Genomic DNA, 85,586 nt, shown 5'->3' with positions numbered 1-85,586 from the left:
TCCCTGCCCGGGAGGTGGCCTTTTACATGGGCCCATTTTTTCATGAACCCACTTTTCATGGACTCATGAGGTCAGTCGGTCAGGCAGTCCGGATCGAACACGTATTCCCCGGCCAGCCAGCGCAGGATCTCGTTCACGCAGGCCTGATCCTGGAACGGCAGGTAGCGGCTCTTGAGATGGATGACCTGCTCGGGGGTGAGCTGGGCCAGACCGATGTCCTGGAAGAGCGGCAGGTCGGCCTGGATCATGGCGGAGATCTGCGGCCCGCAGGTGGCGTTGAGGGAGGCGTGCAGCGCCTTGTCAGGATCGTACTGCTTGCCGAGCTTGTAGCTCATGGGCAGGGTGGCGAGCGGCAGGGCCGAGAGGGCCGCCTGCTTCATGGGATTGACCGCATGGCCGCTCACGAGATCCGCCAGCTCTGCCGGACGGTTTTCGAAGGCGCGCAGGTGCAGGAAGCTGCTCGCCTTGCTGCCGTCATTGACCGGATAGTTGTCCCACAGGAAGGGCTTGCGATGGAGCCAGTCGGCGGCCTGTTTGAGGTGGGCAGCCGGATACTCGGTGGAGCAGACTTTGGGGCCGGTCCAGAAGACATCGATGCGCTTGTCGAGCCCCTGACCCAGATCCTGCAGATAGTGGGGGGGCATGGCACCGAACACCTTCTCCAGCACCGGATCCGTGCTGTAGTAGCTGGGGCAGAACAGCAGGCGGCCTGCGCCGGTGTGGGCCGCGATGTCGTGGGCGATGGTGAGCTGCCAGTGGGCGAGATCCGGGGTGTCCCCCTTCATGTCGTCAAACAGGATCGCCAGGATATCGGGCTTGAGCGCCTCCTCGATGAGCCTCACCTTCTCCAGCAGGGCGGGTCGCTGGCGGGCATAGTCGTGATGGGCTCCCATGGGGCTCAGGCCCACCCCGAAGGCCAGACCGTTCTCCCGGCACTGGCGGGCGAGCTGGCACAGGGCTTCAAGCTGGTCGGCGGGCCAGGGGGTGGCCCAGTGCTTGCGCAGGTAGCCGTCTTCCTTGGGGGCGTAGAGGTAGAAGCCATAGCCGTGGCGGGGCAGCCACTGGGCGTAGCGGGCACGGGCTTCCCAGCTCCAGCCCTTGCCAAAGAAACCCTCGATGAGGCCCAGCTTGGGCGAGGGAGGATACAGACCGGACAACAGGGTTTGATAAGGCATGGTTCACTCCCTTCTCACACAAATGCGGGCTACGATGGCCGGCGCCTAGACGGGGTCTTCTTCCAGGAAGCGTACCCCTATCTTGCGGGGTTCACCCTCTTCCATTTCCGCCACCGTCCAGAGCAGTCCCTGCCAGGCGACATGGTCACCGACCACCAGATTATCGCCCAACTGATGGGCAATAAAATCGCCGAGGCTCTGATCCGCCACCTCGCTCACATCCAGCCCGTAGAGCGGGGCGAGATCCACCAGCCTGGCGTTGGCCTCCAGCAGGAAGTCACCGAAGAAGCGCGGGCCCAGATCCTGCTCCGGCGCCTGGCTGAAGAGCTGACCGAGGGCGGGCAGGTCGTGCTCGTGGCCGATGACGCAGAGGATGTCATCGGATTGCAGGCAGGTACTGCCCGAGGGGTGGAGCAGCTCCTGGCCGCGGAACAGGGCGCAGATGCGGGTGCCCTGAGGCATGCGCAGCTCCCGCAAGGGGGAGCCGATGCACCACTTCTCGGCGCTCAGGCGATAGACGAAGGTCTCCCACTGGCTGTCGAGATCGATTTCCAGCCCAGAGCGGTTAATGGGAGAGGGCGGTGCGGGCACCTCCACTCGCGCCAGCTTTGATGCCAGCGGCAGCGAGCTGCCCTGCAGGATGAGCGAGACCAGCACCACGAAGAAGGCGACATTGAAGTAGAGCTGGGCATTGGGCAGCCCCGCCATCATGGGGAAGACCGCCAGGATGATGGGCACGGCGCCGCGCAGCCCCACCCAGGAGATGAACCAGCGCTCGCGCGGCGCGAAGTTCTTGAACGGCAGCAGTCCAATCCAGACCGACACCGGACGGGCAAACAGGATCATCCACATGGCCAGGGCCAGTGCCGGCAGGGCGATGGGCAGCAGCTTGTGGGGAGAGGCGAGCAGCCCCAGCACCAGGAACATGCCGATCTGGCTGAGCCAGGTCAGGCCGTCCAGCACGGAGAGGGTGGTGCTGCGGCTGCGCAGGGAGAGGTTGCCGAGCAGCAGGCCGGTGAGGTAGATGGCGAGGATGCCGCTGCCCCCCACCGCCGTGGTGAGGGCGAAGATGAGCAGGCCGCCGCTCACCGTGAGCAGGGGATAGAGACCGGGGGCGAGCTTGGCACTGTTGATGAGCTTCCACAGCAGCCAGCCCCCCGCAAGGCCGATGCCAGCGCCCAGACCAAACTGCTTGACGAGTTGCAGCAGCAGGAAGCCGGCATCCAGCCCCTGCTGGGCGGTGGCCAGCACCTCGATCAGGGTGACGGTGAGAAAGACCGCCATGGGATCGTTGCTGCCCGATTCTATCTCCAGGGTGGCGCTGACCCGCTCGTTGAGGCTGCGCCCGCCGAGCAGGGAGAAGACCGCCGCCGCATCGGTGGAGCCGACGATGGCACCGATGAGCATCCCCTGCATCAGGTTGAGGTCGAACAGCCAGGCGGCGGCGAGGCCCGTGAGGCCGGTGGTGATGGCCACCCCGACCGTGGCCAGCGAGAGCGCGGGCCAGAGCGCGACCCGAAAGGAGGAGACCCGGGTGCGCATGCCGCCGTCCAGCAGAATGATGGCCAGTGCCAGGTTGCCCACCAGGTAGGCGACCGAGTAGTCGGCGAAGTGGATGCCGCCGGGACCATCCTCACCCGCCAGCATGCCGACGGCGAGGAAGATGACCAGGATGGGGATGCCGACTCTGGAGGAGAGTGCGCTCAACAGGACACTGGCACCCACCAACAGGGCACCGATGAAGAAGAAACTGTTGACGGTGGTGGCATCCAATGGCGAACTCCTTATGGCGGGCTGCAAAACAGGCACATTATATGCAGATTGACCCCCTTTGTGTGGCTTAATTGTGCATTGTTTTGCAGTTTTTTACGTTTGTTGCGCAGTTTTCAAGCAGGGCGAGGGCGGAGTGCCCGCGCGGGAAAGCGAAGGGAAAGGGGGCAATGGATGGGGCTTTCAGTGCAGGCAGAGGGGGGCGGCAGAGGGCGAAAAAATGCCGTGGACGGGAAGGGGGCAGGAGCGCCGACGGGCTCCTGCGAGGGGGTCAGTCGTCCTCGTCGTCCTTGACCTCCCGGATCTTGTCCTTGTACTTGGGCAGCTGTTTCTCGAGCTGCTTCATGTCCTTGATGGCGTTGAGAAACAGGCCGAGCAGAAACAGCAGCGGCAAGCCTATCCATAACCACAAGCTCATCAGAATCTCCTTTCGTGGTGTGCCGGGGTGACATAGCGGGCCAGGATCTCGTCGAGATGAGCCAGGATGCACTCCTTGCCTTCAATATCCGCTCGTTCCAGACAAAGCGCCAGCGCCGCCGGATCTAGGGCCAGCCCGTCGGATTCGGGCGCGAAGCTCAGGTGCCAGGGCTCGTAGGCCACCCCCTGATCCGGTTGCTCCCCTTTTGCATAGGGCAGGAAGAAGCCGAAGTCGTTCATGTGATCGTCCAGCCATTCGCGCAAATCGGCAAACCAGCCGCCCGCCTCGTACTCCCAGGGTTCCAGCGCGAGCCGGGTGCCGGCGGGCAGGCAGTCCGGATCGTAGATGTCGAGATCCGTGCCCCAGTGATGGCGGCTGGTGCCGGGCAGGGCGCTCCAGTGCAGGATGGCGTGCAGTCGCTCGGTCTCGCCCAGTTGCAGGGCATCGAGGGGCTGGTTGTGCGCATCCAGCAGAGGGCGCTCCCCGCGCCATTTGCCGTTCCAGATGGCGAGCTGGCGCTCGAAGCCGCGCCAGCTGGAGGCCGCCTGCAGGTTGAAACCGGCATGGGCGGCAGCCACCTGCATGTCGTTGAAGGCCGCCGCGGTGGCGGCGGTCAGACGATGGGGGCCGCGCCCCACCAGGATGAGGTGGCTCTCATCCAGCCCAAGCAGTTGATCCTGATTCATGGTCTGGTCTCTCTTGTCCGGAGCACCGCTCATGCCAGCAGTCGTGCCAGCACCCCTTGGTACATGTCCGCCAGCAGATCCAGATCGTCCGCCTTCACGCACTCGTTCACCTTGTGGATGGTGGCGTTGACCGGGCCGAGCTCGATGACTTCCGCCCCGGTGGGAGCGATGAAGCGCCCATCGGACGTGCCCCCCGTGGTGAGCAGGGCCGGCTGCTGGCCGTTCACTGCCGCCACGGCGGCGACAGTGGCGTCCAGCAGGGCGCCGGTGTCCGTCAGGAAGGGCTGGCCGGAGAGGGTCCACTTCAGCTCGAAGTCCAGGCCGTGACGGGTCAGCAGCGCCTCGACCCGCTCGCGGATAGCCGCATCGGTGAGCTCGGTGCTGAAGCGGAAGTTGAACTGGACCTGCAACTCCCCCGGAATGACGTTGGAGGCGCCGGTGCCGCCCTGGATGTTGGCGATCTGGAAGCTGGTGGGGGGGAAGTAGGCGTTGCCCTTGTCCCACTCGATGGCGGCGAGCTCCGCCAGCGCCGGTGCCGCCTTGTGGATAGGGTTGTCCGCCAGATGGGGGTAGGCGACGTGGCCCTGCACCCCGCGCACCAGCAGATCGCCGGTGATGGAGCCGCGACGGCCGTTCTTCACCACGTCCCCGACCTGGGCGGTGGAGGAGGGTTCGCCGACGATGCACCAGCGGATCTTCTCGTTGCGTGCCTCCAGGGTGTCGATGACGCGTACCGTGCCGTTGATGAAGGGCCCCTCTTCATCCGAGGTGATGAGAAACGCGATGGAGCCCTTGTGGTCCGGGTGCTCGGCCACAAAGCGCTCGGTCGCCACCACCATGGCGGCCAGGGACCCCTTCATGTCGGCGGCGCCCCGGCCATGGAGCATGCCGTCCTTGATGGTCGGCTCGAATGGCGGGGTGTCCCACTTCTCCAGGGGGCCGGCGGGTACCACGTCGGTGTGGCCGGCGAAGCAGAAGAGGGGACCCTCGCTGCCACGGCGTGCCCAGAGGTTGGTGGTGTCCTCAAAGACCATGGGTTCGATGACGAACCCCAGGCGCGCGAGGCGCTCCGCCATCAGGGTCTGGCACCCTTCATCCAGGGGGGTCACGGAGGGGCGGCTGATCAGATCCTTGGCCAGTGTGATGACGTCCGACATCGGTGTTCCTTAACAGAAAAAGTTAACGGGAGAAGAGGGATTGATAGAGGTCTGCCTTGAAGCCCAGGGTCAGGGTACCGTCCTGGTCCAGCAGCGGGCGCTTGATCATGGCCGGGTGGGCCAGCAGCAGGTCACGGGCCTTGGCGGTGTCGAGCCCCTGTTTTTCTGCTTCCGGCAGGGCGCGGAAGGTGGTGCCACGGGTGTTGAGCAGGGCTTCCCAGCCCAGCTTGGCGAGCCAGAGATCGAGCTGTTCCGGGCTCAGACCGTCGGCGCGGTGATCATGAAAGCGGTAATCGATACCCGCCTCCTCCAGCCACTTGCGGGCCTTCTTGATGGTGTCGCAGTTCTTGATGCCATAGAGGGTGGTGGCCATGGGGGATCCTTTGTCTGCGGGCCGGCGGCCCTGAAATCGTGCAAGGGCCCGATTCTGGCATTGTGGCCCCCCCATGGCAACGCTCATGGCCGGATGGGCTGGTTTTACCAGTCAGGCCGAGTGGAGAAGGGAGGGGGCCGCGCGCCAGCACACGCTGGTCTGGGACGGGATGCGCTGCGGCATCAAAGGGGGAGACCGAGGGAGGAGGCCCTTATGCTGCACACCTGGCCGGATAGGACGACAGGGGGCAGGGAGCCTCACAGGGAAGCACACCTGGCCGGATGGGGCCGCTGGGGCCGGGGAAGAAACGGCGGGGGCCAAAAACCAGAACGCGCCTGCTGGTCTGGGCGCGTTCCGGATTCAGGGGGCGGCACTCAGTGCAGGGTGGTCCACTCGTGATCGAAGACCCGTGCCCGCTCCCAGGGGGCATCCGGCAGGCTGGAGGAGAGGCCGGCGTATTTGCCCACGTCATCCATCACGATGGCGGAGAGAATGGGCAGGTGATTTTCGGTGCAATACATGCGGATGCGTTGCAGCAGGGTGCGCAGTTCATCCTGGCACTGCTCCAGTCCGGCCTGCCTGGCCAGTTTGGAGTAACGAATGGTGGTGCGTTCCTTTGCAGACTCGACGAGGATGTCCCACAGCTTGCAGTCGCAGGTCGGGGTGCCTGCGGTGGCTTGGTTTGTCATAACTCTCTCCGGTGCGAAATGGTCGCTCTGTGTCGACGGGCATCTTGGCCAGTTCACCCCGGCGGGATGTTGATCCAACGCAAACAAAGTGGCGGTTGTCGGTCAGGGATACCCTGGAGAGCATTCTAGATCCAGTTTCGTGATGTTAAATGTTGTTTTTAGTTTTATTTTTGGAATAAAAATCTACAACCGTTTGCTTTTCCCATCTTTATTGATGGTGATCAAGAGGAAAGGGGAGATCCCCCACTAGATTGCGCTTCTCGATAATCTTGTCAGGAGTGCACCTTGGAACTCGTCTTCGTCTTGCTCGTGCTGATCGCCGTGGTCTACGGCATCATCAAGGATTACAACCCGCAGGCGGTGTTGGCGCTGGCGGGCATGGCCCTCTTTGCGGTGGCCTACTGGCTGGGATTGCACCCCATTCTGCCCGCTGACAAGAGCACCGGCTTCGCCCTGTTCGACCTGTTCGAGGTGTTCAAGGGGATCTTCTCCTACCGGGCGGCGGGCCTTGGCCTCACCATCATGGCGGTGGCGGGCTTTGCCACCTACATGTCCCATATCGGCGCCTCCCAGGCCCTGGTGCGGGTGGCGGTCAAACCGGTGGCGGGCATCCAGTCCAGCTACCTGATGCTGGCCATCTGCTACCTGGTGGCGGTCTTCGTCTCCCTGTTCGTCACCTCCGCCACCGGCCTTGGCCTGCTGTTGATGGTCACCATGTACCCTGTGATGCGCAACCTCGGCATCAGCCCGGCTTCCGCCTGCGGCGTCATCGCCACCTCCCAGGCGTTCGAAATCGGCCCGACCCAGACCAACGCCATCTTCTCCGCCGGTCAATCCGGCATGGATCCCACCAGCTACTTCGTCGACTACCAGATCTGGCTGGTGGTCCCCATGCTGCTGGTGACCATGGTGCTGCACTTCTTCTGGCAGCGGCACTGTGACCGTCAGGAGGGCTGGGATCCGGCCCTGCATCGCGGCGAGCACGCGGAGCTTGACGAAAAAGGGGCGGACGAGGTGGCGGCGCCGACCTGGTACGGCCTGCTGCCCATCATCCCCTTCGTGCTGATGATGACCTTCTCCAAGCTGCTGGTGACCAGCATCAGCGTCAGCGTGGAGGTGGCCATGCTGCTGTCGGTCTTTATCGGCATGCTGTGCGAGCTGCAGCGCACCCGCTCGGTGCGCACCGCCTTCGCGGGGCTGTCGAGCTTCCTCGACGGCATGGGCAAGGTGTTCGGCCCCGTGGTGGCGCTCATCGTCTGTGCCGAGCTCTTCGCCGAATCCCTCAAGGCCATCGGCGCCATCGACACCCTGCTCCATTCGGCCAGCAATGCCGGCATCGGCAGCGGCCTGATGACCCTGGTGATGGTGGGGATCATCATGGTGGCGGCGGTCATCATGGGCTCGGGCAACGCGGCCTTCCTCAGTTTCTCCTCCCTGGCCCCCGCGGTGGCGGCCAAGTTTGGCGTGCCGGCGGTGACCATGCTGCTGCCGATGCAGCTTGCCTCCAGCATTGGCCGCACCGTCTCCCCCATCGCGGCGGTGCTCATCGCCTGTGCGGGCATCGCCAAGGTCTCTCCCTTCGTGGTGGTCAAGCGCACCAGCGTGCCCATGGCGGGGGCCCTGGTGACGGCGCTGCTCCTCAACTATCTGCTGTTCATGTAAAGGCTCTGGTGTAGAGGCGGCGGCCAGTTGATCCACGCTGGCCGACCGCCGTTGACGAGGCGGCGCCGAGTGCCCGCCCACTCTTATCGTTGCAAAAACAGTCTGTCTTTTACACAGATTGTTCCATGGAGAAGACAATGAACGATCTCACGCGCCCGTTCTCCCTCGATACCTATCTGGCGGATCTGGCCCCGCTCATCAATCTCGATTGCGGTACCCGCACCCCGGCCGGGGTGGCCCGGGTCGCCGACATCATGACCGAAAGATATGAGGCCATCGGCTGGCAGGTGACCCGCCACCAGTTCGCCGCCGAGTGCGGCCCTTGCCTGGAGGCAACCAATGCCCCGGGGGCGGATCACTACGACGTCATGCTGGTGGGCCACATGGACACCGTCTTCCCCGAGGGGACGGCGGCCAAGCGCCCGCTGAAAATCGAAGGCAATCAGGCCTTTGGCCCCGGCGTCTCGGACATGAAGAGCGGCCTGCTCTCTACCTGGTATGCCTTGAAAGAGCTGGACCCGGCCGTGCTGGCCAGGCTCAAGGTGCTGGTCTGCTGCAACTGCGACGAGGAGATTGGCTCTCCCTGGTCCAAAGAGTGGCTGGTGGAGCGGGCCAGACAGAGCGGCTGCGTGCTGGTGGCCGAAGCGGCGCGCCCGAGCGGGGATCTCATCAGCGCCCGCAAGGGCAATGCCAAGTACCGCATCACCTTCCACGGCAAAGCCTCCCATGCAGGCTCGGCCCTGGCACAAGGGATCTCCGCCATCACGGAGCTGGCCCACTGGGTGCTCGCCATCAACCAGCAGGTCAACATGGAAACCGGCACCACCATGAACGTGGGGGTGGTGCAGGGGGGGACCGGCGTCAACGTGGTGCCCGACTTTGCCGAGGCGATCGTGGATCTGCGCTTCTGGTGCAACGAAGAGGCACAGGCGGTGCACGACCGGCTCACCTTCATGGCCAACAACCCCTTCCTCGCCGGTTGCCGGGTCGAGGTGGCGCGCCAGAGCTTCAAGCCCGCGATGCGCCCGAGCGGCGACACCGAGGCCCTGATGGCACTGGTGGAGGCGGCAGGCAGGGAGGAGGGCGTCCCCTTCACCTGGCTGGAGGCCGGTGGCGGCTCCGATGCCAACTTCACCGCGGCTGCAGGCGTGCCGTCCCTCGATGGCTTCGGCCCCATGGGGGGCGGCTTCCACTCGGAGGGGGAGTTCCTGCTGCTGGAGAGCATCGAGCCGCGCATCCGCCTGCTTAAGCGGGTGCTGGGCAAGCTGGCCAACTAGGTCAACGTTAAGGACAAGCAAAACGGGAGGCCAGCGCCTCCCGTTTTTTATGTGTCGCCCTCGTGAGAGGTCATTCCTCGTCCTCTTGCAGATAGGCGAGGTGCTCCTGGCGCGCCACCTGCCAGTGGCCGAGTGTCAGCGGCGCCGCAAACCCGGGGCCGTCGGTCACCATGGTGTGGTACTCCCCCTGCTCGCCGCAGGCATCGAAGCCCCGGCTTGCCGCCAGCTGCTGCAATTCGGCCAGGGTGGCCGCATCGAGCCTGCGCCCCACCCACTCGGGGGCCAGCACCCGGGTATCGACGCAGGAGAGGTGGGCGACGATGCCGCGGGTCAGCATGTCCGCCAGCAGCGCCTCGCGGGGTTGCTGCCAGAGCGGGGTGTGGACGGTGAGCCCCAGGGGGCGACAGCGCTCGCGGATCCAGTTCGGCGCACCCCCCACGCTGTCGATGTCGCCGGTGACGACCCCATCGAGTTGCCACTCCTCTTTCAATGCCGCCAGGGCCCGCACATAACCGAGATCGAAGGGCGCCTCAATGGTGACCAGCCGATGGGGCAGCGCGAGGGCCGCAGCCTGACGGCGAACCTGTGACAGGGGATGGGCGAGAAAGCGGGGCGCTGGCGGGGCAAAGGTGATCAGGGCCGCCACCTGATGGCCCGCTTCCCGGGCGTGGCAGAGGGCCTGCATGGCATCTTTGCCGCCGCTCCAGAGCAGGATGACGCGAGACATGGGGGATTTCCGCTGAATAAAAGAGGGCTCATGCTACCCAGAGTGGGGGGCGATGGCAAAGCGCGGGCCGGTGATGCGGGGATAAATAAAGCGGCTCCCACGGGGGAGCCGCTCGCACTGGATGCCTGTTACAGCAGGATGCTGGTCAGGATGAAGCCCAGGGTACAGGAGGTCACCACCCCGATGAGGCCCGGAATGATGAAGCTGTGGTTGATGATGAACTTGCCGATGCGGGTGGTGCCGGAGCGGTCGAAGCCGATGCAGGCGAGATCGCTCGGGTAGGTCGGCAGCACGAAGTAGCCGTAGCTCGCCGGCAGGAAGGCGATGAGCAGTTTGGGTTCGACCCCCAGCGCCAGCCCCATGGGGGCGATGGCGGTGAGTGCCGCGGCCTGGCTGTTCACCAGCTTGGAGATGAGGAAGAGCACCAGGGCGTAGGTCCAGGGCTGGGCCTGTACCACGTGGGCCAGGGTCTCCTTGAGCAGCGGCATGTGGGCCTGGAAGAAGGTTTCACTCATCCAGGCGACCCCGAACACGGAGAAGATGGCGACCATGCCCGCCTTGAAGACGGCGCCGTTGGCGATCTCCCCCGGCTTGACCTTGCAGCGCATCAGGATGATGGCGCCGGCGATCAGCATCATCATCTGGATCACCAGGTTCATGGAGAGAGGGCCCGTCTTCTCCTTGATGGTGAAGACGGGGCGCAGCGCCTCATCGGCCCCCAGCAGCACCACGGCAGCGATGGCGGCGAAGAAGATCCAGGTGGACCAGTAGGCCTCTTTCGGGAACTTGGTGTTGAGCAGGGTTTCACCACCGCCGTAGATGAAGTCCCGCTGGGCAGGGTCCTTGATCTTGGCCTGGAACTCCTCGTCCTTGTCCAGATCCTTGCCGCGGCGCAGGCTCCACAGGGCCGCCATCATGACACCCATGAGAGAGGAGGGGATGGCGACCATCAGGATGTCGAGCAGACCGTAAGCCTGACCCACGCCGTGAGCCGCCGCCAGGATGGAGACCATGGAGACCACGGCCACCGAGACCGGCGAGGCGCAGATGGCCATCTGGGAGGCAACGGACGCCACTGCCATGGGGCGCTCCGGACGGATGTTCTTTTGCAGCGCGATGTCGGCGATGATGGGGAACATGGTGTAGACCACGTGGCCGGTGCCGCACAGGAAGGTGAGGGTCCAGGTCGTGAGCGGCGCCAGCAGGGTGATGTACTGGGGGTGGCGGCGCAGCAGACGCTCGGCCACCTGCATCATCAGGTTGAGACCGCCGGCGGTCTGCAGGGTGGCGGCGCAGCCAATGACCGCCAGTATGGTCAGCATCACCTGCACCGGCGGCTCGCCCGGCACCAGGCCGAAGACGAAGGTCAGCAGGAACAGACCGATGCCGCTGATAAGACCCAGCCCCATGCCCCCGAAGCGGGTACCCAGCAGCAAGCAACCGAGTACCACCAAAAATTCCATCAAGATCATTCCATTACCTCGTGTGTTTTATCCATGTCCCCATCGGCCAGCTGCCCGGGATCCGCTGTCATCAATTACCCCTGAAGGGTTAATGGATATTTTGTCACCCCTAAAGGGGTAAAAAATTGCGTTGCTTCAACAACCGGCTTTTTTCCGATTTAAGTGCATAAAAACTACGGTTCAGCCCTTGAACAGGGGGCCGCTTCCTGGCCCACACCAGATAAATGACGGGAAAGATGGGGGAGAGCACAGGGTTGGGCATGCAAAAGGCGGGAATAACGGGGGCGGGAAGAGCGAGGCGGGCATAAAAAAAGCCGACCCCGGGGGTCGGCTTTTGCACGGTGCGAGTGGGCGGGTCGCCTTAGAACTCGGCGGTGCGGGGAGTACGGGGGAAGGGGATCACGTCGCGCACGTTGCCCATGCCGGTCACGTAGACCACCAGGCGCTCGAAGCCCAGACCGAAGCCGGAGTGGGGCACGGTGCCGTAGCGACGCAGATCGCGGTACCACCAGTAGTCTTCCTTGTTCAGACCCATCTCGGCCAGACGGGCATCCAGCACCTCGAGACGCTCTTCACGCTGGGAGCCGCCGATGATCTCGCCGATCCCCGGGGCCAGTACGTCCATGGCGGCAACGGTCTTGCCGTCGTCGTTGAGGCGCATGTAGAAGGCCTTGATGTCCTTCGGGTAGTTCTTCACCACCACCGGGGACTTGAAGTGCTCCTCGGCCAGGTAGCGCTCGTGCTCGGAGGAGAGATCGATGCCCCAGGAGACCGGGAACTCGAAGCTCTTGCCGCAGTTTTGCAGCACGTCGATGGCGTCGGTGTAGTCAATCTGGGCGAAGTCGGAGGCGACGAAGCGCTCCAGACGGCCGATGGCGTCCTTGTCCACGTGCTGGGCGAAGAACTCCAGATCGTCGCGGCGCTCGGTCAGCACGGCGTTGAAGACGTACTTCAGCATGGCTTCGGCCAGGGCGGCGTTGTCTTCCAGATCGGCGAAGGCCACTTCCGGCTCCACCATCCAGAACTCGGCCAGGTGGCGGCTGGTGTTGGAGTTTTCGGCGCGGAAGGTCGGGCCGAAGGTGTAGACCTTGGACAGGGCGCAGGCGTAGGTTTCGACGTTCAGCTGGCCGGACACGGTCAGGAAGGTCTCCTTGCCGAAGAAGTCCTTGTCGTAGTCCACCTTGCCTTCGGGGGTGCGCGGCAGGTTTTCCATGTCCAGGGTGGATACGCGGAACATCTCGCCGGCCCCTTCAGTGTCGGAGGCGGTGATGAGGGGCGCCGCGATCCAGAGGTAGCCCTGTTCGTGGAAGAAGCGGTGAATGGCCTGGGAGAGGCAGTTGCGCACCCGGGTCACGGCACCGACGATGTTGGTGCGGGCACGCAGGTGGCCCTGCTCGCGCAGGTACTCGATGCTGTGGCGCTTGGCAGACATGGGGTAGGTGTCCGGATCTTCGACCCAGCCCACCACCTTGACCTCGGTGGCCTGCAGTTCGAACGCCTGGCCACTGCCCTGGGACTCGACCACGGTGCCGGTCACTTCGACGGAGCAAGCTGTGGTCAGACGTTGCACTTCATTCTCGTAATTGGCCAGGGTATTGGGGGCGACGGCCTGCACCGGATGGAAGCAGGAGCCATCGGAAACGGCCAAAAATGAGATCCCCGCCTTGGAATCGCGGCGGGTCCGGATCCACCCTTTCACAGTCAGGGTGGTGCCGACCGAATACTTACCGGCCAGCACATCAACTACGGATGCGTGCGTCATCGAAATATTGTCTCCAGCTTGTTCTTGCAGCGCTATTTGCAACACTAGGGGTCTGGCCCGGGCGCAGTTGGCCCACCATGGCAGACTAAGCCGTTCATCTTACCCGCGCAGGTTTGATAAACAAGCAAAAATGTCGGACCCTTGCGGGGATTTCCCCATGCATCGTGCATGGATCATGGCGGTTGGACGGGGGTGAGGGTGAAGGAGCGCAGGCGGGGGCCGGATGGCTGGATACGGGTGTTGCAGGGGCTGGTGATCCTCTGCTGGGGCGGCTTTGTCGCCCTGCTCTCCCTCTATCACTTCGCCCGGCCAGAGGTGGCTTACGGCTTTCTGGTCTATGGGGGCGTCAAGGTGCGCCAGAGCTGGGACCCCCTGCTTACCCCCTGGCTGGAGCGCGGGCTCTGGGGTTGCTGCCTGCTGACCCTGGTGGTGCTGGTGCTGGCCCGTGGCCGCAGCCGCCGGCAGGAAGATGCCCGCCACGTCAATCTCTTCATCCTGCTGCTGATCCTGGTGGCCTGCCTGCTGCTTTACTACCGGGGCTGAGGGCCGTCGCCGTCATCCATCCCCTGAGAGGCGGGGCGCTTGCCTATCTGGCGCTCCACGCTGTCGAGCATCTGGTTGTAGGCGAGCGCCACCCGGCCAATCTCGTCCCCTTCATCCCCCTCCAGCCTGTGGCCGAAGTCGTTGCGATCGGTGGCCTCCTCCATGGAGCGGGTCAGCTGGTTGAGAGGGCGGACTATCCAGGTGCGGATGACCCAGAGGGTGAGCAGGAGTCCCAGCCCGAAGATGAGGGTGAGGCTCAGGGCCGAGGTGAGGATGTTCTGCTCCACCCGGGTAAACAGGGTGTCGAGGGAGTAGTCAAAACGCACCGCTCCCAGTACGGTGTTTTCCGGCACCTGGTGGCAGCTGGTGCAGTCGGTACCGCGAAAATCCTTTCTGGCCAGCAGCGGGCGGGTCACCACCAGCCGGCTGTGCATGCCCTCATGCTCTACCTCCAGGCTCCCCTTGCCCGCCAGCGCCAGGGCATCGTACCTGTCCTTCGGGGCCTCGACGTCACGGCCCGGCCCGTACTGCTTGTTGACCGCCGCCCCGCGCACGATGCGGGCATCTTCCACGTGGGCGTGATGGAGAAACTTGGCGCGCAGGGTATCGCGGGCGTCCATCTTGCCGGTCAGCATCAGCATGTTGAGGCCGTCGAAGTAGGCCTCGGTCTGCTCGCGGCTCTGCTCCTTGATGAGGGTCAGGATGAGGTCACGCTCGCGCACCGCCTGATAGGCCGCAGAAAACACCAACACCATGGAGAAGATGAAGAGCAGGAAGAAGTTGATCTTGGCAGCAATGGAGAGGCGCATGGGACTGGTACATCTGTTGGGTAAAACCCGCGCAGTCTACTCTCCTCGCCGGACGGGTTTTGGTGTCTTGCTCACATTCTGATGAAAAAGCGCCGAAAGGCCCTGCGTTCTCATGCAGGGCCCGTTCATCCGGACTCAATATTCGCCGATGGTGATGGCCTCGTGGATGGCGCCGGTCAATACCCGCAGCTCCTCGGGGGTGATGACGAAGGGAGGCATCAGGTAGATGAGCTTGCCAAAGGGACGGATCCAGGCGCCCAGCTCCACGAACTTGCGCTGGATGCGCGCCACGTCCACCCGCTCCTTCATCTCCACCACCCCGATGGCGCCGAGCACACGTACATCCGCCACCGCCGGGTGCAGGGTCAGTTCCACCAGTTCGGTTTTGAGTTGGTGTTCGATGGCTTGCACCCGCGCCTGCCAAGGTGAGGCGAGCAGCAGATCGATGGAGGCGTTGGCCACCGCGCAGGCGAGCGGGTTGCCCATGAAGGTGGGGCCGTGCATGAAGACGCCTGCTTTGCCGTCACACACGGTGCGAGCCACATGCTCGGTTGTGAGCGTGGCCGACAGTGTCAGGTAGCCGCCGGTGAGCGCCTTGCCCAGACACATGATGTCGGGGCTGATGCCGGCCCAGTCACAGGCAAACAGCTGGCCGGTGCGGCCAAAGCCGGTGGCGATTTCATCTGCTATGAGCAGCATGCCGAACTCGTCGCACAGGGCGCGCACCCACTGCAGGTAGCGGGGGTGGTAGAAGCGCATGCCGCCCGCCCCCTGGACGATGGGTTCTAGCACGATGGCGGCAATTTCCTCGTGATGATCCGCCACCAGGGTGGCCAGCTCCACCACGCTCTGCTCGTCCCACTGGGCGTGGAAGCGGCAGCTGGGCGCTTCGACGAAATGGTGTTCGGGCAGGAAGCCCTGGTAGAGCTCGTGCATGCCGCCATCCGGGTCGCACACGCTCATGGCGCCGAAGGTGTCGCCGTGATAGCCGCCCCGAAGGGCAACGAATTTGGCGCGGGGCGTCCCTTTGGCATGCCAGTACTGCTGGGCCATCTTGAGGGCCACCTCCACCGCCACCGAGCCGGAATCCGCCAGAAAGACCCGATCCAGCCCCTTCGGGGTGATCTCCACCAGTTTGCGGCAGAGCTCGACCGCCGGGGCATGGGTCAGGCCGCCAAACATCACGTGGGACATCTTGCCGAGCTGGGCGGTGGCGGCCGCGTCCAGTTCCGGCACCTGATAGCCGTGAACGCAGGCCCACCAGGAGCTCATGCCATCCACCAGCTCGCGCCCGTCCGTCAGGGTGAGGGTCACCCCTTTGGCGCTGGCCACTTCATAGCAGGGCAGGGGATGGGTAAGGGAGGTATAGGGGTGCCAGACGTGGTGCAGGTCGAATTCTTTATTGGTCATTTTGTGTTCTGTTGTCAATTGATTTGATCTGGTCGGTGTTGACAGTCTACGCGTGCTCTCTACACTAGCCAACAATTTCAGCCACTTGGCTTCGCGAACGCCCTGGCGTCGCGCTGTCCAGCTGGCGGGTCTTGCGGCGAACGCTCTCTTGCAGCGCGGCGCAGGATCCCACCAATAACAACCGGAAGCCATGTATGAATGCTCTCACCGCGGGTGCCCACGCCCTTCGTCACGACTGGACCCTGTCCGAGGTTCAGGATCTCTTTGCCCTGCCATTTAACGATCTGCTGTTCCAGGCCCAGACGGTACACCGCGCCCATTTCGACCCGAACGAGGTGCAGGTAAGCACCCTGCTCTCCATCAAGACCGGGGCCTGCCCGGAAGATTGCAAATATTGTCCCCAGAGCGCTCGCTACCACACCGGGCTCGAGACCGAGCGGCTGATGGAGGTGGAAAAAGTGCTGGAGCGGGCCCGGGAGGCCAAGGCCAACGGCTCGTCCCGCTTCTGCATGGGGGCGGCCTGGCGCAACCCGAAAGAGAAGGACATGCCCTATATCCTGCGCATGATTGAAGAGGTGCGCGGGCTCGGCATGGAGACCTGTATGACGCTGGGGATGCTGACCGCCGATCAGGCGGCGCGTCTCGGGGCTGCGGGGCTCGATTACTACAACCACAACCTCGACACCTCGCCGGAGTTCTACGGCGACATCATCACCACCCGCACCTATCAGGACAGGCTCGACACCCTGGAGCATGTGCGCGGCGCCGGCATGAAGGTCTGCTCCGGCGGCATCGTCGGCATGGGGGAGCAGGCGAAAGACCGTGCGGGCCTCCTGATGGCGCTCGCCAATCTGCCGCGCCACCCGGAGAGCGTGCCCATCAACATGCTGGTCAAGGTGAAGGGGACGCCCCTGGAGAACCAGGAGAACCTGGACCCGTTCGAATTTATCCGCACCATCGCCGTGGCGCGCATCATGATGCCGGCCTCCCACGTGCGCCTCTCCGCCGGGCGGGAGAAGATGAACGAGCAGATGCAGGCCATGTGCTTTATGGCCGGGGCCAACTCCATCTTCTACGGCTGCAAGCTGCTGACCACCCCCAATCCGGACGAGAACAGCGACATGCAGCTCTTCAAGCGCCTTGGCATTCGCCCCGCCCAGCGGGCCCAGAAGCCGGATCAGGTTCAAGAGGAGGAGCTGCTGGCCGAGGTGAACCGCCAGAGCGAGCCGAGCGAACTCTTCTACGATGCCACCCGTTCCCGCGCAGATGTCCTCCGTCCATGATGACGCCCGTTGTTACCGGCCCCTTTGCCCTGGGGGAGGCGCTGGCCGAGCGTGAACAGGCCACCCTGCTGCGCCGACGCACCCCGGTGGATGTGGCGAGCGGTGGGCGGATCCGGGTCGGGGGGCGCGATTACCTCAACGTCTCTGGCAACGACTACCTGGGCCTTGCGGGTCACCCCGCCATCAAGGCCGCCTTCACGGCGGGGGTGGCGCAATATGGCGCGGGGGCAGGCGCCTCGCCCCTGGTGACCGGCTACAGCCGCGCTCACCAGCAGCTGGAAGAGACGCTTGCCGACTGGCTCGGCGTGGAGGCGGTGCTGCTGTTCAACTGTGGCTTCTCCGCCAATCAGGCGGTGCTCAAGGCCCTGCTCGGCAAGGATCACCTGCTGTGGCAGGACAGGCTCAACCACGCCTCCTTGCAGGAGATGGGGAGCCAGCTCCCCTGCAAAATGAAGCGCTTCGGCCACAACGACATGGCGGCCCTTGAGCGGCTGCTTGAGCCAAACCGGGGCCTGATCGTCTCGGAAGGGGTCTTCAGCATGGACGGGGATCAGGCCCCCTGGGTTGAGCTGGCAACACTCGCATCCCGAAGCGGCAACTGGCTGATGATTGACGATGCCCACGGCCTCGGCGTGCTGGGTGCCGAGGGGCGCGGCACCCTGGCGGCCCAGGGGGTTGCTCCTGCCAGCGTGCACATCCAGATGGGGACCTTCGGCAAGGCGCTCGGGGTGGCCGGCGCCTTTGTGGGTGGCAGTCGCGAGCTGGTGGAGTACCTGGTCAATTTTGCCCGCCACTATGTCTACAGCACCCATATGCCCCCCGCCCAGGCGTGCGCCGTGCGCCAGAGCATCGAGCTGGTACGCGTAGCCGACGAGGCCCGTGCCCACCTGGCTCGCCTTGTCGCCCGGTTCCGGCAGGGGGCGCAGGCGCTCGGCTGGTGGCTTGGGGCAAGCGATACCCCCATCCAGCCGCTGCTGGTGGGGGAGAGCGTCGCTGCCCTGCAACTGGCCGAGCGGCTGCGGGAGTGCGGTGTCTGGGCCGGCACCATCCGCCCACCCACGGTGCCGGTCGGCACGGCGCGCCTTCGCATCACCCTGTGCGCCGCCCATGGCGAAGATGACGTGGATCGCCTGCTCGAGGCCCTGGGACCCCGCCCATCCACCGACGAGAGAGGGGGCGCCCATGGTGCATGAGCGTTTCCAGTCGGTGGACAAGGCGCAGCTCGCCCGCCGCTTCGGGGCGGCGGCCCGCCACTACGACGCCCACGCCAGCTTCCAGCAGGAGGTGGGGCAGTCGCTGCTGGCGCGCATGGACGAGGGGGGCGTGAAAGAGGTGCGCTCAGGGGCAGGGCTGGATCTGGGTTGCGGTACCGGTTTCTTCCTGCCTGCACTGGCGCCGCGCTGCGAGACGCTGACCGGGCTGGATCTCGCACCCGGTATGCTGGCCCAGGCGGCCCTTCGCGGCAGCGGAGCCCGCCTGGTGTGCGGCGACGCGGAGGGGCTGCCCTTTGCCGACCAGAGCCTGGACTGGGTTTTCTCCAGCCTGGCCCTGCAGTGGTGCGAGCGGCCGGCCCAGGCCTTTGCCGAGCTCAACCGGGTGCTCAAACCCGGTGGCCAGGTCTTCTTCTCGACCCTGCTTTCGGGGTCACTGTGGCAACTGCGGGAGGCCTGGCGGGCCGTGGATGGTCGTGACCATGTCAATCGCTTCCTGACGTTGCCCCAGTTGCAGCAGGCGGCCCGTGACGGGGGCTTCGAGGCACCGGCACTCTGCCCGCTGACCTGGTCCCTCGCCTACCCGGCGCTCAGCGGACTGCTGCGCGACCTCAAAGGGATAGGTGCGAGCCAGGTCAACGACGAGCGGTCTGCGGGCCTGGGTCATCGCCAGCGCCTGGTGCGACTGGGGGAGGCCTACGAGTGCCACCGTCAACCGGACGGCCTGCTGGCCGCCAGCTACGAGGTCTGCCTCGGGCGCCTGGTGCGGCGCTGACACAAAAAGACCCGGCGCACCCACCCCTTCAGCGGCAGGACGCGCGCCTGCCTTTCACCATGGATATCGGGGCGCCTCTGCGCCCCTGCACTGCATCGAGGAAATATCATGGGGACATCCTATTTCATCACGGGCACGGACACCGACGTGGGCAAGACCCTGGTGGCCCGCACCCTGTTGCTGGCGCTTGCCGCCAGAGGCATTCGCTGCGCCGGGTACAAACCGGTGTCGGCGGGCTGCACCCGCACCCCGGAGGGGCTTCGCAATCTGGATGCCTTGCTGTTGCAGCAGGCGGCCACGGTTGCGCTGCCCTACGAGCAGGTCAATCCCTATGCCTTCGAGCCGCCCATCGCCCCCCATATCGCCGCCCGTGAGCGGGGGGTGAGCATCCCCTTCGAGGGGCTGTCCGCCGGCTTGCGGGAGATTGAGGGAGCTGGGGCCGAACTCGTGATCGTCGAGGGGGCGGGGGGCTGGTTCCTGCCGCTGGATCATCAGCGTCTGCTCTCGGAGTGGGTCGCCCAGGAGCGGCTGCCGGTGATCCTGGTGGTGGGGGCCAGGCTGGGCTGCCTCAACCATGCCCTGCTCACCGTCAGCGCCATTCGCCAGCAGGGGTTGACCCTGGCGGGCTGGGTCATCAACCGGGTGGATCCGCACATGAGCCGCTACGAGGAGAACCTGGACACCTTGAAAGCCATGTTGCCGACCCCATTTCTGGGGGAGCTCCCCTTCGTGGACGCGGTGAATGAGGTGGATTTGCACCACTGTCTCGATGTGTCGCCCTTGCTCTGAGGCCAGACATTCAGCAAACATTCATCGAGTCTGTCTATTATCTGGGGCAAGTGTGGCATCGGTCGCCCCTGGGGCGCCCCGAACCATGCATCCATATCTCACAAGGAGTCAATATGAAGCGAATTATGCTATTCCTGGTGACCAACCTGGCCGTCATGCTGGTGCTGGGGGTGGTACTCAATATCCTGTTCTCGGTTCTGGGGATCAACAAGTCCAGCATTTCCGGTCTGTTGGTGTTCTGCGCCGTGTTCGGTTTTGGGGGTTCCTTTATCTCCTTGCTGATGTCCAAGTGGATGGCCAAGCGCAGCTATGGCGTCCAGGTCATCGAGCAGCCCCGCAACGAGACCGAGCACTGGCTGGTGAGCACTGTGGCCCGTCAGGCCCGTGAGGCTGGCATCAAGATGCCGGAAGTGGGGATCTACGACTCCCCCGAGATGAACGCCTTTGCCACCGGCGCCCGCCGTGACGACTCCCTCGTCGCCGTCTCCTCCGGTCTGCTCTACAGCATGAGCCGCGACGAGGCGGAAGCCGTGCTGGCCCACGAGGTGAGCCACGTGGCCAATGGCGACATGGTGACCCTGACCCTGATCCAGGGGGTGGTGAACACCTTCGTGATGTTCTTCGCCCGCATCGTGGCCGGCGTCATCAGCAACTTCTTCAGCTCCAACAACGAGGAAGAGAGCAGCAGCACCGGCGGTTTCGCCTACATGATCACCGTGTTCGTGCTGGAGATGGTGTTCGGCGTGCTCGCCTCCATCATCGTCATGTGGTTCAGCCGTCAGCGCGAGTTCCGTGCCGACGCCGGTGCCGCCAAGCTGGCCGGCCGCGACAAGATGATTGCCGCGCTCCAGCGTCTCGCCCGCGGTGCCGAGCCGCAGATGGAGGGTTCCATGATGGCGTTCGGCATCAACGGAAAGCGCTCCATGAGCGAGCTGTTCATGAGCCACCCGCCCATCGAGCAGCGCATCGCCGCCCTGCGTGGCTGATAGCCAGTCATCTAAAGAAAACGGCTGCCCTCGGGCAGCCGTTTTGCATTCCGGGGACAGGGTTTTGCCCCCCGATCACCCTATTTGATCACCAGATCCGTCAGGGGCACGGCGCAGCAGGCGAGGATCTTGCCCTCGGCCCGCTCGGCGGCGCTGATGGCGGGGGCATCGGGGTGATCCACCTCGCCCGAGACCAGGGTCTGCTTGCAACTGCCGCAGATACCGGCACGGCAGCTCCAGGGCAGCTCTACCCCCTGCTTGTTGGCCTGATCCAGCACGGTGCCCTGGTTGTTGCCCGCAAACTCCCGCTCGCCGATACGCAGTTGCACCGCCTGATGGGGGCGGGCCACCGAGAGCAGGGCCCCGCCAAAGCTCTCCTGGCGGATGCGCCCGGCCGGTACGCCGAGGGCGGTCAGCCGGTTGGCTGCATCGGCCATGAAGCCGTGGGGGCCGCAGATGAACACCTCCCGCTCCTGCAAATCCCGGATCCGGCCCAGGTGATCGTCATTCAGACGGCCGCTGAGCCCCTGCCAGTGTTTGTCAGGCTGGCTCAGGATCAGGGTGAGGGTCATTCCCTGCTGCGCCATGGCGTGCAGCTCGCTGGCGGCAGGGATGTCTGCCTCGCTGCGACACAGGTGCATGAAGTGGACGTCACCGAGCTCCCCCCGTAGTGCCAGAGTGCGGGCAATGGAGAGCATGGGGGTGACACCGGATCCCGCCGAGAGCAGCAGCAGCCTGCGCTCGGCCCCTAGGTGAAACTCGCCGGCCGGGGGGGCGGCCAGCAGGTGATCGCCCACGCGCAGCTCATGGTGCAGCCAGGGGGAGAGGCGGCCATCGGCCAGCTTCTTGACGCTGATACTGTAACGCTCGGGCCGCTCCGGCGTGGAGCTCAGGGTGTAGCGGCGCTGAACCCGTGTGTTTTTGATATCGAGGCTGATGGGCAGGTGCTGTCCAGGCAGATAGTCGGGCAGGGGCTCGCCGTCGGCGGCCTCGAACCAGAAGGTTTCCAGATCCCGGGCCAGGGGTTCCCGGGCGACGCACACCAGCTCCCGCTTTTTCGGGGCCGCGTTGGGGTAGACCGGCGCCCGGGCCCGCTCCAGCACCTCGATCTCGCTGCCCGCCTCAATCCACCCCTCGTTCAGGGCCACCAGATTCTGGCCGAAGTAGACCTCACCATCTTCGCCACGGCGGTAGCGGGTGAGGGTGGCCAGCGGCTCTTTCAGGGCATTGAAGCGCTCCGTGCCTGCCTCCACCGTGGTCATGATGCAGCGGCTGCACGGCTTGTCCACCCGAAACTCCACCTCGCCGATGCGGATCCGCTTCCAGCCATCCTCTTCGAAGGGGCGGGTGCCGCTCGCCACCAGGTTGGTACGAAACTGGCTCATCTGGTGCAAGGCATCGGATCTCAGGTTGAGATCCTCAAGGGAAGCCTGGCTGATGAGCAGCAAGGGGTAGCCGTCCGCAAAGCTCACCCGGGTGCCGGTCTTCTCCCGAAAACGATCGGATGCCTCCCCGAGCCAGAGCAGGCGCACCGGCTCCCTCGCCACCCGGCTCAGCCACTCATCGGCGTCGGGCCCGGTGTGCAGGGCGGTAAAGCGATCCCCCCAGACACCGGTGTGCTGAGGGGCGCGACTGAACGCCGCCTCCATGAGGGCAAGGGGGGGCAGACCTGGATAGCGCAGTTGCAGCCCCCCCTCGACGGGGGTGGCCACCACCTGCTGCAACTGGGGATGGGTGCGGGCGGTGATAAAGGTGCCATCCGGTTTGACCACCATGTAGCGGCGATCCCCGGCAAGTCCCTCCTGGGTCACCCGGGCGCGCTCCAGCGGCATGCCTGCCGTCGATTTGATGGGGTAGAGATGTATGCTGGCGAGGGTCGGCATGTCCTGGTCCTTGTGCTGTGGCGATTCCTGTGAAGAGGGGAAGATAACGATTCCTGTCCCGGGCGGCAATCTTCTCCTGCTGCCCACGTCGAGGGCGGCGAGGGGGCTCGGGCGACAGGCCCGAATGGCTGCGGGGTGTGACGGGGATCCGGTTGTGAAGGGGGCGACCCATAAAGCGCAACATTTATTGATCCTGATCCACCATGTCGTACAAAAAACGGCCCATCATCGAGCCAGCTTCCAGTTTCTAACGCTTTCGCTTCTTCCCCCTCCGGCCACCGTCTGCCCAGGCAAAACGGTATCAAGCGCATTCGGATGGGGCCTGTCACACAAAAAGAAGAAAGCAATGTATGAGCAAACAACTGGATATGACCCCACAGCCGGATCTCTCCCAGAAAACGGGAACAGGCCCGGTCCGCACCCGGCTGCCCGTTTGGCGGCCGGCCCTGCCACCTTGCAACCATGCCTGCCCGGCTGGCGAGAACATCCAGGCCTGGCTCGCCTTGGCCGAAGCGGGCCGCTTTGAAGCGGCCTGGCAACGCCTCATCGAAGAAAATCCCCTGCCTGCGGTCCACGGGCGGGTCTGCTATCACCCCTGCGAAACGGCCTGCAACCGTGCCCAGGTGGATGATGCCGTCTCCATCCACGCCATCGAGCGCTTCCTCGGCGACGAGGCACTGGCCTGTGGCTGGCAGCCTGCGCCCCCCGCCCCCGCCAGCGGCAAGAAGGTGCTGGTGATCGGCGCCGGTCCCTCTGGCCTCTCCTGCGCCTGGCACCTCAACCGGCTTGGCCATCAGGTGGAGATCCGCGAAGCGGGCCCGCTCGCCGGCGGCATGCTGCGCTTCGGTATTCCCGCTTACCGTCTGCCTCGCGAGATGCTGGATCGGGAGGTGGCCCGCATCGTGGCGGCCGGGGTGACCCTGACCCTCAACCACAAGGTGGAGGACGTGCTGTGCGAGCGCGACGAGGGGGGCTTTGACGCCGTCTTCATGGCCATCGGCGCCCATCTGGCCAAGCGGGTCGATATTCCGGCCCGGGAGGCGGGCAAGATCCTCGATGCGGTGAGCTTCCTAGAACAGGCGAGTCTGGCCGAAGAGAAAGGACTACCACCGCCCAAACTGGGACGGCGGGTGGCCATCTACGGCGGTGGCAATACCGCCATGGATGCGGCCCGCACCGCTCGTCGCCTCGGTGTGGAAGAGGCGATGATCATCTACCGCCGCGACCGGGACCATATGCCGGCCCACGCTTTTGAAGCCGATGAGGCCGAGGAGGAGGGGATCAAGATCAACTGGCTGCGCACCATCCGCCAGCTCGATAACACCAATATTGAAGTGGAGGTGATGACCCTCGACGAGCATGGCAAGCCGGTGCCCACCGGCCAGTTTGAAACCCTCGAAGCGGACTCCCTCATTCTGGCGCTGGGTCAGGAGGTCGACCTCTCGGTGCTGGAGAGTATCCCTGGCGTGCGGGTCAACAAGGAGGGGGTGGTGCAGGTCGGCGAGAACCTGATGACGGACGTGCCGGGTCTCTTTGCCGGCGGCGACATGGTGCCTTCCGAGCGCACCGTCACCATCGCCACCGGTCACGGCAAGAAGGCGGCGCGCCACATGGATGCCTGGCTGCGCGGTCGCCTCTACCACAAACCGCTTTCCTATTCATTGGTGGGGCCAGAGCAGTTGCAACTCTGGTTCCAGACCCACGCGCCCGCCAGCAGCCAGCCGGTCAAACCGGCGTGGGCGCGGGACGACTTTGGCGAGATCATCGGCGGGCTGGATGAGGTGGCCGCCCGCTACGAGGCGGCGCGCTGCTACTCCTGCGGCAACTGCTTCGAGTGCGACGGCTGCTACGGCAGTTGTCCCGAGCAGGCCATCGCCAAGCTGGGGCCGGGTCTGGGGTATCAGGTGGATGCCGAGCGCTGCACCGGCTGCGGTGCCTGCCATGACCAGTGTCCCTGCCATGCCATCGAGCTGCGCCAACCGGAGGAGTCCCAATGAAACATGAACTGATCATGGTTGACGGCAACGAAGCCGCGGCTCGGGTGGCGTACCAGCTGAGCGAAGTGTGTGCCATCTACCCCATCACCCCGAGCTCGACCATGGCCGAACTGGCTGACGCCTGGGCGGCAGAGGGACAGACCAACCTGTGGGGCAACATCCCCACAGTCGTGGAGATGCAGAGCGAAGGGGGAGCGGCCGGCACGGTACACGGCGCCCTGCAGGCGGGGGCGCTCGCCACCACCTTCACTGCCAGTCAGGGGCTGATGCTGATGCTGCCCAATATGTACAAGATCGCCGGTGAATTGACTTCGGCGGTGTTCCATGTGGCGGCCCGATCCTTGGCGGCGCAGGGGCTGTCGATTTTTGGCGACCATCAGGACGTGATGGCGGCGCGCAGCACCGGCTTTGCCATGCTCGCCTCCGGCTCGGTGCAGGAGGCGCAGGACCTGGCCTTGGTCGCCCACAGTGTCACCCTGCAGTGCCGGGTGCCCTTTATCCACTTCTTCGACGGCTTTCGCACCTCCCACGAGGTGAACAAGATAGTCGCCCTGCACAAAGATGAAATTCGCGCCCTTATCGACAACGACTGGGTACGCGCCCACCGTGCCCGGGCGCTCAACCCGGATCATCCGGTTATGCGCGGCACCGCCCAGAACCCGGATACCTATTTCCAGTCCCGCGAAAGCGTCAACCCCTTCTACGAAGCGGTGCCGGCGCGGGTGCAGCAGTGCATGGAGAGCCTCGGCGAGCTGACCGGCCGTCACTACCGGCTGGTGGAGTACCACGGCGCGCTCGATGCCACCGACGTCATTGTGCTGATGGGCTCGGGGGCGGCCACTGCCCGTACCACTGTAGATTGGCTCAACCAGCAGGATCGCAAAACCGGGGTGCTGGTCATTCGCCTCTATCGCCCCTTCCCGGTACAGGCGCTGCTCGATGCGCTGCCCGCGAGCGTGCGGCGCATGGCGGTGCTGGATCGCACCAAGGAGCCGGGGGCGGGCGGCGAGCCGCTGCTGCTGGATGTGCAGAGCGCCCTCATCGACGGCTTGCAGCGCGGCCTTATCAAGCGGCTGCCGTGGCTCAGTGGTGGCCGCTATGGCCTCTCTTCCAAAGAGTTCACCCCTGCCATGTGTGCGGCGGTGTTCGAGGAGCTGGCATCCGATGCACCGCGCCCGCGCTTTACCGTGGGGATAGTGGATGATGTGTCGGGCCTCAGTCTGGCCTGGCATCCCATCGGTGATCTGGAGCCCGCCAGCCGGGTGCGGGCGCTGTTCTTCGGCCTCGGTGCCGATGGCACAGTCGGTGCCAACAAGAACAGCATCAAGATCATCGGCGAGCTGGAGGGCTTCCACGCCCAGGGCTACTTCGTCTACGACTCCAAGAAGTCGGGCTCGCGCACCGTCTCCCACCTGCGCTTTGGTCCCGAGCCCATCGACGCCCCCTGGCTTATCGAGCAGGCGAGCTTTATCGGTTGCCACCAGTGGGGCTTTGTCGAATCGGTCGATCTGCTGGAGCATGCCGCCGAGGGGGCGACCCTGCTGCTCAATGCTCCCTATGAGGCTGACCGGGTCTGGGCCGAGCTGCCCGAGCGGCTGCGTGCCCGTATTCGCGCCCTCGATATCCGCCTCTACTGCATCGATGGGGATCGGGTGGCCGAGCGCAACGGTATGGGCAATCGCATCAACACCATCATGCAGACCTGCTTCTTCGCGTTGGCTGGCATCTTGCCGCGGGATGAGGCGATTGCGCTGATCAAGGAGAGCATCGCGAAGAGCTATGCCCGCAAGGGGCCCGAAGTGGTCGAGCGCAACTTCGCGGCGGTGGACGACACTCTGGCTCATCTGCACCAGGTGGCCATCCCGGCCGGTGAGGAGCAGATCAGCGACTATCCGCTGCCATTGGCGCCCGGCGGCAGTGAGTTTGTCCAGCGGGTCACCGGGGAGATGCTGGCGGGGCGCGGAGATCTGATCCCTGTCTCCATGCTGCCGGTGGACGGCACTTACCCCACCGCCACCAGCCGTTTCGAGAAGCGGGATATCGCCCGCGAGATCCCGATTTGGCACTCCGATATCTGCATCCAGTGCGGCAACTGCGTCTTCGTCTGCCCCCATGGGGCGCTGCGGGCCAAGTTCTACCATCAGGACTGGCTGGCGAGCGCCCCCGAGGCGGCGCAGTCGGTGCCCGTCACCGCCAGGGGTTTCCCCGACAGCCGCTACACCCTGCAGCTCTACCCGGAGGATTGCACCGGCTGCGGTCAGTGCGTGCAGGCCTGTCCGGTGCGGGTTGGGGCAGATGAGAGCCATGAAGGCGATCGCGCCATCACCATGATGGACAAGACGCCCCATCTGGCCGGCCAGAAACAGGCGCTGCGCTGGTTCGAGGGCCTGCCCTGGCCTGCCCGCGAGCGGGTGGACTTCTCCACTGTGCGCGGCACCCAGTTCCTCGAGCCCCTGTTCGAGTTCTCCGGTGCCTGCGCCGGCTGTGGCGAGACCCCGTACCTCAAGCTGCTGACCCAGCTGTTTGGCGACCGCATGCTGGTGGCCAACGCCACCGGTTGCTCCTCCATCTACGGCGGCAACCTGCCGACCACGCCGTGGGCCAAGAACGGTGAAGGGAAGGGGCCAGCCTGGTCCAACTCCCTGTTCGAGGACAACGCCGAGTTTGGCTTTGGTTTTCGTCTCACCGCCGATCAGCATCACGGTCAGGCGGTGGCAGCCTTGCAGGCGATGAAGGGGGAGATCGGGGTCGAGCTGGTGGAGACACTTGTCAGCGCCCCGCAGCGGCTGGAGTCGGAGATCCGCGCCCAGCGTACCCGGGTGGCGCAAGTGCGCGAGCGGCTGGAAGAGGTGAAATCCGGCAAGGCTCGCGAGCTGCTCTCGCTTATCGATCAGCTGGTGCGTCGCTCGGTCTGGATCATCGGCGGCGATGGCTGGGCCTATGACATCGGCTCGGCGGGGCTCGATCACGTGCTTGCCTCCGGGCGCGATGTGAACGTGCTGGTGATGGATACCGAGGTCTACTCCAACACCGGCGGCCAGATGTCGAAATCGACCCCGCTCGGTGCCGTCGCCAAGTTCGCGGCGGGGGGCAAGACGCTGGCCAAGAAGGACGTGGCCTTGCAGGCCATCTCCTACGGCAACGTCTATGTTGCCCGCATCGCCTTTGGTGCCAACCCGCAGCAGGCGCTGCAGGCCTTGCGTGAGGCCGAAGCCTATCCGGGCCCGTCGCTGATCATCGCCTACAGCCACTGCATCGCCCACGGCATCGACATGGAGTTTGGCCTGACCCAGCAAAAACGCGCCGTGGCCTCCGGTCACTGGCCGCTGATGCGCTACAACCCGGTACTGCGCAGCGCCGGGCAGAACCCCTTCAGCCTCGACAGCCTGCGCCCCTCCATCCCCCTTGCCGAATATCGGCAGCAGGAGACCCGTTATCGGGTGCTGGCCCAGAGCCACCCGGAAGAGGCACAGCGGCTGATGCAGGTGGCGCAACAAGTGGCGTGGCAGAAGTGGGCCACCTACGAGGAGATGGCCACCCGCGAGGCCAGCCATTTCCATCCGCCGGTGTGAGGATGGGGTGAAACAGGTATGACAAAGCGGGCCTGTTGGCCCGCTTTGTTTTCCGGTGCCAAGGGAAGTGGCCGTTGCCGCGCCTTGGGGCGGCCAACAAAAAGCCCGACGTCGGGCCGGGCTGGCAGGATAAGTTGCTTATCCAGGTATTCGTCGAGGCGTCTAGTGTGGATGTTGTTTGAGGATGTCGTATATCTCCTCTTTCAGTTTAAGTTTCTGTTTTTTCAGATCCTTCACCTCGGAGCTGTAGTCGCTGGCGTGGTGTTTCTCCAGCTTTCTGATCTCCGCATCCAGGTCGTTGTGCAAGTCAAACTTCTTCTGGAAATGGACATCACTGCTCTTCAGTTTCGAGATGAGATCTCTGTACTCCGGAAACATGTAATGAAGCCTCCTTGTTGTCGTTTGATTGTGCCTGCAAGACCAAAGTACCCCTTACTGCCGGGGAGAAACGTGATCCCGATCCAATTCGGGGCCACGGAATTGCTGCATGGGAAGGGTGATTTTTAACTGTTTGAATTACATGATGATTGCCTGCTGACCCAGGGGCAGCAGAGGAAAGAAGCGGGATCCGCTTCACATTCGGGAGAGGGGGTCTGCAACGGGGCGGGCAACAGAAAGGGGCGCGGGGCCCCTGACTGGAAACGGGTGAGCCGTTTACTCTTTTTTCTTTTTCTTCTCGGGCAGGGGCTTGCCGTCTCTGGCTATCACCTTGCCTGCCTCGAAACCGATCTGCGCCGCCAGCTCTTCCAGATCCGGCGCCTTGGCCTCGTTGCCGATGGCGTACTGGTAGTTGGCGATGGAGATCTTCTCCGCCACCGGTGTGCCCGGCACGATGGGTTCGCGCCAGCCCTGACCGATGTGGGCCACCAGGGTGCCGTTCATGATGAGCTCGCCGACGATCTCCTGGGTGGGGATGCCCTTGCCGTAGGTGAGGCCCTGCGGGTGCTTCTTGCCAACCAGGGGCTCGGTGCTGGCGGGCATCAGCTTGGTGCGGATCAGCCACTTGGGCGATTTGGTCTTGCCCACCGCCTTGCCGGTCTGGTACTCGTTGATCTTGATGGTCTTGATCATCTGGGCCGTGAACTCCTTGGTCAGGGCCTTCTGGGCTTCGCTGGTCTCGTCGATGACGATGGGGGCCACATACCAGGTCTGGGGAGCCTGCGCCTTGGGGGTCGCCGGGGCGGTTTGCGCCATGGCGAGCGGGCTGAGCAGGATGGCCGTCAACAAGAGTCCGATTTTCTTCATGGTGATTCCGCTTATGTTTCGACAAGAATTTTGTTTTGCCAGCGACGACTGCGCCAGCGCCAGAACATGGCCAGACCGCGCACCCACTCGTCGCAGGCGAGGGCCAGCCAGATGCCTACCAGGCCATAGCCCTGCATGATACCAAGGAAATAGGCCAGGGGAACGGCAATGCCCCACATGGAGACGAGCGCCATGTAGAGCGGGAAACGGGCATCCCCGGTGGCGCGCAGGGCGTTGATCACCACCAGATTGAAGGTGCGACCGGGTTCGAGGATGAGGCTGATGAGGAAGAGCTGCGCCACCTGGGTGATGATGTCGGCGTCGTCGGTGAACAGGCTGATGATGGCGCGGCCGTTGAGGGCGGCGGCGATGGCGATGGCAGCGGTGACGATGAGGCCGAGTTTCAGGCTCTTCATCAGTTGGCGATAGGCCTGATCGAAGCGTCGGGCTCCCGCCAGGTGGCCGATGATGATCTCGTTGCCAAGGCCGATGGAGAGGCCGAACAGCAGGATGAACAGGCAGATCTGGAAGAAGTAGGACTGGGTCGCCAGCGCCTTGTCGCCGAGCAGGCCGACGAAGGCGGTCACCACCATGAACTGCAGCATCCAGGAGAGGTTCTCCCCCGCCGCCGGCAGACCGATGTGCAGCACCTTGTCCAGCATGGCGCGGCTTGGGCGGACGATCTCGGGCAGACGCAGCCGGATGCCAGTCTTGCGCGCCACCAGCCATACCAGCAGCACCACCCCGACGATGCGCCCCGCCACCGTGCTGATGGCGACCCCGGCGACCCCGAGCTGGGGCAGGCCGAACCAGCCATAGAGCAGCAGCAGGTTGCCGACGAAGGTGATGAGGTTGACGATGAGGGTCACGTACATGGCCTGGCGGGTGTGGCCGTGGGCACGCAGGGTGGCGGCCAGGCAGAGGGCCGCCGCCTCCGGCAGCAGGCAAAGCCCGATGATCTGCAGGTAGAGGCTGCCGTCGCTCATCAGGTGGGCAGGCAGGTTCATCAGCGCCAGCATGGTGCCGGCCCCCGCCATGACGCCGACCGCGGCCACCAGTCCCACCAGCAGGTTGAAGCCGATGGCGGTGTGGATGACGACGCGGGCTTTTTCCTTGTCTCCCGCCCCCAGATACTGGGTGATCACCACGCTGGTGCCGATGCTGACGAAGCTGAACAGGGTGATGGCGAGATCGAAGACCTGGTTGCCCACCGCGAGGGCCGCCACCCCCTGATAGGAGACGTGGCCCACCATGAAGGTGTTGAGGGCCCCGGTCAGAAAGTGGAGGGCCAGATCGATGAACAGTGGCCAGGTCAGGGCGAAGAGGGAGCCCGGGCCCGCGTGGGATTGAGTCTGCATGGGATATCCAGGTGCTGGCGATGGCCCTCGTCAGGGCCAACTGGAGGGGCATTTAACACCAAGCGGGGGCGGGGTGCAATCCTGGTCGCAGGAGGAGGGGGCCTGTGACCAGGGGATGTCTCTCAGACCGGCGTGGCGCCGGCCTCCTGCTCGCTGGGGCGGGTGAGGCGCGCCGAGTCGGGCAGGTCGTCATCGTGCGGCCAGCGGGTGATCAGGGCATCCGTGGTGCTCTCCACCCCCTCGTCGTCCCGGAACACCGGCTCCCGGTAGCAGCGGGTCATGCGCAGGGCCTGGTACATGTCGGGGCAGAGGATGATGCCATCCTCGCCGACCCGGATCCCCGCCTGTTTGAACCACTGGCTCATCTGGCCGTGACGACCGGCCATCACCATGTGGATGCCGCGCCGCTTGAGCTCCTTGTGCAGCTCTCCCACCATGCTCATGACGCTGATGTCCTGATGGGTGAAGCAGGCCACCGCATCCACCACCAGGCACTTGGGATTGTGGGGATCCTGCACCAGCAGCGCCAGTACCCGCCGCTTGAAGTAGGGGGCGTTGAAGTAGGTGAGCGGGGAGTTGAAGCGGTAGACCAGGATGCCGGGAATCGCCTTGGCCTGCTCGTTGTCCCCCAGGGTGCGCACCACCCCCTCGTCATCCATGCCGAGCAGCTGATCCGTGGGGCGCATCACGTTGCGCAGGAACTGGAACAGGCCAAGCAGGACCGCGAGGGTGATCCCCGGGATCACTCCCATGGTCAGCACGCTGATGAAGGTGATGAGGGCCAGCCAGAAGGCGGCGCGGTCCGAGTCGCGCAGGGCCCAGAGGCCGCGAAAATCCGTGAGCGACAGGGAGGCCATCACCAGCACCACCCCGAGGGCGGCGGTGGGAATGTATTGCAGCGGCGCCGTCAGGTAGAAGGTGACCAGGGCGATGACGGCGGCGGCGATGATGGAGACCAGCTGGCTTTTGCCGCCGTTGGCGTCGTTCACCGCGGTGCGCGAATCCGCCCCGCTGATGGCAAACCCCTGGGAGGCGGCGGCGGCCAGGTTCGCCATGCCCAGCGCCCTAAACTCCTTGTCCGCATCAATCTCGTAGCCGTTCTTGGCGGCAAAGCTGCGGGCGGTGAGCATCATGGAGACGAAGCTCACCATGGCGAGGTTGAGGGCGGGCAGCACCAGCTCACGGATAAGCCCAGGGGGAAAGTCCGGCATCTGGAAGGCGGGCAGCCCCGAGCCGATGGTCCCCAGGGTGGCGATGTCGACGCGGCCGAGATTGAACAGCCACACCAGGGCCGCTGTCACCACCATGGCCACCATGGAGGAGGGCCAGGCCGGTCTGTAGCGCTTGGCCAGCAGCAGGGTGAGCAGAGCGGTCAGGCTCATGGCCAGGGTGGGCAGATGGGTCTGGGTAATGTAGCTGGTGCCGTTCAGGATCCGCTCTATCAGGTAGCGCTCGCTGAAGGTGAAGCCGAAGATCTTGGAGAGCTGGCCCACCATGATGGTGATGGCCACCCCGTTGAGCAGCCCCATCAGGATGGGGCGGGAGAGAAAGTCTGCCAGCACCCCCAGTTTGAAGCGGCTGGCGATGAGGCACCAGAAGCCGGTCATGGCGGTCATGGTCATCACCAGTTGCCAGTGACGGGTGGGATCCCCGGCGGCGAGCGGCGTTACCACGGCGGCGATCACCGCGCAGGTGGCGGCATCCGGACCGACGATGAGCTGACGGGAGGTGCCAAAGAGGGCATACACCACCATGGGCAGGATGCAGGAGTAGAGGCCGACGATGGCGCCCACCCCGGCGAGCTCCGAATAGGCGATGGCCACGGGCAGGGCCACGGCCGCGACCGAGAGGCCAGCGCGAAGATCCGGCATCAGCCAGGCCCGCTGGTATTGCAGCAAGGCGGCGAGCCCCGGCAGCCAGCGCTCGAGAGAGAAGAAGTCGCGCATTATTTAACCCATTGAGTTACAAACATCTTTTTCTTAGTGTGCCCAAGGTTGTCGGCCCTTTGCAATCCGCTCATGGCCAGTTCACCACAAGGTCAGGCCAGATGCGTTGCCACCCCTTGGCCCTGACCCGTTCGCTAAAGATACGGCTCTCCTGGCGACAGCGCGGATTGGGGCTCACCACCAGGGACCAGTTGGGGGCAAAGCCGTAGGGGGCCAGCCACTCGAACGCATCATCTGCCAACAGGCGGACCCCGATGCAGGTGGGTATCTCCACCCAGTGGCTGAGGGCCGAGAGCGAGCTGGCAAAAGGAGGCACCTGCTGGCGCAGATGCATGCGGGCCTGGTTGCGCACCTCCCACGACTGGCCCGGCATCCTGGCGGCGAGCCAGGCTTCGTGATCGGCTTCCTTCAATCCAGTCGGATCAGCGTTGTCCAGATAGATAAGATCGATGTCGTTGAGCGGGGTGGGCTCGGCCTTGTCATGGAGGTGATCCCAGATGAGGTTGCGCACAAACCCCGCCCCCAGGGCCCAGTCGGGCAGGGCCAGCTCCCGCGCAGCCCGGAGGCAATCCATGCGCGGGTGATCGGCCCGCAGCAGGGCCTCGGTGCAGGCCCGCAGGTGCGCCTCCCGCAGCGGCCCGGCTTCAACCGGCATTGCGGCGCAACCAGACGTCGATGTAGCTGCAGCTCGGCACTATGGTAAGCCCCTCAGAGAGGGTCCAGTCGTAGAAGCGGCGGGCCAGCTTGTCGGCAATCCCCTGTCCGCGCAGCTCGGGGGGAACCTGGGTGCTGTAGGCGTCCACTGTGGTGGCGTCCAGCCGGCGATAGGCAAGGCGGGAGAGCTTGCCGTCCACGGTGCAGACAAACTGCTGCTGATCGGCCTGGTGAAGGATGTCGCTCATCGGGGGTCCTCTCTGGGTGAATGGGAAGATCAGAACATGGCGGACAGGGTTTGCCAACGCCATTCTTTGCGCCCATGGCGGGCTCGCTTACACTGGCCGGCCTGCGAATGGTCGCAAGGCAAGGTATAGAACATTGAGAGAGGATGGATCCGTCATGGCCTTCGCCACCCTGGACGAGCTGATAGGCAACACCCCGCTGCTGGCGCTGCACCGCATCAATCCGTACCCCGGCGTCACCCTGCTGGTGAAGTTGGAGGGCAACAACCCCGCCGGCTCCGTCAAGGACAGGGCGGCGCTGAACCTCATCAGGCAGGCAGAGGCGAGTGGTCACTTAGTGCCAGGAGCCCGGCTCATCGAGGCCACCTCCGGCAATACCGGCATCGCGCTGGCCATGGTGGCGGCGTCCCGGGGTTACCGGATGCGACTCATCATGCCGAGCAACATGAGTCAGGAGCGGCGCGACGCCATGCAGGCCTACGGCGCCGAGCTGGTGCTGGTGGAAGAGGGCATGGAAGCGGCGCGAGACCTCGCCCTGGCCATGCAGGCGCGGGGGGAGGGGCTGGTGCTCGATCAGTTCAACAACCCCGCCAACCCGGATGCCCACTACCGCTCCACCGGCCCCGAGATCTGGCGCCAGAGCGGCGGGGCGGTCACTCACTTCGTCTCGGCCATGGGCACCACGGGCACCATCATGGGGGTCTCCCGCTACCTCAAGGAGCAGAACCCGGCGGTGGCGGTGATCGGCCTGCAACCGGCCGAGGGGAGCCAGATCCCCGGCATTCGCCGCTGGCCCGAGGCCTACCGGCCCGCCATCTTCGAGCCTGCGCGGGTCGATGGGGTGCTGGATGTGACACTGGAAGAGTCCCTCGTCATGATGCGCCGCCTGGCGCGGGAGGAGGGGATCTGCTGCGGTGTCAGCTCGGGTGGCGCCGTGGCCGGGGCCTTGCGGGTGGCGGCGGAGATCGGGCAGGGGGTGGTGGTGGCGATCATCTGCGATCGGGGGGATCGCTATCTCTCCACCGGGGTCTTCACCCCCGATGTCTGACGGGCAAGGGGCCTGCTACTCCCAGGCCCGCTCCAGCAGGGCCAGCAACTGGTCCCTGTCCGCATCCTTGCGGTTGTAGAGCAGGGCGCCATCGTTGATGGCGAGATCCCGGATCCCGGGCAGCAGCGCCTTGTCGGTGAGGCCCGCCTCCCGCAGGGTACGGGGCAGCTTGACCGTCTGCCACAGGGTATCGCGCAGTGCCTGCAACGCCTCGATGGTGGCCTGGGGTCTCCCCTCGGCCGGGGTCGCGGCAAAGCGCTCCGGCCCCACCAGGGGCAGCAGCAGGAGGGCGAGCTCGGGGTCGATGCCGGGCCGGTTGTAGTCGAGCACGGTGGGTAGGAAGAGGTTCATACAGAGGCCATGGGGCAGGTGGCAGCGCGCTCCCAGACTGTGGCCGAGGGCGTGCACCAGCCCCACCATGGAGTTGGAAAACGCCATGCCCGCCAGGGTGGAGCCCTCTGCCAGTTGCAGCCGCAGGCCCTTGTCCGTCGGGTGGGCCAGCACCCTGGGCAGGGCGGTGGCAATCTTCTCCACCGCCATCAGGGCCAGGGCGTTACTGACCGGGTTCTTGCCGTTGCCGATGAAGGCCTCGATGGCGTGGGTCATGGCATCCATGGCGGTGGCGGCGGTGATGGGCAGCGGCAGCCCCAGGGTGAGGCGGGGATCCAGCACCGCCAGCCGGGGCAGCAGGAAGGGGGAGGTGAAGGGCACCTTGCGCCCGCTCCCTTCGTCCTTGATCACCGCCACCAGGGTCACTTCGGAGCCGGTCCCCGCCGTGGTGGGGACCACCGCCAGGGGGTTGAGGGGACGGGTCAGGCAATCCGCTCCGGCATAGTCGAGCAGCCGCTCGCCCCCCAGGGTCGCCAGTATGTTCACCGCCTTGGCGGTGTCGATGACGGAGCCGCCGCCAAGAGCGAGCAGGCTGTCACAGCCCAGCTCCCGGTAGTGGCGGGCGATCCGCTCCACCACGGCGGTGGAGGAGTCCGCCGGGATCTCGTCCCAGATGGCGGCGACCGGCAAGGCCCCTTCGGCCATCACATGGGCCAGCAGGGTGGCGAGCCCGCTGCCGCTGACCCCCTTGTCGGTGAGCAGCAGCGGGCGGCCAGCCCCCAATCCCCTCAAGGCATCCGGCAACTGCTCCAGCGCCTGCTCCCCCGCCATCAGCTTGACCGGGCAGAAAAAATCGTAATAACGGCTCATCCCGTTCTCCTCGTGTTCAACCGGTCAGAAGACCCAGATAGATGTGGCAGGCCCGCGCGAGCTTGCGCTGCGGGTCCGGGTAGTGGCGAAGCAGGGGCCGCGCGATGAAGGCGGGCAGGATCAGGCTCTGCAACTGCTCAAGCGCTCGCACCAGGTGCATGGCCGCGTCGAGATCCCCCTCCACCAGCAGCCGGTTTTCGCAAAAGGCCTGGTTGATGCCGAGGCGAAAACTGAGGGCGCGAAAGGCGACGGCGGGGTGCTTGAAGCGCACCCGCAGGGGGTGGGGGCCGTCATGGGCACAGGTCGAATGCGCCCTGCCAGCCTCCTCACCGCAGTGCCAGCGCCCCGCGAACTTGTAGAGACTCAGCCCCCGGGTCATGCCGTTTACCTCCAGCCTGATGGTGAGGCCATCCGGCAGGGGGGCAAGCTCGCGGCGCACCGCCTCGTCGACCCGGGCGGCGCGGCACAGGGTGCGGCCGATGATCCAGAGCAGGCTGCCAATCCAGAGGCGCCTGCCGGTGGCAAGCAGGGCGTCAGGGCGCATGAGAACCTCCGCTGATGGCGGACCAGAAGAGGGTGAAGGCGCTCTCCTGCCAGTGGGGGTCTTCTCCCAGTTCAGGCTGATCGACAAAGAGGGAGGCGCAGGCCAGAAACTGGCCCTGGCACACCTCCAGCATCAGGGCCGGCGGGGCCGACATCAGCTCGCCGCTGGCCTGGCCCCGGGCGAGCAGGCTCGGCAGAAAATGCAGGGTCTCCGCCAGGATCTGGCTGCGCAGGGGGCGGGCCAGCAGGGGGGAGTGGAAAAAGCCCAGCACGAACCTGAGCTCACGGGGGTGAGCCTGCATCCAGCCCATGGCCTGGTGCCAGTAGTGGCGGGCCTGCTCCTGGAGCGGCAGGGAGGCATCGGCCTCGGTGATGGCGGCGCCAAGGCGCAGTTTGATGTCCTGGTAGAGGCTCTGGATCAGCACCTCCTTGCTGGGAAAGTGATGAAACAGGGTGCCATTGGCCACCCCGGCCGCCTTGGCGATGCGGGCGGTGGCGGCGCCCTGCAGGCCATCCTCCGCGCACAGGGCCAGGGCGGCATCCAGGATCTGGCGGCGTTTGTCGGTCATGGTCTCTCGCATCTCTCCTCCTAGCGCAGGAACAGGGCCATCATCAGCCGCTGGTACCAGCGCCGATAGGGGGGGTGAATGAGGGAGCCTGTGCTGAAGCGCCCGCGGCGCAGCACGGTCTTGGCCTTGGAGAAGGTGAGAAACCCCTCGCGGCCGTGATAGTGGCCCATGCCGGAGGGACCGATGCCGCCGAAGGGGGCATCGTCCGCCGCCACCTGGAACAGACTCTCGTTGATGGCCATGCCCCCGGCGTGGGTCTCCCGGATGAGGCGGCGCTGCAGCGTCTCGTCCAGGCTCATCAGATAGAGCGCCAGGGGGCGGGGCCGGGCCGCCACATAGGCCAGGGCCTCCTCGATGTCGTCATAGGGCACCAGGGGCAGCAGGGGGCCGAAGATCTCCTGCTGCATCACCTGGCAGTGGCCGGGCACCTCGGTCAGCAGGTGGGGCACCAGTCTGCGGGTGGCGTCATCCCGGGCGGGTGTGACGCAGGGGTGGATCTGGGCGCCGGCCTGCCTCGCCTCCTCCAGCCAGGCGGTGAGCCGCTCGTACTGGGGAGCGTTGATGATGGCGCCATAATCCGGGCTCTCGAGCCCCTGGGGGTAGAGGCGGCGAAAATGGGCCTGATAGGCCTCGATGAAGGCCTGCTCCTGCCCCCTCGGCAGCAGTACGTAGTCGGGGGCCACGCAGATCTGGCCGGCGTTGAGGCTCTTGCCGAAGATCATCCGCTCCACCGCCAGGGCCAGGGGCATGTCGGGGGCGATGAGACAGGGGCTCTTGCCGCCGAGCTCCAGGGTGAGGGGGGTGAGCTGGGGGGCGGCCGCGGCCATCACCAGCCGACCCACCGCCGTGGAGCCGGTGAAGATGAGATGGTCGAAGGGGAGGGCGCTGAAAGCGGCCGCGATCCCCGCATCCCCCTCGATGACCACCACCTCGTCACCGCCGAGGGCCTCATCGAGCAGGGTGCGCAGCACGGCGTTGGTGTGAGGGGTGAACTCGGAGAGCTTGATCATGGCGCGGTTGCCGGCGGCGAGGGCGCCGATGAGGGGCCCAAGGCTCAGCATCACCGGGAAATTCCAGGGCACCATGATGCCGACCACGCCGAGGGGCTGATAGTGCACCTCGACCCTGGCGGGGGCCAGCAGCAGGCCGGAATGACGGCGCTCCGGTTTCATCCACCCCTTGAGCCGTTTCTGGGTGTAGTTGATCTGCATGACGCAAGGGAGCACATCGGCGATCAGGCTGTCGTAATCGCTGCGCTGGCCGTAGTCCCGGGCCAGGGCCTGACACAGTGCCTGCTTGTGGCGCAGCAGCCCCTGCTTGAGGGCATCAAGTCTGGCACGGCGGGACGCCAGATCCGGCATGGGGGTGGCCTGGCTGGCCTGCCTGAGCCGATGCAGTTGCTCGGGGAGGGAGAACTTGTCCGGTGAGGCGGGGGTGACGGTGGTGTCCATGGCATGCTCCGCACGAAAAGTGACCGACTGATTAGTCGGTCCAAATCTAGCGATTCGTTGCCGACTTGTAAACCGGGCGAGGGCAGAGGGTGGCTGCCAGTGGGCAGCGTTGTCCGGAACTGTGTCCGGGCTCCCATTTTTGAGGCATCCGGATTGGTCTTATATCTAATAAGGGGTAATTGTGGGTCACCAACTCGGAGGGAGAACCGCACATGACCAGGGAATTGCATAGCCTGCTGGCCCGGCTGGATGACGTGATCGCGCGCATGCCGGACAGTTTCAATACCTATGAGTTTGCCCAGAAGCTGGCGCTGCAACATCAGCAGGAGTATTTCGCCGCAGGCCACTCCCTGGCGGGCCAGGAGAAGAACCTGCTGCGCCTGCTCCACGAGAAGATTGCCCTGGCGCTGGCGAGCCATGAGGGCGTCATCGAGGGGGCCCTGCTGCCCTGCATGACCCCCTGGGGAGAGCGCGCCACCTCGCCCCGCTGGCACCGCAAGCACTGACCCTGCAACAACATGAAAAGGCCCCTCGGGGCCTTTTCATGTTGGGGGTCGCACCTACTGGACCAGCCTGCGGGCCTGCCAGTAGCGGCTGTTCCAGTAGACGTTGTCGAGGCGCGAGCGGATCACGCCCTTGCTGGTGGAGGCGTGGATGAACTCACCTGCCCCGGTGTAGACCCCGACGTGGTACTGCTGCCAGCCGGTCTTGAAGAAGACCAGGTCCCCGTGCTGGAGACGGTATCTGTCCACCGGGCGGCCGAGACTCGCCTGGGATTCCGTGGTGCGGGGCAGGGTGAAGCCCAGCACCTGGCTGTAGGCGAGCTGGGTGAAGGCGGAGCAGTCGAGACCGGCGCGGCTGGTACCGCCCATGCGATAGGGCACGCCGCGCCACTGCTGATAGAAGTTGTCGAATGCGCCGCTCTGGCGCACGGGAGGGGGAGGCTCCGGCGTGCTGGAGCAGGCGGCGAGAAGCAGGGCCAGCAGGGGCAGCAGCAAGGTGCGAAACATCTCAACTCCTTGATAGGGCACGGGGTTCATCATAGACGATGATCCTGCCTGGAACCTGAATGACAACGGCATTGACGAGTGGCCGCCTGTGGGGCAGCCACTGGATCACCCCGCCGGTTTGGGGGTAATGAGCGGCGTCAGCAGCTCGGCAATCTTGTAGAAGGTCTGCACCCGCGTGGTGCTGGGGCGCCACACCAGGCCTATCTCCCGATAGGGTTTCTCACCGGGCAGGGGGATGGCCACCAGGTCCGTGTTGTCGAGGATGCCCGCATCTATGGCCATCTGGGGCAGGAAGGTGGTGCCAAGACCGGCCCCCACCATTTGCACCAGGGTGTGCAGACTGGTGGCGGCGAAGGGGTTGATCTTGCTCTTGTCCCGCAGCCGGCAGGCGCTCACCGCGTGCTCCGTCAGGCAGTGCTCCCGTTCCAGCAGGAAGATGCTCTGGTTGGGCAGCTCCTTGTAGTCGAACGGCATGTGCAGGCCCGCAGCCATGTGGGAGGGCATCACCATGTGGAAGGGATCCTGGCCGACGGTCTTGCTGTGGAAGCCGCCGATCTCCACCGGCAGCGCCAGGATCAGCAGATCGAGCTGCCCCTGCTCCAGCTGCTTGAGCAGATTGGTGGTGGTGTCTTCCCGCAGCAGCAGCTCCAGATCCGGATAGGCCTTGCCGCACACCTGCAGCAGCTTGCTCAGCAGGAAGGGGGCGATGGTGGGGATGCAGCCCAGGCGCACCGTGCCGTGCATGACGCCCCCCTGCTGCTGCCCCAGCTCCATCAGATCCCGGGCGTCGGAGAGCAGGTTGCGCGCCCGCGCCACGATTTCCATGCCGACCGGCGTCATGATGAAGCTCTTGTGATCCCGCTCTACCAGTTGCAGGTTCATCATGTCCTCCAGGGTCTGGATCCCGGTACTCAGGGTCGACTGGCTGACATGGCAGGCCTTGGCGGCGCGGTTGAAATTCTTGTGCTCGTCCAGAGCGACCAGATACTGGAGCTGCTTCAGGCTGGGCCAACGTTGCATAGGAGAAACCCGATCGATGCTATCTATTTGATTTGATTAATCTACCATCGAGAAGCCCCGTTGTCGCCGACAAATCGGTGCCCCCTGGCAGGCGCACTGCCTCACGCACATGGGGTGGCCTGCGCCGATGGGCTGGCCACCCCTCATTGGTCAGGAGCTTATCCCCTTGTGCCGCGCCATTGAAGGGGCGCCGCCATGGGATGTGACGGGGATCGGCCTTCCGGCGTGGCGCCCTGCGCGCAGGAGCGGCCATAAAAAAACGCGCCGGTGGGCGCGTTTTTGCAGAAGGGGGGGGCGGACTATTCGTCGAAGATACCGAAGTGATCCTTGGCGAAGTTGACCCGCTGCTCCACGTTCATCTTGACCTGACCCAGCTTCTCGATGGTCTTGAGGTTGGGCACCAGGCCGCGACCGTTGGCGATCTGGATGGCAAGGCCCGGACGGGCGTTGAGCTCCAGCAGCATGGGGCCGCGGAACTTGTCCAGCACCATGTCGGTCCCGATGTAGCCAAGACCGGACATCTCGTAGCAGGAGGCCGCCAGGTTGAGCAGGGTGTCCCAGTGGGGCACCTTCAGATCATAGAGATCCAGTCCGGTGTCCGGGTGGTGGCGCAGCGGGTTGCCAAACTGCACCGCCCGCAGGGCGCGGCCGGTGCGCAGGCACAGGCCCACCCCCACGGCGCCCTGGTGCAGGTTCGCCTTGCCATCGGAAGCCGAGGTCGAGAGGCGCATCATGGCCATCACCGGGAACCCCTTGAAGATGATCACCCGGGCATCGGGGACCCCTTCGAAGGAGTAGCCGTCGAACACGTCGTCGAAGTTGATGAGCCCTTCCACCAGCGCCACGTCGGGCTTGCCGCCGAGGGAATAGAGTCCCGCCAGGATGTTGGAGACATGGCGCTCCAGATCCTGGCCGTTGGCGGCGCTGCCGTTGGGCTTGTAGAAGAGGCCGTCTTCCTGGCGCAGGATCACCAGGATCCCCTTGCCGCCGGAGCCGCGGGCCGGCTTGATGCAGAAGCCCGGCCAGTCTTTCACCAGCTCGGTGATGCGAGTCACGTCGTGCTGCTCGCGGATGGTGCCGATGAGTTCAGGCACCGTCACCCCCGCATCCAGCGCGATGCGCTTGGTCTTGAGCTTGTCATCCACCAGCGGATAGAGGCGGCGCGGGTTGTAGCGGCTGATGTAGGAGTGGTTGCGCTTGTTCATGCCGAGGATGCCTGCCTGGGACAGGCTCCACGGACTGGTGTATTTCTGCCAGAACCACATCTGTTACTTGTCCTTACCCGGGGTGGCACCAGACTTCATCTCGTCCACCAGCGGCTTGAAGCGCTTGAGCTCGCTCAGCTTGTAGCCGGTGTAGTTACCCATCAACAGCACGGTCGCCATCAGCACCAGCTGCAGGCCGAGGAAGTTGAAGGTGAGGTGACGAATGAGCTCGTTGTCCATGGCCAGGTAGGCGATGACCGCCACCAGCAGGGAGCCGCCGCCCTGGCGGAACACCTCTTTGGGACCCTCTTCTTCCCACAGGATGGACATGCGCTCGATGGTCCAGGAGAGGATGATCATCGGGAAGAAGGTGATCTTCATGCCGTCGGTCAGCCCCAGCTTGAAGGCGAACGCCGAGAAGATGCCGATCATCGAGATCACCATGATGATGATCGCCGATATTCGGGCGACCAGCAGCAGGTTGAGCCTCGAGAGGTAGGAACGGATCACCAGGCCGGTGCCGACGATCAGCAGGAAGCCGATGAGGCCGGTGACCAGCGAGGTCTGGATGAAGGCGACCGCGATCAGCACCGGCATGAAGGTGCCGGAGGTCTTGATCCCCACGATGACCCGCAGGAACACCACCATCAGCACGCCGATGGGGATGAGCAGCAGACCCTTGAACAGGGCTTGCTCTTCCAGGGGCAGGCTGTGGATGGAGAAGTTCATCATCTCGGATTTTTCGAACTTCTGGGCCAGGGCCACGTTGACCGGTTGCTCCTGCTCGATCATCGAGAAGGTGACGCGGGAGTTGTGACCGCCGGTGACGTCCAGGAGGGCGCCGGAGTTGTACTCCCACAGCAGCAGGTTGGCCGGTTGACCCTGTTCACCGCTTTGCGGGTTGAACAGCTTGTAGTCGGTCGGGCTGTTGAAGACCTGCAGGTAATCCACCAGCTCCTGACGGCGACGGCCATCTTCCAGGCTGAGGGCGTGAACCACCCGGGCCGGGACGTCCGCGTTGTTGAGCAGCTCGGCAATCAGATTGGCGCGGCTCTTGTGGGACTTGAGCAGCTCGGCGTTCTGTTCCTGCTTCTCGATCTCCTTGATGATCTCGCGGGTCAGGGTGTAGCCGTCGGCGGAGCGCTCCTGGGCGCGCTCCAGGATCTGCTTCATGGCCGTGGCGTAGGGCTCGCTCTCGATCTGCTTCTCGATGGCGGGCGGCTGCGGGTTGGCGGCGGGCTTGGCATGGGCATCGGCCATCATGTCGACCCGGTAGTAGAGCTCCTGACGGCCGGAGGCGGTGCGGATGGACCACTCGGCGCGGGCATCCCCGTCTTTTTCCACGAACGACAGGCCATAGCCCGGGCTCGCGGCGTTCTCGTTCATCAGGGTGAAGCCGGGCTGGGTGCCCGGAATGGCCAGGGAGGCGATCACCGGCTCGCCGGTGGCCTCGAACTCGAGTTTGGCTTCGATGGACCAGATCTGGCGCTTTTCACCCGGCGTGAGCGGGACGTCCAGCGCGATGTGATGATAGAAGGTCATCCCCAGGCCGACGATGTAGAGCAGGGCGACCAGCAGATAGAACGGCTTACGGGAAACCATGGATTATTTCACATCCTTGAGCTTGGGTTTGGGTTGGATATATTCGCGGGCCACGTCGACCACGGCGATGTCTTTGAGGAATTCACGGCCCAGCAGCACGGGGAAGGTCATGTCGCTGCGGTCCTTCAGGGTAAATTCGGCCTTCTCGGTCATGTCGCCGATGCGCACGGCGAGGCGGACCACGGGGCGACGGTCGAGATCGTCGGCGGAAGCCTGACGGACCCGCACGTGACGCACCAGGGGGGCTTCAATCTGGATCTTGTCGTCCATCTCCTGGTGGCTCAGGAAGAAGCGCACCCAGTTCTTGCCGTTGCGCTCGAAGATGGTGATCTCCTGAGCGCTGATGGAGGAGGTGGTGGCGCCGGTGTCGACCCGGGCCTGGAAGGCGTCGTTGGCGGCGTCAACCCAGATCCACTCCGCTTCACCCACCAGCAGCTTGCCATCGACGGTGTGGCCCTGGCTCGGCGCCGGGCACTTCTCGGTGGGAATGGGCATGGCCTTGGGCGGCTCGGGAGGCAGGGTAGCCAGCTTGCTGTCGACTTTCTTCACGGACTCTTTCATGTTGGTGACATCGGTGTTGAGCTGAACCAGCAGGTGCTGTTGCTGCACATACTGCTTCTGTTGCTGTTCCATGGATGTTTGCAGACGTTGCTCGCTCAACGAGATCTCGTTGCGCAGCTCGGCCAGCGTCAGGGTCGGGGCCGGGGGGGCTTTTTCCATACTGACACACCCGCCGAGACTGAGCAGGGAGAGCAGGGTCATTCCTTTTAATTTGCTTTTCATGTCATTCATTTAACTGTGCTTCCTGGAATTGGGTCAGTGTAACTTCCACAGCCGCCATCGGCTAGTCTTTGGCCTTTCTGGCGATCAGTACGGCACGTTTGGGTGCCGGGTATCCTTCGACCGTGAGTGCAGGATTGTGTGGATCCAGATAGTCACTCAGGGACTCGTTAATCATCCAGTCGGTACGACGCTGTTCGTCGGTGCTGGTCATATTCTCGTCGACGATGCGCACATCGGTGAACCCGCAGCGCTCGACCCAGCGTGTGAGGGCCGCGCTCGAGGGGAGGAACCAGACGTTGCGCATCTTGCCGTAGCGATCGGAGGGCATCAGCACCTGGTTTTCGTCGCCGTCCACCACCAGGGTCTCGAGCACCAGCTCCCCATCGTCTTTGAGCTGGTTGCGCAACTGCTCGATGTGCTCGATGGGGGACTTGCGATGATAGAGCACCCCCATGGAGAAGACGGTGTCAAAGGCTCGCAGCGCCGGCAGCTCCTGGATGCCGAGGGGCAGCAGGTGGGCGCGCTGGTCGTTGCCTGCGAAGTGGCGAATGGCTTCGAACTGGCAGAGGAACAGCGGGCTCGGGTCGATGCCGACCGCCAGCTTCGCCCCTTCCCCCACCATGCGCCAGAGGTGGTAGCCGCTGCCGCAGCCCACGTCCAGCACGTAGCGGCCCTGGAGCGGGCTGATGTGGGGCAGCACCCGATCCCACTTCCAGTCGGAGCGCCACTCGGTGTCGATGTGGATGCCGTGCACATGGAAGGGGCCCTTGCGCCAGGGCATGAGCTGGCGCAGCAGGCTCTCGGTCTTCTTGCGCTCACCCTCTCCCAGGCTATCGGGGCCGCCGATGGCGACCCGCTCTTTGAGCTCGATCCGGCCGGGGGCCACGACGGGCAGCTTGGCGAGGGCGCGGTTCCAGCGCGGCAGATCCCCGTGCAGGTTGTCGTGCTGCCAGGCGTGCAGCTGGGCGGGCAGGGTGTGCAGCCAGTGGCTCAACCGGTTCTTGGCGATCAGTTGATAAAAATGGGCGAAATCGATCATGGCTTAGTTGGTGTCGCTGGCTTTGATGGCAATCATGGAGCCGAAGTTGAAGCACTGGAACCAGAGGTCCAGGTGGGTGAAGCCGGCGTCCCGCAGGCGCGCCTGATGGACCGCCAGGGTGTCGGTGCGCATCACGTTCTCAAGGGCGGTGCGCTTCTGGCTGATTTCCAGCTCGCTGTAGCCGTTGGCCCGCTTGAAGTCGAGGTGCAAGTCGATGAGCAGCTCGTTGACCTGCTCGTCATCGAAGCGGAACTTCTCGCTCAGGATGAGGATGCCGCCGGGGCGCAGGCCGTCAAAGATGCGCGCGATGAGGGCGGCCCGCTTCTCGGGGGCGACGAACTGCAGGGTGAAGTTGAGCACCACCACGGAGGCGTTCTCGATGGGGATGTCGCAGATGTCCGCCTCCACCAGATCCACCGGCACCTCGGACTTGAAGCCCGAGAGGTGAGCGCGGGCCCGCTCGATCATGGGGTGGGAGAGATCCACCGCCGTGATCTGGCAGCCGGGCTGGGTGACGTGGCGGCGCATGGCCTGGGTCGCGGCGCCGAGGGAGCAGCCGAGATCGTAGAGGCGGCTCTGGGGCTGGGCGTAGCGGGCGGCCATCATGCCGATGGCGGAGATGATGTTGCTGTAACCGGGCACCGAGCGCTGGATCATGTCGGGGAAGACGTCGACGACCTGCTCGTCAAAGCAGAAGTCTCCCAGACGGGCGATGGGGGCGGCAAAAATCTGATCGTGCATGCTGACGCAACCTGACAGCCGGTGTGGTAGGCGGCTGTTTTATTCAATTGAATCTTGGGTGGACGGGCATCGAAATGGCGTCGTCACCGGTTGACGAACGGGGTGGCTTGCTCCGGGATCCTTCGGGCTGCCCCTGTTCGCAACGGGCCATGGTCCGGGCCCTCAGGGTGCCGGGCTGGGGTGGGCAACGCATTGCCATGCACCCAGGCCCGGGACCTTACTTGGGGCGCTAGTGTAGAGGAAAGGCGGGCGTTTGTCTTGACGCCAACCCCGGTGGGACCACAAAAAAAGCGGCTTTTTTTGGGGACGGAGAAGGGGCGGGGAGGGGGCCGCTCAAAAGGGCAGCACCCCCTGGCGGGCGCGATCGTTTTCTCCTGGCCAGGGGGCCATCTCCTGGCCGAGCAGGCGGCTGATCTGCCGTGCGAGTTCGGGGGCCCGGGCATTGTCGGCGGTGTGAACAAAGAGGTAGAGATCCTTGCCCTCCTGGAGCCATTGTTTCCAATGTGGCAACCATGGTGGCAAAAATGGGTGATTGTCCTCGATTTGAGGCAAACCAATCAGGCGCACCACCGGGGCACCCCCTGTGGCCAGCAGATGGACCGGCAACCTGGGTTTCTTGCCCTGGGCATCGATCATGGCGGCCGTGGTGGCGGGCACCGAGAAGAGCGGACGGCTGTCGAGCATGATGCGATTGATGCCCCGCGCCATCAGCATCCGGTTGAGGGCCCGTTCCGCCTCCCCCTTGGCGAAGAAATCGGGGTGGCGCACCTCGAGGGCATAGGTGAAATCCTGGGGCAGCCGCGCGAAGAAGGCATCCAGACGGGCCAGCCCCTCTGGCCCGAAGCGGGCGGGCAGTTGCAGCTTGAGCAGCCCCAGCTTGTCATGCAGGGGGGCCAGCAGGCGGATGAAGGCCGTCACCTGTTTGTCCGCGCTCACCAGATCGCTCTGGTGACTGATCTCCTTGGGAAACTTGAAGCTGAAGCGAAAGTGGTCGGGGACCGCATCGGCCCAGCGCTGCACCGTCTCCGGGGTCGGCGAGGCGTAGAAGGTGGTGTTGCCCTCCACGGAGTTGAACACCCGGGCATAGTCGGCGAGGTGCTCGGCGGGCCTGGCATTCATCCCCAGCAACTGGCCGGGCCAGGCCGGGTGTGACCACTGGGGCAGGCCCAAATAGAGGCTCATGATGGTTCCTGTCGGCAGGTTGGCGCACTTTTGCCCTCCTTTTTGCGCCAGAACAACAAAAAACAGGGTAAAGGGGGCTGCGGGCCATTTTACCCAAATGGAGGTTTTCCTCTATAATGCCAACCCTTTTGTTTGCCACATTGTCGTAATGCGCGCGACCGAGCCCCCGGGTGACGATGATCGCGGCCCGGCAGTGGCCAGACAACGACGCCAGCCGATACCCCGGCGCCCACTCGTCATCCCGGTCGGGAGCGGGGGCATGCCTGGGACGGCGGCAAGAATCCGGCTCGGGGAGCCGGATGACCCGAGACAGATTTCAAACCGGGCAAGAAGCAGGATCTGGCCAGCTGTGAGACAGACGGTGCTTGCCAGTCGTGCCCGGCGACCCAGGATGAACCGTCTCTCTACCATTTCGAAGGAAGAAGTCCATGCGCTCTATCTATTGCGGACAGGTCAATGAGGCCCATGCCGGGCAGACCATTACATTGTGCGGTTGGGTCCATCGTCGTCGTGATCTCGGCGGCCTCATCTTTATCGACATGCGCGACCGCGAGGGCATCGTGCAGGTGTTCTTCGATCCGGACAAGCCGGACGCCTTTGCCCTGGCCTCCGAGCTGCGCGGCGAGTTCTGCATCCAGGTGACCGGCGTGGTGCGTACCCGCCCCGACTCCCAGCGCAACAGCGACATGGCCACCGGTGCCATCGAGGTGTTCGCCCACGAGCTGACCATCATCAACCGTGCCGAGCCGCTGCCCCTTGACTTCAACCAGGTCAACAGCGAAGAGGTGAGCCTCAAGTACCGCTACCTGGACCTGCGTCGTCCCGAGATGGCCAAGTACCTGAAGACCCGTGCCAAGGCCAGTGCCTTCGTGCGCCGCTTCATGGACGAGCACGGCTTCCTCGACATCGAGACCCCGATGCTGACCAAGGCGACCCCGGAAGGGGCCCGTGACTACCTGGTGCCGAGCCGCGTGCACAAGGGCAAGTTCTACGCCCTGCCGCAGTCCCCCCAGCTGTTCAAGCAGTTGCTGATGATGTCCGGCTTCGACCGCTACTACCAGATCGTCAAGTGCTTCCGCGACGAAGACCTGCGTGCCGACCGCCAGCCGGAATTCACCCAGATCGACGTGGAGACCTCCTTCATGACCGCGCCCCAGGTGCGTGAAATCATGGAAGAGATGATCCGCAAGCTCTGGCTGCACATCCTGAACGTGGACTTGGGCGACTTCCCCATCATGACCTTCGACGAAGCCATGCGCCGCTTCGGCTCCGACAAGCCGGACCTGCGCCTGCCGATGGAGCTGGTGGACGTGGCAGATCTCTTGACCGAGGTGGAGTTCGCCGTGTTCGCCGGCCCCGCCAAGGATTCGAAAGGCCGTGTGGCGGCCCTGAAGGTACCGGGCGGCGCGGAGCTGTCTCGCAAGCAGATCGACGAGTACACCAAGTTCGTCGGCATCTACGGTGCCAAGGGCCTGGCCTGGATGAAGGTCAACGACGCCGGGAGCGGTATCGAAGGGGTGCAGTCCCCGGTGGCCAAGTTCCTCTCTGACGCCATCGTGCGCGAGATCCTGGCCCGCACCGGCGCGATGGATGGCGACATCATCTTCTTCGGCGCCGACTCCAAGAAAGTGGTGTGCGATGCCATGGGCGCCCTGCGCCTGAAGGTGGGCCGCGATCTGGGCCTGGTGGAGAACGTCTGGAAGCCCCTGTGGGTCATCGACTTCCCCATGTTCGAAGAAGATGGCGAAGGCGGCCTGGCGGCCATGCACCACCCCTTCACCGCCCCGAGCAACCTGGGCCCGGCCGAGCTGAAAGCGAACCCGGTGGGCGCTTACGCCAACGCCTACGACATGGTGATCAACGGTTACGAAGTGGGTGGCGGCTCTGTGCGTATCCACAACAGCGAGATGCAGTCCACCGTGTTCGACATCCTGGGGATCACCCCGGACGAGCAGCGCCTGAAGTTCGGCTTCCTGCTGGATGCCCTGAAATACGGCACCCCGCCCCACGCCGGCCTGGCCTTCGGTCTGGACCGCCTCAGCATGCTGCTGACCGGCACCGACAACATCCGGGATGTCATCGCCTTCCCGAAAACCACGGCGGCCGCCTGTCTGATGACAGACGCCCCGAGCTTTGCCAACCCGGCCCAACTGGGCGAGCTGGCGATTGCGACCACCGTCAAGGGTGACGAATAAGCCGTTATCGGCAACAAAGGCCGCAGCGATGCGGCCTTTCCCGTTTCCCCCTGGGCGCAACCAGTGTTACTGAAATTTCCAACTATAACGGAGAGTCCCTATGGCAGGTCACAGTAAATGGGCCAACATCAAACACCGCAAGGCGGCGCAAGACGCCAAGCGCGGCAAGATCTTCACCAAGCTGATCCGCGAAATTACTACCTCCGCGCGTCTGGGTGATGCCGATCCTGCCAACAACCCCCGCCTGCGTGCGGCGGTGGCGGCAGCCCTGACCAGCAACATGACCCGCGACACCATCAACCGCGCCATCGCCCGTGGGGCCGGCGGCGGTGACGGCGAGCAGCTCGAGACCATCGTGTACGAAGGGTACGGCCCGGCCGGTTCCGCCGTCATGGTGGAGTGCCTGACCGACAACCGCAACCGTACCGTGGCCGAAGTGCGTCACGCCTTCAGCAAGTGCGGCGGCAACCTGGGGACCGACGGCTCCGTGGCCTATCTGTTCACCAAGAAGGGGGTGCTGACCTTCGTGGGCGCCGATGAAGACGCCCTGATGGACGCCGCCCTGGAAGCCGGTGCCGACGACGTGGTAACCGAAGAAGATGGCACCATCGAGGTCTACACCACCCCGAACGACTTCGGCACCGTGCTGGACGGTCTGGAAGCGGCCGGCTTCAAGCCCGAGAGCGCCGAAGTGACCATGATCCCCTCCACCGAGGCGGAACTGGATGCCGAGACCGCGCCCAAGCTGATGCGCCTCATCGACATGCTGGAAGATCTGGACGATGTGCAGGAGGTGTACCACAACGGCTCCATCTCCGACGAGATCGCCGCGACCCTGTAATTGCCTCTCGGGAGCGCTGTGATCCCCCAGGGCAAGGGGAGGGCGACCACAACGGTCCTCTCCCCCGGCTCCGACGAGATTTCCGCGACCCTGTAATTGCCTCTCGGGAACGCTGTGAGATCCAGGGCAGGGGGGAGGGCGACCACAACGGTCCTCTCACCCGGCTCCGACGAGATTGCCGCGACCCTGTAATTGTCTCTCGTGACCCTGTTCAGGTTCGCGAACACACAGGTGCGACACCTTGTTCACCTTCGCAAAAACGGCAGCCCGGGCTGCCGTTTTTTTATGTGCCAGACCGAGCACCTCCCCTTGTGGTTCGATTTCCTCTCTTAATGTTCGCTTAAGTTTGCCGTCCTAGGATGACCCCGTATCTGGACCTCCCTGGCTCTTGTCCTGTTTTTCAGGGCTGAGTGTCGGGATGGTCACCACGAAGCCTGCTGGCAGGTTGTTAGTTCCACTGGTTTGTCGGAGTCTCTCTATGCGTCTCACTCTGGGAGTGATGAAGGTCAATCTGTTGCTGGTGCTGCTGTTTGCACTGGTCTTCAACTGGCCCATTTTCCTGCACTTTTATCGCATCCTCACCGCCCTTGAACACGTCAAGGCGGGGTTTGTCCTCTCCATACCCCTGGTGCTGGTGGCGGCCCTCAACGCGGTGTTCCTGCCCTTTACCTTCCGTTATCTGCTCAAGCCCTTTTTCGCCTTGCTCATCATGACCGGCTCCCTCGTCAGCTACGCCATGCTCAAGTACGGGGTGATCTTCGACATGGGCATGATGCAGAACATCATCGAGACCAACAGCGGGGAGGCGGGCTCCTACCTCAACGGTTCCGTGGTGCTCTGGTTCCTGCTGACCGGCCTGTTGCCGGTGCTGGTACTGCTGTGGGTGAAGATTGAGTATCCCCGTCCCTGGTACAAGGGACTGGGTCTGCGCCTCGGCTCCATCGCCCTCTCCTTGCTGTTTCTGGTGGGGGCTGCCGCCCTTTATTACCAGGATTACGCCTCGGTCGGGCGCAACAACAAGTCCCTCGGCAAGGAGATAGTGCCCGCCAACTATGTGCACGGGCTCTACAAGTACGCCCGGGATGTGGTCTTCGCCACTCCCATTCCCTACCAGCAGATCGGCACCGATGCCAGGGTGATCGGCCAGCATCAGAAGCCGACCCTGATGTTCCTGGTGGTGGGGGAGACGGCCCGCAGCCAGAACTACTCCCTCAACGGCTACAAGAAGGAGACCAACGGTTTCACCGAGAAGGAGGCCAATGTCGTCTCGTTCAGGAACGTGCGCTCCTGCGGCACCGCCACTGCGCTCTCCGTGCCCTGCATGTTCTCGAACATGACCCGGCGTGGCTATGACGAGGCCAGGGCCCAGTCCCAGGATGGCTTGCTGGACGTGCTGCAACATGCCGGGATCTCGGTGCTCTGGAAGGAAAACGACGGCGGCTGCAAGGGGGTGTGCAAAAACGTTCCCACCATCGAGATTGAGCCCAAGGCATTCCCCGCATACTGCTCCGGCAATGCCTGTCATGACGAGGTGCTGTTGCAGGGGCTGGATCAGCAGATCGCCGACATGCAGGGCAAGCAGGGCAGCAAGCTGGTGGCCTTCCACCTGATGGGCAGCCACGGTCCGACCTACTATCGCCGCTACCCGGCCGCCGATCGCGTCTTCCTGCCGGACTGCCCGCGCAGCGACATCGAGAACTGCAGCAACGAAGAGCTGGTGAACACCTATGACAACACCATCCGCTACACCGACAAGGTGCTTGCCCAGCTCATCGACAAGCTCAAGAGCCTGGAGAGCCAGTACAACGTGGGGCTGGTCTATCTGTCGGATCACGGTGAATCCCTCGGCGCCATGGGGCTCTATCTGCACGGCACCCCCTACAAGTTCGCACCGGACGATCAGACCCGGGTGCCGCTCCTGACCTGGTTTTCTCCCCAGTTGCAGGCAGACCGTCAGCTCAATCTGAATTGCCTGCAACAGGAGGCAGCCAGCAAGCGCTTCTCCCACGACAACCTGTTCCACTCCATGCTTGGCATCATGGACGTGCAGACCCAGGTCTATGACGGCAAGCTGGATCTCTTCAAGCCGTGCCGGGCAGGGTGAACCACGGCGTCCGATTACGCCGCTACGAGGCTAATCGAACCTACGCTCTGTTCAAACCTTGTAGAGCGGGGTGAACCGGCGAAAACAGACCATAAAAAAACGGCAGCCACTGGCTGCCGTTTTCGTGTCCGAAGGGGTGGGCCTTACTTTTGCTCCATGATGATCTGCAGCAGATCCCCTTCCAGCAGGGAGCGCTTGACCAGGGCGAAGCCGCCGATGGTGGGCTGGTTCTGGAAGCGCGCCTTCACGATGGGCAGGCCGCGATGGAAACTTGGCAGAGACTGGTGCTCGACACAGCGGCGGATGGCCGGGATCAGGATCTCTTCGGCGGCGGTGATTTCACCGGCGATGAGCACCTTCTGGGGGTTGAACAGGTTGACCGTGATGGCGATGGCGCGCCCCAGGTGTTCCCCCACGTTCTCGATCACGCTGCGGGCCAGCTCGTCACCGGCCACCGCCGCCTTGCACACCTCCTGAATGGTGATGTGCTTCTCTTGCAGCGAACTCAGGTGACCGCGGCTGATGAGCTCCTTCACCTTGTCGACGATGGCCTCGTTGGAGGCGATGGTCTCGAGGCAGCCGAAGTTGCCGCAGTGGCAGCGCTTGCCAAGAGGTTCGACCTGGATGTGGCCTATTTCACCGACGTTGCGGTTCTGGCCGAGAAACACCTTGCCCTTGGTGATGATGCCCGAGCCCGTCCCCTGGTGGACACTCACCAGGATGGAGTCCATGCAGTCGCGGGACTCGCCAAAGAAGTGTTCGGCCAGCGCCAGCGAACGGGTGTCGTTGCCCACGTAGCAGGGGAGGTTGAAGTGGTGCTCCAGGAGCTTGGCGAGCCCCAGGTTGCGGATCTGGTAGGTGGGGGTGTAGATGACCATGCCGGATTCGGGGTTGACCAGACCCGGCATGGTCAGCGCGATGCTGATGAGGTTGCGGCTGCGATCCTGATTGGCGTCGATGAAGGCGCCAATCTCCCGCAGCAGCATGTCCACCACCGGTTGCTGCTCGATCTCGGTCACCTGGGTGATGTGCTGATCGAGCTCCTTGCCGTCGAGGTCATACAGGGAGAGCTGCAGGTAGCCGCGACCCAGCTTGGCGGACACAAACTGGAAGCGATGCTTGATGGTGGTCAGGGAGATGGCGCGGCGCCCGCCAGTGGAGGCTTGCGGCGAGGTTTCCCTGATGAGGCCGTGCTCGATCAGTTGCCGGGTTATCTTGGTCACGCTGGCCGGGGCCAGCTGACTCAACTCGGCAATTTTGACCCGCGAGATGGGCCCCTGCAGGTCAATGAGGCGATAGACGACCGCACTGTTTACCTGCTTGATAAGATCTACGTTTGCTATTTGTCCGCCAGTCATAGTGTCACTGTGTTGTGTAGTGTCCGTTAACCACGGTCCCGCAGACCGCGAAGGCCTGATCAAAGACGGTGAGGTTGGCAATTTTTCCGACCTGGATACTACCGAGACGCGAGTCCCATCCAATGGCGCGAGCGGGGTAAAGGGTGGCCATTCTCAGTGCTTCGTCGAGCGGCAATCCGACCTGTTTGACCAGATTTTCCACCCCTTGGATCATGGTGAGGGCGGAGCCGCCGAGTGTACCATTCTCATCGACGCACTGACCATCGCGGAAATAGACGGTTGCACCGCAAAAATCAAATTTCTCAAAGCCTTCCGGTGCGCCTGCCGCCGCGGTTGCATCGGTGACCAGCACCAGCCGCTCCCCCAGCATCCTGTGCGCCAGGCGCACGTTGGCCCAGTGTACGTGGTGGCCGTCGACGATGATGCCCGCATAGACATCCTTGCGATCGTAGATGGCGCCGACCACGCCGGGCTCGCGACCATTCAGGGTCGGGGTCATGGCGTTGTAGAGGTGGGTGGCAAAGCGCATGCCGTTGTCAAAGCCCGCCATGGCCTGGTCGTAGTTGGCGGCGGTGTGGCCGGCGGAGACCAGGATGCCGGCCTCCACCAGACGGCGGATGTGCTCGGGCTTGTTGCGCTCCGGCGCCAGGGTGATCTTGGCGATGGCGTCTGCGTTGTTGCAGAAGAAGTCGATCATCTCGTCGGCGGGCTGGCGGATCTGTTCGGCCGGGTGGATCCCTTTGCGCTTGAGGTTGGTGTAGGGCCCTTCCAGATGGACGCCAAGCACCTCGTTGGGGTGGGCGGCCATGTAGTCGCGGGTGACGGCGACGGCCTGCTTCATGTCCGCATCCGGGCTGGTGATCAGGGTCGGCAGGAAGCTGGTGGTCCCGGATTTCAGGTTGGCCGCCTGCATGGTGGCCAGGGTGTCCGTGGTGATGTGACCGTTGAACATGACGCCACCGCAGCCGTTGAGCTGGACGTCGATGAAGCCGGCGCTGAGGTTGGCGCCCTGGAGGTCAATCTGCTCGATGCCGGCGGGCAGTTCTGCCTGGCGGGAGATGGCGACAATCTTGTCGCCATCGATGACCACGCCATAACCGGTCAGCACGCAGCTGCCGGTGTAGAGAGTGCAATTAGTCAGAGCGTACATGGGAGCTCCTCAGAGGTGCTTGATGTTGTCGGCTTCCAGTTGCTGGAAGTAGCGCACCGTCTTGACCTTCAACTCCATGGTGGAAGGTTCGTCGCACACCACAATCCCTTTCGGATGCAGTTGCAGGGTGGAGATGGTCCACATGTGGTTGACGCTGCCCTCCACGGTGGCCTGCAGGGCCTGGGCCTTGGCGTGACCGACCACCAGGATCAGGATCTCTTCGGCGTCCATCAGGGTGCCGACGCCCACGGTCAGGGCCAGCTTGGGCACCTGCTCCATGTCGCCGCCAAAGAAGCGGGAGTTGGCGATGCGGGTGTCTTCGGTCAGGGTCTTGACCCGGGTACGGGAAGCCAGGGAAGAGGCCGGTTCGTTGAAGGCGATGTGGCCGTCATTGCCCACACCGCCCATGAACAGGTGGATCTTGCCGTAGGACTTGATCTTGTCTTCGTAGCGCTGGCACTCGGCCACCAGATCCTCGGCGTTGCCATTGAGGATGTTGATGTTTTCCGGGCGAATGTCCACGTGATTGAAGAAGTTGTTGTGCATGAAGCTGTGGTAGCTCTCCGGGTGTTCCTTGGGCAGCCCCACGTACTCGTCCATGTTGAAGGTGACCACGTTCTGGAAGCTCACCTCGCCGGCTTTGTGCAGCTCAATCAGGCGCTTGTAGGTGTTGAGCGGGGTGCCGCCAGTGGGCAGACCCAGCACGAAGGGGCGCTCGGCAGTGGGTTTGAACGCATTGATGCGGTCAACGATGTAACGGGCAGACCAGAGACCCACCTGGCTGGCAGACTTCAACGGGATCAGGCGCATTCTATATACCTCAGTACGGTTGCCGCACAGGGAGTGACGGCAAGGGACCAGACACGGATTCAAGTTGTTTTATAGCGTAAATAAAGATTGCGAACTAAGCCACATCTATCGGCTACCTTTATCTCTGTTGAGTGATAATGATCACGAAAGCTGGTTTATTAATTTGCGCAGCGAAATAAAACACATAGACTGCCAATCAAGCCTTGATGGCTTATGCGTCGAACGTGATAAGCACTTAATTTCTAGAAAAACACCAACTAAGGAGAGGAACCGTGAACATTCTCGGTTATTTGCAAAAGATCGGCCGTGCCCTGATGGTGCCGGTAGCGGTATTGCCTGCCGCCGCGATCCTGATGGGGATTGGCTACTGGATTGACCCGAACGGTTGGGGTGGCGGAAGCCCTCTGGCTGCGTTTCTGATCAAGGCGGGCGCCGCCATCATCGACAGTATGCCCATTCTGTTCGCCGTCGGCGTCGCTTACGGCATGTCCAAGGATAAAGACGGTTCCGCCGCGCTGGCCGGTCTGGTCGGCTTCCTGGTGGTCACCACTCTGCTGAGCCCGGGCGCCGTGGCCCAGATCAAGGGTATCCCGGCCGACCAGGTGCCGGCAGCCTTTGCCAAGATCAGCAACCAGTTCGTCGGCATCCTGTGTGGTGTCATCGCCGCCGAGCTCTACAACCGCTTCAGCAGCGTGGAGCTGCACAAGGCGCTGGCTTTCTTCTCCGGTCGTCGTCTGGTGCCGATCGTGACCTCCGTGGTGATGATCGTCGTCTCCTTCATCCTGATGGCCGTCTGGCCGGTCATCTACGGTGGCCTGGTGAGCTTCGGTGAATCCATCGTCAGCATGGGCTCCACCGGTGCCGGCATCTACGCCTTCTTCAACCGTCTGCTGATCCCGGTCGGTCTGCACCACGCCCTGAACTCCGTGTTCTGGTTCGACGTGGCCGGCATCAACGACATCCCGAACTTCCTGGGTGGCCAATCCTCCATCGACGCCGGCAAGGCTGTCGTGGGCGTGACCGGCATGTACCAGGCCGGCTTCTTCCCCATCATGATGTTCGGTCTGCCGGGTGCCGCACTGGCCATCTACCACAGCGCGAAGAAAGAGAACAAAGAGAAGGTTGCGTCCATCATGATCGCTGCCGCCTTTGCCGCCTTCTTCACCGGGGTGACCGAGCCGCTCGAGTTCTCCTTCATGTTCGTGGCGCCGGTACTGTACGTCATCCACGCCCTGCTGACCGGTATCTCCGTGTTCATCGCAGCCTCCATGCACTGGATCGCCGGTTTCGGCTTCAGCGCCGGTCTGGTGGATATGGTGCTCTCCAGCCGCAACCCGCTGGCGACCCAGTGGTACATGCTGCTGGTACAGGGTCTGGTCTTCTTCGGCCTCTACTACGTGGTCTTCCGCGCAGTGATCGCCAAGTTCAACCTGAAAACCCCGGGTCGTGAAGATGACGAAGCCGTGCCGGTACAGGCTCAAACCACCGACCGCACCGAGCTGGCCAAGCAGTATCTGGAAGTGCTGGGTGGTCAGGACAACCTGGTGACCATCGACGCCTGCATCACCCGTCTGCGTCTGACCCTGAAAGACCGCAGCATCGTTGACGAGCGCAAGCTCAAAGCTCTGGGCGCGGCCGGTGTGGTCAAGCTCGGTGAGCAGAACCTGCAGGTGATTCTGGGCCCATTGGCCGAGATCATCGCCGGTGAGATGAAAGCCCTGCGTTAATCGAGCGACTCGCTCACCTCAAGTCTAAGTCCATTGTTGACATAACTAAGGGCCCCGCCTCGGGGCCCCATATAAAAAAAGCCAAGAAAATCCAACCTTTACTTCAAATGAGAGCAGCAGTTATGAACTTGAAACATTCTCTGTTAGCCATTGCCATGTCTACCGTTTTCGCCGGTCCCGCACTTGCAGCCGATGCTGCCAGGCAAGCGGTGGTCGACGCCCTCGCCAGCAACCTCGTCGTCAAGTACGAAGTCGTCACCAATGACGGTGCCGGCGCCGGTCTTGACTGCCAGGCGCTGGGCTCCGAGTGGGCAAGCTGCGGCGTTGCCAAGCTGCACCTGACCAATACCGGGGCCGACGTCACCTCCAAGGACTGGAGCATCTATGTCTCCTCCATCCGCCGCATCCAGCGGGTGGACAACGACCAGTTCACCATCACCCACCTGACCGGCGACCTCTATCGTTTGACGCCGACCGAGAAGTTCCAGGGCTTTGCCAAGGACGCCACGGTCGAGGTGCCCCTGGTGGTGGAATACTGGGTATTGTTCGAATCTGACATCATGCCGAACTGGTATGTCGCCAGTGAAGGGGCCGAGCCGAAAGTGCTGGCCAGCATGAGCAACATCGACGATGCCAGCACCTACGAGAAGCCGATGCCGGCCGATGGCTGGAAGCGCACCAAGGATGACAACAACATCCTGATGAACAGCGAGACCCGTTTCGCCGCCAACCAGACCAGTACCCTGCTGCCTGCCGGCAAGATTGACGATCGCATCCTGCCAAGCCCGATGAAGCAGGTGGTCAAGGCCGGCCCGCAAGTCGACTTCTCCACCATCAAGCTCAATGCCCTTGACCTGCCGAGCGATCGCGCCGAGGCCCTGAAGGCGCAACTGACCAAGCTGGGTGTTACCCTCTCCGACACCGGCTACCCGGTCACCATCAAGCTCGGCAGCAAGCTCAAGCAGGCCGAAGGCTACGACATGACCATCGGCCAGAAGGGCACCGTCATTCAGGGGCACGACGTTGACGGCGCCTTCTGGGGCGCCCAGTCCCTGATCTCCCTGCTGGGCGTTGACGACAAGCTGGTGAGCCAGATGAGCGTCGAGGATGCGCCACGCTTTGAATACCGCGGCATGCAGACCGACGTGGCCCGTCACTTCAGAAGCCCGGAGACCATGAAGAAGCTGGTGGATCAGATGTCCGCCATGAAGCTCAACGTGCTGCACCTGGGGCTGACCAACGATGAAGGCTGGCGTCTGGAGATCCCGGGCCTGCCGGAGCTGACCGACGTCGGCAGCCAGCGTTGCCACGACGAGTCCGAAACCAAGTGCCTGATGCCGCAGCTCGGCTCCGGCCCCACCAGCGACAACCAGGGTTCCGGTTTCTACAGCAAAGCGGACTACATCGACCTGGTACGCTATGCCAAGGCGCGTGGTGTGACCGTGATCCCCGAGATCAACATGCCGGCCCACGCCCGTGCCGCCGTGGTCTCCATGGAGGCGCGCTACAAGCGTCTGATGAGCGAGGGCAAAGAGGCCGAGGCCAACCAGTTCCGTCTGACTGACCCGGCCGATACCTCCAATGTCACCTCGGTACAGTTCTACGACAAGATGTCCTTCATCAACCCCTGTCAGCCGGGTGCCGCCACCTTCGTGGCCAAGGTGATGGATGAAGTGGCCCAGATGCACCAGGCCGCCGGCCAGCCGCTGACCGCCTGGCACTACGGTGGTGACGAGGCGAAGAACATCATGCAGGGCGGTGGTTACCAGGATCCGGCCGTCACCAAGAAAGAAGAGCTGGTGGCCTGGAAGGGCAATGTCGACTCCAGCAAGCAGGACAAGCCGTTCGGCAAGTCCCCGATGTGCCAGAAGATGATCGACGATGGCAAGATCAAGGACGTGGCCGAGCTGCCGGTCTACTTTGCCAAGGAAGTGAGCGAGATGGTCAAGGGCCACAGCTTCTCCACCCTGCAGGCGTGGGAAGATGGCCTGAAGTACGCCACGGATGCCAGCGTATTCGCCACCGACAAGACCCGGGTCAACTTCTGGGAAACCCTCTACTGGGGTGGTTTCAACGAGGCGATGAAGTGGGCGCACAAGGGCTATGACGTGGTGCTCTCCAACCCGGATTACCTCTACTTCGACTTCCCGAACGAGGTACACCCGGCCGAGCGCGGCTACTACTGGGCAACCCGCTTCAACGACACCCGCAAGGTGTTCGCCTTCGCCCCGGAAAACCTGCCGCAGAACGCTGAGACCTCGGTTGACCGCGACGGCAACGCCTTCGTGGCCAAGGGTGACCAGGATCCGGTCAAGTTCAAGGGGATCTCCGGTCAGCAGTGGAGTGAAACCGTGCGCACCGATGCCCAGTACGAATACATGGTCTATCCGCGCATCTTCTCCATGGCCGAGCGCGCCTGGCACAAGGGCGGCTTCGAGCTCGATTACGTGAAGGGTCGCGAGTTCTCCGGCACCACCAAGCATGTCAACAAGGCCACCCTGAACAAGGAGTGGAACCAGTTTGCCAACGTGCTGGGTCAGCGCGTGCTGCCCAAACTGGACCAGGCCGGGGTGGAATACCGCCTCTCCGTACCGGGTGCCAAGGTGGTGAACGGTGTGCTGGAAGCGAACGTGGATCTGCCGGGTCTGCCCATCCAGTACAGCCTGGACGGCAAGAGCTGGAGCGCCTACGACGCTGCCGCCAAGCCGACCGTGGATGGCAAGGTCTACCTGCGTACCACCAGCTTCGATGGCAAGCGTACCAGCCGCGTCACCGAGCTGAACTGATAGCTCTCAATCCATAACGCAAGGTGGGTCGCAAGACCCGCCTTTCCCAAGGTCGATGACCATCGGGTTTGGGAAAGGTTGACTCTGCGTGTGAACCTTTGTTGTGTGTGTTTTGTCTGTTTTTCATCACTTGAGACCCCGCCCCGTGCGGGGCTTTTTTTGACCAGGATCTCTGCAATTTCTCCCGTTTCGCCGTTTTTGGTGCGCCAATGACCCGAATTGGCCAAATTCAGGTTGAGGCAGGGCGCGTAATGAGGGATCATACCCGGCTTGACGGCGGGGGTATGAGGGTGCCAGCCGGCACAACGTCCGCCAGTGACGCATTTTTGAGGTGAGCCATGAGTCAGGCGAACAGCCCAACTAACTTTATTCGTCAGATCATTGATGAAGATCTGGCCAGCGGTAAGCACAGCAGCGTGCATACCCGTTTCCCGCCGGAGCCGAACGGTTATCTCCATATCGGCCACGCCAAATCCATCTGCCTGAACTTCGGTATCGCCCGCGACTATCAGGGTCAGTGCAACCTGCGTTTCGATGACACCAACCCGGCGAAGGAAGACATCGAGTTCGTGGAGTCCATCAAGCAGGACGTCCAGTGGCTGGGCTTCCAGTGGAGCGGCGAGATCTGCTACTCCTCCGACTATTTCCACAAGCTGCACGGCTATGCCATCGAGCTCATCGAGAAGGGACTGGCCTATGTGGACGAGCTCTCCCCGGAGCAGATGCGCGAATACCGCGGCACCCTGACTGCCCCTGGCAAGAACAGCCCGTTCCGCGATCGCAGCGTGGAAGAAAACCTGGTCCTGTTCGCCAAGATGAAGAACGGCGAGATGGCCGAAGGGAGCGCCTGCCTGCGCGCCAAGATCGACATGGCATCCCCCTTCATGGTGATGCGCGATCCCGTCATCTATCGCATCAAGTTTGCCCACCACCACCAGACCGGTGACGAGTGGTGCATCTACCCGATGTATGACTTCACCCACTGCATCTCGGACGCCCTGGAGGGGATCACCCACTCCCTGTGTACCCTGGAGTTCCAGGACAACCGTCGCCTGTATGACTGGGTGCTGGACAACATCAGCATCGACTGTCACCCCCGTCAGTACGAGTTTTCCCGTCTGAACCTCGAATACACCGTCATGTCCAAGCGCAAGCTGAACCTGCTGGTAACCGAGGGGCACGTGAACGGCTGGGACGATCCGCGCATGCTGACCGTCTCCGGTCTGCGCCGCCGTGGTTACACCCCGGCCTCCATCCGCGAGTTCTGCAAGCGCATCGGTGTGACCAAGCAGGACAACATCGTCGAGATGAGCATGCTGGAAGCCTGCATCCGCGACGATCTCAACGAGAACGCCCCGCGCGCCATGGCCGTGCTGCACCCGGTGAAGGTGGTGATCGAGAACCTGGCGGCGGACGAGGTGCTGACAGCCCCTGCGCACCCGAACAAGCCGGAGATGGGGACCCGTGAGCTGCATTTCTCCCGCGAAATCTTCATCGACGAGGCGGACTTCAAAGAGGAAGCCAACAAGCAGTTCAAGCGGCTGGTGCTGGGCAAGGAAGTGCGCCTGCGCAACGCCTACGTCATCAAGGCCGAACGGGTCGAGAAGGATGCGGACGGCAAGGTCACCTGCATCTACTGCTCTTACGACCCCGAGACCCTGGGCAAGGATCCGGCGGACGGCCGCAAGGTGAAAGGGGTGATCCACTGGGTCAGCGCTACTCACTCCCTGCCGGCCGAAGTGCGTCTCTATGACCGTCTGTTCAAGGTGCCGAACCCGGGCGCCGAGGATGACTTCGAAGCGGCCCTGAATCCGGAATCCCTGGTGATCATCGAAGGGGCCCGGGTGGAAGCTTCCCTGAAGGATGCCAAGCCGGAGTTTGCCTACCAGTTCGAGCGTGAAGGTTACTTCTGCGCCGACAACAAGCTCTCCAGCGCCGAGCGCCTGGTGTTCAACCGCACCGTGGCCCTGCGTGACGTCTGGGGCAAGGCCGAGGCCTGATAGAAGAGGGCAGGGGAGACCCTGCCGCTTCTGGTCCGGATTGCGGACACAAAAAAGCCAGCATGATGCTGGCTTTTTTATTGCGCTGACCCGGCCGAATCAATCGTCGTGCTTGCAGTCACCGTTGGCGCAGTGGCCATACAGGTAGAGGCTGTGGTTGGTCAGGCGGATGTTGTGCGCCTTGGCGATGTCGCGCTGGCGCTGTTCGATCACCTCGTCGGAGAACTCGATCACCTTGCCGCAGTCGAGGCAGACCAGGTGGTCGTGGTGCTCTTGGGTGGCCAGCTCGAACACCGACTTGCCCCCTTCGAAATGGTGACGGGTGACGATACCGGCATCATCAAACTGGTTGAGAACGCGATAAACGGTAGCGAGACCAATCTCCTCGCCCTGATCGATCAGCCGTTTGTACAGATCTTCCGCACTGGTGTGCTGGCAGTCCGGCTGTTGCAGGATTTCCAGGATCTTGACACGGGGCAAGGTGATCTTGAGCCCGGCCTTTTTTAACGCTTGGTTGTTGTCTGCCATTTCTATTTATTCGCATTCTCGAAGGTGTGGTTATTCTGATTGACTGCCGCTGTAATGGCAACCACGAACTCGCTTGGCCTATCATTATAGGTCGTAGCCAAGTTAAAAATAAACCCAGCAATTCAAGGGCTTTAGCTCATCAAGCCCGTCATGGGAATATTCAGGCCCGCTTGCTCGACCAGAGAATGTTGATACTATGTGACTTCTCTATAGTCTGGTCGGATGAGATCCATGGATTGGCTTTTCGGCAATGCCGCCTGGGTGCGCTGCGCCCTCAACGCCTGGCCCCCCTTCTGGGGCGCAGGCATCAAGATAGAAACCCTGAGCCCCGATTTCCGCTTCTGCCGGGTGACGCTCAAGTCCCGCTGGTGGAACAAGAATGCCAACCGGACCCAGTTCGGCGGCAGCATGTTCGCCATGACGGATCCCATCTACCCGTTGATGCTGATGGGCTATTTCAAGAACCGCTACTACGTGTGGGACAAGGCGGGCAGCATCAATTTCATCAAGCCGGGCAAGGGCAAACTGGTGGCGGAGTTCACCCTGAGCGACGCCAAGCTGGCATCGATCGTGGCGGCGACCGAGGGGGGAGAGAAGCACTTTCCCGAGTTCGAGGTGCAGGTGCAGGATGGCCAGGGCGAGCTGGTGGCCCAGGTGAAGCGCACCCTCTATGTCAGATCCAAGCCCCAGCACAGGGGTGGCTGAATGCCTGCTGCAGATGCAACAAGGGCCCCGTCGGGGCCCTTGTTGCATGAAGAGGGAGGGAGATCAGATCACTCCAGCTCGCCCAGGCACATCTCTTCGTGCAGTTGTTTGCACCAACCCTTGACGCGCTCGGCTGTCAGCTCGGGTTGGCGATCTTCGTCGATGCCCAGGCCCACGAAGTGCTTGTCATCCACGAGCGCCTTGGAGGCTTCGAACTCGTAGCTCGCGGTCGGCCAGTGGCCGATGATGATGGCGCCCTTGGCTTCGACGATGTCACGCAGGGTGCCCATGGCGTCGAGGAAGTACTCGGCATAGTCTTCCTGATCGCCGCATCCGAAGATGGCCACCAGCTTGTTGTTGAAGTCGATCTCTTCGAGTTCGGGGAAGAAGTCGTCCCAATCGGCCTGGGCTTCGCCGTAGTACCAAGTCGGGATGCCGAACATCAGCAGATCGAAGCTGTCGATGTCGGCCTTGCTGCTCTTGGCAATGTCACGGACTTCAATCAGTTGTTTGCCCAGTTCTTTCTGGATCATCTTGGCGACAGCTTCGGTATTACCGGTATCGCTGCCGAAAAACAGACCTACACTAGCCATAGTGTTTCGTTACCCGTATCTGGTGTTGATGCTTGACGGTTCAGATTGCGATGCCTGCTGCATGAGCAGACTCGATCTGTTGCTTCAGGATAGATTGGATCAGCTCGGCTCGGCTGACGTTCTGTTGCAGCGCAAGTTGGTTCAGGCGCTCCAGCAACTCGGCTTCCACCTTTAACTCGACCCGTTTCAGCCCGTTCTCACGATCGCGCTTGAGCTGGTTGCGCTTGTTGATCTTGAGCTGGGTCTCGCGGGGGAGTGGATTGGTCTTTGGCCTGCCGGGGCGCTTCTCAGTTGCGAACAGATCCAGTGTTGTTCGATCAGTTTGCTGTTTGGCCATACATCACAGATGAAAAGTAGTTAGCCGATCCCTGAGCCTTCCCAGCCCATTTCGATCAGCCCCTTGGCGACAAAACCCGCACAACCCAGAAACAGCACCAGCCAGACGATGAAGCGGCCGAAGCGGGGCACATTGCCCCGTTTGAGCACGTCCTGAATGGCCAGACCAATCAGCAGGAAGATGGCCACGAAGAACAGTTTCAGGCCCAGACTCTCGATGAGATCGATGTGTTCACTCAGCATGGATTGCGCGCACTCCTTAAGACGGGCGCACTATATCACAAAGGATTTGAAACTGTTAACCGCCTGTCGACAGGAAATCCACAACCAGTTTGTTGAACAAAACCGGCTTTTCCGCGTGCAGCCAGTGGCCGGTGCCGGCGATGACGCGGGCCTTGGCGGCCGGGAACTGGGCCATTGCGGCCCCGGTGTATTCGGGCAGCATATAGTCGGAGTCGCCCCCCTTGATGAAGAGTGTCGCGCCTTCGAAGCGGCGTTCATCGTCGGGCCAGCCCATGATGTTGGCGTAGTTGCGCTCAAGGGCCGGCACGTTGAAACGCCACCCCCATCCAGACTCCCCTTTGGCGAAGGATTTGAGCAGGAACTGGCGCACCCCGGCGATCTCGATGTGCTCGGCCAGCATGGCTTCCGCCTCGCTGCGGCTCTGGGGGGGCTTGGCCAGCGTGGCATTGAGCCCGGCAAACACGTTCTTGTGGCGGGCGTGGGGATAGGCCACCGGGGCGATGTCCGCCACTACCAGCTTGCTGACCCTGTGAGGGGCCTGCTTGGCGACCTGCATGGCGACCTTGCCCCCCATGGAGTGGCCCACCAGGGCCACCTGTTCAAGTCCAAGATGGTCCAGCAGGGCCAGGATGTCCGCCGCCTGAGCCGGGTAGCTCATCTCGTCCGAGTGAAAGGAGGCGCCGTGATTGCGCAGATCGACGCTGATGACCCGGTATTGTTCGCTGAGGGGGCGTGCCAGCAGGCCGAGGTTGTCCAGGCTGCCAAAGAGGCCATGGATCAGCACGACAGTCGGGCCTTCGCCCTGATCCTTGAAGTTCAATCGTGGGTATTGTTGCAAAATGACACCTTATCGGTCGTGGGCTCTATCGCCATAATATTTAACACACTGAAAGAAAAGGATTTCATTCCTGGTGGGGGATTTTTTTGTGGTTTTTTTTCAAAAATATCTCCCCGGGATCGGCTATCAGTGCGGGGGATCACACACTTGGCCCGTCATTATGCCGTATTCTCAAGGAGATTCATGCACATCTGTCCGCCCCTTGCTTGGGCTGCCGGGTCTGCCTATGTATAATCGCCGCATCCGAATTTCGACGAGTCCAGCGCATCCCTATGAAAACCATCGAGCTTGATGACGATCTCTACTTCTTTATCGCGAGCCAGACCCGGCACATCGGCGAGAGTGCGTCCGATATTCTGCGTCGCCTGCTGGAGCAACCCGCCCAGGCCGGCACGGCAACCGTGGCGGCCGCGCCTGCGATGCAACCGCAACCCGTGGCTGATGCCATGGGGCTGGAGGCGTTGCTGGATTCCGGCGAGCTGCAGAAAGAAGAGAAGTCCATCAACCGCTTCATGCTGGTATTGAGCACCCTCTATCGGGACAACCCGGAAGGCTTCACCCAGGCGACCGAGATAAAAGGGCGCAAGCGCGTCTATTTCTCCCGTGACCCGGAAGCGCTGCGTGCCAGTGGCAGCACCACCAAGCCCAAGCCGGTACCGGAGACCCCGTTCTGGGTGATCACCAATACCAATACCAGCCGCAAGCAGAACATGGTTGCCCAGCTCATGAACAGCATGGGTTATGACGAGGATCTGACGGCTCGGGTGTGCGGCGCCGTTTAACCCATCAATGACTTCAGGCCTTGCCGGGCAAGGCTCAGCTCAAGGAAAACGCCATGGCACAGCATTCCCACGCCGGTCAGCCGGCTCGTCTTTGCGATCTGACCAACATTCCCCGTCTGGTCAGCGCCTACTACCTCAACAAGCCGGACATGAGCCGCCCTGAGCAGCGGGTCGCCTTCGGCACCTCCGGTCACCGCGGCAGCGCCCTGCACGGCGCCTTTACCGAATCCCACATTCTGGCGGTGACCCAGGCGCTGGTGGAGTACCGCCAGCAGGCCGGTATCACGGGGCCGCTGTTCGTCGGCATGGATACCCATGCCCTGTCTGAATCCGCCTTTGCCAGCGCGGTGGAAGTGCTGGCGGCCAACGGTGTCGAGACCCGCATTCAGGCCGGCCTCGGCTTCACGCCGACCCCGGTCATCTCCCATGCCATCCTGCGCCACAACGCAGGCAAACCCGTGGCGCAGGCGGACGGCGTGGTGATCACCCCGTCCCACAACCCGCCGGAAGATGGTGGCTTCAAATACAACCCGCCCCACGGCGGTCCTGCCGAAGGCGAGATCACCAAGTGGGTGGAAGACCGCGCCAACGCGATCCTGGAAGCGGGCCTGGCCGGCGTGAAGCGGATGCCGTTTGCCGAGGCCCTCAAGAGCCCGTTCGTGGTGGAACACGACTATGTCACCCCTTATGTGGATGATCTCGAAAACGTGCTGGATCTGGCCGCCATCAAGCAGGCTGGCATCAAGATCGGCGTGGATCCGCTGGGTGGCTCCGGCGTCGCCTACTGGGACGTCATCGCCAGGCGCTACGGTCTGGACATCGAGGTGGTGAACTACAAGGTCGACCCGACCTTCTCCTTCATGACCCTAGACAAAGACGGCAAGATCCGGATGGACTGTTCCAGCCCGTTCGCCATGGCGAGCCTGATTGCTCTGAAAGACAAGTTCGACATCGCCCTTGGCAATGACCCTGACTACGACCGTCACGGCATCGTCACCAAGGCGGGCCTGATGAATCCGAACCACTATCTGGCGGTGGCCATCCAGTATCTGTTCACCCACAGAACCGGCTGGCCCAAGGGGGCGGCCGTCGGCAAGACGCTGGTCTCCTCTTCCATGATCGACCGGGTGGCCGGCGAGATTGGTCGCACCCTCAAAGAGGTGCCGGTCGGCTTCAAGTGGTTCGTGGACGGTCTCTACAGCGGCGAGTTCGGCTTTGGCGGCGAGGAGAGCGCGGGTGCCTCCTTCCTGCGCAAGGACGGTACCGTCTGGACCACCGACAAGGATGGCTTCATCCTGGCGCTGCTGGCGGCCGAGATCCTGGCGGTGACCGGCAAGGATCCCCAGGCCCACTACGATGCGCTCGAAGCCAGATTCGGCCGCTCCAGCTACCGCCGCATCGATGCTCCGGCCAACAGCGCCCAGAAGGCGGTGCTCTCCAAGCTGGATCCGGCCCTGGTGGAAGCCTCCACCCTGGCCGGTGAGCCCATCCTCGCCAAGCTGACCAAGGCGCCTGGCAACGATGCCGCCATCGGCGGCCTGAAAGTGGTGACCGAGAACGGCTGGTTCGCGGCGCGCCCCTCCGGCACCGAGTCCATCTACAAGATCTACATGGAGAGCTTCAAGGGGGAGGCGCACCTGGACCTCATCCAGCAGGAAGCCCAGCAGATCGTCTCCGCCGCCCTGGCCAAGGCAGGCGTTTGACCCTTACGGCAACAACCCATGTGAAAGAGGAGCCCTGGTGGCTCCTCTTTTTTTGTGTCGGGTTGACTGCGGATCAGCCGTTGTCGACGCTGCCGGTGGCGGCCTTGCGGTTCTGCCAGCGCTTGAGGAAGGAGCGGGCCGGCAGCTTCATCAGGAAGAGAGAGAGCAGGATGATGCCGATGCCGAGCCACTGACGGCCATCCAGGGTTTCTCCCACCATCAGCACACCGCAGGAGACCGCCACCATGGGATTGGTGAGGGCCAGCATCCCCATCACCTCCGGGCCATGGCGTTTGAGTCCCCAGAGCCAGGCCCAGTAGGCCAGGGCCGTGTTGAGGATCACCAGCCAGATAAGCCCGGGAGTGGCGTCAGCCTTGGGCAGGGGCATGGGGCCGGCCAGCCACCAGGCCAGCGGGATCAGCATCAGGCCGCCCAGCAGCAGCTGCCAGGCGGTCAGAGCCAGCAGATCGTCCACCGGCCAGCGTTGCATCCAGCGGCTCGACTGGCCGATGAGCAGGGTGGCGAGCAGGGCGCACGCCACGCCGACGGGATCCAGATTGGCAGAGGGATTGAGCAACAAGAGCACCCCGACGAGCCCCATCACCCCCAGCAACAGCCACTTGAGCGTCGGTCTGACACCGTCTTGCAGCCAGGCCAGCCCCATCAGGATGAGGGGCAGCGTCGCTCCCAACGTACCCGCCACGGCGCCGGGCAGGCGGAACGCCGCCACGAACAGCAGGGCGAAGAAGGCGGTGATGTTGCAAAACGCCAGCAGGAACTGCCTGCTCCAGACGAGAGGCGGTCTGCGGGGATGGAGCAACAGCAGCAGCACCCCGGCGGGGAGGGCGCGCCACACGGCCACCCAGTAGGGGGAGTAGTCGGTCAGGTAGAGACTGACGACGGCATAGGTGCTGCCCCAGAGCAGGGGGGCGAGCAGGGCGATCAGCAGCGGCATGGTTATCTCGTAAAAAAGTATCTTTAAGTAAAGATACATTAGCCGCGAGTTGGTTTATTATCAAGTATCTTCATGTAAAGATAATGGAGCCCGAATGGAGAGTGATCATGTAGATCAGCTGCTGGCCCAGTGGGCCCGGCAGCGCCCGGACCTCGACTGCTCCCCCATGGGGGTGCTGGGGCGGGTGGCGCGCATGGCGGCGATCGCCGGGCGCGAAGTGAGCGAGACCCTCAAGGAGTGCGGTCTGCTGGGGTCTGACTTCGATATCCTGGCGACCCTGCGTCGGGCCGGTGAGCCGCTGACTCCGACCGCGCTCTACCAGTCCGCCATGCTGAGTTCAGGTGCCATGACAGCCCGGCTCGACAAGCTGGAGCAGCGTGGCCTGATAAGACGTGAAGCCTCCCCCGATGACAGGCGCAGCCTGCTGGTCTGCCTGACGGAGCCGGGGCGGGAGCTGGTTGACCATGCGGTGGAGCAGCACGTGGCGAACGAGCGCCGCCTGCTGGCCCCATTGAGCCTGGTCGAACAGGAGCAGCTGGCCGCCCTGCTCAAGCGCTGGCTGCTGGAAAACGAATAAAAAAAACGGGCCTGCGGGCCCGTTTTCGTTGGCATTGAGGCTGACTCAGTAGCCGCCTCTGGCATCCCTGACGGCAAGGCCAAGCTGCCATACCGCCATGGCGTAGTGGGTGCTGTGGTTGTAGCGGGTGATGGCGTAGAAGTTCGGCAAGCCGTACCAGTACTGGTAACCGGTGCCGACATCCAGACGCAGCAGGCTCGCCTCCTTGTGATAGCCAAGGGAGCCGGTGGGAGCCAGCCCGGCTCCGCGCAGGGTGGCCACCGGGTAGCGGGTCTGGAAGCCGTGCTCATAGCCCGGCAGCTGTCCCTGGCCGCGTACTGCCACCGGCTGCCCTTTCTCCCAGCCGTGGGCCTTGAAGTAGTTGGCCACGCTGCCGATGGCATCCACCGGATCCCACAGGTTGGTGTGGCCGTTGCCGTTGAAGTCCACCGCGTAGTTGCGAAAACTCGACGGCATGAACTGGCCGTAGCCCATGGCCCCGGCATAGGAGCCCTTGGGTTCGGTGGGATCCATCCCTTCATCCCGGGTCATCACCAGGAAGGCTTCCAGCTCGCCGGTGAAGAAGTCGGCGCGGCGCGGGTAGTCAAATGCCAGGGTCGCCAGGGCGTCGAGAATGCGGGTCTTGCCCATCACCCGACCCCAGCGGGTCTCCACCCCGATGATGCCGACGATGATCTCGGGTGGCACCCCGTAGATCTGCTGCGCCCGGTTGAGTTCACTCTCGTATTCGCGCCAGAAGTTGACGCCGTTCTGTACGTTGTCCGGGGTGATGAACTTGGCGCGGTAGCGGTTCCAGGCGCCGGTCGGGCCGGTGGGCGGTCTGGTGGTGGGGGCCTGGGCGTCCATCAGCTTGATGATCCAGTCATAACGCTCGGCCTGGGCCAGTACCCGGTGCAGCTCGGCGCTGTCGAAACCGTGCTTTTGCACCATCCGCTGCACGAAGTTGTCCACGTTGGAACGATTGGCGAAGTCCCCCTTGCTGACCCCGGGCTGGCTCACCTGTCCGTAGAAGGGTTTGCTCGGCGGCGTCTGGTTGATGAAGGCGCTGTTGGGTTGGGGTTTGACCACGGGCTTGGGCGCCGGCGTGCTGCTGCAGCCGTAGATCAGGGGAAACAGGGAGAGGACACAGACAAGGCGACGCATAGGGTTCTCGTGAGCCTGAAAAAGAGTGCCGTCATGGTAAAACATTGGCGTGCAGGCGCAAGTGCTCCGTGCCGGCGCGCCCCCCGGGATCCCGTCAGCGCAAGGTGTGGTAGCCGCTCCAGATCCGGGTCAGGGTCGTGATGGCACAGAGCAGGGCGAAACCGAAGGCCAGTGGCACGAAGGTGGCGGGCCAGAGGCACATGAGCACGAAGAGGGCGATGGTTTCGCTCCCCTCGGTGAGCCCGCCCAGATAGTAGAGGGATTTGTGGTGGTAGACGGGGCTCTCGATGCCCCGTTTGCCCGCCATGATGGCAAAGGCCAGAAAGCTCGATCCCGTGCCCATGAAGGCGAACAGCAGGGTGGCGGCGGCCAGGGCGTTGGCCGGGTCGGCGAGGGCAAAGCCCAGCACCACGGCGGCGTAGAAGATGAAATCCAGCGTGATGTCGAGAAACCCGCCGCAGTCGGTGATGCCCGTTTCCCGCGCCACGGCGCCATCCAGCCCGTCCAGCAGCCGGTTGAGCAGAATCGCCGCCAACGCCCACTGATAGCAGCCAAAGGCCAGCAGCGGCAGCGCCAGCATGCCGATGAGAAAGCCGGCGAGGCTCACCTGGTTGGCGCTCACCCCGGCCCGGCACAGGGGGCGGGCGAGCGCGGCGAGGGGGCGGCGGATAACCGGGATCAGGTGGCGATCAAACAAGGTGGTGCTCCTCTTCTGGGATGACTGGGGGGATCAACTGCAAGATGGTGCCCGGCGCATCCTCTTCGTCGTGGGTCACCAGCAGGGCGGGGATGGCCTGCGTGCGCAGGCGCTCGAACACCAGGGTTCTGAATGCCGCCCGCAGCGGCTTGTCGAGGCGGGAGAAGGGCTCGTCCAGCAGCAATGCCCTGGGCTCGGCCAGCAGGGCACGCAGCAGGCTGACGCGGGCTTTCTGGCCACCTGAGAGCGCCCCGGGCAGCTTGTCCATCTGAGCCTCCAGCCCGACCTCGGCCAGCGCCTCGCGGGCCCGGGTCTGCCTTGCCGCCATCCCCTTGAGATGCGCCGGCATGCCGAACATCAGATTTTCGGCCACCGTCAGGTGGGCAAACAGCAGGTCATCCTGAAACAGGATGCCGATGCCCCTCTCCTGGGGGGGGAGCAGGGTGAGGCGACGTGCGCCGAGCAGGATGTCCCCGGTCAGCCGGATGGGCCCCCCGGGTGGCAGCACTCCCGCCAGGGCCGCCAGCAGGGAACTCTTGCCACAGCCGCTCGGTCCCATCAGGGTGAGCACCTCGCCCGGGACCACCCTGAGGGGGGGGAGCGTCAGCAGGGGGGCACCGTCGAGGAAGAGGGTGAGTGTGGAGGTGTGCAGCATCGGGTCAGGGCCTCAGGACGGGGTTGATGCGCCGCGGCAGCCAGAGCGCCAGGGCATAGATGAAAAGGGGCAGCAGCAGTTGCAGCAGGCCGTAGAGCCCCGCCAGCCGCCGGTTGAGGCCGCTACCGATGGCCACCGCCTCGGTGGTGATGGTGACGACCCGCCCGCCCCCGAACAGCAGGGTCGGCAGGTATTGGGCCAGGCTCACCGCCGCCCCGACACCGAAGGCGAACAACAGGGGACGGGCGAGCAGGGGACCCTTGACTCGCCACCAGGCCCCCCAGGGGCTGGCCCCGAGCGTGAGGGCCACCCGGGTGAGGCGCTCGTCGAACTGGCGATAGGGGCCGTGCAGGCAGAGATAGACGTATGGAAAGACGAAGATCAACTGGCTCCAGAGTACCCAGCCAGGGCCTATGCCAGTGAATCCCAGCCCGTCGGTCTGAAGGCGCAATCCAAACAGCAGGCTGGCCTGGGGCAGCAGCAGAGGGAGGCAGACAAGCCAGAGGGTGCGTGCGGCGCGGCGCGCAGGCAACGCCTCGAGACAGAGCACCGCCAGCAGCAGGGAGAGCGCGGCGCAGAGCAGGGCCAGCCACAGACTCTGCCACAGCAGCGGGCCCAGGCTCGGTAGCAGAGCCAGCCAGTGGTGGCTGCTCCATTCACTCGGCCAGAGGGCGGGAAAGGACCAGCGCCGGGTCAGGGACCAGAACAGCAGGGCGGCGAGCACCAGCAGATTGGTCAGGAGCAGCCCCCACACGCCGATGCGGGCAATGAGTGCGGGCCAGGACGAGGCGGGGGCGCGTCGCCCATCCAGCCAGCGTGCCTTGCCGAGGGTGAGGTGGGTCCGCTCCAGCAGCCTGAGGGCGCCAAGCAGCAGCAGGTTGAGGGCGAGCAGCAAGAGGGCGCCGCTGGCACTGGCGCCGCGCCAGGCGGGGTCGGCATCCTGATACCAGAGCCAGAGTCGCACCGCCAGGGGCGGCGGGGCATCCGGCCCCAGCAGCAGGGCGAGATCCACCACCGCCAGACCATAGGCGGCCACCGCGTAGAGGGGCAGTCGCAGGGCGGGCCAGAGGGCGGGCAGCAGCAGGCGCCACCAGATCCGGGGGGCACTGAAGCCGAGGCTGGCCCCCAGCCACTGCTGGCGCGCCACCTTGGCGGGATCCAGTGCCGCCAGCGCCATCAGCAGCAGGAAGGGGGTCTCCTTGAGGATGAGCATCACGATGAGGCCAAGGCCCCAGGGATCCTTGAGGGTTTGCCAGTCCGGGGGCAGATGGGTGAGGTCAAGCAGGGGGGCGACGAGGCGCAGCAGCCAGCCGGAGGGAGCGATCAGAAAGGCGATGCCGATGGCAAAGGCGACGTGGGGAAGCGCCAGCAGGGGGGAGAGCAGGCGGCGCAGCCAGCGCATCCAGGGACGCCCGTCCCCCTGGGCGAGCAGCAGGGCGGTGACGGCCAGGGCCCCCAGGGTGGAGGCCCCCGCCACCCAGAGGCTCAACCCTGCGGAGTGCCAGAGTCCGGGCTGGGGGAGCAAGAGGGATAGATTGGCGGGGGTGAGTCCCTCGATGACCAGCAACAGCAGGCCCCCGGCGAGCGGGATCCCCAGCAGCAGGGCTCCCAGCATCAAAAAGGGCAGCAGGAGGAGAAGAGGGGCGCGCGCCTGCATGATGGATCAGTGGCCGTAGCGCTCGGCCCAGGCCGCTTCCAGCCGGGTTTGCCAGCTGGGGTGGGGCTCTGCCACCCCCTTGAAGCGCAATGCCGGACGGGTCTGGCCTGGCAGCGCCTTCTGGCGCAGCACGCTGGGATCCCCCCAGAAGGCGGGGTCGCTCTTGCGCGCCTGGGCGGCGGGGCTCAGCAGGAAGTTGACCACCACCTTGGCCCCGGCCCGGGCGGAGGCATTGAAGGGGATGGCGAGGAAATGGCTGTTGGTGAGCGCCCCTTTTTCCATGGCGATGGCCTGGACGGTGGGGGGCAGGGTGCCGTTTTGCACCGAACTCTGGGCTTCCCCCGGGTTGAAGCTGATGGCCATGGCCAGCTCGCCGTCATCGAGCAACTGCCTGGTCTCGGCGCCGCCGGTGGGGAAGAGCCTGCCCTTTCGCCAGAGCGCGGGGTGAAGCTGGTCGAGCCAGGCCCAGAGAGGGGCGGTGACGCGGAGGAAGTCGGCATCGGTCGCCTCCCGGTAGAGGGGCGCCGGATCCGGTGTCAGCTCCAGCAGGATCTGCTTGAGAAAGCTCGAGCCGTGAAACTGGGGAGGCTTGGGGTAGGTGAAGCGGCCGGGGTGAGCCTTGGCCCAGGCCAGCAGGGCGGCCGCCGAGGTGGGAGGAACGTCTACCTGGTCGCCATCCACCATCAGATTGAGCTGGCCTATGCCCCAGGGGGCCTCGAGCCCCTCGACCGGCACGGTGAAGTCTTCACTCACCGGCAGGGCGGTGTCCACCAGGGCCATGTTGGGCAGCTCGTCGGTAAAGGGGGCCCCCAGCAGCCCCTGCTCCTTGAGCGCCTTGAAGTTCTCGCCGTTGACCCAGAGCAGGTCGATGGGGCCGTTCGACGTCTTGCCAGCCTGCTTGCCGGCCAGCAACTGGCTCACGCTCTGGGCGATGTCATCCACCTTCACCTGCACCAGCTCGACCTGGTACTGGCGAGCGATCTCCTGCCTGGCCCACACCAGGTAGGCGTTGATCTCGGGGCTGCCCCCCCAGGCGTTGAAGTAGACTGTCTGCCCCCTGGCGGCCAGCAGGGTCTGCTGCCACGACGCGTCATTGGCGTGGAGCGGGGAGGTCAGCAGCAGGGGGACAGCGGCCATCAGGGGACGGAGCAGGGCGCGAAGTCGGGTCTTGAACATGATGGTTGCCTCGTCAGAGTCAGGCGCCGCGGCGCCAGCGGTGATAACGGGCCAGCAGCGCCAGCAGGCGCCCGGGCTGGCGGGCACGGCGCCAGGCGCCAGCCACGTACTTGTTCCCCTCCAACAGGGTGGGGTAGGGGTGAACGGTGGCGAGGATCTTGCCAAGTCCCAGGCGGTGGCGCATGGCGAGGGCAAACTCGGCGATCCGCTCGCCGGCGTGAGCACCCACTATGGTGGCCCCGAGTATCCTGTCACGGCCCGGCACCGTCAGCACCTCGACAAAGCCCCCTGACTCGCCGTCGGCGATGGATCTGTCCAGCTCGGCCATCTCGAAGCGGGTCGACTCGAAGGGGATGCCTCGGGCCCGAGCCTCTTTCTGGTTGAGGCCGACCCTGGCTATCTCCGGACTGGTATAGGTGGCCGCCGGCATGACCCTGTAGTCTGCCCGAAAGCGCCTGAACTGGCCAAAGAGGGCGTTGATGGCGGCATACCAGGCCTGATGGGCGGCAAAATGGGTGAACTGGTAGGGGCCGGCAACGTCCCCCACCGCCAGGATGCTGGGGTAGTTGGTGGCGAGGAAGCCGTCGATGGCCAGGGTGCCGCCGGGGGCCAGTTCAACCCCCAGCGCCTCCAGCCCGAAACCGCTCACGTTGGCCTCCCGGCCAAGGGCCAGCAGCAGCTGGTCCCCCTCAACCACCAGCGTCTCGTCCCCCCGGCGCAGGTGCAGCCGGATGGGCAGGTTGGTGCCTTTACCGTCCATATACCCGGCCGAGGTAGCCTGCCAGCCGAGGTGCAGGGTGACGCCGTCGTGCTCCAGCTGCGCGGCCAGGGCCCCGGCGACGTCCCTATCTTCCCGGGGCAGCAGCTGAGGGCCTTGCTCCACCAGGGTGACGGGGATACCGAGCAGGGCCAGGCTCTGGGCCAGCTCGCAGCCGATGGGGCCCCCTCCCAGCACTAGCAGATGGCGGGGGGGCTCACGCAGTCGCTGCCAGAGTGTGTCGGAGGTGAGGTAGGGAACCCTGTCCAGCCCCGGCAGTGCGGGCACCCGGGGGCGGGCGCCGGTGGCGATCACGATATGACGGCTGGTCAGGCGCTTGCCGTTGACCTCCACCTCCCAGGGGGAGGTGACTCGCGCCCGCCCCTGGATGCACTCCACCCCAAGTCCTTCATAGCGCGCCACCGAGTCGTGGGGTTCGACCTCCTCGATGACCCGGGCGACCCGCGCCATCACGGCGGCGAAGTCGGCGCGGCTCTGGCTCGGGGTAAAACCAAGCTCCCCGGCCTTGCGCTGTTCAAAGGCGAAGCGGGCGCTTCGGATCAGCGCCTTGGAGGGGACGCAGCCGGTATGGAGGCAATCCCCCCCCATCCTGTGCTGCTCGATGAGGGCCACTCTGGCTTTCACCGCGGCGGCGATGTAGCTGGTGACCAGACCTCCGGCGCCGGCGCCTATCACCAGCAGGTTGTAGTCAAAGCGCGCCGGCTTGCGGTAGGGGGCGTGCAATCGGTAGAGGGCGAGACGGCGCTGCAAGGCACGCATCAGCCAGGGCATCAGGCCGAGCAGGGTCAGGGCGGCCAGCAGGCCGGGGGAGAAGAGGTTGCCTGTGCTGGTGAGGGTAGCCAGCTCGCTCCCCGCCAGCACGTAGACGAGGGTGCCCGGCAGCATGCCGAGCTGGCTGACCCAGTAGTAGGTGCTGACTCTGATGGGGGTGAGCCCCATCACCAGGTTGACCAGAAAGAAGGGGAAGAGGGGGATGAGGCGCAGGCTCAGCAGATAGAAGGCCCCCTCCTTTTGCATGCCGGCCTGAACGCTCGCCAGCTTGTCGCCAAAGCGTGTCTCGACCCAGTCCCGCAGCAGGAAGCGGGCGCTGAGAAAGGCCAGGGTGGCGCCGAGGGAGCTGGCAAAGGAGACCAGCAAGAGCCCCCACAGAATGCCGAAGACGGCGCTGCCCGCCAGGGTGAGCAGGGCAGCCCCCGGCAGGGAGAGGGCGGTGGTGAGCACATAGATCACCAGAAACAGCAGGCTGGCTGCGACAACATGGCGGTCGACCCAAAGGGCCAGGCGCTCCTGATGAGCCTGCAACTGGGTGAGGCTCAGATAGTGGTCAAGGTCGAGGGCAAAGAAGGTGCCGACCAGGGCCCCCATCGCCAGCAACAGCAGCAGGCGTGCCCGGTTCATCCCTGCCCCTTGTCGAGGGGGCGCTCGGGTTGCACCGGCAACTGGCAGAACCCCTGGGGAGCGATGTCGAGAGCGGCATTGAACTTGGCGGACATGTTCTGGAAGGCGATGAGGCCGGTGAGCTCCACCAGGGCGTCGTCATCAAACCAGGGCTTGAGGCGGGCGGCCTGCTCGTCGCTCACGCCATCCAGCCCGGTCATGGCCTCGGCATAGTCCAGCACGGCCCGTTCCCGCTCGTCGAACAAGGGGCTGTCGCGCCACCGGGCCAGCGCCTCCACCTTGTCGCTGGAGCCTGCCCGCTTGACGAGGGTCATGGCGTTGATGTCGACACAGAAACGACACCAGTTGAGCTGGGAGACCCGCACCGTCACCAGGGAGCGCAGCACGGGGTCGATGGGGGAGCGCTTGCGGTTGATGACGCCGTAGAGGGTGGCGACCGCGGCGAACAGCCTGGGGGAGCGCCCCCAGCACTTGCCCGGGATCAGCACCTGACCGTAGTTGCGTTTCTGCAGCCAGAAGAAGGGGCGGATGAACCAGGCGTAGGCCCGGTCCGGTTTGACCTCAATGCGCATCTTGTTCCTCTTTGAGCTTCTCCATCTTGGGCTTGTAGGCCCCGCCCAGGCGCTCGTTCAACCGATTCAGGAAATCGATGATCCGTGCCCGGTTGACCCCCAGATCGCTGCGCCCCTGGCGCGAGGCGGAGCGCATGTCGATACGGGTCTCTTTGGGCCCGGCAAAGACCCGCAGGGCCACGTCATCCTGAAACCCGAACCAGCCGGTGGTGACGACGGCATCGATACCCTCGCTGCCCGGGCGAACCTGCCAGCCCAGCTCCGTCATCAGTTCCTCGGCTTCCGCGAGCACTTCGACCGGGGATGCCCGGGTATAGAGAGGACCGGGGTTGCCTGGAAATAGTTGCAGGGGCGGGGGGGAGACCGGGAGATCCTCCGGGCTTCTGAGCTGCTCGGCCCACTGGAGCCGTGGCGGATGGTAGGGATCCGTGCTGACGTCGTTGGTGAGGGGGGAGCGCAGCGACTGGACGAGAAACAGCAGGGGCAGCAGCAGGGGAGCAATGCCCCAGATATCCGGCCAGAGGTTGGTGGTGCGGCGATAGCGCCAGGGCAGGCGCAGCAGCAGCACGAGGCTGAGGAGGGCGCTGGCGAGACAGAGGATGAAGCCGAGCCACCAGGGCCAGAGATGGGCGCGGCTGCCAAGGGCCCCGCAAAGGGGCAATAGCCAGGTCAGCAGCGGCCACCACAAAGAGCTGTGCATATGAGGGATCCACGGGTCAGGATGGAACTATGCCCAGAAGGATAAACTTAATTGCCTGATAACGTTAGTAAATGATCATCAATCCCAGGCGTGCGGCTCAGAGAACCGATGGCCTCGTCGCCCTGGATCAGCTGCGATAGAGCACCTTGATGAGGTGGAAGCCGAACTTGGTGCGTACCGGCCCCAGCACGGTCAGCAACTCCCCCTTGAACACGGCATCGTCGAAGGACTTGACCATGTCCCCCTTGGAGAACTCTCCCAGATCGCCGCCACGCTTGCCGGAAGGGCAGGTGGAGAAACGCTTGGCCATCTGGCTGAAATCGGCGCCCTTGGCGAGCTTCTCCTTGATCTCCAGACACTGTTTCTCGGTCTTGACCAGGATGTGCTGGGCACAGGCTTTTTTCATCGGAATGCTCCTCGGCGAGGGGAAAGGGGGCGCAAGATTACTGCAATTGCGCCTCCGCGTCAGCCCCTCGGGCGCGAGACCCGGCTCCGGGGGCCGGCGGCCAGGGGGACCCTGGCCCGGGATTGCCAGAGGATCTCCAGCCCCAGCAGGGCATAGAGGCTCCAGATGGCCAGGGGGTTGAGCCAGTTGCCTCCCATCTGCAGGGTGGCCAGGGCTGCGCTCACCAGCAGCAGGACTATGCCGGGCAGGCGCCAGTGGGCAGGCAGGGGGGCGAGCAGGGCCATGCCCAGCAGCAGGGCCAGGCCAAAGGGCAGATTGAGCGCGGTGAAGGCGAGGGCCTGCTGGCCGTTCATGCCGGTCAGCAAGGCCAGCAGGGCGCTGCAGCAGGCCAGGAAGGTGATGAACTCGAGTCGGTCGGCGATGTAGTCAGCCAGTTGTTCGCTACGTAGGTGCATGGGGTCTCTCCTGCGATGATTGGGATCAGTGTGGGACAGGCAGGAGCGCAGGGGCAGCGGGATAAATCGATTGAATTGAACGAAGCTTTAGTGCCATCTATTCAAGTGATTGATTTAAACTTATTTTCCTGTTCAATAGCAGGCAGGGTGGGGAAGAGGGCACGGAGCAAGTCGAGGGGGACGGGTTGACGAAACCCGCCGGATGCGGGGTGTCCGACAAGGGTTGTCGCGACGAGCCGGACCCTGCTGCCAGCCCAAGGCCGCCAGGGGAGATCCGGCGTGGCGGGGTCGGTGGTGGCGTTTTGTTCGCCCCTTGCCCGGATTGTGCGCAGTTTGGCTCCTCACACCCGGCTGGCTCCTTGCTGGGCCGAAGCGATCCCCGCACCGGGGGCGGCAGAGCGGCACGCAAAGGGGCCCCGAGCGTGGGATTTCGCCGTCGCGATTATGCTAGGATGAGCGGCACTCGCCCGGGATGAGTCTCGGTATCGTACTAAATAACACAATCTTTAAATCATGTTATTCGGGGAAAATGACGTTTGACAGGATGCTATCCTACTTTTCTCACCGGGAGCACTTCATCCGGGCGATCCCGTCGCCCCGGGCCCGGTCTCTTGCTGCTCGCCCTCGCTCTCTGGCTGATGGCGATGCCCGCCATGGCGGCCAAGTTGACCTACCAGATCAAGGGGGTCAGGGGAGAGCAGAAAGACAACGTCGAGGCCTACCTCAACGCCCTGCCCGTCTATCAGGAACGCCAGTACCGCCCCGCCCGCGCCAAGATCACCGAGAGCGTACAGAAGGCGCTGCAGGTCTATGGCTACTACCAGCCCAAGATCACCCTGAACCGCGACAAGAAGACGCCCGCCAAGGTGGTGATCGAGATTGAGCGGGGGGAACCCGTGATCATCTCGCGCCTCGACATCCTGCTGGAAGGGGATGCGGGGAGCGACGAGGTGTACAGCGAGCTGCTGGACAAGCTGCCCCTGAAGGAGGGAGATCCCCTCAACCACGGCAAATATGAATCCATCAAGGCGGATCTCGGCAGTCTGGGGCTGGCCCGCGGCTATTTTGACGCCAAGATCAGCAAGAGCCAGGTCAAGGTTTTCCCGGAACAGGGCAAGGCGGAGATCTACATCCTGTTTCGCTCTGGCCCGCGTTACCATTTCGGCGAGATCCGCTATGACGCGACGCCGGAGGCACTGCACCTGATCCGCCCGCTCATCAACATCAAGAGCGGCGACCCCTATCTGGCGATCCGTCTGGCGGAGATGTCCCAGGATGTCTCCTCCACCAAGCTGTTCAAGCAGGTGGACATCAAACCCCTGATCAGCCAGGCCGAGGGCAACCGGGTGCCGGTGCAGGTGACCCTCTCCAACCGGGTCGATCACGAGATTGAGACCGGTATCGGTTATGCCACGGACGTGGGGCCGCGCCTGAGTGCCACCTGGGAGAAACCCTGGGTGAACCGCTATGGTCACCGCCTCTCCAGCACCGCCAAGATCTCGGCGCCAGAAGCGGAGCTCAGCTTCGACTACCAGATCCCGGTGGGCAACCCGCTGCGGGATTACTACTCCCTGCAGGCGGGCTATCAATACACCGACAACAACGACACCCGCTCCGATCTGGCCACCTTCGGGGTGCACCGCTGGACACGCCGACCGGAGAGCTGGGACAGAGACGTCTTTGTGCGCCTGGAGAACGAGCGCTACGTCCAGGGTCAGGACGAGGGGAACAGCCTGCTGCTGATCCCCGGCGTCTCCTGGTCACGGCTGCGGGTGCGCGGCGGTCTGGTGCCGGATTGGGGGGATCGCCAGCAACTGACGATGGAGTTCTCGAGCCCCTACTGGGGGTCCGACATCAGCTTCATGCGGGTGTGGGGGCGCAGCAAGTGGCTGCGCACCCTGGGCGAAGATCACCGTTTCCTGATGCGGGCCGAGCAGGGGGCCATCGTCGGGGATGATTTCTCCCTGGTCCCCCCCTCCCTGCGCTTCTTCACCGGCGGCGATCAGACGGTCCGGGGCTACGGTTACGAGACCATTTCGCCACGGGGGGACGATGGCAAGCTGACCGGCGGACGCTACGCCAGCGTTGGCAGCCTGGAGTACAACTACCGCTTCAGCGAGAAGTGGCTCGGCGCCCTGTTCGTGGACGCCGGGACCGCCACCGTCGACTACAGCGAGGCCTGGAAGATAGGCACCGGGGTCGGGGTGCGCTGGGTCACCCCCATCGGTCAGGTCAGGCTCGATCTGGCGGTGGGCATCTCCGAGGAGGACAAGCCGCTGCGGCTGCACTTCGCACTGGGGCCGGAACTATGACCCGGCAACCAGGCGCATATCCTCTTCTTTCTCTTTTCTGGCCGCTGCGGCTGCTTTCCTTGCAGGGGTCTGCATCGTGATCTGGGTAAAACGCATTTTCTTGTGGCTCATGGGCCTCTTCTTCCTGCTGCTCATCGGCGTCAGCCTGCTGGGCTTCACTCATCAGGGCAACAAGTGGCTGTGGCAACAGGCCAGAGCCGCGCTGCCCTCCCTCAAGGGGGAGCTGGTGGCGGGGCAACTCGGGTATGGCTGGACCTTCGAAGGGGTTGGCTGGCAGGACGAGCTGGTGGATGTCACCGTGGAGCGGGCCGTGCTGGACTGGGATCTGGGCAAGCTCCTGCAGGGCAAGCTCTGGATCAAGACTCTGGCGGTGACTCGCCCCGTGGTCCGGGTGGCGGAGTCCGAGCCGGTGCCGGAAGAGCCGTCGGAGCCCTTCGTCTGGCATCCGTTGCCGCTCAAAATCCAGGTCGACAGCCTCAAGGTTGCCGATCTCGATGTGGCGGTGCCCGGCGTGACGATCACCCTCAAGGATCTGGACATTGGCGCCGCCCTGGATCGCGCCGGGCTCATCGTGCGCGGCCCCGTGCTCGATGGCCTGAACGTGGTGGTGGCACCGTCCCCGGTGGAGGCGGCCAGTGACAAGGGCGCCAAACCGGCGGATGAGAAAAGCGCCACCCTGGCGGCCGGCGAGCGCAAGGCTGTCCCCGGTGACAAGACGCAGGCCGCAAGCAAGCCCGAGCCCATGGTGCTGCCGGCGGTGCGACTGCCTTTCCCCATCCAGCTGGAGGGGCTGAAAGCCACAGCGTTCCGTTATCAGCAAGGTGAGCTGGTGGAGGGGCTTGACAACCTGTTGCTGTCGGCCACCGCCGAGGAGGAGCGCATCGACATCCGGGAGCTCTCCTTGCGCCATGCCATGGCGGATCTGGCCTTGAGTGGTCAGGTGCGCCTGCACGAGGATTACCCCCTCACCCTGACTCTGGATGCCAAGGCGCGTCAAGGGCTGCTTGACGGGGAGCTCAAGGGGGAGCAGGTCAATCTCGTCCTGGACGGTTCTGTGGGCAAGCTTGGGCTGGCACTCAAGGCCAAGGGGCCGGTGGGCGCCAATCTCAAAGGATCCCTTGCGGCCCTCGACCCGGATCTGCCCTTCGATCTGGCGCTGGACTGGAAGAGCCTCTCCTGGCCCCTGCACAAGCCTGCCAAGGATGAGCCCAGCTATCGGTTGGACAAGGGCACCCTGAGCGCCAAGGGCAAGCTCTCCGGTTATCAGTTTGCGCTCAACACCGCCGGCAAGGGGACCGATGTGCCCCCCTTCAAGGTGGCGCTCTCGGGCAAGGGGGATCTCAACCAGCTGAGCCGTATCGAGCTGCTGCTGGGGGCCCTCAAGGGGGAGCTCAAGCTCGACGGCAAGCTGGCCTGGAGCAAGGGGGTCCAGTGGCAGGGGACGACCGAATTCAAGGGGATCAACCCGGCGGAGCTGGTGCCCGAGATCAAGGGGGCATTGGCGGGCAAGATCACCAGCCGCTTCGATCTGGATGAGGCGGGCCACTGGCAGCTGGCCCTGCCCGAGCTCAAGGTGGATGGCAAGCTCAACCAGTATCCCCTGGCCTTGCAGGGCAGGCTCAGCGGCAACGACAAGATGGAGTGGACCATCCCGGCCCTGGCGCTGCAAAGCGGCCCCAACCGGCTGCAGGCCAAAGGCTCGCTCACGACCCAGGCCTGGAAGCTGGATGCGGATCTGGATGCGCCCAAGCTTGGGGGTATCTACCCGGGTCTGGGAGGGGACATCAAGGGCCAGGTGCGCGTCACCGGCAACCAGCAGGCGCCGCGCGTGAATGCCGATCTGGTGTCGGGCCGACTCGCCTACGCGGGCACCGTCCTCAAGGAGACCGTCATCAGGGCCAACGCCCTGGTCGGGGAGAAGCCCGCCGGTGAGGTGGCGGTGACGGTGGCGAGCCTGGCGCAGGGGGAGACCAAACTCTCGCAAATCGCCCTGAACCTGAGCGGCGATCTCGAGCGCCACGGGCTCACCTTGACCATGAAGGGGGATCCGCTGGCGGCAGACCTCAGCCTGAATGGCAGCCTGCGCGGTGACCGCTGGCGTGGCGCCCTTGCCGAGCTGAAGCTCAAGACCCCCCTCAAGCGCTGGGCGCTGACCGCCCCCTGGTCTCTGGACCTGGATCTGCCGAAACAGCAGCTGATCATGGGGGATCTCTGCCTCGCGTCCCAGAAGGCCAGTCTCTGCGTCAAGGGGAGCCGGATAGCCCAGTCCCAGGGCAATCTGGAATTTGCCCTGAACGAATTTGATCTCAAGCGGCTGCGCCCCTGGTTGCCGGACAATTTCCGCTGGCAGGCAGTGCTGTCGGCCGACGGGCGCGCCAGCTGGCGCGGCAACCAGCCGACCCTGCACGCCACCGTGCGCACCACGCCTGGGACCTTCGTCGCCGACGAACTCAAGACCGACTACCAGCGCCTCGAGCTCGGGATCGACTTCGAGCGCCAGCAGGCCGCCATCCGGGTCGATTTCGCCTCCGAGCAGATCGGCAACATCGACACCGATCTGCTGATCCGGGATCCCGCCGGCCGCGGCAACCTCGGCGGTCAACTCAGGTTTGACGATCTGAAGCTTGCGACCTTTGCGCCGCTCATTCCCGAAGTGCGCTCCCTGCAAGGGGTCATCTCGGCGGATGCCCGCTTCGACGGTACCCTGGCTGCCCCCCTGCTGTATGGCGAGCTGAACCTGAAGGAGGGGGAGGTTCAGACCCACTCCGACATGGTGACCCTCTCCAAGCTGGTGACCCGCCTCAAGATAGAAGGCAACCGGGCCGAACTCGACGGCTCCATGATGGTGGGCAAGGGCCCCCTGGTGCTGGGGGGCTGGCTGAGCTGGGCCCAGCAGCCGGTGACCGGCAGCCTCACCATTCAGGGCAAGGAGCTGGAAGCCCAGTACCCGGGCATGGGCCGGGTCAGGGTGACACCTGACATCGCCATCTCTCTCGGGGAGGAGACCAGGGTGACCGGTCAGGTGGACATCCCCTGGTCGCGCATCCTGGTCAAGAGCCTGCCAGACAGCGCGGTAGCGGTCTCCGATGACGTCACCGTCATCTACGACGATCTGCCGCCGGTCCCCAAGGCGGCACCGCTGCCCATGGAGATCAGGCTCGCCATCCGGCTCGGGGACGACGTCCGCCTTGAAGCCATGGGACTCAAGACCAAGGTGGGAGGGGCCCTCAACATTCGCCAGGATCCCTCCAAGCCGCTCTCGGGCAACGGGCAACTGGAGCTCAGGGACGGGCGCTTCAAGGCCTATGGCCAGAACCTCATCATCAAGGAGGGGCGGATCCTCTTCTCCGGCCCCATCGATCAGCCCTATCTCAACATCGAGACCTATCGGGATCCGGACACCATCGAGGACAACGTGACCGTCGGGGTGCGGGTGACGGGGCCGGCCGCCAAGCCGAAGATCACTGTCTATTCCGAACCGCAGATGGCGCAGTCCGAACAGCTCTCCTATCTGTTGCGGGGCAAGGGATTGCAGACCAGCGGCGAGGATGGCGGCTTCAACGGCCTGCTGGTGGCGGGGGCCGTGAGCCAGGCGAGCGGCGTGGTCTCCAGCATCGGGGAGTCCCTCGGCATGAGCGACGTGGCCCTCGATACAGCAGGCAGTGGCGATGACACCCAGGTGACCCTGTCGGCCTACCTGCTGCCCGGCTTGCAGTTCCAGTACGGGGTCGGGGTGTTCAGCCCCATCGCCGAATTCAAGCTGCGCTACGAGCTGATGCCAAGGCTCTATCTGCAGGCCATGAGCGGGGTGGCCCAGGCGGTGGATATCTTCTATCGCTTCACCCTGTAAGGGGCGCGGATGACAAGACAGATGCCTGGGGGGACGCTTATTCCCCCCTGCCCGACCTGCTGATGACAGCTGTCGCCAGCAGGTTCGGGGTGAGAGCGTGCATATATTGACGGGAGGCCTGGCCTCCCGTTTTTTTGTAGAAGAAGGGGATTTGTGGAAGGCAGAAAAGCGAAAACCCGGCACGAGGCCGGGTTCTCTGAAATATGGTGGAGGGAGAAGGATTCGAACCTTCGAAGGCAGAGCCGTCAGATTTACAGTCTGATCCCTTTGGCCGCTCGGGAACCCCTCCACGGGGCAT

General features: G+C 64.0%; 74 protein-coding genes and 1 tRNA gene. 24 read left to right on the top strand and 51 right to left on the bottom strand.

Annotated elements, in window-relative coordinates:
* Positions 1–71: 71 nt before the first annotated feature.
* From AB5Y89_RS01260 to AB5Y89_RS01230, 7 genes are all read right to left on the bottom strand, one after another.
* Positions 72–1,175, bottom strand: coding sequence for a beta-N-acetylglucosaminidase domain-containing protein (locus tag AB5Y89_RS01260; RefSeq protein ID WP_103259789.1), 1,104 nt, complete (start codon positions 1,173–1,175; stop codon positions 72–74).
* Between the two features lie 45 nt (positions 1,176–1,220).
* Positions 1,221–2,948, bottom strand: a complete 1,728-nt coding sequence (locus tag AB5Y89_RS01255; RefSeq protein ID WP_010674047.1) for a potassium/proton antiporter — start codon at positions 2,946–2,948, stop codon at positions 1,221–1,223.
* A 268-nt stretch (positions 2,949–3,216) separates the two neighbouring features.
* Positions 3,217–3,363 (bottom strand): hypothetical protein, encoded by a 147-nt coding sequence (locus AB5Y89_RS01250; protein WP_010674048.1) that lies wholly within the window; start codon positions 3,361–3,363, stop codon positions 3,217–3,219.
* A complete protein-coding gene (locus tag AB5Y89_RS01245) occupies positions 3,363–4,049 on the bottom strand; it encodes a M15 family metallopeptidase (RefSeq protein ID WP_029314223.1) in 687 nt (228 codons plus the stop codon). The genes AB5Y89_RS01250 and AB5Y89_RS01245 overlap by 1 nt, the downstream gene beginning before the upstream one ends.
* Positions 4,050–4,078: 29 nt before the next feature.
* On the bottom strand, positions 4,079–5,206 hold the full coding sequence (dapE, locus tag AB5Y89_RS01240) for a succinyl-diaminopimelate desuccinylase (protein WP_010674050.1): 1,128 nt from the start codon (positions 5,204–5,206) through the stop codon (positions 4,079–4,081).
* Between the two features lie 22 nt (positions 5,207–5,228).
* Entirely contained in the window at positions 5,229–5,579 is a 351-nt protein-coding gene (locus tag AB5Y89_RS01235) for an ArsC family reductase (protein WP_039039874.1), read from the bottom strand.
* Between the two features lie 374 nt (positions 5,580–5,953).
* A complete protein-coding gene (locus AB5Y89_RS01230) occupies positions 5,954–6,268 on the bottom strand; it encodes a hypothetical protein (RefSeq protein ID WP_010674057.1) in 315 nt (104 codons plus the stop codon).
* 285 nt (positions 6,269–6,553) lie between these two features.
* Between AB5Y89_RS01230 and dcuC the strand changes: the two genes are divergently transcribed.
* Both dcuC and AB5Y89_RS01220 read left to right on the top strand, forming a co-directional pair.
* Positions 6,554–7,930: a C4-dicarboxylate transporter DcuC gene (gene dcuC / locus AB5Y89_RS01225; RefSeq protein WP_368222700.1), complete on the top strand. Its 1,377-nt coding sequence runs from the start codon at positions 6,554–6,556 to the stop codon at positions 7,928–7,930.
* A 137-nt stretch (positions 7,931–8,067) separates the two neighbouring features.
* Positions 8,068–9,207: a M20 family metallopeptidase gene (locus tag AB5Y89_RS01220; RefSeq protein WP_368222699.1), complete on the top strand. Its 1,140-nt coding sequence runs from the start codon at positions 8,068–8,070 to the stop codon at positions 9,205–9,207.
* 70 nt (positions 9,208–9,277) lie between these two features.
* Here the strand turns inward: AB5Y89_RS01220 and AB5Y89_RS01215 are convergent, their stop codons facing one another.
* From AB5Y89_RS01215 to asnS, 3 genes are all read right to left on the bottom strand, one after another.
* Positions 9,278–9,934 carry a hypothetical protein gene (locus tag AB5Y89_RS01215; RefSeq protein ID WP_368222698.1) on the bottom strand — a complete coding sequence of 219 codons (657 nt, stop codon included), beginning with the start codon at positions 9,932–9,934 and terminating at the stop codon, positions 9,278–9,280.
* Between the two features lie 128 nt (positions 9,935–10,062).
* Entirely contained in the window at positions 10,063–11,406 is a 1,344-nt protein-coding gene (locus AB5Y89_RS01210) for an anaerobic C4-dicarboxylate transporter (RefSeq protein WP_041215561.1), read from the bottom strand.
* A 352-nt stretch (positions 11,407–11,758) separates the two neighbouring features.
* Positions 11,759–13,159, bottom strand: a complete 1,401-nt coding sequence (gene asnS / locus AB5Y89_RS01205; protein WP_039039869.1) for an asparagine--tRNA ligase — start codon at positions 13,157–13,159, stop codon at positions 11,759–11,761.
* A gap of 198 nt (positions 13,160–13,357) precedes the next feature.
* Between asnS and AB5Y89_RS01200 the strand changes: the two genes are divergently transcribed.
* Positions 13,358–13,702 (top strand): hypothetical protein, encoded by a 345-nt coding sequence (locus tag AB5Y89_RS01200; protein ID WP_042016383.1) that lies wholly within the window; start codon positions 13,358–13,360, stop codon positions 13,700–13,702.
* Here the strand turns inward: AB5Y89_RS01200 and AB5Y89_RS01195 are convergent.
* Positions 13,690–14,511 carry a HAMP domain-containing protein gene (locus AB5Y89_RS01195; RefSeq protein WP_263309216.1) on the bottom strand — a complete coding sequence of 274 codons (822 nt, stop codon included), beginning with the start codon at positions 14,509–14,511 and terminating at the stop codon, positions 13,690–13,692. The genes AB5Y89_RS01200 and AB5Y89_RS01195 overlap by 13 nt on opposite strands.
* Positions 14,512–14,646: 135 nt before the next feature.
* Entirely contained in the window at positions 14,647–15,921 is a 1,275-nt protein-coding gene (bioA, locus tag AB5Y89_RS01190; RefSeq protein ID WP_368222697.1) for an adenosylmethionine--8-amino-7-oxononanoate transaminase, read from the bottom strand.
* Between the two features lie 194 nt (positions 15,922–16,115).
* Between bioA and bioB the strand changes: the two genes are divergently transcribed.
* From bioB to htpX, 5 genes are all read left to right on the top strand, one after another.
* Positions 16,116–17,204: a biotin synthase BioB gene (bioB, locus tag AB5Y89_RS01185; RefSeq protein WP_043155235.1), complete on the top strand. Its 1,089-nt coding sequence runs from the start codon at positions 16,116–16,118 to the stop codon at positions 17,202–17,204.
* On the top strand, positions 17,201–18,397 hold the full coding sequence (bioF, locus tag AB5Y89_RS01180) for an 8-amino-7-oxononanoate synthase (protein WP_368222696.1): 1,197 nt from the start codon (positions 17,201–17,203) through the stop codon (positions 18,395–18,397). The genes bioB and bioF overlap by 4 nt, the downstream gene beginning before the upstream one ends.
* Positions 18,387–19,190, top strand: coding sequence for a malonyl-ACP O-methyltransferase BioC (bioC, locus tag AB5Y89_RS01175; protein ID WP_368222695.1), 804 nt, complete (start codon positions 18,387–18,389; stop codon positions 19,188–19,190). The genes bioF and bioC overlap by 11 nt, the downstream gene beginning before the upstream one ends.
* 108 nt (positions 19,191–19,298) lie before the next feature.
* A complete protein-coding gene (gene bioD / locus AB5Y89_RS01170) occupies positions 19,299–19,979 on the top strand; it encodes a dethiobiotin synthase (protein ID WP_368222694.1) in 681 nt (226 codons plus the stop codon).
* Between the two features lie 113 nt (positions 19,980–20,092).
* Complete coding sequence (gene htpX / locus AB5Y89_RS01165) at positions 20,093–20,965, top strand: protease HtpX (RefSeq protein WP_010674070.1); 873 nt, start codon at positions 20,093–20,095, stop codon at positions 20,963–20,965.
* Between the two features lie 80 nt (positions 20,966–21,045).
* On the opposite strand, the gene AB5Y89_RS01160 is transcribed toward htpX, so the two are convergent.
* A complete protein-coding gene (locus AB5Y89_RS01160; RefSeq protein ID WP_368222693.1) occupies positions 21,046–22,848 on the bottom strand; it encodes an MOSC N-terminal beta barrel domain-containing protein in 1,803 nt (600 codons plus the stop codon).
* A gap of 350 nt (positions 22,849–23,198) precedes the next feature.
* On the opposite strand from AB5Y89_RS01160, the gene AB5Y89_RS01155 reads away from it, so the two are divergent.
* Together AB5Y89_RS01155 and nifJ are read left to right on the top strand one after the other, a co-directional pair.
* A complete protein-coding gene (locus AB5Y89_RS01155; protein ID WP_368222692.1) occupies positions 23,199–24,845 on the top strand; it encodes an NAD(P)-binding protein in 1,647 nt (548 codons plus the stop codon).
* On the top strand, positions 24,842–28,417 hold the full coding sequence (gene nifJ / locus AB5Y89_RS01150) for a pyruvate:ferredoxin (flavodoxin) oxidoreductase (protein ID WP_368222690.1): 3,576 nt from the start codon (positions 24,842–24,844) through the stop codon (positions 28,415–28,417). The genes AB5Y89_RS01155 and nifJ overlap by 4 nt, the downstream gene beginning before the upstream one ends.
* 162 nt (positions 28,418–28,579) lie before the next feature.
* Here the strand turns inward: nifJ and AB5Y89_RS01145 are convergent, their stop codons facing one another.
* From AB5Y89_RS01145 to AB5Y89_RS01120, 6 genes are all read right to left on the bottom strand, one after another.
* Positions 28,580–28,795 (bottom strand): YdcH family protein, encoded by a 216-nt coding sequence (locus AB5Y89_RS01145; RefSeq protein WP_005313020.1) that lies wholly within the window; start codon positions 28,793–28,795, stop codon positions 28,580–28,582.
* Positions 28,796–29,071: 276 nt separating this feature from the next.
* A complete protein-coding gene (locus AB5Y89_RS01140) occupies positions 29,072–29,662 on the bottom strand; it encodes a hypothetical protein (RefSeq protein WP_010674074.1) in 591 nt (196 codons plus the stop codon).
* A gap of 11 nt (positions 29,663–29,673) precedes the next feature.
* Positions 29,674–31,020, bottom strand: coding sequence for an MATE family efflux transporter (locus AB5Y89_RS01135; RefSeq protein WP_010674075.1), 1,347 nt, complete (start codon positions 31,018–31,020; stop codon positions 29,674–29,676).
* A gap of 122 nt (positions 31,021–31,142) precedes the next feature.
* Positions 31,143–32,966 carry a SulP family inorganic anion transporter gene (locus AB5Y89_RS01130; protein ID WP_368222688.1) on the bottom strand — a complete coding sequence of 608 codons (1,824 nt, stop codon included), beginning with the start codon at positions 32,964–32,966 and terminating at the stop codon, positions 31,143–31,145.
* 70 nt (positions 32,967–33,036) lie between these two features.
* Entirely contained in the window at positions 33,037–33,621 is a 585-nt protein-coding gene (locus AB5Y89_RS01125; protein ID WP_368222687.1) for a nucleotidyltransferase family protein, read from the bottom strand.
* Positions 33,611–33,868, bottom strand: coding sequence for a GNAT family N-acetyltransferase (locus tag AB5Y89_RS01120; protein WP_041212700.1), 258 nt, complete (start codon positions 33,866–33,868; stop codon positions 33,611–33,613). Before AB5Y89_RS01120 ends, AB5Y89_RS01125 begins: the two co-directional genes overlap by 11 nt.
* A 154-nt stretch (positions 33,869–34,022) precedes the next feature.
* Between AB5Y89_RS01120 and cysM the strand changes: the two genes are divergently transcribed.
* Positions 34,023–34,913, top strand: a complete 891-nt coding sequence (cysM, locus tag AB5Y89_RS01115) for a cysteine synthase CysM (protein WP_368222686.1) — start codon at positions 34,023–34,025, stop codon at positions 34,911–34,913.
* Between the two features lie 15 nt (positions 34,914–34,928).
* On the opposite strand, the gene AB5Y89_RS01110 is transcribed toward cysM, so the two are convergent.
* Genes AB5Y89_RS01110 through AB5Y89_RS01095 form a run of 4 tightly spaced genes read right to left on the bottom strand, consistent with a single transcriptional unit; the run spans position 34,929 to position 38,676 of the window.
* A complete protein-coding gene (locus tag AB5Y89_RS01110; protein ID WP_368222685.1) occupies positions 34,929–36,113 on the bottom strand; it encodes an iron-containing alcohol dehydrogenase in 1,185 nt (394 codons plus the stop codon).
* Positions 36,114–36,129: 16 nt separating this feature from the next.
* Positions 36,130–36,657, bottom strand: a complete 528-nt coding sequence (locus AB5Y89_RS01105; protein ID WP_201887771.1) for a hypothetical protein — start codon at positions 36,655–36,657, stop codon at positions 36,130–36,132.
* Positions 36,647–37,237 (bottom strand): TetR/AcrR family transcriptional regulator, encoded by a 591-nt coding sequence (locus tag AB5Y89_RS01100; RefSeq protein WP_151027818.1) that lies wholly within the window; start codon positions 37,235–37,237, stop codon positions 36,647–36,649. Before AB5Y89_RS01100 ends, AB5Y89_RS01105 begins: the two co-directional genes overlap by 11 nt.
* Before the next feature lie 8 nt (positions 37,238–37,245).
* On the bottom strand, positions 37,246–38,676 hold the full coding sequence (locus tag AB5Y89_RS01095; RefSeq protein ID WP_368222683.1) for a coniferyl aldehyde dehydrogenase: 1,431 nt from the start codon (positions 38,674–38,676) through the stop codon (positions 37,246–37,248).
* A gap of 212 nt (positions 38,677–38,888) precedes the next feature.
* On the opposite strand from AB5Y89_RS01095, the gene AB5Y89_RS01090 reads away from it, so the two are divergent.
* Positions 38,889–39,182: a hypothetical protein gene (locus AB5Y89_RS01090; RefSeq protein ID WP_010674084.1), complete on the top strand. Its 294-nt coding sequence runs from the start codon at positions 38,889–38,891 to the stop codon at positions 39,180–39,182.
* 54 nt (positions 39,183–39,236) lie between these two features.
* On the opposite strand, the gene AB5Y89_RS01085 is transcribed toward AB5Y89_RS01090, so the two are convergent.
* The 8 genes from AB5Y89_RS01085 to AB5Y89_RS01050 form a co-directional block, all read right to left on the bottom strand.
* Entirely contained in the window at positions 39,237–39,686 is a 450-nt protein-coding gene (locus AB5Y89_RS01085; protein ID WP_029314241.1) for a C40 family peptidase, read from the bottom strand.
* A gap of 105 nt (positions 39,687–39,791) precedes the next feature.
* Positions 39,792–40,706: a hydrogen peroxide-inducible genes activator gene (locus AB5Y89_RS01080; RefSeq protein WP_010674086.1), complete on the bottom strand. Its 915-nt coding sequence runs from the start codon at positions 40,704–40,706 to the stop codon at positions 39,792–39,794.
* 299 nt (positions 40,707–41,005) lie between these two features.
* A complete protein-coding gene (locus AB5Y89_RS01075) occupies positions 41,006–41,971 on the bottom strand; it encodes an alpha-L-glutamate ligase-like protein (RefSeq protein ID WP_039039849.1) in 966 nt (321 codons plus the stop codon).
* Positions 41,972–41,974: 3 nt separating this feature from the next.
* Positions 41,975–43,513, bottom strand: coding sequence for an inactive transglutaminase family protein (locus AB5Y89_RS01070; protein ID WP_010674088.1), 1,539 nt, complete (start codon positions 43,511–43,513; stop codon positions 41,975–41,977).
* Positions 43,514–43,516: 3 nt separating this feature from the next.
* Positions 43,517–44,275 carry an ATP-dependent zinc protease gene (locus AB5Y89_RS01065; RefSeq protein ID WP_010674089.1) on the bottom strand — a complete coding sequence of 253 codons (759 nt, stop codon included), beginning with the start codon at positions 44,273–44,275 and terminating at the stop codon, positions 43,517–43,519.
* Between the two features lie 82 nt (positions 44,276–44,357).
* Positions 44,358–45,335: a tRNA 5-methoxyuridine(34)/uridine 5-oxyacetic acid(34) synthase CmoB gene (gene cmoB / locus AB5Y89_RS01060; RefSeq protein WP_053288620.1), complete on the bottom strand. Its 978-nt coding sequence runs from the start codon at positions 45,333–45,335 to the stop codon at positions 44,358–44,360.
* A 3-nt stretch (positions 45,336–45,338) separates the two neighbouring features.
* Positions 45,339–46,076: a carboxy-S-adenosyl-L-methionine synthase CmoA gene (cmoA, locus tag AB5Y89_RS01055; protein WP_042882621.1), complete on the bottom strand. Its 738-nt coding sequence runs from the start codon at positions 46,074–46,076 to the stop codon at positions 45,339–45,341.
* A gap of 333 nt (positions 46,077–46,409) precedes the next feature.
* Positions 46,410–47,258, bottom strand: a complete 849-nt coding sequence (locus AB5Y89_RS01050) for a DUF72 domain-containing protein (RefSeq protein WP_010674092.1) — start codon at positions 47,256–47,258, stop codon at positions 46,410–46,412.
* 428 nt (positions 47,259–47,686) lie between these two features.
* Here AB5Y89_RS01050 and aspS point away from each other — a divergent pair, with 428 nt between their 5' ends.
* From aspS to AB5Y89_RS01035, 3 genes are all read left to right on the top strand, one after another.
* Positions 47,687–49,453, top strand: a complete 1,767-nt coding sequence (gene aspS / locus AB5Y89_RS01045; protein ID WP_368222681.1) for an aspartate--tRNA ligase — start codon at positions 47,687–47,689, stop codon at positions 49,451–49,453.
* 100 nt (positions 49,454–49,553) lie between these two features.
* Positions 49,554–50,294 (top strand): YebC/PmpR family DNA-binding transcriptional regulator, encoded by a 741-nt coding sequence (locus AB5Y89_RS01040; RefSeq protein WP_010674094.1) that lies wholly within the window; start codon positions 49,554–49,556, stop codon positions 50,292–50,294.
* A gap of 478 nt (positions 50,295–50,772) precedes the next feature.
* On the top strand, positions 50,773–52,398 hold the full coding sequence (locus AB5Y89_RS01035; protein WP_368222680.1) for a phosphoethanolamine transferase: 1,626 nt from the start codon (positions 50,773–50,775) through the stop codon (positions 52,396–52,398).
* A 143-nt stretch (positions 52,399–52,541) separates the two neighbouring features.
* On the opposite strand, the gene AB5Y89_RS01030 is transcribed toward AB5Y89_RS01035, so the two are convergent.
* From AB5Y89_RS01030 to nagB, 3 genes are read right to left on the bottom strand one after another with little or no spacing between them, the layout of a single operon-like run.
* The gene (locus AB5Y89_RS01030) at positions 52,542–53,756 is read right to left on the bottom strand and encodes an ROK family protein (RefSeq protein ID WP_010674096.1); all 1,215 of its coding nucleotides are present in this window, start codon (positions 53,754–53,756) and stop codon (positions 52,542–52,544) included.
* A gap of 4 nt (positions 53,757–53,760) precedes the next feature.
* Positions 53,761–54,906: an N-acetylglucosamine-6-phosphate deacetylase gene (nagA, locus tag AB5Y89_RS01025; protein ID WP_368222678.1), complete on the bottom strand. Its 1,146-nt coding sequence runs from the start codon at positions 54,904–54,906 to the stop codon at positions 53,761–53,763.
* 9 nt (positions 54,907–54,915) lie between these two features.
* Complete coding sequence (gene nagB / locus AB5Y89_RS01020) at positions 54,916–55,716, bottom strand: glucosamine-6-phosphate deaminase (protein ID WP_010674098.1); 801 nt, start codon at positions 55,714–55,716, stop codon at positions 54,916–54,918.
* Between the two features lie 272 nt (positions 55,717–55,988).
* Here nagB and nagE point away from each other — a divergent pair, with 272 nt between their 5' ends.
* From nagE to glnS, 3 genes are all read left to right on the top strand, one after another.
* On the top strand, positions 55,989–57,443 hold the full coding sequence (gene nagE, locus AB5Y89_RS01015) for an N-acetylglucosamine-specific PTS transporter subunit IIBC (RefSeq protein ID WP_010674099.1): 1,455 nt from the start codon (positions 55,989–55,991) through the stop codon (positions 57,441–57,443).
* Between the two features lie 122 nt (positions 57,444–57,565).
* Positions 57,566–60,229, top strand: a complete 2,664-nt coding sequence (locus tag AB5Y89_RS01010) for a beta-N-acetylhexosaminidase (protein WP_368222677.1) — start codon at positions 57,566–57,568, stop codon at positions 60,227–60,229.
* 338 nt (positions 60,230–60,567) lie between these two features.
* Positions 60,568–62,229, top strand: a complete 1,662-nt coding sequence (glnS, locus tag AB5Y89_RS01005) for a glutamine--tRNA ligase (RefSeq protein ID WP_368222676.1) — start codon at positions 60,568–60,570, stop codon at positions 62,227–62,229.
* A 99-nt stretch (positions 62,230–62,328) separates the two neighbouring features.
* On the opposite strand, the gene fur is transcribed toward glnS, so the two are convergent.
* Complete coding sequence (fur, locus tag AB5Y89_RS01000) at positions 62,329–62,757, bottom strand: ferric iron uptake transcriptional regulator (protein ID WP_010674102.1); 429 nt, start codon at positions 62,755–62,757, stop codon at positions 62,329–62,331.
* 231 nt (positions 62,758–62,988) lie between these two features.
* Here fur and AB5Y89_RS00995 point away from each other — a divergent pair, with 231 nt between their 5' ends.
* The gene (locus AB5Y89_RS00995) at positions 62,989–63,462 is read left to right on the top strand and encodes a DUF4442 domain-containing protein (protein WP_010674103.1); all 474 of its coding nucleotides are present in this window, start codon (positions 62,989–62,991) and stop codon (positions 63,460–63,462) included.
* Positions 63,463–63,530: 68 nt separating this feature from the next.
* Here AB5Y89_RS00995 and fldA read toward each other — a convergent pair whose 3' ends face one another.
* Genes fldA through AB5Y89_RS00975 form a run of 4 tightly spaced genes read right to left on the bottom strand, consistent with a single transcriptional unit; the run spans position 63,531 to position 65,454 of the window.
* Entirely contained in the window at positions 63,531–64,055 is a 525-nt protein-coding gene (fldA, locus tag AB5Y89_RS00990) for a flavodoxin FldA (RefSeq protein WP_010674104.1), read from the bottom strand.
* Positions 64,056–64,095: 40 nt separating this feature from the next.
* Positions 64,096–64,392, bottom strand: a complete 297-nt coding sequence (gene ybfE / locus AB5Y89_RS00985) for a LexA regulated protein (protein WP_005325670.1) — start codon at positions 64,390–64,392, stop codon at positions 64,096–64,098.
* A 20-nt stretch (positions 64,393–64,412) separates the two neighbouring features.
* Complete coding sequence (locus AB5Y89_RS00980; protein WP_010674106.1) at positions 64,413–64,634, bottom strand: DUF2788 domain-containing protein; 222 nt, start codon at positions 64,632–64,634, stop codon at positions 64,413–64,415.
* Between the two features lie 55 nt (positions 64,635–64,689).
* Positions 64,690–65,454 carry an alpha/beta fold hydrolase gene (locus tag AB5Y89_RS00975; RefSeq protein ID WP_368222701.1) on the bottom strand — a complete coding sequence of 255 codons (765 nt, stop codon included), beginning with the start codon at positions 65,452–65,454 and terminating at the stop codon, positions 64,690–64,692.
* 290 nt (positions 65,455–65,744) lie between these two features.
* On the opposite strand from AB5Y89_RS00975, the gene seqA reads away from it, so the two are divergent.
* Both seqA and pgm read left to right on the top strand, forming a co-directional pair.
* Positions 65,745–66,254 carry a replication initiation negative regulator SeqA gene (seqA, locus tag AB5Y89_RS00970; RefSeq protein WP_010674108.1) on the top strand — a complete coding sequence of 170 codons (510 nt, stop codon included), beginning with the start codon at positions 65,745–65,747 and terminating at the stop codon, positions 66,252–66,254.
* 53 nt (positions 66,255–66,307) lie between these two features.
* The gene (gene pgm / locus AB5Y89_RS00965) at positions 66,308–67,957 is read left to right on the top strand and encodes a phosphoglucomutase (alpha-D-glucose-1,6-bisphosphate-dependent) (RefSeq protein ID WP_103261100.1); all 1,650 of its coding nucleotides are present in this window, start codon (positions 66,308–66,310) and stop codon (positions 67,955–67,957) included.
* Between the two features lie 73 nt (positions 67,958–68,030).
* Here the strand turns inward: pgm and AB5Y89_RS00960 are convergent, their stop codons facing one another.
* Complete coding sequence (locus AB5Y89_RS00960; protein WP_103243436.1) at positions 68,031–68,912, bottom strand: DMT family transporter; 882 nt, start codon at positions 68,910–68,912, stop codon at positions 68,031–68,033.
* Between the two features lie 94 nt (positions 68,913–69,006).
* Between AB5Y89_RS00960 and AB5Y89_RS00955 the strand changes: the two genes are divergently transcribed.
* Positions 69,007–69,489 (top strand): MarR family winged helix-turn-helix transcriptional regulator, encoded by a 483-nt coding sequence (locus tag AB5Y89_RS00955; RefSeq protein ID WP_010674111.1) that lies wholly within the window; start codon positions 69,007–69,009, stop codon positions 69,487–69,489.
* A 45-nt stretch (positions 69,490–69,534) separates the two neighbouring features.
* On the opposite strand, the gene mltB is transcribed toward AB5Y89_RS00955, so the two are convergent.
* The 10 genes from mltB to AB5Y89_RS00905 all read right to left on the bottom strand — a co-directional run bounded on the left by mltB (position 69,535) and on the right by AB5Y89_RS00905 (position 79,126).
* Positions 69,535–70,632, bottom strand: a complete 1,098-nt coding sequence (gene mltB / locus AB5Y89_RS00950) for a lytic murein transglycosylase B (protein WP_368222675.1) — start codon at positions 70,630–70,632, stop codon at positions 69,535–69,537.
* Positions 70,633–70,726: 94 nt separating this feature from the next.
* The gene (locus tag AB5Y89_RS00945) at positions 70,727–71,329 is read right to left on the bottom strand and encodes a CDP-alcohol phosphatidyltransferase family protein (protein ID WP_368222674.1); all 603 of its coding nucleotides are present in this window, start codon (positions 71,327–71,329) and stop codon (positions 70,727–70,729) included.
* Positions 71,322–71,984 carry an ATP-binding cassette domain-containing protein gene (locus AB5Y89_RS00940; protein WP_368222673.1) on the bottom strand — a complete coding sequence of 221 codons (663 nt, stop codon included), beginning with the start codon at positions 71,982–71,984 and terminating at the stop codon, positions 71,322–71,324. Before AB5Y89_RS00940 ends, AB5Y89_RS00945 begins: the two co-directional genes overlap by 8 nt.
* Positions 71,985–71,988: 4 nt before the next feature.
* Positions 71,989–73,599 carry an ABC transporter permease gene (locus AB5Y89_RS00935; RefSeq protein ID WP_368222672.1) on the bottom strand — a complete coding sequence of 537 codons (1,611 nt, stop codon included), beginning with the start codon at positions 73,597–73,599 and terminating at the stop codon, positions 71,989–71,991.
* A gap of 48 nt (positions 73,600–73,647) precedes the next feature.
* On the bottom strand, positions 73,648–74,817 hold the full coding sequence (locus AB5Y89_RS00930; protein WP_368222671.1) for an ABC transporter substrate-binding protein: 1,170 nt from the start codon (positions 74,815–74,817) through the stop codon (positions 73,648–73,650).
* 19 nt (positions 74,818–74,836) lie between these two features.
* Entirely contained in the window at positions 74,837–76,993 is a 2,157-nt protein-coding gene (locus AB5Y89_RS00925) for an FAD-dependent oxidoreductase (RefSeq protein ID WP_368222670.1), read from the bottom strand.
* Positions 76,990–77,565 (bottom strand): carboxymuconolactone decarboxylase family protein, encoded by a 576-nt coding sequence (locus AB5Y89_RS00920; protein ID WP_039039829.1) that lies wholly within the window; start codon positions 77,563–77,565, stop codon positions 76,990–76,992. Before AB5Y89_RS00920 ends, AB5Y89_RS00925 begins: the two co-directional genes overlap by 4 nt.
* Positions 77,555–78,265: a DUF1499 domain-containing protein gene (locus AB5Y89_RS00915; protein WP_368222669.1), complete on the bottom strand. Its 711-nt coding sequence runs from the start codon at positions 78,263–78,265 to the stop codon at positions 77,555–77,557. Before AB5Y89_RS00915 ends, AB5Y89_RS00920 begins: the two co-directional genes overlap by 11 nt.
* Before the next feature lie 127 nt (positions 78,266–78,392).
* The gene (locus tag AB5Y89_RS00910; protein WP_010674120.1) at positions 78,393–78,671 is read right to left on the bottom strand and encodes a peptidylprolyl isomerase; all 279 of its coding nucleotides are present in this window, start codon (positions 78,669–78,671) and stop codon (positions 78,393–78,395) included.
* A gap of 59 nt (positions 78,672–78,730) precedes the next feature.
* Complete coding sequence (locus tag AB5Y89_RS00905) at positions 78,731–79,126, bottom strand: hypothetical protein (RefSeq protein WP_119196804.1); 396 nt, start codon at positions 79,124–79,126, stop codon at positions 78,731–78,733.
* A gap of 536 nt (positions 79,127–79,662) precedes the next feature.
* Here AB5Y89_RS00905 and AB5Y89_RS00900 point away from each other — a divergent pair.
* Both AB5Y89_RS00900 and AB5Y89_RS00895 read left to right on the top strand, forming a co-directional pair.
* Positions 79,663–81,438, top strand: coding sequence for an autotransporter assembly complex family protein (locus AB5Y89_RS00900; protein WP_042017328.1), 1,776 nt, complete (start codon positions 79,663–79,665; stop codon positions 81,436–81,438).
* A 76-nt stretch (positions 81,439–81,514) separates the two neighbouring features.
* A complete protein-coding gene (locus AB5Y89_RS00895; RefSeq protein ID WP_324023420.1) occupies positions 81,515–85,288 on the top strand; it encodes a translocation/assembly module TamB domain-containing protein in 3,774 nt (1,257 codons plus the stop codon).
* 204 nt (positions 85,289–85,492) lie between these two features.
* Here AB5Y89_RS00895 and AB5Y89_RS00890 read toward each other — a convergent pair.
* Positions 85,493–85,577: transfer RNA gene (locus tag AB5Y89_RS00890), tRNA-Tyr, on the bottom strand.
* Between the last annotated feature and the right edge of the window lie 9 nt (positions 85,578–85,586).

Source organism: Aeromonas sp. s4 (assembly GCF_040907855.1).
Classification (GTDB): Bacteria; Pseudomonadota; Gammaproteobacteria; order Enterobacterales; family Aeromonadaceae; genus Aeromonas; species Aeromonas caviae.
This window is presented reverse-complemented; position numbering and strand designations above follow the sequence as displayed.

Excerpts from the sequence above, each read along its gene's own strand:
- AB5Y89_RS00930 (WP_368222671.1), bottom strand. The coding sequence starts at position 74,817 with ATGTTCAAGACCCGACTTCGCGCCCTGCTCCGTCCCCTGATGGCCGCT.
- nagB (WP_010674098.1), bottom strand. The coding sequence starts at position 55,716 with ATGCGCCTGATCCCGTTGAAGTCTGCCAGCCAGGTGGGTCTCTGGTCT.
- AB5Y89_RS01250 (WP_010674048.1), bottom strand. The coding sequence starts at position 3,363 with ATGAGCTTGTGGTTATGGATAGGCTTGCCGCTGCTGTTTCTGCTCGGC.
- fur (WP_010674102.1), bottom strand. The coding sequence starts at position 62,757 with ATGGCAGACAACAACCAAGCGTTAAAAAAGGCCGGGCTCAAGATCACC.
- AB5Y89_RS01120 (WP_041212700.1), bottom strand. The coding sequence starts at position 33,868 with ATGAGCGACATCCTTCACCAGGCCGATCAGCAGCAGTTTGTCTGCACC.
- bioD (WP_368222694.1), top strand. The coding sequence starts at position 19,299 with ATGGGGACATCCTATTTCATCACGGGCACGGACACCGACGTGGGCAAG.
- AB5Y89_RS01050 (WP_010674092.1), bottom strand. The coding sequence starts at position 47,258 with ATGAGCCTCTATTTGGGCCTGCCCCAGTGGTCACACCCGGCCTGGCCC.
- dapE (WP_010674050.1), bottom strand. The coding sequence starts at position 5,206 with ATGTCGGACGTCATCACACTGGCCAAGGATCTGATCAGCCGCCCCTCC.
- bioF (WP_368222696.1), top strand. The coding sequence starts at position 17,201 with ATGATGACGCCCGTTGTTACCGGCCCCTTTGCCCTGGGGGAGGCGCTG.
- bioC (WP_368222695.1), top strand. The coding sequence starts at position 18,387 with ATGGTGCATGAGCGTTTCCAGTCGGTGGACAAGGCGCAGCTCGCCCGC.
- AB5Y89_RS01040 (WP_010674094.1), top strand. The coding sequence starts at position 49,554 with ATGGCAGGTCACAGTAAATGGGCCAACATCAAACACCGCAAGGCGGCG.
- AB5Y89_RS01155 (WP_368222692.1), top strand. The coding sequence starts at position 23,199 with ATGAGCAAACAACTGGATATGACCCCACAGCCGGATCTCTCCCAGAAA.
- AB5Y89_RS00960 (WP_103243436.1), bottom strand. The coding sequence starts at position 68,912 with ATGCCGCTGCTGATCGCCCTGCTCGCCCCCCTGCTCTGGGGCAGCACC.
- AB5Y89_RS01245 (WP_029314223.1), bottom strand. The coding sequence starts at position 4,049 with ATGAATCAGGATCAACTGCTTGGGCTGGATGAGAGCCACCTCATCCTG.
- fldA (WP_010674104.1), bottom strand. The coding sequence starts at position 64,055 with ATGGCTAGTGTAGGTCTGTTTTTCGGCAGCGATACCGGTAATACCGAA.
- AB5Y89_RS01085 (WP_029314241.1), bottom strand. The coding sequence starts at position 39,686 with ATGTTTCGCACCTTGCTGCTGCCCCTGCTGGCCCTGCTTCTCGCCGCC.
- AB5Y89_RS01070 (WP_010674088.1), bottom strand. The coding sequence starts at position 43,513 with ATGGTTTCCCGTAAGCCGTTCTATCTGCTGGTCGCCCTGCTCTACATC.
- AB5Y89_RS00925 (WP_368222670.1), bottom strand. The coding sequence starts at position 76,993 with ATGAACCGGGCACGCCTGCTGCTGTTGCTGGCGATGGGGGCCCTGGTC.
- bioB (WP_043155235.1), top strand. The coding sequence starts at position 16,116 with ATGAATGCTCTCACCGCGGGTGCCCACGCCCTTCGTCACGACTGGACC.
- AB5Y89_RS00940 (WP_368222673.1), bottom strand. The coding sequence starts at position 71,984 with ATGCTGCACACCTCCACACTCACCCTCTTCCTCGACGGTGCCCCCCTG.
- AB5Y89_RS01235 (WP_039039874.1), bottom strand. The coding sequence starts at position 5,579 with ATGGCCACCACCCTCTATGGCATCAAGAACTGCGACACCATCAAGAAG.
- glnS (WP_368222676.1), top strand. The coding sequence starts at position 60,568 with ATGAGTCAGGCGAACAGCCCAACTAACTTTATTCGTCAGATCATTGAT.
- cmoA (WP_042882621.1), bottom strand. The coding sequence starts at position 46,076 with ATGCACGATCAGATTTTTGCCGCCCCCATCGCCCGTCTGGGAGACTTC.
- AB5Y89_RS01210 (WP_041215561.1), bottom strand. The coding sequence starts at position 11,406 with ATGATCTTGATGGAATTTTTGGTGGTACTCGGTTGCTTGCTGCTGGGT.
- AB5Y89_RS01220 (WP_368222699.1), top strand. The coding sequence starts at position 8,068 with ATGAACGATCTCACGCGCCCGTTCTCCCTCGATACCTATCTGGCGGAT.
- AB5Y89_RS01095 (WP_368222683.1), bottom strand. The coding sequence starts at position 38,676 with ATGGACACCACCGTCACCCCCGCCTCACCGGACAAGTTCTCCCTCCCC.
- cysM (WP_368222686.1), top strand. The coding sequence starts at position 34,023 with ATGGCCTTCGCCACCCTGGACGAGCTGATAGGCAACACCCCGCTGCTG.
- ybfE (WP_005325670.1), bottom strand. The coding sequence starts at position 64,392 with ATGGCCAAACAGCAAACTGATCGAACAACACTGGATCTGTTCGCAACT.
- AB5Y89_RS01090 (WP_010674084.1), top strand. The coding sequence starts at position 38,889 with ATGACCAGGGAATTGCATAGCCTGCTGGCCCGGCTGGATGACGTGATC.
- AB5Y89_RS01160 (WP_368222693.1), bottom strand. The coding sequence starts at position 22,848 with ATGCCGACCCTCGCCAGCATACATCTCTACCCCATCAAATCGACGGCA.
- AB5Y89_RS01010 (WP_368222677.1), top strand. The coding sequence starts at position 57,566 with ATGAACTTGAAACATTCTCTGTTAGCCATTGCCATGTCTACCGTTTTC.
- AB5Y89_RS01145 (WP_005313020.1), bottom strand. The coding sequence starts at position 28,795 with ATGTTTCCGGAGTACAGAGATCTCATCTCGAAACTGAAGAGCAGTGAT.
- AB5Y89_RS01030 (WP_010674096.1), bottom strand. The coding sequence starts at position 53,756 with ATGACTGGCGGACAAATAGCAAACGTAGATCTTATCAAGCAGGTAAAC.
- mltB (WP_368222675.1), bottom strand. The coding sequence starts at position 70,632 with ATGCGTCGCCTTGTCTGTGTCCTCTCCCTGTTTCCCCTGATCTACGGC.
- AB5Y89_RS00920 (WP_039039829.1), bottom strand. The coding sequence starts at position 77,565 with ATGCGCATTGAGGTCAAACCGGACCGGGCCTACGCCTGGTTCATCCGC.
- AB5Y89_RS00980 (WP_010674106.1), bottom strand. The coding sequence starts at position 64,634 with ATGCTGAGTGAACACATCGATCTCATCGAGAGTCTGGGCCTGAAACTG.
- AB5Y89_RS00910 (WP_010674120.1), bottom strand. The coding sequence starts at position 78,671 with ATGAAAAAAGCCTGTGCCCAGCACATCCTGGTCAAGACCGAGAAACAG.
- pgm (WP_103261100.1), top strand. The coding sequence starts at position 66,308 with ATGGCACAGCATTCCCACGCCGGTCAGCCGGCTCGTCTTTGCGATCTG.
- nagA (WP_368222678.1), bottom strand. The coding sequence starts at position 54,906 with ATGTACGCTCTGACTAATTGCACTCTCTACACCGGCAGCTGCGTGCTG.
- AB5Y89_RS01125 (WP_368222687.1), bottom strand. The coding sequence starts at position 33,621 with ATGCCGGTTGAAGCCGGGCCGCTGCGGGAGGCGCACCTGCGGGCCTGC.
- AB5Y89_RS01230 (WP_010674057.1), bottom strand. The coding sequence starts at position 6,268 with ATGACAAACCAAGCCACCGCAGGCACCCCGACCTGCGACTGCAAGCTG.
- AB5Y89_RS01140 (WP_010674074.1), bottom strand. The coding sequence starts at position 29,662 with ATGAAGAAAATCGGACTCTTGTTGACGGCCATCCTGCTCAGCCCGCTC.
- htpX (WP_010674070.1), top strand. The coding sequence starts at position 20,093 with ATGAAGCGAATTATGCTATTCCTGGTGACCAACCTGGCCGTCATGCTG.
- AB5Y89_RS01035 (WP_368222680.1), top strand. The coding sequence starts at position 50,773 with ATGCGTCTCACTCTGGGAGTGATGAAGGTCAATCTGTTGCTGGTGCTG.
- AB5Y89_RS01080 (WP_010674086.1), bottom strand. The coding sequence starts at position 40,706 with ATGCAACGTTGGCCCAGCCTGAAGCAGCTCCAGTATCTGGTCGCTCTG.
- AB5Y89_RS01075 (WP_039039849.1), bottom strand. The coding sequence starts at position 41,971 with ATGTGGTTCTGGCAGAAATACACCAGTCCGTGGAGCCTGTCCCAGGCA.
- AB5Y89_RS01195 (WP_263309216.1), bottom strand. The coding sequence starts at position 14,511 with ATGCGCCTCTCCATTGCTGCCAAGATCAACTTCTTCCTGCTCTTCATC.
- seqA (WP_010674108.1), top strand. The coding sequence starts at position 65,745 with ATGAAAACCATCGAGCTTGATGACGATCTCTACTTCTTTATCGCGAGC.
- AB5Y89_RS00955 (WP_010674111.1), top strand. The coding sequence starts at position 69,007 with ATGGAGAGTGATCATGTAGATCAGCTGCTGGCCCAGTGGGCCCGGCAG.
- AB5Y89_RS01100 (WP_151027818.1), bottom strand. The coding sequence starts at position 37,237 with ATGCGAGAGACCATGACCGACAAACGCCGCCAGATCCTGGATGCCGCC.
- AB5Y89_RS00995 (WP_010674103.1), top strand. The coding sequence starts at position 62,989 with ATGGATTGGCTTTTCGGCAATGCCGCCTGGGTGCGCTGCGCCCTCAAC.
- AB5Y89_RS01065 (WP_010674089.1), bottom strand. The coding sequence starts at position 44,275 with ATGACCCTGCTCTCCCTGCTCAGTCTCGGCGGGTGTGTCAGTATGGAA.
- cmoB (WP_053288620.1), bottom strand. The coding sequence starts at position 45,335 with ATGATCGATTTCGCCCATTTTTATCAACTGATCGCCAAGAACCGGTTG.
- AB5Y89_RS00935 (WP_368222672.1), bottom strand. The coding sequence starts at position 73,599 with ATGCTGGGAGCCCTGCTGCTGGGGATCCCGCTCGCCGGGGGCCTGCTG.
- bioA (WP_368222697.1), bottom strand. The coding sequence starts at position 15,921 with ATGACCAATAAAGAATTCGACCTGCACCACGTCTGGCACCCCTATACC.
- AB5Y89_RS00915 (WP_368222669.1), bottom strand. The coding sequence starts at position 78,265 with ATGCACAGCTCTTTGTGGTGGCCGCTGCTGACCTGGCTATTGCCCCTT.
- AB5Y89_RS01110 (WP_368222685.1), bottom strand. The coding sequence starts at position 36,113 with ATGAGCCGTTATTACGATTTTTTCTGCCCGGTCAAGCTGATGGCGGGG.
- asnS (WP_039039869.1), bottom strand. The coding sequence starts at position 13,159 with ATGACGCACGCATCCGTAGTTGATGTGCTGGCCGGTAAGTATTCGGTC.
- AB5Y89_RS01215 (WP_368222698.1), bottom strand. The coding sequence starts at position 9,934 with ATGTCTCGCGTCATCCTGCTCTGGAGCGGCGGCAAAGATGCCATGCAG.
- aspS (WP_368222681.1), top strand. The coding sequence starts at position 47,687 with ATGCGCTCTATCTATTGCGGACAGGTCAATGAGGCCCATGCCGGGCAG.
- AB5Y89_RS00905 (WP_119196804.1), bottom strand. The coding sequence starts at position 79,126 with ATGCACCTACGTAGCGAACAACTGGCTGACTACATCGCCGACCGACTC.
- AB5Y89_RS01135 (WP_010674075.1), bottom strand. The coding sequence starts at position 31,020 with ATGCAGACTCAATCCCACGCGGGCCCGGGCTCCCTCTTCGCCCTGACC.
- AB5Y89_RS01260 (WP_103259789.1), bottom strand. The coding sequence starts at position 1,175 with ATGCCTTATCAAACCCTGTTGTCCGGTCTGTATCCTCCCTCGCCCAAG.
- AB5Y89_RS01105 (WP_201887771.1), bottom strand. The coding sequence starts at position 36,657 with ATGCGCCCTGACGCCCTGCTTGCCACCGGCAGGCGCCTCTGGATTGGC.
- AB5Y89_RS01130 (WP_368222688.1), bottom strand. The coding sequence starts at position 32,966 with ATGCGCGACTTCTTCTCTCTCGAGCGCTGGCTGCCGGGGCTCGCCGCC.
- nifJ (WP_368222690.1), top strand. The coding sequence starts at position 24,842 with ATGAAACATGAACTGATCATGGTTGACGGCAACGAAGCCGCGGCTCGG.